Annotated in this window: 104 protein-coding genes and 2 riboswitches (2 of these 106 cut by a window edge); of the genes, 67 read left to right on the top strand and 37 right to left on the bottom strand. The window is 49.9% G+C overall.

Features of this window, described 5'->3' with window-relative positions; genetic code table 11:
• Together ACEN86_RS02200 and ACEN86_RS02205 are read left to right on the top strand one after the other, a co-directional pair.
• On the top strand, positions 1-2,863 hold the 3' portion of the coding sequence (locus ACEN86_RS02200) for an S-layer homology domain-containing protein (RefSeq protein WP_495632751.1). Its footprint begins 521 nt before the window's first position; the window shows 2,863 of its 3,384 coding nt (coding positions 522-3,384); the start codon falls outside the window, past its left edge; its stop codon occupies positions 2,861-2,863.
• A 386-nt stretch (positions 2,864-3,249) separates the two neighbouring features.
• Positions 3,250-3,349: riboswitch (purine riboswitch) on the top strand.
• Positions 3,350-3,479: 130 nt separating this feature from the next.
• Complete coding sequence (locus ACEN86_RS02205) at positions 3,480-4,919, top strand: NAD(P)/FAD-dependent oxidoreductase (protein ID WP_495632752.1); 1,440 nt, start codon at positions 3,480-3,482, stop codon at positions 4,917-4,919.
• Between the two features lie 94 nt (positions 4,920-5,013).
• Here ACEN86_RS02205 and ACEN86_RS02210 read toward each other — a convergent pair whose 3' ends face one another.
• Together ACEN86_RS02210 and ACEN86_RS02215 are read right to left on the bottom strand one after the other, a co-directional pair.
• The gene (locus tag ACEN86_RS02210) at positions 5,014-5,550 is read right to left on the bottom strand and encodes a DUF4269 domain-containing protein (RefSeq protein WP_495634191.1); all 537 of its coding nucleotides are present in this window, start codon (positions 5,548-5,550) and stop codon (positions 5,014-5,016) included.
• Between the two features lie 185 nt (positions 5,551-5,735).
• A complete protein-coding gene (locus ACEN86_RS02215; protein ID WP_495632753.1) occupies positions 5,736-6,023 on the bottom strand; it encodes a hypothetical protein in 288 nt (95 codons plus the stop codon).
• A 99-nt stretch (positions 6,024-6,122) separates the two neighbouring features.
• Here ACEN86_RS02215 and ACEN86_RS02220 point away from each other — a divergent pair, with 99 nt between their 5' ends.
• The 12 genes from ACEN86_RS02220 to ACEN86_RS02275 all read left to right on the top strand — a co-directional run bounded on the left by ACEN86_RS02220 (position 6,123) and on the right by ACEN86_RS02275 (position 26,534).
• Positions 6,123-9,143: an OmpL47-type beta-barrel domain-containing protein gene (locus tag ACEN86_RS02220; RefSeq protein ID WP_495632754.1), complete on the top strand. Its 3,021-nt coding sequence runs from the start codon at positions 6,123-6,125 to the stop codon at positions 9,141-9,143.
• An 853-nt stretch (positions 9,144-9,996) separates the two neighbouring features.
• The gene (locus tag ACEN86_RS02225; RefSeq protein WP_495632755.1) at positions 9,997-10,227 is read left to right on the top strand and encodes a plantaricin C family lantibiotic; all 231 of its coding nucleotides are present in this window, start codon (positions 9,997-9,999) and stop codon (positions 10,225-10,227) included.
• Between the two features lie 101 nt (positions 10,228-10,328).
• Positions 10,329-13,448, top strand: a complete 3,120-nt coding sequence (locus ACEN86_RS02230; RefSeq protein WP_495632756.1) for a type 2 lanthipeptide synthetase LanM family protein — start codon at positions 10,329-10,331, stop codon at positions 13,446-13,448.
• A gap of 63 nt (positions 13,449-13,511) precedes the next feature.
• The gene (locus ACEN86_RS02235) at positions 13,512-13,694 is read left to right on the top strand and encodes a class II lanthipeptide, LchA2/BrtA2 family (protein ID WP_495632757.1); all 183 of its coding nucleotides are present in this window, start codon (positions 13,512-13,514) and stop codon (positions 13,692-13,694) included.
• 90 nt (positions 13,695-13,784) lie between these two features.
• Positions 13,785-16,703, top strand: a complete 2,919-nt coding sequence (locus ACEN86_RS02240) for a type 2 lanthipeptide synthetase LanM family protein (RefSeq protein ID WP_495632758.1) — start codon at positions 13,785-13,787, stop codon at positions 16,701-16,703.
• A 33-nt stretch (positions 16,704-16,736) separates the two neighbouring features.
• Positions 16,737-18,905: a peptidase domain-containing ABC transporter gene (locus tag ACEN86_RS02245; RefSeq protein WP_495632759.1), complete on the top strand. Its 2,169-nt coding sequence runs from the start codon at positions 16,737-16,739 to the stop codon at positions 18,903-18,905.
• A gap of 51 nt (positions 18,906-18,956) precedes the next feature.
• A complete protein-coding gene (locus ACEN86_RS02250; protein ID WP_495632760.1) occupies positions 18,957-19,103 on the top strand; it encodes a glycine zipper domain-containing protein in 147 nt (48 codons plus the stop codon).
• 36 nt (positions 19,104-19,139) lie between these two features.
• Positions 19,140-20,051 carry an ATP-binding cassette domain-containing protein gene (locus ACEN86_RS02255; RefSeq protein ID WP_495632761.1) on the top strand — a complete coding sequence of 304 codons (912 nt, stop codon included), beginning with the start codon at positions 19,140-19,142 and terminating at the stop codon, positions 20,049-20,051.
• Positions 20,052-20,055: 4 nt separating this feature from the next.
• On the top strand, positions 20,056-20,790 hold the full coding sequence (locus ACEN86_RS02260; RefSeq protein WP_495632762.1) for an ABC transporter permease: 735 nt from the start codon (positions 20,056-20,058) through the stop codon (positions 20,788-20,790).
• A 249-nt stretch (positions 20,791-21,039) separates the two neighbouring features.
• On the top strand, positions 21,040-22,068 hold the full coding sequence (locus ACEN86_RS02265) for a LacI family DNA-binding transcriptional regulator (protein ID WP_495632763.1): 1,029 nt from the start codon (positions 21,040-21,042) through the stop codon (positions 22,066-22,068).
• 225 nt (positions 22,069-22,293) lie between these two features.
• Positions 22,294-24,849, top strand: a complete 2,556-nt coding sequence (locus tag ACEN86_RS02270) for a beta-mannosidase (protein WP_495632764.1) — start codon at positions 22,294-22,296, stop codon at positions 24,847-24,849.
• 293 nt (positions 24,850-25,142) lie between these two features.
• Positions 25,143-26,534: an L-cystine transporter gene (locus ACEN86_RS02275; protein WP_495632765.1), complete on the top strand. Its 1,392-nt coding sequence runs from the start codon at positions 25,143-25,145 to the stop codon at positions 26,532-26,534.
• 162 nt (positions 26,535-26,696) lie between these two features.
• Here the strand turns inward: ACEN86_RS02275 and ACEN86_RS02280 are convergent, their stop codons facing one another.
• The 3 genes from ACEN86_RS02280 to ACEN86_RS02290 form a co-directional block, all read right to left on the bottom strand.
• Complete coding sequence (locus tag ACEN86_RS02280) at positions 26,697-27,845, bottom strand: winged helix DNA-binding domain-containing protein (RefSeq protein ID WP_495632766.1); 1,149 nt, start codon at positions 27,843-27,845, stop codon at positions 26,697-26,699.
• A gap of 239 nt (positions 27,846-28,084) precedes the next feature.
• The gene (locus ACEN86_RS02285; RefSeq protein WP_495632767.1) at positions 28,085-28,963 is read right to left on the bottom strand and encodes a pentapeptide repeat-containing protein; all 879 of its coding nucleotides are present in this window, start codon (positions 28,961-28,963) and stop codon (positions 28,085-28,087) included.
• Between the two features lie 184 nt (positions 28,964-29,147).
• On the bottom strand, positions 29,148-29,510 hold the full coding sequence (locus tag ACEN86_RS02290; protein WP_495632768.1) for a hypothetical protein: 363 nt from the start codon (positions 29,508-29,510) through the stop codon (positions 29,148-29,150).
• Between the two features lie 101 nt (positions 29,511-29,611).
• On the opposite strand from ACEN86_RS02290, the gene ACEN86_RS02295 reads away from it, so the two are divergent.
• Positions 29,612-30,184, top strand: a complete 573-nt coding sequence (locus ACEN86_RS02295; protein WP_495632769.1) for a GNAT family N-acetyltransferase — start codon at positions 29,612-29,614, stop codon at positions 30,182-30,184.
• Positions 30,185-30,189: 5 nt separating this feature from the next.
• Here the strand turns inward: ACEN86_RS02295 and ACEN86_RS02300 are convergent, their stop codons facing one another.
• Complete coding sequence (locus tag ACEN86_RS02300) at positions 30,190-30,960, bottom strand: alpha/beta fold hydrolase (protein ID WP_495632770.1); 771 nt, start codon at positions 30,958-30,960, stop codon at positions 30,190-30,192.
• A 15-nt stretch (positions 30,961-30,975) separates the two neighbouring features.
• Positions 30,976-32,010, bottom strand: coding sequence for a M23 family metallopeptidase (locus ACEN86_RS02305; RefSeq protein WP_495632771.1), 1,035 nt, complete (start codon positions 32,008-32,010; stop codon positions 30,976-30,978).
• Between the two features lie 194 nt (positions 32,011-32,204).
• Here ACEN86_RS02305 and ACEN86_RS02310 point away from each other — a divergent pair, with 194 nt between their 5' ends.
• Both ACEN86_RS02310 and ACEN86_RS02315 read left to right on the top strand, forming a co-directional pair.
• Positions 32,205-32,918, top strand: coding sequence for a response regulator transcription factor (locus ACEN86_RS02310; RefSeq protein ID WP_495632772.1), 714 nt, complete (start codon positions 32,205-32,207; stop codon positions 32,916-32,918).
• Positions 32,919-32,921: 3 nt separating this feature from the next.
• Positions 32,922-34,670, top strand: coding sequence for a sensor histidine kinase (locus ACEN86_RS02315; protein WP_495632773.1), 1,749 nt, complete (start codon positions 32,922-32,924; stop codon positions 34,668-34,670).
• Between the two features lie 52 nt (positions 34,671-34,722).
• On the opposite strand, the gene ACEN86_RS02320 is transcribed toward ACEN86_RS02315, so the two are convergent.
• Positions 34,723-35,814, bottom strand: coding sequence for a GGDEF domain-containing protein (locus tag ACEN86_RS02320; RefSeq protein ID WP_495632774.1), 1,092 nt, complete (start codon positions 35,812-35,814; stop codon positions 34,723-34,725).
• 191 nt (positions 35,815-36,005) lie between these two features.
• On the opposite strand from ACEN86_RS02320, the gene ACEN86_RS02325 reads away from it, so the two are divergent.
• The gene (locus ACEN86_RS02325) at positions 36,006-36,302 is read left to right on the top strand and encodes a DUF5316 family protein (RefSeq protein WP_495632775.1); all 297 of its coding nucleotides are present in this window, start codon (positions 36,006-36,008) and stop codon (positions 36,300-36,302) included.
• Between the two features lie 26 nt (positions 36,303-36,328).
• Here ACEN86_RS02325 and ACEN86_RS02330 read toward each other — a convergent pair whose 3' ends face one another.
• The 5 genes from ACEN86_RS02330 to ACEN86_RS02350 all read right to left on the bottom strand — a co-directional run bounded on the left by ACEN86_RS02330 (position 36,329) and on the right by ACEN86_RS02350 (position 38,692).
• The gene (locus ACEN86_RS02330) at positions 36,329-36,727 is read right to left on the bottom strand and encodes a YvaD family protein (RefSeq protein WP_495632776.1); all 399 of its coding nucleotides are present in this window, start codon (positions 36,725-36,727) and stop codon (positions 36,329-36,331) included.
• Positions 36,728-36,760: 33 nt separating this feature from the next.
• Entirely contained in the window at positions 36,761-37,117 is a 357-nt protein-coding gene (locus ACEN86_RS02335; protein ID WP_495634192.1) for a DMT family transporter, read from the bottom strand.
• A 16-nt stretch (positions 37,118-37,133) separates the two neighbouring features.
• Positions 37,134-37,697 (bottom strand): TetR/AcrR family transcriptional regulator, encoded by a 564-nt coding sequence (locus ACEN86_RS02340; protein WP_495632777.1) that lies wholly within the window; start codon positions 37,695-37,697, stop codon positions 37,134-37,136.
• Between the two features lie 186 nt (positions 37,698-37,883).
• Positions 37,884-38,222, bottom strand: a complete 339-nt coding sequence (locus ACEN86_RS02345) for a VOC family protein (protein WP_495632778.1) — start codon at positions 38,220-38,222, stop codon at positions 37,884-37,886.
• Positions 38,223-38,266: 44 nt separating this feature from the next.
• Positions 38,267-38,692 carry an SRPBCC family protein gene (locus ACEN86_RS02350; protein ID WP_495632779.1) on the bottom strand — a complete coding sequence of 142 codons (426 nt, stop codon included), beginning with the start codon at positions 38,690-38,692 and terminating at the stop codon, positions 38,267-38,269.
• A 134-nt stretch (positions 38,693-38,826) separates the two neighbouring features.
• Between ACEN86_RS02350 and ACEN86_RS02355 the strand changes: the two genes are divergently transcribed.
• Together ACEN86_RS02355 and ACEN86_RS02360 are read left to right on the top strand one after the other, a co-directional pair.
• Positions 38,827-39,225 (top strand): RDD family protein, encoded by a 399-nt coding sequence (locus ACEN86_RS02355; protein ID WP_495632780.1) that lies wholly within the window; start codon positions 38,827-38,829, stop codon positions 39,223-39,225.
• Positions 39,226-39,249: 24 nt separating this feature from the next.
• Positions 39,250-40,224 carry a copper amine oxidase N-terminal domain-containing protein gene (locus ACEN86_RS02360; protein ID WP_495632781.1) on the top strand — a complete coding sequence of 325 codons (975 nt, stop codon included), beginning with the start codon at positions 39,250-39,252 and terminating at the stop codon, positions 40,222-40,224.
• A gap of 332 nt (positions 40,225-40,556) precedes the next feature.
• On the opposite strand, the gene ACEN86_RS02365 is transcribed toward ACEN86_RS02360, so the two are convergent.
• The 5 genes from ACEN86_RS02365 to ACEN86_RS02385 all read right to left on the bottom strand — a co-directional run bounded on the left by ACEN86_RS02365 (position 40,557) and on the right by ACEN86_RS02385 (position 46,513).
• A complete protein-coding gene (locus ACEN86_RS02365; protein ID WP_495634193.1) occupies positions 40,557-41,750 on the bottom strand; it encodes a low temperature requirement protein A in 1,194 nt (397 codons plus the stop codon).
• Between the two features lie 92 nt (positions 41,751-41,842).
• A complete protein-coding gene (locus ACEN86_RS02370; RefSeq protein WP_495632782.1) occupies positions 41,843-42,040 on the bottom strand; it encodes a hypothetical protein in 198 nt (65 codons plus the stop codon).
• Between the two features lie 289 nt (positions 42,041-42,329).
• Positions 42,330-44,648: a glycoside hydrolase family 65 protein gene (locus tag ACEN86_RS02375; protein WP_495632783.1), complete on the bottom strand. Its 2,319-nt coding sequence runs from the start codon at positions 44,646-44,648 to the stop codon at positions 42,330-42,332.
• Between the two features lie 87 nt (positions 44,649-44,735).
• The gene (gene pgmB / locus ACEN86_RS02380; protein WP_495632784.1) at positions 44,736-45,386 is read right to left on the bottom strand and encodes a beta-phosphoglucomutase; all 651 of its coding nucleotides are present in this window, start codon (positions 45,384-45,386) and stop codon (positions 44,736-44,738) included.
• Between the two features lie 92 nt (positions 45,387-45,478).
• A complete protein-coding gene (locus tag ACEN86_RS02385; RefSeq protein WP_495632785.1) occupies positions 45,479-46,513 on the bottom strand; it encodes a LacI family DNA-binding transcriptional regulator in 1,035 nt (344 codons plus the stop codon).
• Between the two features lie 314 nt (positions 46,514-46,827).
• On the opposite strand from ACEN86_RS02385, the gene pulA reads away from it, so the two are divergent.
• On the top strand, positions 46,828-49,479 hold the full coding sequence (pulA, locus tag ACEN86_RS02390) for a type I pullulanase (RefSeq protein ID WP_495634194.1): 2,652 nt from the start codon (positions 46,828-46,830) through the stop codon (positions 49,477-49,479).
• Positions 49,480-49,639: 160 nt separating this feature from the next.
• On the opposite strand, the gene ACEN86_RS02395 is transcribed toward pulA, so the two are convergent.
• Positions 49,640-50,284, bottom strand: a complete 645-nt coding sequence (locus ACEN86_RS02395; protein ID WP_495632786.1) for a DL-endopeptidase inhibitor IseA family protein — start codon at positions 50,282-50,284, stop codon at positions 49,640-49,642.
• A 195-nt stretch (positions 50,285-50,479) separates the two neighbouring features.
• Positions 50,480-52,222 (bottom strand): alpha-glycosidase, encoded by a 1,743-nt coding sequence (locus tag ACEN86_RS02400; protein ID WP_495632787.1) that lies wholly within the window; start codon positions 52,220-52,222, stop codon positions 50,480-50,482.
• A gap of 633 nt (positions 52,223-52,855) precedes the next feature.
• Between ACEN86_RS02400 and ACEN86_RS02405 the strand changes: the two genes are divergently transcribed.
• The 7 genes from ACEN86_RS02405 to ACEN86_RS02435 all read left to right on the top strand — a co-directional run bounded on the left by ACEN86_RS02405 (position 52,856) and on the right by ACEN86_RS02435 (position 61,955).
• The gene (locus ACEN86_RS02405; protein ID WP_495632788.1) at positions 52,856-54,160 is read left to right on the top strand and encodes a sugar ABC transporter substrate-binding protein; all 1,305 of its coding nucleotides are present in this window, start codon (positions 52,856-52,858) and stop codon (positions 54,158-54,160) included.
• Between the two features lie 94 nt (positions 54,161-54,254).
• Positions 54,255-55,583 (top strand): carbohydrate ABC transporter permease, encoded by a 1,329-nt coding sequence (locus ACEN86_RS02410; protein ID WP_495632789.1) that lies wholly within the window; start codon positions 54,255-54,257, stop codon positions 55,581-55,583.
• Positions 55,580-56,425: a sugar ABC transporter permease gene (locus ACEN86_RS02415; protein ID WP_495632790.1), complete on the top strand. Its 846-nt coding sequence runs from the start codon at positions 55,580-55,582 to the stop codon at positions 56,423-56,425. The genes ACEN86_RS02410 and ACEN86_RS02415 overlap by 4 nt, the downstream gene beginning before the upstream one ends.
• 156 nt (positions 56,426-56,581) lie before the next feature.
• Positions 56,582-58,633: a methyl-accepting chemotaxis protein gene (locus tag ACEN86_RS02420; protein ID WP_495632791.1), complete on the top strand. Its 2,052-nt coding sequence runs from the start codon at positions 56,582-56,584 to the stop codon at positions 58,631-58,633.
• 338 nt (positions 58,634-58,971) lie between these two features.
• Complete coding sequence (locus ACEN86_RS02425) at positions 58,972-59,514, top strand: type IV pilus modification PilV family protein (protein WP_495632792.1); 543 nt, start codon at positions 58,972-58,974, stop codon at positions 59,512-59,514.
• Positions 59,498-60,175, top strand: coding sequence for a prepilin-type N-terminal cleavage/methylation domain-containing protein (locus ACEN86_RS02430; protein WP_495632793.1), 678 nt, complete (start codon positions 59,498-59,500; stop codon positions 60,173-60,175). The genes ACEN86_RS02425 and ACEN86_RS02430 overlap by 17 nt, the downstream gene beginning before the upstream one ends.
• A 10-nt stretch (positions 60,176-60,185) precedes the next feature.
• Positions 60,186-61,955 carry a hypothetical protein gene (locus ACEN86_RS02435; protein ID WP_495632794.1) on the top strand — a complete coding sequence of 590 codons (1,770 nt, stop codon included), beginning with the start codon at positions 60,186-60,188 and terminating at the stop codon, positions 61,953-61,955.
• Between the two features lie 189 nt (positions 61,956-62,144).
• Here ACEN86_RS02435 and ACEN86_RS02440 read toward each other — a convergent pair whose 3' ends face one another.
• Positions 62,145-65,738 carry a DUF5057 domain-containing protein gene (locus ACEN86_RS02440; protein WP_495632795.1) on the bottom strand — a complete coding sequence of 1,198 codons (3,594 nt, stop codon included), beginning with the start codon at positions 65,736-65,738 and terminating at the stop codon, positions 62,145-62,147.
• Between the two features lie 326 nt (positions 65,739-66,064).
• Between ACEN86_RS02440 and ACEN86_RS02445 the strand changes: the two genes are divergently transcribed.
• From ACEN86_RS02445 to ACEN86_RS02485, 9 genes are all read left to right on the top strand, one after another.
• The gene (locus ACEN86_RS02445) at positions 66,065-67,729 is read left to right on the top strand and encodes a GspE/PulE family protein (protein WP_495632796.1); all 1,665 of its coding nucleotides are present in this window, start codon (positions 66,065-66,067) and stop codon (positions 67,727-67,729) included.
• Between the two features lie 14 nt (positions 67,730-67,743).
• Positions 67,744-68,787, top strand: coding sequence for a type IV pilus twitching motility protein PilT (locus ACEN86_RS02450; protein WP_495632797.1), 1,044 nt, complete (start codon positions 67,744-67,746; stop codon positions 68,785-68,787).
• Positions 68,787-69,995: a type II secretion system F family protein gene (locus ACEN86_RS02455; RefSeq protein WP_495632798.1), complete on the top strand. Its 1,209-nt coding sequence runs from the start codon at positions 68,787-68,789 to the stop codon at positions 69,993-69,995. Before ACEN86_RS02450 ends, ACEN86_RS02455 begins: the two co-directional genes overlap by 1 nt.
• A gap of 178 nt (positions 69,996-70,173) precedes the next feature.
• A complete protein-coding gene (locus tag ACEN86_RS02460; protein WP_495632799.1) occupies positions 70,174-70,665 on the top strand; it encodes a prepilin-type N-terminal cleavage/methylation domain-containing protein in 492 nt (163 codons plus the stop codon).
• A gap of 108 nt (positions 70,666-70,773) precedes the next feature.
• Positions 70,774-71,532 carry a prepilin peptidase gene (locus ACEN86_RS02465; RefSeq protein ID WP_495632800.1) on the top strand — a complete coding sequence of 253 codons (759 nt, stop codon included), beginning with the start codon at positions 70,774-70,776 and terminating at the stop codon, positions 71,530-71,532.
• Positions 71,533-71,549: 17 nt separating this feature from the next.
• Positions 71,550-73,115, top strand: coding sequence for a pilus assembly protein PilM (gene pilM / locus ACEN86_RS02470; protein WP_495632801.1), 1,566 nt, complete (start codon positions 71,550-71,552; stop codon positions 73,113-73,115).
• Positions 73,116-73,697, top strand: a complete 582-nt coding sequence (locus ACEN86_RS02475; RefSeq protein WP_495632802.1) for a hypothetical protein — start codon at positions 73,116-73,118, stop codon at positions 73,695-73,697.
• Between the two features lie 71 nt (positions 73,698-73,768).
• Positions 73,769-74,203, top strand: a complete 435-nt coding sequence (locus tag ACEN86_RS02480; protein WP_495632803.1) for an NfeD family protein — start codon at positions 73,769-73,771, stop codon at positions 74,201-74,203.
• A complete protein-coding gene (locus ACEN86_RS02485) occupies positions 74,203-75,138 on the top strand; it encodes an SPFH domain-containing protein (protein ID WP_127199080.1) in 936 nt (311 codons plus the stop codon). Before ACEN86_RS02480 ends, ACEN86_RS02485 begins: the two co-directional genes overlap by 1 nt.
• Before the next feature lie 99 nt (positions 75,139-75,237).
• Here ACEN86_RS02485 and ACEN86_RS02490 read toward each other — a convergent pair whose 3' ends face one another.
• Both ACEN86_RS02490 and ACEN86_RS02495 read right to left on the bottom strand, forming a co-directional pair.
• Complete coding sequence (locus ACEN86_RS02490) at positions 75,238-75,939, bottom strand: PspA/IM30 family protein (protein ID WP_495632804.1); 702 nt, start codon at positions 75,937-75,939, stop codon at positions 75,238-75,240.
• Positions 75,940-75,964: 25 nt separating this feature from the next.
• Positions 75,965-76,192 (bottom strand): PspC domain-containing protein, encoded by a 228-nt coding sequence (locus ACEN86_RS02495; protein ID WP_495632805.1) that lies wholly within the window; start codon positions 76,190-76,192, stop codon positions 75,965-75,967.
• A gap of 297 nt (positions 76,193-76,489) precedes the next feature.
• On the opposite strand from ACEN86_RS02495, the gene ACEN86_RS02500 reads away from it, so the two are divergent.
• Positions 76,490-77,038: a flavodoxin family protein gene (locus ACEN86_RS02500; protein WP_495632806.1), complete on the top strand. Its 549-nt coding sequence runs from the start codon at positions 76,490-76,492 to the stop codon at positions 77,036-77,038.
• 190 nt (positions 77,039-77,228) lie between these two features.
• Here ACEN86_RS02500 and ACEN86_RS02505 read toward each other — a convergent pair whose 3' ends face one another.
• Together ACEN86_RS02505 and ACEN86_RS02510 are read right to left on the bottom strand one after the other, a co-directional pair.
• Positions 77,229-78,011: a YcnI family copper-binding membrane protein gene (locus ACEN86_RS02505; protein WP_495632807.1), complete on the bottom strand. Its 783-nt coding sequence runs from the start codon at positions 78,009-78,011 to the stop codon at positions 77,229-77,231.
• Positions 78,012-78,052: 41 nt separating this feature from the next.
• Positions 78,053-79,723, bottom strand: coding sequence for a copper resistance protein CopC (locus tag ACEN86_RS02510; protein ID WP_495632808.1), 1,671 nt, complete (start codon positions 79,721-79,723; stop codon positions 78,053-78,055).
• 309 nt (positions 79,724-80,032) lie between these two features.
• On the opposite strand from ACEN86_RS02510, the gene ACEN86_RS02515 reads away from it, so the two are divergent.
• From ACEN86_RS02515 to ACEN86_RS02540, 6 genes are all read left to right on the top strand, one after another.
• A complete protein-coding gene (locus ACEN86_RS02515) occupies positions 80,033-80,371 on the top strand; it encodes a metal-sensitive transcriptional regulator (protein WP_495632809.1) in 339 nt (112 codons plus the stop codon).
• A 21-nt stretch (positions 80,372-80,392) separates the two neighbouring features.
• The gene (locus ACEN86_RS02520; protein WP_495634195.1) at positions 80,393-80,593 is read left to right on the top strand and encodes a copper ion binding protein; all 201 of its coding nucleotides are present in this window, start codon (positions 80,393-80,395) and stop codon (positions 80,591-80,593) included.
• A gap of 463 nt (positions 80,594-81,056) precedes the next feature.
• On the top strand, positions 81,057-81,614 hold the full coding sequence (locus ACEN86_RS02525) for a CcdC protein domain-containing protein (RefSeq protein WP_495632810.1): 558 nt from the start codon (positions 81,057-81,059) through the stop codon (positions 81,612-81,614).
• 41 nt (positions 81,615-81,655) lie between these two features.
• On the top strand, positions 81,656-82,135 hold the full coding sequence (locus ACEN86_RS02530) for a hypothetical protein (RefSeq protein WP_495632811.1): 480 nt from the start codon (positions 81,656-81,658) through the stop codon (positions 82,133-82,135).
• 63 nt (positions 82,136-82,198) lie between these two features.
• Complete coding sequence (locus ACEN86_RS02535; RefSeq protein WP_495632812.1) at positions 82,199-82,792, top strand: TetR/AcrR family transcriptional regulator; 594 nt, start codon at positions 82,199-82,201, stop codon at positions 82,790-82,792.
• Positions 82,793-82,869: 77 nt separating this feature from the next.
• The gene (locus ACEN86_RS02540; protein WP_495632813.1) at positions 82,870-83,499 is read left to right on the top strand and encodes a VC0807 family protein; all 630 of its coding nucleotides are present in this window, start codon (positions 82,870-82,872) and stop codon (positions 83,497-83,499) included.
• A 250-nt stretch (positions 83,500-83,749) separates the two neighbouring features.
• Here ACEN86_RS02540 and ACEN86_RS02545 read toward each other — a convergent pair whose 3' ends face one another.
• Together ACEN86_RS02545 and ACEN86_RS02550 are read right to left on the bottom strand one after the other, a co-directional pair.
• Entirely contained in the window at positions 83,750-85,138 is a 1,389-nt protein-coding gene (locus tag ACEN86_RS02545) for an outer membrane protein assembly factor BamB family protein (RefSeq protein WP_495634196.1), read from the bottom strand.
• 413 nt (positions 85,139-85,551) lie between these two features.
• Positions 85,552-86,931, bottom strand: coding sequence for a hypothetical protein (locus ACEN86_RS02550; RefSeq protein ID WP_495634197.1), 1,380 nt, complete (start codon positions 86,929-86,931; stop codon positions 85,552-85,554).
• Positions 86,932-87,381: 450 nt separating this feature from the next.
• On the opposite strand from ACEN86_RS02550, the gene ACEN86_RS02555 reads away from it, so the two are divergent.
• From ACEN86_RS02555 to ACEN86_RS02580, 6 genes are all read left to right on the top strand, one after another.
• Positions 87,382-87,999, top strand: coding sequence for a LysE/ArgO family amino acid transporter (locus ACEN86_RS02555; protein ID WP_495632814.1), 618 nt, complete (start codon positions 87,382-87,384; stop codon positions 87,997-87,999).
• A gap of 285 nt (positions 88,000-88,284) precedes the next feature.
• Positions 88,285-89,454, top strand: coding sequence for a YhgE/Pip domain-containing protein (locus ACEN86_RS02560; RefSeq protein WP_495632815.1), 1,170 nt, complete (start codon positions 88,285-88,287; stop codon positions 89,452-89,454).
• Positions 89,455-89,597: 143 nt separating this feature from the next.
• The gene (locus ACEN86_RS02565; protein WP_495632816.1) at positions 89,598-90,191 is read left to right on the top strand and encodes a TetR family transcriptional regulator; all 594 of its coding nucleotides are present in this window, start codon (positions 89,598-89,600) and stop codon (positions 90,189-90,191) included.
• Positions 90,188-90,931: an oxygen-insensitive NADPH nitroreductase gene (gene nfsA, locus ACEN86_RS02570; RefSeq protein ID WP_495632817.1), complete on the top strand. Its 744-nt coding sequence runs from the start codon at positions 90,188-90,190 to the stop codon at positions 90,929-90,931. The genes ACEN86_RS02565 and nfsA overlap by 4 nt, the downstream gene beginning before the upstream one ends.
• A 215-nt stretch (positions 90,932-91,146) precedes the next feature.
• On the top strand, positions 91,147-91,707 hold the full coding sequence (locus ACEN86_RS02575) for a DUF2062 domain-containing protein (protein ID WP_495632818.1): 561 nt from the start codon (positions 91,147-91,149) through the stop codon (positions 91,705-91,707).
• A 127-nt stretch (positions 91,708-91,834) separates the two neighbouring features.
• The gene (locus ACEN86_RS02580) at positions 91,835-92,587 is read left to right on the top strand and encodes an AAA family ATPase (protein WP_495632819.1); all 753 of its coding nucleotides are present in this window, start codon (positions 91,835-91,837) and stop codon (positions 92,585-92,587) included.
• Positions 92,588-92,599: 12 nt separating this feature from the next.
• Here ACEN86_RS02580 and ACEN86_RS02585 read toward each other — a convergent pair whose 3' ends face one another.
• The 6 genes from ACEN86_RS02585 to ACEN86_RS02610 form a co-directional block, all read right to left on the bottom strand.
• The gene (locus ACEN86_RS02585; RefSeq protein WP_495632820.1) at positions 92,600-93,031 is read right to left on the bottom strand and encodes an ASCH domain-containing protein; all 432 of its coding nucleotides are present in this window, start codon (positions 93,029-93,031) and stop codon (positions 92,600-92,602) included.
• Positions 93,032-93,237: 206 nt separating this feature from the next.
• The gene (locus tag ACEN86_RS02590) at positions 93,238-94,026 is read right to left on the bottom strand and encodes a TatD family hydrolase (RefSeq protein WP_495632821.1); all 789 of its coding nucleotides are present in this window, start codon (positions 94,024-94,026) and stop codon (positions 93,238-93,240) included.
• Positions 94,020-94,853, bottom strand: a complete 834-nt coding sequence (locus tag ACEN86_RS02595; RefSeq protein ID WP_495632822.1) for an ABC transporter ATP-binding protein — start codon at positions 94,851-94,853, stop codon at positions 94,020-94,022. Before ACEN86_RS02595 ends, ACEN86_RS02590 begins: the two co-directional genes overlap by 7 nt.
• Before the next feature lie 12 nt (positions 94,854-94,865).
• Complete coding sequence (locus ACEN86_RS02600; protein WP_495632823.1) at positions 94,866-95,630, bottom strand: ABC transporter permease; 765 nt, start codon at positions 95,628-95,630, stop codon at positions 94,866-94,868.
• The gene (locus ACEN86_RS02605) at positions 95,627-95,920 is read right to left on the bottom strand and encodes a thiamine-binding protein (protein WP_127199056.1); all 294 of its coding nucleotides are present in this window, start codon (positions 95,918-95,920) and stop codon (positions 95,627-95,629) included. The genes ACEN86_RS02600 and ACEN86_RS02605 overlap by 4 nt, the downstream gene beginning before the upstream one ends.
• A 66-nt stretch (positions 95,921-95,986) precedes the next feature.
• Complete coding sequence (locus ACEN86_RS02610) at positions 95,987-97,030, bottom strand: ABC transporter substrate-binding protein (protein ID WP_495632824.1); 1,044 nt, start codon at positions 97,028-97,030, stop codon at positions 95,987-95,989.
• A gap of 136 nt (positions 97,031-97,166) precedes the next feature.
• Positions 97,167-97,277: riboswitch (TPP riboswitch) on the bottom strand.
• Positions 97,278-97,409: 132 nt separating this feature from the next.
• Between ACEN86_RS02610 and ACEN86_RS02615 the strand changes: the two genes are divergently transcribed.
• The 4 genes from ACEN86_RS02615 (at position 97,410) to ACEN86_RS02630 (ending at position 99,779) form a co-directional block, all read left to right on the top strand.
• Complete coding sequence (locus ACEN86_RS02615) at positions 97,410-97,826, top strand: pyridoxamine 5'-phosphate oxidase family protein (protein WP_495632825.1); 417 nt, start codon at positions 97,410-97,412, stop codon at positions 97,824-97,826.
• A 143-nt stretch (positions 97,827-97,969) separates the two neighbouring features.
• Positions 97,970-99,025, top strand: coding sequence for an EAL domain-containing protein (locus ACEN86_RS02620; RefSeq protein ID WP_495632826.1), 1,056 nt, complete (start codon positions 97,970-97,972; stop codon positions 99,023-99,025).
• A 234-nt stretch (positions 99,026-99,259) separates the two neighbouring features.
• The gene (locus ACEN86_RS02625) at positions 99,260-99,460 is read left to right on the top strand and encodes a cold-shock protein (protein WP_009223993.1); all 201 of its coding nucleotides are present in this window, start codon (positions 99,260-99,262) and stop codon (positions 99,458-99,460) included.
• A gap of 85 nt (positions 99,461-99,545) precedes the next feature.
• Positions 99,546-99,779, top strand: a complete 234-nt coding sequence (locus tag ACEN86_RS02630; protein WP_127199052.1) for a cold-shock protein — start codon at positions 99,546-99,548, stop codon at positions 99,777-99,779.
• Between the two features lie 120 nt (positions 99,780-99,899).
• On the opposite strand, the gene ACEN86_RS02635 is transcribed toward ACEN86_RS02630, so the two are convergent.
• Both ACEN86_RS02635 and ACEN86_RS02640 read right to left on the bottom strand, forming a co-directional pair.
• Positions 99,900-100,286, bottom strand: a complete 387-nt coding sequence (locus ACEN86_RS02635; protein WP_495632827.1) for a VOC family protein — start codon at positions 100,284-100,286, stop codon at positions 99,900-99,902.
• Positions 100,287-100,431: 145 nt separating this feature from the next.
• Entirely contained in the window at positions 100,432-100,923 is a 492-nt protein-coding gene (locus tag ACEN86_RS02640; protein WP_495632828.1) for a CcdC family protein, read from the bottom strand.
• Positions 100,924-101,114: 191 nt separating this feature from the next.
• Here ACEN86_RS02640 and ACEN86_RS02645 point away from each other — a divergent pair, with 191 nt between their 5' ends.
• The 5 genes from ACEN86_RS02645 to ACEN86_RS02665 all read left to right on the top strand — a co-directional run bounded on the left by ACEN86_RS02645 (position 101,115) and on the right by ACEN86_RS02665 (position 105,867).
• Positions 101,115-102,188: a lactonase family protein gene (locus tag ACEN86_RS02645; protein WP_495632829.1), complete on the top strand. Its 1,074-nt coding sequence runs from the start codon at positions 101,115-101,117 to the stop codon at positions 102,186-102,188.
• Between the two features lie 569 nt (positions 102,189-102,757).
• Entirely contained in the window at positions 102,758-103,780 is a 1,023-nt protein-coding gene (locus ACEN86_RS02650) for a sulfate ABC transporter substrate-binding protein (protein ID WP_495632830.1), read from the top strand.
• 33 nt (positions 103,781-103,813) lie between these two features.
• On the top strand, positions 103,814-104,644 hold the full coding sequence (gene cysT / locus ACEN86_RS02655; RefSeq protein WP_495632831.1) for a sulfate ABC transporter permease subunit CysT: 831 nt from the start codon (positions 103,814-103,816) through the stop codon (positions 104,642-104,644).
• Between the two features lie 27 nt (positions 104,645-104,671).
• Positions 104,672-105,532: a sulfate ABC transporter permease subunit CysW gene (gene cysW / locus ACEN86_RS02660; protein ID WP_495632832.1), complete on the top strand. Its 861-nt coding sequence runs from the start codon at positions 104,672-104,674 to the stop codon at positions 105,530-105,532.
• Positions 105,533-105,636: 104 nt separating this feature from the next.
• Entirely contained in the window at positions 105,637-105,867 is a 231-nt protein-coding gene (locus ACEN86_RS02665) for a YezD family protein (RefSeq protein ID WP_495632833.1), read from the top strand.
• 131 nt (positions 105,868-105,998) lie between these two features.
• Here the strand turns inward: ACEN86_RS02665 and ACEN86_RS02670 are convergent, their stop codons facing one another.
• Positions 105,999-106,946 (bottom strand): hypothetical protein, encoded by a 948-nt coding sequence (locus ACEN86_RS02670; RefSeq protein WP_495632834.1) that lies wholly within the window; start codon positions 106,944-106,946, stop codon positions 105,999-106,001.
• Positions 106,947-107,139: 193 nt separating this feature from the next.
• Here ACEN86_RS02670 and ACEN86_RS02675 point away from each other — a divergent pair, with 193 nt between their 5' ends.
• From ACEN86_RS02675 to ACEN86_RS02700, 6 genes are all read left to right on the top strand, one after another.
• Positions 107,140-107,871: a DUF421 domain-containing protein gene (locus ACEN86_RS02675; RefSeq protein WP_495632835.1), complete on the top strand. Its 732-nt coding sequence runs from the start codon at positions 107,140-107,142 to the stop codon at positions 107,869-107,871.
• A gap of 19 nt (positions 107,872-107,890) precedes the next feature.
• Positions 107,891-108,724: a sulfite exporter TauE/SafE family protein gene (locus ACEN86_RS02680; protein ID WP_495632836.1), complete on the top strand. Its 834-nt coding sequence runs from the start codon at positions 107,891-107,893 to the stop codon at positions 108,722-108,724.
• A gap of 1 nt (position 108,725) precedes the next feature.
• Complete coding sequence (locus tag ACEN86_RS02685) at positions 108,726-109,112, top strand: DUF1634 domain-containing protein (protein ID WP_495632837.1); 387 nt, start codon at positions 108,726-108,728, stop codon at positions 109,110-109,112.
• A gap of 183 nt (positions 109,113-109,295) precedes the next feature.
• Positions 109,296-109,934, top strand: a complete 639-nt coding sequence (locus tag ACEN86_RS02690; protein WP_495632838.1) for an NAD(P)-dependent oxidoreductase — start codon at positions 109,296-109,298, stop codon at positions 109,932-109,934.
• Between the two features lie 361 nt (positions 109,935-110,295).
• Positions 110,296-111,159, top strand: a complete 864-nt coding sequence (locus tag ACEN86_RS02695) for an AraC family transcriptional regulator (RefSeq protein ID WP_495634198.1) — start codon at positions 110,296-110,298, stop codon at positions 111,157-111,159.
• Positions 111,160-111,321: 162 nt separating this feature from the next.
• Positions 111,322-112,959 carry an NAD(P)H-hydrate dehydratase gene (locus tag ACEN86_RS02700; RefSeq protein ID WP_495632839.1) on the top strand — a complete coding sequence of 546 codons (1,638 nt, stop codon included), beginning with the start codon at positions 111,322-111,324 and terminating at the stop codon, positions 112,957-112,959.
• A gap of 327 nt (positions 112,960-113,286) precedes the next feature.
• Here ACEN86_RS02700 and ACEN86_RS02705 read toward each other — a convergent pair whose 3' ends face one another.
• Positions 113,287-114,186 carry an SDR family oxidoreductase gene (locus tag ACEN86_RS02705; RefSeq protein ID WP_495634199.1) on the bottom strand — a complete coding sequence of 300 codons (900 nt, stop codon included), beginning with the start codon at positions 114,184-114,186 and terminating at the stop codon, positions 113,287-113,289.
• 213 nt (positions 114,187-114,399) lie between these two features.
• Between ACEN86_RS02705 and ssuE the strand changes: the two genes are divergently transcribed.
• Complete coding sequence (gene ssuE, locus ACEN86_RS02710; RefSeq protein ID WP_495632840.1) at positions 114,400-114,966, top strand: NADPH-dependent FMN reductase; 567 nt, start codon at positions 114,400-114,402, stop codon at positions 114,964-114,966.
• A 311-nt stretch (positions 114,967-115,277) separates the two neighbouring features.
• Positions 115,278-115,343, top strand: partial view of a P-loop nucleotide/nucleoside kinase family protein gene (locus ACEN86_RS02715; RefSeq protein WP_495632841.1) — the beginning only. Its footprint extends 537 nt past the window's final position; only the first 66 of its 603 coding nucleotides appear in the window; the start codon lies at positions 115,278-115,280; its stop codon lies beyond the right edge, outside the window.

Consider the following 115,343-nt stretch of genomic DNA (forward strand, 5'->3'; position numbering starts at 1 on the left):
TCTGACGGGAGATGTCACCTGGACGAGCAGCAACCCTGAAGCTGTAACCATTTCAAATGGAAAGGCCGAGGTTGCTGTCGGCGCTGCTGTGGGAACTGTAACAATTACCGGTGTCTATCAAGGGGTCAGCGCGACAGCTGCTCTGGAGATCGTGGATACCCTCCCTGTTCCGAAGGTGAAATCAACAGCCAATCTCACCGATTTGAATGACCGGCTGATGATAGGTGAGCCTACTCCTGAGATCACAGGTGAAGTAGAGGCCGAGGATATTACGAACGTGGCCGGAAAGGGAAATAACGTTGCAGCCCAATTGGGTTACCGTTATGAGACCGATCCGGATTATACGTGGGTTAACGCAGTGTATAAAGACGATGTAGGTAACAGCGACCGGTTTGGAGCCCAATTTACGCCGGATCGTGCCGGCAAGTGGTATTATGCTATGCGCTTCTCCCTCGACAACGGAGTAACGTGGGATCAGAAGATCCTTGGCTATAAGGTGAACAAGTTCTATGATGAGCAGACCATTCTGAAGCCGTTCGATGTGCTGCTGACCTGGACGGGGGATGCGAAGACTACGCAGACGATCACCTGGAAAACCGGGTCCGATGTTACCCGGAACTATGTCCAGTATGCCGAGAAATCAAGCGTGGAGTCTTTTCCTGGAGTAAATACATCGGTAGAGGGTCAAGCCAAACTCTACAAAACGACGTACGTCAGCGCTAATGTCAACGTTTTTACCGCGACACTGACCGGCTTGAAGCCGGGTACGGCATACGTCTACCGGGTCGGAGACGGGACGAATTGGAGCGACACTGCTACCTTTACAACCGAGGCTGCCGCCGCTGCACCGTTCAAGTTCCTGATCTTTGGCGATAGCCAGAGCGGACGTCAGGAAGAGACGGATTACCGGAACTGGGGAGAGACGGTGAACACCGCTTATCAAGCCAACCCCGGAGTCAAGTTCATGGTCAATAACGGCGACGTAGTGGAAAAAGGAAGCTATGAGCACTGGCACAAGTGGTTTGAAGGTTCGGAAGGGGTGGTGGAGAACATCCCTGAGATGCCTGTCACCGGGAACCATGAGTATTATTCAACCTACGGGGTGAATGAGCAGGCCGAAAATTTCAAGATGCAGTTCAATCTCCCGCAGAACGGCCCTGATCGCCTGAAAGGCTTGGTCTACTCCTATGACTATGGCGACGTGCATTTCACCGTGCTGAATTCGCAGAATACGGAAGCTAACACCGATCAGAGTGTGAAGATGGGCGACATTCTTGCGGAGCAGGCGGCCTGGCTGGACAACGATCTGAAGAGCACGAACAAGAAGTGGAAAATCGTGTTCTATCACAAAGCCTCCTATTACAGCCGAAGCAGCCGCGATGTCGATGCCGAGGTAGTGAAAAAGGCTTTCCAGCCGATCATCGACAAATATCATGTGGATCTGGTATTTGGCGGCCATGACCATACGATTACTCGAAGTTACCCGATTAACAATAATAATTTTGTCGATAACACGAGCAAGGGGACTGTCTACTATATCACCGGCCGGTCGGGCAATAAGAATTATAATGATCCGTTCAAGCAGGTATGGGATGCTTATTACAAGAACGATACGGATGATACCAACTATTTGTTGGTGAGCGTGGACGGAGAGAACTTAACGGTAAAAGCAACGGAGAAGAATGGCAATGTGCTCGACTCCTACACCCTCAATAAAACGACCGGAACTCCAAGCCCGGATCTGCCTAAGATTCCGATCGAGAAGGCAGAGAACTTGTCTGCACTGACCAAACAACTGAGTGCAGGTACTAAAACGGACGACATCACGGCAGAAGTCAGTTCACAGAATGTGACGAATTATGTGGGACGCGGTGTGAATATCCAAGCGCAGCTTGGATACAAGCTCAGTGAAGATGCTCAGTATACTTGGGTGAATGCGGATTATGCCCAGGATGCAGGCAAGAATGACGTTTACCGTGCTAATTTCGTTCCGAATAAAGCCGGGAACTGGGATTATGTGATGAGATTCTCGGGAGATGGCGGGCAGACCTGGACATCTACGGATGCCAAAACTGTCAAGGCCGTCGCCAACAATTCCGGAGGCAGCCCAGGTACGGGAGGCGGTGGTCAGCCAACACCGGCGACACCATCAACGCCAGCAACTCCTACAACTCCGGCAGCACCAACTGGGCCGGATGCCAAGCCAGAGCCTGGCAAGGTTAATCCTTTCCAAAGCAAGGTGATTAACGAGGAGAAGGTAATCCAGTCCGTCAAAGACTCCATTGCCGCCGCGAAGGATACGGGCACCGCGTTCGGTGACATTGCGCAGCATTGGGGCCGTAACGACATTATTCTGGCTGTGAAGCTGCGTATCATTAATGGCTACGAGAATGGCACGTTCCGTCCTGACGCTCCAGTTACCAGAGCCGAGTTTGCAGCTATGGTCTGCCGCGCTTTCGGACTGGATGCGGTTCAAGGATCTGCATCATTCCGGGATACGGCAGAAATGTGGGCTTCAGGTTACATTGGAACGCTGGCTTCGAAGGGTGTTATTAACGGTTACACAGATTCCACCTTTAGGCCAAATGCGGAAATTTCCCGCGCAGAGATGGTTACGATCCTGGGGCGTATTCTTGATCTAGGTCAGCTTGCGACCGGAAATAAGGCTTCTCTCACGGATGTAGGCAGCGATTACTGGGCCAAGAATGCGATTGAGGAAGCCTACAAGGCCCAGCTGATTCAAGGGGTAACAGATACCCTATTCAAGCCGGACAACCGGGCTACACGTGCGGAAGCGATCACGGTTCTTCTGCGGGCATTGAAGAGCGACAGCACCATTAAGCAGCTTATTGAACAGCAGTAGGTTCTGAAGAGATCACCAGGTACAAGCTGCTAAGAGTCATCCTGCGATTCATCCACAAAACCCTCATTTCGATGACCTGTTAAGGTGTTGGAATGAGGGTTTTCTTTGTGTTTTCTTTTGGGATTTCTATTGCGATTTCTATCGAAAGTTCTATCGAAAGTTCTATCGAAAGTTCTATCGAAAGTTCTATCGAAACTTCTATCGAAACTTCCATCGGATTATACCTCGAAGCGAACCTATTGTTCGCCTTTATACGGTTTAGGAGCTATGCATACCCTTTCGGTAGGGTGAATACCATCAAAATACGAACATTATTATTTGTTCCTGTTGACACATTCGTGTTAGTTCGTTTATGATGCTTAATGTCATCTGACTTTGGTGGCACTTACAACTTCAAATTGACCATTCGTATATCCTCAATAATATGGGTTGAGGGTTTCTACAAGGGACCATAAATTCCTGGCTACGAATAGGGTGCCGCTGCATACCTATTCAGATGTATGGAGTGAACGGCAGAGCATGATGCTCGTGAGTTCATGACATACAGCCAGGAATTTTTTTGCGTTCGTGCTTATCAAGAGACTCTTACACTAAACCGTATACTTCAGGAGGAACCATGAGTAAATATGATGTAATCGTCGTAGGTGCCGGTCCGGCAGGGATTTTTGCATGTTATGAGCTGAGCCTTAAGGCTCCCCACTGGAAGGTGCTGCTGGTCGACAAGGGCCATGATATCTATAAGCGCCGCTGTCCGATTCTTGAGGAGAAGATCAAGCTGTGTCCGCCGGCTGCGGGGAAGAAGGAATTCGCGGGCTGTCTGCCTGCTTGCTCTATCACTGCAGGCTTCGGGGGAGCTGGCGCATACAGTGACGGCAAGTTCAACATTACGACCGAATTTGGCGGATGGATGACCGATTATATTGCTCCCTCCAAAGTACTTGAATTGATCCAATATGTAGACAGCATTAATCTGGGACACGGAGCTACGACGAACGTGACCGATCCGCTGACGGATGCAATCCGGGGAATTGAGCAGCGCGGTTATGCCGCCGGGCTCAAGCTGCTGCGGGCACAGGTTCGGCATTTGGGTACGGAGCAGAATTTGGAGATTCTGAAGTCGATTTATGAGTATTTGAGAACCCGAATTGATATGTCATTCAAGACGGAAGTAGAAGACATTATAACGACCAAGAATGAAGCAGGCGAGCTGCGCATCGGCGGAATTACCCTTCGGGGCGGCGAGACTCACGAAGCGGATCTGGTTATGATTGCTCCGGGCCGGGATGGATCGGCCTGGCTCACCGAGATTTTGAAGAAGCGCCGTCTCAAGATGTACAACAATCAGGTCGATGTCGGGGTTCGTGTTGAGACTTCCGACGTAGTCATGAGAGAGATTAACGAACACCTGTATGAAGGCAAATTCATCTATAATACCTCGGTGGGAACCCGGGTGCGGACTTTCTGCAGCAATCCATCCGGTCACGTGGTAGTCGAGAACCACAGCGGTGTCATGGCCGCCAATGGTCATTCCTATAAGGACCCTGCGCTGGGTTCAACCAATACCAACTTTGCCCTGCTCGTATCGCACAAGTTCACCGAGCCATTCGACAAGCCCAATGAATATGCACGAGAAATCTGCCAGCGCGCGAATGACTTGTCGAACGGAGGCGTCATTGTACAGAAGTACGGTGACATTATTCGCGGACGCCGTTCAACCCAGAGTCGAATATCGGAAGGCTTCCTGGAGCCGACCCTGAAGGAGGCGGTGCCGGGCGATCTCGGCCTTGTGCTTCCCTACAATACAATGAAGAGTCTGATTGAAATGATCGAAGCGCTGGAAAAGGTAACTCCGGGTATCGCATCGGAACACACGCTGTTCTACGGCGTGGAAGCCAAGTTCTACTCCGCCCGTCCGAAGCTGGACGCTGCGCTGGAGACTGAGATCCAAGGCCTGTACTGCGGCGGAGACGGCGCGGGGATTACCCGCGGACTGGCCCAGGCTGGAGCCGCAGGGGTGTGGATTGCAAGAGGCATGATGGAGAAGACCGGAATATAGAATACAGCCAAGTTGCTTATACAATGGGAGAGAGCGCTGCCTTACAGCTGCATCATGCAGCGGGGCGGTGCTCTTTTCTAGTGGATTTAAGCAATTAGCTCTCAATTATTCCTAAAATAATTCCGAGAATAAGTAGTTCGTCGTAAGGGTCACCGACTAATTTAAACACATTGGCAAAGGCAGGCTCTGTTTTTAGTCCTCTTTCCTTGAGGCGTATAATCTCCTGTCTTATATGAGGGTTATTTACCAGTAAGTGATGTTCAACAATCATATGCCGATAGGCGTTTTGTTTTTCAACTGCTATAGGCTGGGCGAACAATTCAAAGTCGAAACCTCCGAAGTGAAAATTTGATATTACTGTCGGTATGTTCTTCACAGTTACTTGTGATATTACAAATTTATCGAGGTTCCCATATCGTAACTTTACTTCATCCATATATATTCCAAAGTCATGAACCTCCATGATGATATCCAAGTCAGAACCTTGGATATTAATGGAGATTGGTATGGTTCCGCATAAGACAGGGTGATATTCGGCAAATTCTTTGAGTATGTTCAGTTCATTAATTACATGATAGGAACGACGCTGTATTTCACACCCGAATTCCAAATATGATATGGTCTTAAAAATAATGCTCCCCCCAATAAACGTCTGCTTAATTCAGAACACGAAAATGGTAGAAGAGGTGACTAACATTTTATTTTTTAGTTTAACATAGCCTCAGCTTAATCACTTGGGTAACTGTAATTGGATCCTCGGGACGTAGATTCCTAAGGCTGCACCCAACTCTATCCAATCAACAGAAAAAGGAACCTTCACCACCCATGTAACGTGAACATGGTAGATAGCTGCTTGATTTTCTTCGGTTCTTCCGCTTTCTCGCGGGTATCTATATGAAAAAGCACCGTTTCCGATGCGCCTAATTCCTTGGAAATAGAGCTGTACATATCTCCAAGCTCTTCCGGATACTCCGTAGCTTCGGTAAGGATGCCGATCCGTCCATTCTTTTCCCGGGAAATATCGACAAACTTCCTGAGGATCTTCCGCTCAATCTCTTTATCTTCATTCCCCCAGGTTATTTTCAAATGAACCAATTCTGTCATTTCATGTCTACTTTACAAAGATAGCCCTTTCACCATCCAGTTATCTATTACAATAGAGTAGATTCATATTTTCCATATCAAGGGAGGAATTATTAACGTATGAGCAAGACATGGAGACAGAAGCTGCTGGGAATGATCTTGGCCGGTACACTTGCTTTTGGCGGCTTGACTGGTCTGCTTCCACAGACCGTAAGTGCAGAGCAGAACGCGGACAGCGGCATTCCGCAAGTTCAGCAGACGGGGCTGGATCAGCAGGCAGGAGAGGCGGGATTGGCGCAGCAGGCCTTGGCATCCTCCGCTGCACTCCCGAATGGGCAGGGCAAGAAAGTGCTGTTCGATAACGCACACGGCCAGACGGCCGGGGCAGCGGATTGGGTCATTGATGGGGCATTCTCGGATTTCGCGAATGGACTGAGGAATGACGGCTTCACTGTAGACTCGCTGGAACGGCAGATTCCTTATACCTTCGGAGAACAGGCAGTGACCTATGATAAATTGCAGAACTATGATGTCTTCGTAATTGGGGAAGCGAATATTCCTTATAAAAAATCAGAGCAGGACGCCCTGATCCAGTTCGTGAAGAATGGCGGGGGAATCTTCTTCATCGCCGATCATTATAATGCGGACCGGAACAAGAACCGCTGGGATTCCTCCGAGGTGTTCAACGGCTACCGCCGCGGAGCTTGGGATAATCCCGCGAAAGGCATGAACGCTGAAGAAGCAGCTTCGCCTGCGATGCAGGGGCTTACAAGCTCCGACTGGCTGGCTGATAACTTCGGTCTCCGCTTCCGCTACAATGCGCTGGGCGACGTGAATGCCAGTGATGTTGTGAGTCCGGAGCAGTCGTTCGGAATCACTGCCGGGGTCAGCAGTGTCGCCGTGCACGCGGGCTCTACGCTTGCCATTCTTGATCCGCTCAAGGCCAAGGGCCTTGTCTACGTGCCAACTGGCGTGCCCGCTTGGGGAAATGCGGTGGACAGCGGCGTATATAACGGGGGCGGACGTGCTGAGGGTCCTTTTGCGGCCATCTCGAAGCTTGAACTTGGCAAGGCTGCATTCATCGGGGACTCTTCACCGGTAGAGGATGCAACGCCGAAATATCTTCGCGAAGAGAACGGGAAATCCAAGACAACCTATGATGGGTTCAAAGAAGTGAATGACGCGGCTTTCCTCGTTCAGACCGTGGAATGGCTGGCGAACAAGGAAAGTTACACCCGCCTGAGCGAGGTGCCGGGGCTTACGCTCGATTCACCGACAGCCTTGCTGCCATCCGAGCAGCCGGCAAGCTCGGTAGAACCGCAGGCCGAACCGTGGGCGGCTCCGGAAGCCGGCTACAAGTGGTATGATCCGGCAACCTTCAAGCCGGGCTCGTATGGATCAAGCAAGCTTCCCGATGCCAAGCCGGTCTACGGATTCGTCAAGCAGCAGCAGCTGCCAAGTGAGCAGGAATTCCAGATTCGTCTTACTGCAGATGGCTTGACTCCGGGACAGACCCTGTCCGATCTGAAGGTGGGGATCTATCTTGCCGGAGGTACACAGATTGCCAGATTTAAGAATACGGATGGAACCTGGTCAGATTATGGATACAGCCCGGCGTTCAGCATGACAGCGAATGCGGCTGGACACACATCAACGGATTTAACTGTGCAGCTGAAGCCAGGATCTTCAGGTCCAGCCAGCCTTAGACTTAAGCAGGGCAGCAGCAATATCATTACAGAGAGTGTAACGATTGCGAATGTTCCTGCTGAGCCGCTTCCTGCGGATGGACCGGCCGTGCCGGCGGTATCGCCGATTGCGTCGGCGCGGCAGACAGCTGACGGCACAGCGGTTACCGTTCAGGGCACCATTACGACAGAGCCTGGCCTATTTGGCGGCCAAGGGTTCTACCTTCAGGACAGCAGCGGCGGTATTTACGTATTCCAAAGTGCAGCCGGTTATCATGCCGGGGATCAGATCGTCATCAGCGCGTCCAAGACGACGTATAATGGCGAGATTGAGCTGGAGAGTCCGGTGAAGGTCGAGAAGAAGGGGACTGCCGAGCTGCCTCAGCCTCTTGTACAGTCAACCTTGACGGACAGCAGTCAAGGACAGCGGGTGACTCTTCAGAATGTGACTATCCAAAATTATAAGACAGCCGCCCCAGCCGGCTCATTCGAGTTCGATGCCGTTCCAGCTTCCGGTGAAGCGGCCGCTACGCACGTGCGGGTAGATGGCAGAACAGGGGTGGATGCAGCCGCATTTCAGCAGCATTATCCAGCGGGAACAACTGTGAATATCACAGGCATTTCTTCTATATTCAAAGGTACTTATCAGCTGAAGGCGATCTCCGAAGCTGATATTCAGCTGTCTGACACGGCTGCACCTGTGACTCAGGTTGCGGTGGACGGCAAGGCTGGTGAAGGCGAGTACAATGCCAAGGATGTGACGCTGGCTTTCTCGGCGACCGATGAAGGAACGGGAGTCGCACGCAGCGAATACCGCGTGAACGATGGCGATTGGATTGCCGCTTCCGCTCCCGTAACTCTACCCGGAGAAGGTAGATTTGTAGTGGAATACCGCTCTGTGGACAAGGCGGGGAATGTTGAGGCGTCCAAGACGATTGTGATTCGTATCGACAAGCAGGGACCGGTCATTACCCTCCCGGCAGGAGCCCAGTTCAATCAGACTGATGCAGCCCTTCCGGCGGTAAAGGTAGAAGACACAGGCAGTGGTGTGCAAAATACGGTGTATACCCTGGATGGAAGAGCGATTACAAGTCTTGGTGCGGTTGCACCGTGGACTTTGAGCCTTGGCAAGCATACGCTGAAGGTGACTGCAACCGATGCAGCAGGGAACAGCACTTCGGCTTTGTTTAACCTTGAAGAGACAATCGACATCGAGCATTTGGATGAGCTGGTGAGTCTGGGTGAAGCCAAGCAGTGGATAACGAAGCCAGCTGAAGTCAAGAAGCTTCAGAACACGGTTACAGCCATTCAGACGGCCAAAAGCAAGAAGGAGCAGCTTGTTCGGCTCGCGGCATTCGGTACCCAGGTGGCTGCTCAGACAGGCAAGTCCATTAAGGTTCCTTACTCGGCCATGATTCTCGCCGATCTGATCTATATTGGGAAGAAGGCTGTATAGTTACCGATCATTCCACGAAGACTTTGCCCGAAGTAAGTGCTATAGAGCGTAGAGAGAGCTTCATCTCCCTAAAACTAAGCAAGGCGGCAGGTAAGGGGATTCCCCTGGCCTGCCGCCTTTGCTAGTTCATCCTGCAGCCTTTGCTAGTTCATCCTGCAGCCTTTGCTAGTTCATCCTGCAGCCTTTGCTAGTTCATCCTGCAGCCTTTGCTAGTTCATCCTACAGCCTTTGCTAGATTAGCCTCCAGCCATAAGTTCATCCTGCAGCTGCTAGTTTAGTCTACCGCTTTGCAGGTACGGCTAACTCTTTCGTTGGCCTGGTCCGCTTTAGCTGAGCGGCCCCGGGAGAAGCTAGTAGAACGGAACTATGAGATTAGTGCTATCCTCAAATGCCGCAAACCATCGCATATTGTCATTTATTGTTATTGGATTTCAGATAGTCCTGGCCAGCTGCTGAAAGTCACTTCACTTCTTGAGGTGACAGGTTTTTCCTGTGCAAAATGCAGAATTCGCTCCAGATATGGGCCGAGCACGGCTTAGGAGGCTGTTAATTTACTAAGCAAGCAAAATGGGTGTTTCTGGTACTTACGGACCAAAAATTACCATATTTAGCAAGCGAGCAAATGTTTACGGTCGAATTACGGACATCCCGCGCGGGGCGCGGATGTGTCTATCTTCATGTGAATAGATCATTTAGGACATAAGCTGCAAGATAGGGTTCCCAAAATTGGTATTTAAGTGGAAATCGGGACAATGTAAGCATTTACATAGATTTCTTCTATAAGCTAGTATGGCCTTAGGATACGAATTAGAAAAATTTGTATCCAAAAAAATAATGAAAGCAGGGATTATTTATGAAAATGGCCATGCTTAAAAACCCGGTTCTGAGAAACAAAGTTGGGTATGAAGGCGAGAATCCTTCAGGTAACGTTATGGAAGAAATCAAGGATCATGATGTTGTCGGTGCGATCAGCTGGGGAACAGTTCTGACTTCCTTGGCTTGTCTGGGCGCTAGCTATGCACTGGGTGACAAAGGACAAGTATGTACAGCTACAGTTGAGTGCATCAACAACTGCCGGAAATAATCATTAATCTTACTTACGTATAAGTCGTTGGCATAGGGCAGTGGACTGCTGAACTGCCTTATGCCAATGGCACAATATAGGGGTACAAGGGAGGCGTTCGCATGGAACTCGCAGCTGAATCGGTACAAATTACCGGCAAGGATATTGTGGATTATTGGCTTCACCTATTTCCCGAAATTGAGAATGAAGATAGCTTGAAAGATTTAATACATACGATTCAGGCACTCTCTCTGGAAGGCCTGATTGAACGAAGCCTGGACAGAATGTACCAGTCAGAGATCACCGATGAGCTGGAGAACGCTGAGCTTGCTCGTCTGATAAACCTGGAACTTAGCCCCTATTTGAGCGAACATGCAGCTGAATTTGAACGTTACGTCCCTTTTGCCCACTTTGTACTTCCGGTTGTGAATGCGGGTCTGGATTCTTTCATAGCTGAGCTAAGCCAGATGGAAGGGACCCAGGATCAGGATTCCTTCATAGGGAATACCGTGAAGCACATTCTGGACCATCTGTTCGAACTGTCGTACAGGGTGATTGTCCTTGAAGTGAACGCCGCTCGCATGAATGGGGCGCTGAAGGGCGGGACTTCACATGAGCGTCTGTCCTATTTCTCGGAGCAGCTGTTAACGAACAAGGAATATCTCTTAAGTCTGTATAAGGAATATCCGGCACTAATTGAGCTTTTAAATCTAGCCAAAGATAACTATTACCATTTCACATTAGAAATTATACGGAATACAGCGAAGCATATGCCTCAGCTTGCGCACAAGCTGAACCATGGGGAGCCGCTGGGAAGCCTGACCAAGATGGAGATCGGAGCCGGTGACGGCCATAAGGGCGGTAAGGCTGTATCGATTCTGGAATTCTCGTGCGGCCGCAAGCTGGTATACAAGCCGCGGAGCCTGGAGCTTGAACGCGGGTTCAACGAGCTGCTGGATTGGCTGAACGAACAGGAAATCCATCAGGTGCTGGATTTCCGGACCAGCCAGGTCTATACCGTGGACGATTATGGATGGATGGAATTCATCGAGAATGAAGAGTGCGAAGACCCGCTTGCTCTGGAGAGATTCTATAATAGATCCGGGCAAATCCTGTGTCTGCTGTACGTTCTGAACTCTGTGGACTTCCATTTCGAGAATCTGATTGCTTCCGGAGAGTATCCGATGCTGATCGATATGGAATCGATCTTCCATGCGGTGGTCAAGGGTGACAAGAAGGAAGTGAACAGCGGGTACATCAAGGCCAGGGAAGTCATTAATGCTTCCGTAAATATGATCAGCCTGCTGCCGACCCAGCTCAGCAAGCGCAGCGGTGCGGATGAAGTCAGCTTTGACCTGGGCGGACTTAGTGTGAAAGAAGAGCAGACCATACCGATTAAGTCTTTGTTCATTGACGGGATTGAGACGGATTCAGTCAAGGTGCTGCGCAAGGACAGCGTAATTACGCCGAAATCGAACAATCCTGTGTTCGAGGGACAGATCGTAAGTTCCGAGGATTATGTCCCGCATTTGAAATACGGCTTCGAACAGCTCTACCGGTGGGTGATGAGCCACCAGTCTCTGGTCTCCGGCAGAATCGAGACGATCTTCTCCTCCATGCGAAGCCGCTTGATCGTGAAGGCAACCGCTTCTTATGGTCAGCTGCTGAAGATTGCGTCACATCCGGACTTCATGCGAAGCCGGGATGACCGGAAGATGATTCTGCACCGGGTAGCCATTAAGGCTCCTGAGGTACAGCGGTGGATTGTTCAGTCGGAGTATGAGGACTTGTATCAGAATGACATTCCCTATTTCACGGTATGGATTGGCGATACCAAGATTATCAATTCCCGGAACGAGGAATGCCGTGATCTGCTGGAGACCAGCTCCATGAACGCGGTTCAGAAGAAGCTCGCCGGGCTCTCTGAAGACGATCTGAACAGACAGCTGGAATTTATCGAGATGTCTTACTTCAATAAACGCACGGATGAAGCAGATCTGACCGGTGTCCAGCTCGGAATACAGGTGAACAAGCTCACCCCGGAGAGGTGGCTGAAGACCGCGGAAGAGATCGGGGAGCACATTCTGATGAACAGCCTCAGCGGGATCAACGATGCCGGGAACCGGGACAAGTTCTGGATCAGCACGAGCCTGCAGGGATTTGAGGAGAATATCTGGAAGCCTGATGTGCTGGGCTTTGATATGTATAACGGCAATGCAGGGATTGCCCTGTTCCTGGGTTACCTCGGGAAGATTACCGGCCGGGAGGATTTCAAGGAAGCCTCCTTCCAGGCTATGGAGATGCCGCGCAGTATTATGCAGAACCTGGAGAAGGACCAGCCTTATTCCATGGGTGCATTCACCGGGCTGCCCGGTATTATGTATACCCTGCATAAGCTTGCCGAGCTGTACAAGGATGATGAGAGTATTGATTTCATCAATGCGCATATGGATACTCTTCTCGCTATGCTCGCTACAGACGAGATTCACGATGTGATTGGGGGCGCAGCAGGAGCACTGGCAATCGCGCTGTCCCTCTCGGAATCTTCGAATACCAGGCTTCGGGAATCCTCCCTGCGGCTGGCCAATGCAAGCTATGAACAGCTCATGAAGTCCTGCAAGGAAGAGGCGGGCATGATCTACTGGCCGTCAGTCGGAGATAAATCTTACTCGGGATTCTCCCATGGCAGTGCCGGAATTATCGCTTATATGCATAAGCTCTACACTCGTACGGGTAACCAGGATATCCTGTCCAATATAAGCAAGGCTCTCAGATTTGAACGCAATCTCTACTCTGCCAAAGACCATAACTGGTTCGTCTCGGACCGGCGGGACAAGGTAAGCAACGGCTGGTGTCACGGGGCTCCCGGGATGCTGCTCAGCAAGCTGATGCTGAAGGAGCAGGGATATGCAGATGCGCTTCTGGAACTGGAGCTGGATACGGCGATCCGGACTACGGGGCAGCATGGAATCGGCAATAATCCAACTTATTGCCACGGGGATCTTGGCAATCTGGCTGTTCTCCGCTATGCCGCTCAGTCTAGAGGTGATACCCGGCTGATGGACCAGGCGGTCAGCGCTTACCAGTATCTTTTTGACGAGGTGCTGTCCAGGGAGTGGAACCAGAAGAACATGAAGAGTGGATGGTCCCTCAGCCTGATGATCGGCATTACCGGATTTGGCTACTCGATGCTGAAGAATTATGCACCTGACGAGGTTCCCGAGTTTCTCTGGCTTCAGTAATGGATGATATATCGGCGGTTCATGCCGCCTTTATATAAATTAAAAGAACTGAGAGGAGAATGAATGATGAAAGCAGAACTGAATCAAATTTCCGGTATGATCGAGGAGAACGAGCTTGAACTGTTGGCAGGTAATGAGGATGTAAAAGGTGGCTGGACGCCAGTGGCTACCGTCATTATCTCGGTTATTGGTATTACCCTGAATGCAACTCCTTGCCCTACATCAGCTTGCACTAAATCTTGTTAATTCCGTAAACATACATTAGGCAGGGGATGCATGCTTCCCCTGCCTAATACCCTATTCAAGTACCTATCCATTACCCTGAGGAGGATCTGTATGTCTATTGAGATGAAGGACAATGAGTGGATTAGAGAGATGAGGGACTTCGAAGATCTTGAATATTATCTTTCAGATCAGAATAAGGACAGACATGCCTTCCATTTATTTTTTGCCAGATTTCTAGATGGCTTCAGAATGGAGCTTGAGCACCTGCTGGCCAGCTTCGAGCAGGAGAGCCAGCTGAAGGTACATAAGGAGCAGATCGTTGCCGATATTACGGAAGCCTTGCTGAATGAGCTGTCTTCCTTCAGTATTCGGACTCTAATCTATGAGATTAATGAGAAGCGGATTCTCGGACTCCTGCAGGGGCAGACGCCCGAAGAGCGGTACACCTATTATAATGATCAGTTCAAGAAGAGAGAGCCTTTCTATGAACTGCTGAACAAATATCCGGTCCTGTATACCCTGATGCAGCACATGATCCAGGCCAGACTTGGATTAATTGGAGAAGCACTCGAGCATTTATCCCGCGATGCCGCGCAGATTGCCAGCGAATTCGGTCAGTCTTTTGGCGAAATAACCCAGATCCGGGTTACCTCTGGCGACACGCACAACAATGGAAAAAAAGTCCTCGGAATCACCACAGATACCGGGAAATTTATATATAAACCGCACAGTCTCTCTACGGACAGCCTGTATAATCACCTGGTTGATTTCATGAATCAGCAGGGAACCTTGAAGATGAGGATCGAATACGTCCCAAGTATCGATAAAGTGGACTACGGCTGGCAGAACTATGTGGAGCCGAAGACATGCACCCGTGAAGAGGAAGTCCGCAGCTATTATTACCGGTTAGGGGCCAATCTGTCCCTGCTTCATATGATCGGAGCGACGGATATTCACTTCGAGAATCTGATTAGTGCGGGAGAGCATCCGTATATTATCGATCTGGAGACTCTGGTCGAGAACAAGACGATGGAGATGGAGCGCAGCGGAGGGCTGGTTGAAGAGTTCAACCGCAGCATTAATGATTCCGTGCTGGGCACGGCGGTGCTGCCGCTGAATTTCAAGAACAGCATCTTCGACTTCGATATGAGCGCCATGTCCAATTTCGAGGAACAGAAATCTGATTTCTGGAAAATGTTCGTCGTACTAAATAACTATACCGATGAAATCAAGCTCGAACGCATGCCCGGCAGCATTGGGAAAGCTTCCAACTTTGTCATTCTAAATGGCGAGAAGATCGAGCCGTATCTATATATTGAGGACCTGCTCGAAGGCTTCGAACAGGGCTACCGCCTGATCTGTGAACATAAGCAGCAGTTCATGGAGACGCTGTCCAGCTACTGCGCGAGCCATGAGGTTGTTGTCAGACAAGTGCTGAAGCCAACCAGCATTTATGCCAAATTTCTGGAAGCGGCCACGCATCCGAATTATCTGAAGTCACCGGCCGACCGGCTGACACTGCTGTCCAAGCTCAAGACGAAGAAGGATCTGGCGAATGGCAAGATTATGGCCCAAAGGGATTTTGAGATCGCGGCTCTGTTCCAGTGTGATATTCCGTACTTCACCACCACGATGAATTCCACGGATATTACCTGCAACAACAATGGGGTCATCCCGGAGTACTTCCAGTTAACGCTGATGGATATCATCCTGAAGCGGATAAGCCGTATTACGCTGGAAGAGCTGGAGCACCAGCTGTATCTGATCCGGATGTCCATCTCGACCTCGGTGAACAATAACTGGCTTAAGGAAGCGGGTGGAAGCTTTCCGAGGCTGAACGAACAGATTCCTTATTTCAAGAGCAGCCTGGATTATGTCGGCGGCGCGCGTGAGATCGGGGATTTCATGGACAAGACAGCCGTCTGGAATGAGGAGCACACAGCCTGTACGTGGCTTGCGCAGCTTATTGATGGGGAACGGCTGAAGCTCGGGGCGATGAATTATATGCTCTATGAGGGCGGCGGCGCCATTCTATTCTTGTATATGCTTGCAAAAGAGACTGGTGAGGACAAGTATTACCGTCTGGCCGAAGCGGGACTCAGAGGAATTGAGGAGCAGATGAGCGGGATGGAGATGAAGCCGGCGCTGTCTTCTTTTAATGGAGTAGGGTCCCTGATCTATATCTATTACACCCTGTACAAGATGCACGGGGACACCTCCGCATATGCCAAATATGAGAGCTGTCTCGGTCAGCTCATCGATGCTGAAGCAGAAGGAGATCATGAGATTGACTACGTGTCAGGGATCGCAGGGCTGATCACGCTGCTGCTGAATATTTATGAAGCGGAACAGGACCCAAGGCTCCTCGAAGTCAGCGATAAACTGGGGGAATACCTATATAGCCGGATTAGCGGCATGAAGGAGACGGTCCTTACCGGCATGTCACACGGCTCTTCGGGCATGGCCCTCGCGATGGTGAAGCTCGGAACTCACTTGAAGGAAGACCGCTATACCTCCCTGGCTCGTAATCTGCTGGAACAAGAGAATGAACACTACAGCAGTGACAGGATGAATTGGCTTGATCTGAGAGACGGGGAGCAGCAGGCCGATCCGGTGTATTGGTGTCATGGGGCACCCGGCATAACGCTTAGCAGAACCCAGCTCCTTCCTTACAGCAAGGAATTGAATTCGTTCCCGCTGGAATCGGATATCCACAGGGGAGTTGGCAAGCTGCTGCAGGATGGATTCTCAGCGAAGCTGGATCACAGTCTGTGCCACGGCGTATTCGGCAACATCGATATCCTGCTTACGGCGGGGAGCGCAGTGGGCGAGCAAATGTGGCTGGACCAGGCACATGCCGAGGCGCGGCAGGCCCTTCAGCGAATCCGGGATACCCGGGTGGTCTGCGGGTTGAATAATGCTTTTGACCTGATGTCCTTCATGGTGGGATTAACCGGCATCGGATACGCTCTCCTGCGATTGAACAATTCCGATCTTCCTTCTGTGCTAGCTATGGAGATCTATCACTAACTCTCTACCAGACCGGTAAGAAAGGAAGATACTATGCGAATCGCTAGGAGAAGGCATGTCCCTTATATCAGTCAGATGGTTCAAACCGAGTGCGGCCTCTGCTGCTGCGCGATGATCCTCAGATATTACAAGAGTAATGAAAGTCTGCTGGACTTAAGAGAATTCATCGAGGTCGGCCGTGACGGGTTGTCCATGAAGCAGCTGCAGAGCCTGCTCGTGGAGCGCGGCTTCGATTCCAAGATGTACCGGGCAAGTGTCGAGCAGCTGAAGAAATTTAAGATGCCGGTGATCGTGCACTGGAATAACGAGCATTTTCTCATTGTCGAGAAATTCACCAGCTCAGGCGTCCTGATTGTCGATCCTGCGACCGGCAGCCGGAAAATCACCGAAGCGGAGTTCGCGGAGAAATTCAGCCATTATGTGCTGACCGCGATTCCAACCGAGCAGTATACGCCGCGCAAGAAGACGAGAAGAAGCCCGTGGTTCCACGTGATGAAGATGATTTGGGAGAAAAAACGGCTGATGTTCCTCGCCCTGATCGTCTCGGTCATCAGTTATCTCATTATGCTGCAGATTCCGAATCTGGTGGAGTCGATTATCGACCAAGGGGCCAAATCGACGGACGTGGGATGGCTGAATAAGTATTTGCTCGGCATTGCTGCGATTACACTGCTGTATCTGTTCGTCCTGCTGGCCAGGGGACTGAGCTATATCGTCCTGAACGTAGCTGTAAGCCGGGAGCTGGTCTCGAAGACGTTCCTGCATCTGCTTAAGCTGCCTTTCAAATTCTTCGACGTCCGGACATCAGGGGACCTGATCTATAGGCTGGGCAGTATTAACGGGCTCAGGGAACTCCTGACCACCCAGCTGATCGGCGGGTTCGTTGACCTCGGAGCCATGGCCTTCATTCTGTATTATATGCTCAGCAAGTCGGTGATGCTGACCCTGACCGCGATTGGCATCTGCGCGCTGAACGTGCTGTTCATGGCACTCACGAGGAAGTCCATTGCCGATTCCATCAACAATGAAATTGTAATGCAGACGAAGTCCCAGTCCATTCAGGTGGAATCGCTGTTCTCCATCTCCTCGATCAAGATGTCGGGTATGGAGGATCAGGTCTATCAGAACTGGGATGGCAGCTTCGAGCAAGTGCTGGATAAGTACAAGAAGAGATCGGTAATTCAGAATATCTATAACTCAGTCAACGGCACGTTCCAGACCATCGGCCCGATTATCATTCTTATTATGGGGATGTACCTGACCTTTAGCAGGCAGCTGACGATTGGAGAAGTGATTGCTTTTCAGGCCTTGTCCGTGACCTTTTTTGGCCTAAGCACCTCCCTCTTCGGGGTATATACGCAGTATTTGCTCGCTACGACATACCTGGATCGGGCTCACGATATTTGGGAACAGGCACCGGAAGTAACTCCCGAGAATCCGATCCCGCACGATTTGAAAGGACAAGTTGAGCTTAAGAATGTCAGCTTCTCCTATACGGCTCATTCCGATAAAGTGCTGATGGACATCAATCTGCGCATTGAAGCTGGTCAGAAAGTCGCGATTGTGGGCTCTTCCGGTTCAGGCAAAAGCACCCTGGGGAAAGTATTGGTAGGACTCTATTCACCGACAAGCGGTGAGGTTTTCTATGATGACATCCCCATGAAATCGCTGGATCGCAAGGAGCTGTGCAGGCAGATGGGGATTGTTCCCCAGGATATTACGTTATTCAACAAAACGATCTATGAGAACATTGTCATGAACAAGCCGGTTGAGCTTGAAGAGGTTATGGAAGCGGCCAAGATTGCCCAGATTCACGATGAAATTATGGCGATGCCGATGGGCTACAGAACCGTGATCTCGGAAATGGGGATGAACCTGTCGGGTGGACAGCGGCAAAGAGTCGCCCTGGCGAAAGCTCTGCTTAACCAGCCCAAGCTGATCATTCTTGACGAAGCGACAAGCTCCCTGGATGTAATCAACGAATCCCGCATTTCATATTATCTTAAATCGGCGGGCTGTACACGAATTGTCATCGCCCACCGTCTTTCGACGATTAAGGATTCGGATGTCATCATAGTAATGAAGCATGGCGAGATTGTCGAGCAGGGAACTCATGACGAGCTGATTGAACTTGGAAAAGTCTATAGTGAGCTGTACAGCGCTCAGGTAGGTACGGAGGATCAAGCCTTAATGCTAACTTAGATGGGGTGAGCCCAATTTAGGCTCATTCCATACAGAACTGGAGGAATTATAATGAGAACCAAAAAAGGCATCTATATGGCGGTATGTGTTGCGCTTGGACTTGTGGCCGGACTGATGATGAATCACCTGCTGTGGGGTCTGCTGGCCGGACTTGTGATCGGGGTGATTCTTGAATTCGGAACCAACAATAAAGCTTGAGTGTCATATCGAAGCTGAATGGAGGTGTAATGACGAATGCCCGAGTATATTTTGAGAACCCGGCAGCTCTGCAAATCCTACAAACAAGACAAGGTTCTGGATAACGTCAATATGGGTATCCGAAAAGGAGATATATATGGTCTCATTGGGATGAATGGGGCAGGCAAAACGACCTTAATCCGCATTCTTGCCGGCCTCACCCCCAGCTCGGGGGGATCGATTGAGCTGTTCGGCAGGACAGAGGAGAGCCAAATTGAGCAGCTCCGGAGCAAGGTGGGCTGGCTGATTGAGACGCCTGCGCTGTACCTGAATCATACCGCCTACGAGAACTTGGAAATGGAGAGAATCCATAAAGGGATTGAGGATACACAGGCCATTGAGAAGGTGCTTCGAATTGTCGGGCTGGAGGGCGCTGGAGACAAGAAGACCGCGAATTTCTCTCTCGGAATGAAGCAGCGTCTTGGCATTGCCATGGCTCTGCTTGGAGACCCTGAACTACTGGTGCTGGATGAGCCTATTAACGGACTTGATCCGGTGGGTATTGTCGATATGAGAGAACTCCTGCTGAAGCTCAATCAGGAGTACGGAATCACGATTCTGATCTCCAGCCATATCCTGACAGAGCTGGCCCAGATCGCAACCTGTTATGGCATCATCAATCATCATACCTTGGGTCAGGAGATCTCGGCCGATGAGCTAAGTGAGAGAAGCAAGCCGTACATTTCCATTAAGTCGAAGCCTGTGGAGAATACGATTCGGGTTCTAACCTCCAAGCTGAACACCGATCGGTTCGAGGTAGTGGGGAATACAGTCAGGTTATACGATTACTATACGGAATCCGGCAGAGTAGCCTCGCTTCTTCACGAGAATGGAGTTGCCGTCGAGGAGATCTCCTGTAAAGGACAAGACCTGGAGCACTATTATATGACGCTGCTCGAAAGGAACTAGCGCAATGGGAAACCTAATTAAAGCTGAATTATATAAGCTGAAGTCTTCCAAAGTAGTGTATATTGTGGCCGGCCTGCTAATCCTGCTGTCCCTGTTCATTTCCTATTGGTTCAGAACCTATTCCGGTCAGCGGATCATGCTGCTGGTATTTGAAATCCAGCTGATGTTCCCGTTAATTATCGTGATTGGCCTGCTCGGAGCCAGCTTTATCTCGAATGAATACAAGTCGGGCGGCTTCAAAAAGTATATCTATTTCGGCCATAACCGCCGCCGGATTCTGTTCTCCAAGAGCCTAGTGTTCACGGTAATGATCTCGCTCCTAAGCTTAATCATGCCAATTGTGACGACTCTCATTAACTCGGGTATGAATGGGTTCGGAGAGAGTGACGGAGTGAATCCGGGGGCGCTGGTCTTTAGAGCCTTTGCCCTGAGCCTGCTTGTGTATGTGGGGATTGCCTCAGCGGCCTTCTTCATCTCTATGCTGTTCAAGAACAGCCTGGCTACCCTGGGCATCTTCTTCGGATTGTACAACCTGTACGTTATTCTTCAGGCCTTGGCCATGAATAATGAGACGTTCCGGTTCATTTACCAGAAGACGATTCTGGGACAGATTGCGGTTGCCTCCGCACCACAGATTACAGCACCGCAAATTTGGCAGCTGATTATTGTAGCCTTGGTGACGATAGGAATATTCATGTTTTTAAGTGTGTTTTCGTTCCGGCGAATGGAGATTAAGTAGAGCTAAATAGGCTTAGAAAGGTAATGCCAAGCAGGCAGCCTGGGTTGAATCCAGGGTGCCTGCTTTTGATTTTTAAAGGGGAAGAAGCCATCTGAATTCAGAATAACATAACAAAATGATAAATTTTTGTCGAATTGTTATCTTAAAGCATCCATTTTGTTAGTTTTTCGGTTGCTATAGGGGACTTAATTTGTAATAATATGAAAAGGAATTTCGATGTGACGTGATAATACGAGAATAGGTGATTGGATGAAAGGCAACAAAGTTACTGTTCAAGAGATTGCAGACTTTGTAGGGGTATCCAAATTCGCCGTCTCCCGCGCGCTTGCCGGGAAGTCGGGAGTCAGTGATAAGACAAGAGAGAAGATCTTGAAGGCAGCCGGCGAACTGGGGTATTTCAAGCATGAATCCAAGCGGATTGGGCCGGAGCCACCTGCAATAAAGGAAGAGCATCAATGGAAGGGGAACATTGTCGTTCTGTTCCCGAATATCCGATTCCAGAACCGGGATTCCCTGTACTGGGGGCCAATCTTCGATGGCGTCTCAGCGCGGCTGAATGAGAAGGGAATCGATATTATTACGCTGACTGAGCCTTCGACCGAGGATATCTTCTCGCTGATCAATCCGGATGCGGTAAGTGGAATTATTACAGTCGGTACGGTATCCTCGTCTATTCTGGCCGAGATCGACCGCCTGAGCATTCCGGTGGTTATGATTGACCATATGGACCCTGTTCTGAAATGCGATACGGTCTTCATGGATAATCAGATGTCTATCAACGAGATGATGAATTTTCTTCTGGATCGGGGATACAAGAGCTTTCAGTTCGTGGGAAATCCCGGCTACGCGCCGAGCTTTCGGGAGCGATGGACTGCTTACCGGGCATTCCTGGAGGAGAAGGGGATTGAGGGGAATCAGGCGCCGGGCTTGATATCTCCCGCAAGAGAGGATATTGCGAGGACGATTACGGAGATGAATCCGCGGGAGCTTCCTGAGGTGTTCCTGTGCGCGAATGACAAAATGGCCTCCTTTGCAATCGAGGCACTGACAGCCAAAGGGATTCAAGTTCCGGGGCGCTGTGTAGTAACCGGCTTTGACAATCTCAATGTGGAGCTTCCTCTGCTGGCAACGGCTGAGGTGAACAAGGAGCGGCTGGGGGTTCGCGCCGTTGATCAGATTCTGTGGCGAATTGAGAACCCGGACTTTGCTTATGAACGTAAAATGGTCTCGACGGATATGATTATCCGTGAAGAGAACGGAACGAAGCCTTCAAATTAACCTCAATTACCCGGATAGCGGGTATTTAAAAGACGAAGACAGCACATCCTGCAGAGGAAGGCTGTCTTTTTTTGTGCCCAGCTCAATTTGTTATTCTAATTACCTAACAAATAAATAACAAAATATCAAATCATGCAAACTTGTTATTGAAATATCCCCTAACAGATGATACATTTGTTATGAAATAGATCAATGTTATCCCAAACGACGGGGAGGACCTAAGTAATGATAGAGCAGCAACTTAACCATTGGACATTTAAAGCCTGTGACGAGCAGCAGTGGCTTTCTGCCGTAGTGCCCGGCTGTGTGCATACAGATTTATTGCGTAACGGATTGATTCCAGATCCTTTCTATGGAACGAATGAACATGATCTGCAGTGGATCGACAAGAAGGACTGGGAGTACCGGTCAGAATTCGAGGTTGGACCCGAGCTGCAGCAGCTTTCCCGGATCGATCTGGTATTTGAAGGTCTTGATACTTACGCGGATGTCTATCTGAACGAGCAGCCTATTCTGGCGGCGGATAATATGTTCCGGATCTGGAAGATCGATGTTAAGGATCAGCTGAAGCCAGGCATCAATACGCTTCGGATTCGTTTTCGTTCTCCGATTCAGGAGGATCTTCCAAAGCTTGAGAAGCTTGGTTATGCTCTGCCGGCTACGAATGACCAGTCTGAGCTTGGCGGACTTGAGAACAAGCGAGTCAGTATTTTTGCACGAAAGGCTCCTTATCATTATGGCTGGGACTGGGGCCCACGCTTTGTGACCAGTGGAATCTGGCGCGAGGCTCGGCTCGAAGGATGGGCACAGCTTCAGATTACGGACCTTTATATTCGTCAGGACGAAGTTACTGCCAATGCGGCTAAGCTGACGGCTGTGGCTGAAGTGAACGCCGAGGCAAATTGGGCCGGAACGCTTCGCGTTACAGCTGGCGGTGAGCAGTGGGAACAGCCGGTGCAGGTGACAGCCGGGCAGTCTGCGGTGTCCATGGAAATCGAGATTGCGAATCCCGACCTGTGGTGGTGCCAAGGCCTGGGCGAAGCGAATCTGTACACTTTCCAGGCGGAGCTGCTGTTCGAAGAAGAGTCGCTTGCGAAGCGAACTGTACGGACGGGGCTGAGAGACCTGAAGCTCGTGCGTGAGAAGGATGAGGCGGGTGTGTCTTTCCTTTTCCAGCTGAATGGGGTACCGCTCTATGCCAAGGGTGCGAATCACATTCCGAACGACAGCTTTACGACAGAGGTTACCCGCGAGCGTTATCTGCATGAAATTGTAACTGCCGTAGAATCGAATATGAATATGCTTCGTGTATGGGGCGGCGGGATCTATGAAGAGGATGTCTTCTATGAACTGTGCGATGAGCATGGCCTATTGGTATGGCAGGACTTCATGTTCGCCTGCAGTATGTACCCCGGGGATGAAGCCTTCTTGAACAGCGTGCGTGCAGAGGCTGAAGACAATGTGAAGCGGCTTCGCAATCACCCCTCCATTGCCCTATGGTGCGGGAATAATGAGATTGACTCGGCATGGGCGCATTATGTTGAGGATGCAGGCTGGGGCTGGAAGAAAGACTACAGTCACGAAATTCGGGAGAAGCTGTGGGCCGACTATGAAGCTATCTTCCACAAGCTGCTGCCTGATGTCGTATCCGAGCTGTCCCCAGGCATCACGTACTGGCCGTCTTCCCCGCTTCGTAATCTGACCGGAGATCAGGATCAGCATGCATACAAGACTACGGGGGATGGAGACATTCACTATTGGGGAGTATGGCACTCGGTAGAGCCATTTGAGAACTATAACAAGAACGTCGGGCGCTTCATGAGCGAATATGGATTCCAATCATTCCCTGAGCTGAAGTCGGTTCTCGAATATGCACCGGAAGAAGCACTGGAGCTGGAGTCGGAGATTATGCTGGCCCACCAGAAGAACGGACGCGGGAATCAGCTGATCAAGGAATATATGGATATGTACCTGCCACAGCCGAAGGATTTCAAGTCGTTCCTTTACATGAGTCAGGTTCTGCAGGCTGAGGCGATTACCATGGCGATTGAAGCGCACCGCCGCAGCAAGCCTTACTGCATGGGTACGCTGTACTGGCAGATGAATGACTGCTGGCCGGTGGCCTCATGGGCGGGGATGGATTACCAAGGACGCTGGAAGGCGCTGCAGTATGCGGTGAAAAGAAGCTTTGCTCCCGTTATCCTGACTGTCCAATCCACTGAGGATACCGTCAAGTTCCACGCCGTTTCGGATCTGGGAACAGCGATTCAGGCCGATCTTATCATTGAGCTCCGCACAAGCTCCGGTGAACTGGCAGCCGAGAAGTTCCTTCAGGTGTCCCTGGCTGCGGGTGAATCTGCTGAACTTGCCAGCTTCTCTACAGCTGAGCTGCTTGGTGACCGTGATCCGCTTGGTGTCATCCTCACGGCCTCTTTGAAGCAGGGTGAAGAAGTCATTGCGGCAAGAGAGCATTATTTAGCGCCAGAGAAGGAGCTGAAGCTGGTTAAGCCTCACATCAAGGTGACTCAGGCCCAAAGTCAGAACGGTATTACGGTCTACACGCTGGAGACGGATACCTTGGCCAGACAGGTCTGGCTGTCCACATTCGAAGAGGGAATCTTCTCGGACAACTTCTTCGACCTGATTCCAGGTCAGCCAAGAACCGTCGAGTTCAAGCTCCGGTCAGGAGAGGGCTCGTTCGTACCGGCTGCGGCTGCTGCCTTGGAAGTACGGTCCATGGCGGATTTTGTAGGCGCTGAATCACTCGTGCAGCTGGCATAGCGAACATAGTTGAGCTTATCTGCAACTCATTCCCCGGGCACTCCGGGGGGTGAGTTTTTATTTTGGCCGATCTAGTTGTCGGATCTGAGCCCTTGAAACAAGAGCGATTTATGGTGTATGATTTCATTTCTCATGCATATACATAAAAACATACTTAAATTAAACCTATGAATTTAGTCGGCATTATGTTACAATAATCGAGCACATTCATCTTTCTGGTGCTGTACGGATTCTTTCTGTACCAGAGAAGGGTAATCTTTCATACTTAGTGCGATTAGAGGGGGAAATGGATTATGACTACATTTTGGGTAATACTCAACGTGGTGGTTATGCTGGTTCTTGTAGGCTTCTTGCTATGGCTGCAGAAGAAGCATGTGTCTTTTACCAAGCGTGTATTTGCCGGACTCGGCCTGGGAATCGTGTTCGGAGTTATTTTGCAGCTCGTATCGAAGCCGGATTCGGACGTGGTTGCTAAGTCAACAGATTGGTTCAACCTGATTGGTTACGGTTATGTGGGACTTCTCCAGATGATTGTCGTACCGCTGATCATGGTGTCGATTATTTCGGCTATTATGAACTTGAAAGGTAAGCAGAACCTGGGCAAAATCAGTGCCTCGATCATTGCTGTACTGCTGATTACTACAGCGATTGCGGCATCGGTGAGTATTGTAACCAGCCTTAGCTTCAATCTCAAGGCTATTGAGATTCAAAGCGGGGATAAGGAGCAGCAGCAGGGCGCGAAGCTCGAGGAGCGTCTGGGTGATGTGAAAGATCAGACCATCCCGCAGCAAATTCTTGAATTTATTCCTACCAATCCTTTCGCGGATATGACCGGAGCCCGCCGTTCTTCTACGCTGGCTGTCGTTATTTTCTCCGCATTTATCGGGATCGCTGTATTGGGTCTGGATAAGAAGAAGCCGGAACAGGCCGATACCTTCCGCAAAATGGTGGATGCCGTGTACGCGGTAGTGATGCGTATCGTCACACTGGTGCTCAGGCTGACCCCTTACGGGATTCTCGCCTTGATGGCCAAGACGATTGCTACGACGAATGCGGATTCGATTGTGAAGCTGATCAAATTTGTCGGTGCTTCCTATGTGGCATTGATCGTCATGTTCATCATCCACTTGATTCTGCTGGCATTGTTCGGCTACAATCCGGCCAAATATATACGTAAAGTGCTGCCAACGCTCGTGTTCGCGTTCACTTCACGTTCAAGCGCGGCGACTATTCCGCTGAATGTGGAGACACAGACGAAGAAGCTTGGCGTTCCAACAGGTATCGCCAACCTGGCAGCGACCTTTGGCGCGACGATTGGCCAGAACGGCTGCGCAGGGATCTATCCTGCGATGCTAGCTGTTATGATCGCGCCGACCGTCGGAATAGATCCACTCAGCTGGGATTTCATCCTGACTCTGATTCTTGTAGTAACCATCAGTTCATTCGGTGTGGCCGGGGTCGGCGGCGGAGCTACCTTCGCTTCCCTGATCGTGCTCTCCACCATGAACTTGCCGGTTGCGCTGGCGGGTCTGCTGATCTCGGTTGAGCCGTTGATCGATATGGGCCGTACCGCCCTGAACGTCAACGATTCGATTACGGCGGGTGTGATTACGGGTACGATCCTTGGTGAGAATGACAAAGAAGTATTCAACAAGGATGTCGACCTTGACGTGGCTACGGCTTAAGCTGAACTTGAACTAAGCTGAGCTAGCTCGTGTTGGAATATGGCCAAAATAAAATCCCGGACTGCCGAGGCGGTCCGGGGTTTTTATTGTATATGCAGGCAGCGCTGTTGTAACTCCTCCTCCTCTCCAGTTCGGATGTACCTGAGGGGATTAAGAACCTGATCAAGATATGGACTCAAACTGGATGGCATGAGATTTGGCATGAGATGCGGCAAAGTGAAGTAAGCGTGTCCCTTCTTCAGTCAACGAATCCTTCTCCTGATCTGTTAACGGCTTGAGGGGCTCTATCCGAAGACAGGCATGTCCTTTTTCCAGCTTGATATTCCATAGTCCGCAGACAAATCCATCCAGAAGAACTGTGGATCTGACCAAGCCGTTCTTGGTACATACCTGGGTCTGAATACTGTTGTCCATGATCCGGGAACGATCATTGTAGGATAACAGCATATTGTCGAATTCACCTAGAAACCTCGGTGGGACAGAAATATTGGAATCTGGTCTGGGCGCATCTGGCAGATCGAACAGCTCCGTTCCATTCTCACTCCGAAATGTAGTAAGCTGCGGCCGGAGCGACTCTACCACTTCAATTAGCCGAGTAAGCCCGGACCAGACTTGAATATCTTTAACCGAAGCCGGGCCGAAGGCAGCGAGATAACGAAGGACCATCTGATCGGCGGACGAAGTGCTGGATAGCGGCTGGCCAAGCCACCTCTCGGCAGAGGTATGCACAGCCTGCCCGCTCTTTCCCCACAGCCCCCTGGGCGGAAGCTGGACAAGCGGAACCGAATTTCGGATGGCAGCCGCAAGGGCAGAGGGGTCATGGCCTGGGTAGAAGCTTTGCAGGCTCTGTCCAAGCTGCTGAGACGTTAATGGAGTCTCATCCACAAGGCTCCTTCCTCTATGGATCAGCTCGCCAAAGTCCAAGCCGGCAAGAGCTCTGCCAAAGGCACCCTGCAGGCTGCGATCCAGAACGGATTGCAGTATAGGCCGGAAGGACAGCCCGTCTCTGGCGGATACCAGGTGAATGGTGGAGCGCATTAAGGCCATGCGCACTGCCCTTTTTTCCTGAAGAAGGAGAGATAATTCTTCTGGATCAAATCCCTCAAGCCGCGCCCATAGGGCGTAGTAGGGGGCACTGGGAGACTGGGCCTGCAGCCCTGCCAGCCGTTCTAAGGCATCCAGTGGAGGCAGCTCTATACGGCGAATAAGCATTTGTCTTGCCAGCAGAGCTCGGTTCAAGGCACGAGAGCTAAGGACGGAAGCTGCCTTTTGGCCGGTAATGTCCGGCGGAGTTGTATGATCAGAACTCATTTCCAGTACCTCCTTGAAGATTTATCTGAATTGGCGGAAGTATGCCTGAATATCGTCTGCTGCCATATCCGGGGTAGTGATTGCAGAACTATGGCTACCGCGTTCGTATTCTGACCCGTGCACGGTCTGGGTTGATCACAGAAACCGCAGAATTACTCCGCAATCCAACTTATACTTCTCATAATAATCGCATAACCCTGACAACATTATGTCAGGGTTATGCGGCAATGAATAATTTATCAGTTGGAACTAAGCCAGTGTGCCGGAGGAACGAGTGAGGAAGGCAGCTTGGTAGCTGCATCACCTTTGGCTGCGTTCACCTGGGCCTGAGTGAGGAAGAGGCTTCCGGTCAGGTTAGCTCCCCTGAGATCGGTGTCTCTCAGATCCGCCCCGATCAGATCCGCTCCTCTTAGGTCGGCTCCCCTGAGGTCGGCGGCGATTAGGTAAGCTCCCCGCAGGTTCGCTCCGGTCAGATCGGCTCCCTTAAGCTTGGCCGCGATCAGGTCGGCGCCCCGGCCAAAGCTCTTCTTCTTACGGCCTTGGAAATTCTTATACCTGCGTTGGGCATCTTCCCGTACCAGCTCACTTGTTCGAAGCAGCAGCACATTGATCTTGGCCCGGAGTGCTGCCACGTCCAGCTGTACAAGAGATTCCGGGGGAAGCTGGGTTAAATGTCCGGTCTCGGTGAGAGCGGATTGGAGATCTCGGTGGATTTCACGGGCCGGCTCCAGGCTTAATGATTCATTCAGATACCAGAGCAGCTCATGAAGCTGCCACATGACGGGGAAGACCTCGTACATTTGCTTGGCAGACTCCGGGTGTGTGCGCCAGTCACGTCCCTCATAGGTAACCTGTGATACCTGTTGTCCCGCACCGAAGCAGTCATACACCGTACAGCCCCTAAAGCCTGACGGTCTGAGCTTATCATGAATACCGCACCGGAAATCCTGCCGCAGATGCTGACAGGGCTGCCCGGCATCCTTGTCCATCGCAAAGTCTACAGACGCCGCGAATGGAAGCGCAGCGCAGCAAAGGCCGAAGCAGTTCTCGCAGTCTGCTTGCAAGCCGCCTAGATTGGGTGAGGAATCTGAATTAGAATGGTTATCTCTATCTAACATTAGGTATTTAATCTCCTTTGGAAATTCGTCGTGATCTAACCTTTGAATATACTAATTTTAAGGTAAGATTTGGGAAGATCATAGAGTAAGTTTGAATATAAATGTAATATACATACGGTGGAATGCTCATTATTATTAGGATATGTACGCCCTTATATAAGGGCGATTCTCTTAGCTTGCAGCATTAAAAAATGCGGAATTTTCCTGGTAGACGTCCGGTGCGCCGAATTAGTCTGATTTCTTCTATCGTTAACCGGGTGCTTGACATGATAATGGAATTAACCTCAAAGCCTACTGCTCTCTCTAAATCAGCAATATTTCTGCTTACCCGAATGACCCGAAATCTGCCTCTGAAATTATTACGTGAGAATAAGACCAGGGTAGCGCCTCGGCCATTGGAGCGAAATCTTAAACTTTCCGGTTCGTCAAAGATTCTCTCAATATTACGAATAGCAATGTTACCTCTAAAAACGATTCTTCTTCCGCGGAAATTTTCTTCACTAAATAGGGCTAACCTGGGCAGCACTCGTTGAATTGTTGTACCCATAAATACACCTCCTTTCATTTTGAAGCTTCTACAATATATGCTAGAAATGAAAGGAAGCTTGGGTGTTGTGGATTCTATTATAAAATTAGGAGGATGATCAGATGGGCAATCCTATATTAATTTCTTTTCCGGAAGAGTTCGAGACCGAACGCATGATTATACGTGCTCCCCGGTTTGGGGAGGGAGCTTTAATCAATGAGGCCATTCACGAGAGTGTAAATGAGCTGAGGCCGTGGCTGCCTTTCGCCAGGAATCTTCCTGCTCCCGAGGAGTCTGAGGTATATGTACGCAGGGCGAGGCTTAATTTTCTGGAACGGACTGATTTGGTTCTTCATCTGTTTGATAAGCATACGAAGCAGTTTATTGGAAGCAGCGGACTTCATCAATTCGATTGGGAGATTCGCAAATTTGAGATTGGTTATTGGCTCAGAACCTCGCGTACTGGGCAGGGTCTGGCGCTGGAAGCCGTACAGGGTATAGCGGAATTCGCGATAAACCGCCTAGAGGCGAGCCGGCTGGAGATCAGATGCAGCCCCCGCAATCAGGCGAGCCGCCGGGTGGCCGAGCGGGCGGGCTTCACACAAGAAGGTATCCTGCGAAATGCCGACCTGGATGAATCTGGAGCGCCTGCGGATATCATGATTTGGGCCAAGGCCAAAGGATATGAGTACTAAGCTATCTACTTGGATTTCGAAGAGTTCCTAGCAGCATGGATACACTCCAAGATCGTCTTTTTGACAAGCTCGGGCTCCGAGAACTGGGGGAAATGTCCGCTGTTAGCAGCGATAATGTGCTGTCCTTGCGGGCTTAAGCTTACCAGATCCAGCTGGTTTTTTTGGCGGATTGCAAAGGCACTCTCCGGCATCATCGGCGGCTTCTTCCCTCCGGAGACTACGAACAATGGAACCTCGGGAAAAGAACCCGCCTCCGCGATCTGCCGCGCGGTCTCCTCCACATAATTCACCTCATTCCACTTTCGGTGAGCCGAGAGGGAGTCGAAAATTCCGAGCAGCTTATTCAGGCCTTTAATGAATGGGCTCTGGGTCTGGTTAATGGCCAAATCCAGCTCGTGGCTGGAATCGAGCAGCACAACCCCGGCCATGTCCTCCGGATGCTGCCGGGCGAACAGATTGGCATACAGTCCCCCCAGGGAATGTCCTACCAGAATGTAGGGAGGTTGCACCCCAATCTCTTGGAGCAGCTGTCTGAGTGAAGTGACGATGGTCTGCCCGTCCTGGGGAGCAGACGGCTTGTCGCTGCCGCCGACCCCGAACCGGTTATAGGCCACTACGCGGGTCTGACCCGCAAGGTCATGATAGACTTTCATCCAGCCTTCGATAGGTCCGCTTCCTCCATTAATGAGAATGACCGCGGGTGCCCCTTCGCCAGAGAGGGCATATTCCAGGGTCCCGTGGGAAGTGTGGATCTTGTTTTTGGATATGGATTTCATTAGTACACCTCATCATCATGATTTAGGTTCGTTCCCCTCTGCCATGTCGCCGCGAATCGGCTTTCTGCCATCCTTGAAGGAGATCGGTATCGTGGTCATAACGTTATTTATTTGTGTCGCTACTTGAAAATGAATATGCGGCTCCGAAGAATTTCCCGAGTTGCCGCATTGGCCGAGAATTTGACCGGCAACTACCGTATCGCCTTTCTTCACACGAATCGAGCCCTTCTTGAAATGAGCCATGGTGCTGTACTCCCCATTGTTATGCCGAAGGGTCACCACATTGCCTGCTGGCTGATCTTCATTCATGGTCCCTACCGGTTCATTATCCGGGATGCCATCCACAGCCTCAACAACAACCCCGCCGGACGGAGCCGGAACAGGCTGACCGAAGGCGAAATAGCTCTGGTTAAGCTTCGGGTCACCCTCGTAGGAGAAGCCATTCTTTATTTTCAAGAAGTCATAAGCATAGCGGACCTGTTCATACTCGTAGTGATAGTTGAGAAACCGATTATTCCCTCCCCAGAATACCAGCCATTCGCCCTGAAAGGGGTAACTGAATTTCGTCTTGGAATAGGCATGATCGGTCGCGGGATACGAGGGGTGATCCAGAATCTCAATCCCGGCTATTGAGCCTTTATCATCAATAGCTGCCGTCAGGCCCTTGCTGCCCTGGGGCTCGTTCCAGACGAGAGATTCGTAGCCATTTAGCCGCAAGCTCGATAACAGCTTGAAAGAGGGAATACCCCGGGTGAAAGTCTGGCCCATGGAACGGAAATCCTTGAGCGTAACGACGGATTTTAAGGAGTCGCTGAACTGGGCGTATAGACGCTCGTATTCCCCGGCAAGCAATTGATCCGCAATTTCTTTTCCGCCGATTCTCTCCGTACTGTTCTTACCTGTCTCATTGTGCTGGTTCACCGTCTGTGCCTCCTTATCTCCTACGGTCACTGTACTGCAGCCTCCCAGAGCTAGAATAGCGGTTAACAGAGGAGCAGCAAGGAGTCTTGGGTATAATACGAGCCTCTTTGCCTTATCGTTCCTAATCATATTGATCCTCCTCGGGTACTAGGATGGGCTAAGTATAGCGCACCAGATTTACATCAGATGGAACGGGACATAAATTGTTCCTTAACGAATGTCCTGAATAGGCTCGATAATTAAGGTTCCGTTAAGATTCCCGTGACCAGGAAGTAAGCGGGTCGTGATACAATGGAGGCATCTATGGGATAGGGTGATGAAGAATGAATGATGCCAAGATTTTGATCGTGGACGATGAGCGGTCCATTGCGGAAATGATGGCCACCGTGCTTCGCAAGGAAGGCTTCTCCTATATCGATCTCGTATTTGATGGAGAAGCCGCGCTCGCCGCCTGCGATCAGCAGCGGTATGAGATGATCCTGCTTGATGTCATGATGCCGGGCCTGAGCGGGCTTGAAATCTGCCCCTTTATTCGCCGGACAACGGATGCGCCCATCTTGTTCCTGACGGCCAGAACCTCCGATTTCGATAAATTATCCGGGTTCGCCGTAGGCGGAGACGATTACATAACCAAGCCTTTCAACCCGCTGGAAGTCGTGGCCCGAATCCGGGCACAGCTGCGGAGGTACTTACAGGCGAAGCCGCAGATGAGTTCACCGCCCAGCATTCATGATTTTGGCCGTTTTCAGGTAGATGAATCGGAAGGCACGCTAACGGTGGAGGGACAAATCTCACCATGTCCTGCCCTGGTATTCCAGCTCTTAGTGTTTCTTTGCAAGAATCCCAATCGGCTATTCAGCAAAAGCGAGCTGTACCGGCGCGTATGGGGAGAGGATATGTATAATGATGACAACACCGTTGTAGTCCATATTCACCGCATTCGCGAAAGGATTGAGAGAGATCCGTCAAGGCCTGAATACCTGGTGAATATCAGGGGTATGGGATATAAGCTGATTCTGCCAAAAGGAGCCACTTAGCACATGATCCGCAGACAATTGACCATTCGGTTCGCTGTCCAGCTTGCTGTAGCTGGCTCCCTGCTGGTAATACTGGCAATCCTCATCGTAATCTGGATGTTAGCCCGGTTCAGAGACATTGAATTCAACCGGAACTTCGCGCCCCTGGGGATATCGAAGTTGATTGAGGATTCGAGGATCGATTCGAAGGGGCTCATTGCGGATCCCGTTCTATTGCAGAGGCTGCGTGAAGATGGGGGATGGCTGCAGAGTCTGGATGCCAAGGGAAATGTGATACAGTCCTTTAATGCTCCTGACGATCTGCCTGCCCGCTATGTTCCCGGTCAGCTGATAGACTACTGGATCGGGGGCGAACCGTATCCTTATAAGCTGGGATTATGGATTCAAGAAAAAGAAGGACATCAGTACACCTTGCTGTACGGCGCAAGGTCGCCCACAGAAGATCTGCTTGTGCGTCTTATCGATGATGGAGAACTGAATCATCATAAGCTGACCTTCTCCCCAAATACCCTCTCTCTGCTAGCCAAGAGACAGGCCTCAGTTCAAGTGCTGAACCGCGAAGGTGAGCAGATAGCGGCCTGGAATAAAAGTTCGGACTCCCCGGAATCATACACCTTGCAGGAACTGGCTGTGAGATCAACCAATCAAGCCATGTACGGTACGGTCATGGATTCACGCTATGATGAGAGGACGGGCCTTACCTGGGTGATCCAGTACCCGGTGGAGAACGCAGAACAAGGGGCCTTCCCGGTGCTGAATATTCAACCGGAAGTGCAGGTGATGATCATCGGGATTGCCGCATTTCTATGTTCTTCTCTGCTTGTCTTCTTCTTTCTGTCCGCATGGTATGCAAGGCGGTTCGGAACACCGATTCTTCATATTCTCGGATCGATCGAGAGATTGGGGGGCGGTGATTATACGGACTCTGCTCCAATGAGAGAGAGTGGAGGCGGGAGGAGAGGTAAGCGGCTCCGGTCCAGCGGCTATCGGATTTTTGGTGAAGTGATCGAATCCATCGGTAATCTCACATCAGCACTACGGACCGGCCAGGATGCAGCCGAGCAGACGCAGCTGCACAGGGAAGAGTGGATCGCAGGGGTTACCCACGATCTGAAGACGCCGCTGGCCTCTGTTCAGGGCTATGCTCATATGCTGGCCGCCGAGAAGTACAGGTGGTCTGAGGAAGAAATGCGCCAATTTGCAGCCATAATTCTGGAGAAGACGAATTACATGGACAAGCTGATCAACGACCTCGGGCTCACCTATCGGCTTAGAAATGGAGATATTCCCGTTGTGTTCGAGCAGCAGGATATTGGGGCTCTGTTAATGGACTCCGTCTCCCGAGCAGCCGAGCATCCGGCTTATGACCACAGCCGGGTTCGCTGCACCGTACCTGCTGATCCGATTGTCATGGACATACACCCGCCGTGGTTAGAGCGTATTATCGAGAATATCGTAGCGAACTCGCTTAATCATAATCCTCCAGGTACAACCGTACACATTGAGCTCACGGGAAGCCAGCGAGAGGGAGTTCGCATGGATATTACGGACAACGGACAGGGCATGGACCCGCAGACCGTAGGGCGTTTGTTCGAGCGTTACTACCGGGGAGTGAGTACGGATAGTGAGACAGAAGGCAGCGGCCTCGGTATGGCGGTGACGAAGGAACTGGTTCAAGCTATGGGAGGGCGGATTGAGGTCCGTTCGACACCGGGACAAGGTACGGTGGTAAGTCTGATCTGGGATAGGTGAATTCCCTGCATTCATAACAGAAAGCGGCCAACCTAAGGTTGACCGCTTTTATTTAGGTATGAGAACCTGCTACAACTGTGCGGTTCTTTCCAGACTTCTTCGCTTCGTACAGGGCCATGTCCGCCTGGTGAAAGAACTCCTCCTTGGTCATCCCCGGCATGAGCTGCTGAACTCCAATACTAATCGTGACAGATAATCCGTTCATCGTGTCAAAATGCTTCTGTGAAATAGCCAAGCGAATGACTTCCAGCTGCTCTACGAACTGGGCTGTGTTCTTCTCGACACTCAGAATAGCAAATTCCTCGCCTCCGTATCTTGAGGCAAAATCATTCTGGTCCAGAAATTCATTCAATTGTGTGGCCACATAGCTAATGACAGAGTCACCTACGGCGTGGCCGAAGGTATCATTCACCTTCTTGAAATTATCGATATCCAGTATGGCGAGATGAACATGCAGCGAATAAGCCTCCGACACGCCCATAACATTAACCAGATGCTCGTGAAAAGAACGGTGGTTATATAGACCCGTCGCCGAGTCAACCCGGTTCAGTCTTTCCATAAGGGTATTTCGGGTCTGCAGGTCCTGCTTCTCCTGGGTTACCTTCACCAGCTCTTGAGTCAGAGCGAAAGCATGCTTCCGAAGGCTGTTAATAATTAAGGCTGTGGCCGTGAACATCGAGAACAGCATAATGAGTTCTGACTGGTCCAGCGAATACCTGATGGTTGTGGAGAACGTGTAGATCAGAATAACCGTAAGGATAGCCTGAATCAGCGCGAATATAATTAGACGCTTGCTGTAGAAATACAGCGAGAGAAGAATCGGAATAATAAGAATATAGAATACAATAGGCAGTTCATATAGTGAAATAATAATGATGCTAATGAACAGATTCACCCCGGCAATAAGCAAGTATTCAATCCAGCGGGTTACTCTGCGGAAGACAACCCCCATAATCAGATTCAGGGTCGTCATTTCAAGGACTGGAATACAGGTTGCTTGCAAGAAGAAGTCGAGATGATCGTGAATCGTGAATAATAGCTCCAGTAGAGTCCCGGCAGTGTAAATGCCAATAATCAGCCAGCAGCTTCGGAGAATATCCTTGTATAAATTTTTTACATTCAAATGGAGATCATTCAAATTCATCTCATCAGCCTGCTTTCGGGTGGTTCTTCCGTGGAAGTTCTAGGTGATTATTCTAACTAACTTATCGTAAGGCTGCTCTATTAAGAGTTTATCATACTATTAGAGCGCATACACTTAGCAAACTAAGATAACAGAAGGAGAATTTAATGCTATAATATACCAAAAAATGGCTTGAATGAGAGGGGAATAGAATGAGACGTGAGTGGTATGGCTTAGCAGGAGGGATAACGGTGGCGGTGATCCTCGGAATTATATCCTGGGTCAAGGGAAACGAAGCATTCTTCCTACAGACTGCGGGATGGGCAGGCTCGGCTGCCCTGATCATTGGGGCTTTCATCTCGGGGAATTTCTTGACGGGGGAGAGAGTAAGACAGCATCAGGCTCATGAATCCAGACAGGACCGGAAGAACAGAAGAACCGCTGCAGGTATTCTGTTCTTATTTAGCTTGCCCCTTCTTGCAGCCGATGTCGTTGTGGCGTTGTGGTAATCATGGACCTTTCACGGTACCACTTGTTATGCTCTGAGCGGTTCGGGTTGGGGGAGACAAGCTTTGATGAAGAACAGCGGATAGATCATGAGGTACAAGTTGAATAACCACCAGGTTATATCAAAATCGTTACTGAACAGCCAGAAAGCAATAGCCTGTAGACCCGAGCAAAAAGTTAACACGAGAGAGATCAATGCAGCGCTTCTCCAGGCGGCACGCTGTGTGCGATACAGATATAAGCTGAACAGGCCTGTTGCAGAAATCAGGATATCCAGCGGCAGGAAAGACCAGTTCCAGGCCATAATCATAGGGTTATGGTAGTCTTTGAAGGCCCATTCGGTTGGAATAACCTGCAGGAAAGTCACGATCCAATAGATAATGAAACCAATATCCGTAATTAGAAAAAATGGCTTTAGTAGTCGCATGAATTGTCCTCCATGAAATTTGACCAAGGATACCTAGTTATTTGACTGCTTCAGTGAGGGCTCGTGATGAGGGTGTTCGGCCGTCAGGTTCAAGGTAATCACGCCGATGAGTATGAGGATAATGGAAATGGCCTTAGGCAGATTGATATTCTCGGCAAAGCACAGGAAGCCGATCAGCGTAATCATTACAATTCCCATGCCCGACCATATTGCATAAGCCACCGACACCTGAATTGTTTTTAGAGTCAGTGTTAGAAAAACAAGGCTGCAGATATAGCATATAACAATCAGCAGGCTGGGCTGCCACTTGGTGAAGCCAGCGGACAGCTTCATGCTGATCGTCCCGGCCACCTCAAATAGAATGGCCAGCAGCAGGTAGATCCAGTGCAAGTACATACAATCACCTTCAGTCAGGATTTGGTACTGCTATACCTTCCAGGAGAATATTTACAACCGATTCAAGAATTTCCCCCATGGTCAACAGATTCTTTAGAGGAGAAGATGCATCATAAATTTGGTTAATGGCTCCCAAGTATAACTCGGTGAATAAGAGGGGATGGATGTTCTTGATGATCCCTTTCTCGGTGCCTCGGGACAGCAATTCCTGAACAACACCCCATTCATCCTTAAGGAAAGTATCCAGTTTAGTCCATGTCTTGAAATGATACTGCTTCAGCTCCACCAGCCTGTGTGAGTCCATGATGGCAAATTCCTCAGGCACACAGATCAGGATATGTCTGATTTTTTGGACTTCGTTAAGCTCAGGATCTTCAGCAATCAGCCGTTCCTTGGCCTTGATCTTGTCAATCAGCCGGTTAATGACCTCCTCGACAATGTCGTCTTTGGAAGAGAAGTTGTCATATATCGTTCGTTTACTGATGGACAGCTGCTTGGTCAGATCACTAATCGTAAAGTTAAAGCCTTTCTTCTGAATTAACGAGATGGTCTCATCTACAATTCTGTCTTTCAATGGCCGTCCTCCTCTGGTACCGGGGATAACATATTGGTACCATTAGTATTGTATAGTGAATTCCACAAAAAGTAAATTATTCTATGAATCTGTCCTTTTCGGCACAAAAAACCCCTCCATATGGAAGGGCGCAATTCGTTCTTATCTGATTCGTCTTGTCTAAATGAACTTAAATCTGACTATTTATTAATGCTGAACCTCGACCGTAAATCCGCCAGGTGCTTGCACATAGAACGTCCAGGCGTGAGATCGCTGCGGAGGGTTCACATCAAACCCATCATTTCTCAATCGCTCGTTGATCTCGTTCACCCGCTCCTCGCTTTCTTGAATGAAGCCGATGTGGAAGGTACCTGGATATTCGACCTGTGCACCCTTCATCAAGGTAAGCACCAAGCCTCCATCGTCAAATAGTACAGCGAATCCATTGCCGCGTGTGCTTCCGATTTGCAACCCGAAATATTTCACCAAGAAATCCATAGCCGCTTTAACGTCACTGACAGTTAGATTGAGATGGTTTAATCTCATATACACTTCCCCATATTAATTATTTTTGCGGAACCGGACATCTTTCAGTGACTCTCGCTATACTTTTTGAAATTATCAAGAATCGCCTGCCAGCCTGCCTGCTGCATTTCGACGGGATTGGTGGCTTCGGCCTCAAAAGCTTCAATCACCTTGGTGTCGTCTCCTTCACCAATAAAAGTAATCGTAACCTTTCTCCCATCTCCAATGGTATAAGCAATAAATTCATTAATTCGTACTTCATCATAAACCCCGCTAAAATCAAAACCAAAACTGCCATCCTTAGCTTCCATTCTTGTAAGAAAGGCTCCGCCAACTCTTAGATCATTCTCGGCTTTCGGCACATGCCATTCATCGGAAGCGTTACTCCACTTAGTAATATGCTGCGGCTCGGTCCAATACTCCCATACCTTTTCAATTGGCGAATGAACTTTGGTCTCGACAGTGATGATGGATTTGTTAATGGATTCCATAATAATTACCACCTCAACATATTAGATTATAATCCTGGGTAATTATACCATCCTGAGAACGTATAATACTAAATATATTTATTAACCTTTATATTCCATAAATGTTATAATTATAGTGAGGAGCGTGGTAGTAAATGAATGAACCGGCTGGTTTCTGGATTCGACTCGGCGCCACTTTACTTGATGGACTGATCATCGGCTTACCGCTCAACATCATCACGCTGCTGATCACCGGTAAATGGGACACTAACTATGTCATAGATACATTGATATTTCTGTACAATTTTCTAACCCCGATATTTTGGAACGGTTATACGATCGGCAAAAAGATATGCGGTATCCGTATCGTAAGGTTCGATAATGGTGATCGACCAGGTTTGGTGACGATGCTGCTACGCAATGTGGTGGCTGGCCTGGTGTATGCCGGCACGTTCGGCATTGCCGTTATTGTCAGTGCGACTATGGTCGGGGCCCGGGAGGATAAACGGTCGCTTCACGATTTTATTGCCGACACAGAAGTGATACGGGATTAAACAAATGTAGTTTTTTAGGGAAGGATGAGCTTTGTGAAAAAGCTGCTATGCGCATTTGTCATCTTAGGCGTCGTATCTTTCAACTATTCTGCGTCTGCTGCCAAAGATATAGGCATCACAGTGAAGGACAAACCGCTGAAATCGGATAGTCATCCTATTCTAGTGCAAGGGAGGGTAATGGTCCCGCTTCGGGCTGTCTCTGAATCGCTGGGGGCTTCAGTATCATGGAATCCACATAATCACACGGCAACCGTTAGCAAGTGGTCGGAGACCCTATCCTTGACGGTAGGCAAGAAGACAGCCTGGATTGAGGAGGGCGTGAATGTGGCCTACACCATTCCCTTAGATGTTCCAGTCTACACGGTTAATAATCGAGTCTATGTCCCTTTGCGGTTCGTATCAGAGCAGTATGGCTACAGGGTATCTTGGAGTGATAACACCGTCTCCATTCAATCGCCGCTGACGCCAAGCGGGCGAGCCGAGCTCTATAAGGGCGATCTATCAACGAGCAGATCTATTGCAATGGATACAGCATATAGCGGAGCTCATTACGAGCATCGGCCTTTAACAACCTCGCATTATCACGAGGATTACAGCACTACTTTCCTATTTCCCGAGGGGGAGGCCCTGCGCTTCTTCATGGTCGATGGCGGCGAAACGATAACCTTGTTTGAATATAAAGATGACTTTCTCGTAGCGACCTGGCAGGCTCATGTTCAGAAGATTGGTCAGGATCCGGTGCAGCAGCTTTTAGAGGACAAGCTTAAGGACCGGACAGGACCGACACCAACAATTAAGAAGCCTTTTCTGTATTACAGCTACTGGTATTATGGAGATGCTTCCTATGAGGAATACGGCCGTTTTAATATTGATGGAGAATATACCCAAACTGGCTACGAAAGGAAATTCGGCGGAAGCGTGACAGATTCTACTGGAACGTTCTCGTTAATACTTCCTGATGAGAAACGGAAGGAAGTTATTGAAATACCGAAGGATTAACGATAGGAGTTGTAGAAGATGAAGCTCCATGAAACAGAAGAGCAGCCCATGCACAATGATGTAGCAGTCTTTAACCGAGAACCTATGGCGAACCTCCAGTACATTGAAGGCGGTGGCCCGCCGAAGAGAGTGAATTTAAAAGAAATGCCGAAGTGGGTCCGGTATTTCGGATACTTCTTCGGCTGTATAGTCCCCGTGTTATTAATAGGCTTAATTATACTCAGTTTTTTTCGCTAGAGAGAGCGGATAGTATGAGCATTGATACAAATACTCTTGTGATCCAGTTAATCTCAATTGTATGATTATTGCAATTATTTTCTTGTTGCAGAAATTCATGAGAGTAAAGTAGAGCCGTTAGAATTCGCGTCACGCTGAATTCTCTTACCAAGCCGCCTCATAGCTATCAAGGTATGGGCGATGAAGAAGAGCGTCAGAGCGATGTACACCGTCAAGATAGAGGGAAGCAGCAGCAGAATAATCCCGCATAGGACTAGAGCAGCCAGATTATAGCCAAGCCGGCTAAAGATCTGTAAGCTCTTTTTGTGTTGGAGAGGGCTAAAGATAACGGTCATAGACAGGATGTACATGGCGAGTCCCGATAGGGCAAGCCAGGCAAAGGGACCGAGGGCCAGCTCATGGCTCATCGCATACCGGATTACATTAGAGATAATCCCCAGTGACATGAAGGTGAATAAGTGCCCGTAGATTACCCTATGACCAGCTCCATCACCGGTCTGTTCCACTTGTTCCGAAGACTCGAAGTAATGCCACCAGATGGACACGGTAATGATGAACCCTAGCAGAAGCTCGAATCCCGACTGCAGTGTAATGGGATGATGCCGGATTGTATCCACAATGACAAGGATGGTTTCGCCCAGTAAAATAATAGTGGCGAGGCCGTAACGCTCCACCAGGTGATGATGATGAACCGGCATTTGCCGAAGGATGTGCCGACCGGCCAGGGGAAAGACGATCTCAAGGAATATGCCAAGATACAGGACATAGAATTTCATAAGCCCTGGGAACAGAACTGAGCTAAAGCTGATAAGCGTTCCAGTAAGAAAGCTTAAGGCTAAATAACGGGCAACCCTGCGCTTGGCAGCATCATTTCTTATCCAGGTCCGCACATACATGAAGACGGTGGACATACGAATGCCAACGTAACCCAGCATGAACAAGAGGTAATGGGACTCAAAGTCGATATTGATGCCTGCGGCCATGATGATGACGAACAGCATCTGGATGAAGTACACTACCCGCTGAGCGAGGTTATCTTGACCCAATCGATTCACATACAAAGTAAAGCCCGTCCAGGCCCACCACAAGGGGATGAAGATGAGGGGATACTTCATGATTGCCTCCCCTGAAATGTGACCGCCATGAGACTCGGCGAGCACATGGGCGGTGATAGAAACCGCGACGACATAGATCAGATCATAAAAAAGCTCCAGCCAGGTTACCTTCTTCGGATTAATAAGCTTCAGCCTCCTATCCTGCTTTCTTCTTTTTTCCAGTATACAACAGATGCCTTAGGCTGGGCTCTTAGTTATTGATCCTGTATGCCAAGAAGACCACGGGCCGCTGCACGGCTCGTGGTCTTCAGTATAGGCTTCGGTAGTCAAGAGAAGTTGATGAGTCTCATCACATGAACAATGTCTTCAAAGGGGATGGTTATGGCTCCTCTTTCATCGAAAATCCTGACACGATTCTCCTGCTGGGACATCTGTGGCAGTCCAATCAGAATTCGTCCATCCTGGATTTTGACACTCACCATTTGTTGCTTCTCTGCAGCCAATTGCAAATCATCGGCGAACATGAATTTCCCTCCAGTCTAATTCTTCTCTATGTATGTAAAATAGGTATACCGTTTATTTCGGCTGTTTCTTCCAGAAATTTCATAGTTAGAAAGCCCCAGCTCTCTAACGTGCTAGCCTTGAACGACGAAGAAGCGCCCGGGGAGCCAATTGGCCCCCGGGCGCTTCAATACTATCCACAACATTGTGCATGGGTAGACATGCTATTTGGTTTAAAGGCTCCGCTGAGAAAGCGGAGAGGACGGTAACGATTCTGAAGAAACGAAGCGTTCGCCACCCTTTCTTTACTAATTAAGCATTCACTACTGCGTTCTCAACTTGGATCATACCAAGCGGGCTAACGGTGTAGTCACGATCGAAGATACGAATCGCTGCAGGCGTCTCAGTCTCGTTGGATACCGTGATATCCTTGTCAGACACGCTGACTTTCAGACGGGATCCGCGGAACATCACTTTGAACGAGAAGGATTTCCAGTGACCTGGGATGAACGGTTTCAATACAAGCTCATCATTCTCTACACGAAGGCCGCCGAAGCCGTGAACGACAGACATCCAGGTTCCCGCCATACTTGTAGTGTGGCAGCCGTCTTCGGTGTCATTGTTGTAGTTATCGAGATCCAGTCTTGCTGTACGCAGGTACATTTCGTAAGCCTTCTCCTGGTATCCAAGCTCGCAAGCAAGAATGGAGTGCAGGCACGGAGACAGGGAGGACTCATGAACGGTCAACGGCTCGTAGAAGTCGAAGTTCCGTTTCTTGGTCTCCAGGTCATATTTGTGGCTCAGGAAGTACAGACCTTGAATGACGTCACCTTGCTTGATGAAGCAGGAGCGAAGGATACGGTCCCAAGACCAGTTCTGGTTGATCGGCAGGTTCTCTGGCTTCAGGTCTTTAACTTGGATAATCTCTTTGTCCAAGAAGCCGTCTTGCTGCAGGAAGATTCCAAGCTCTTCGTCCGCAGGGTAGTACATTTTAGCGATAATATCTTTCCATTTATCCGTCTCTTCCGGTTGAAGCTTCAGAGTCTCAACCAGCTCGTTGTAACGGGATGGCTCGTTCGCTTTCAGGTAATCCAGAACCTCCAGCGTATATTCCATCGTCCATGCAGCGATACGGTTCGTATACCAGTTGTTGTTCACGTTGTTCTCATATTCGTTCGGTCCGGTTACGCCGAGCATCACGTATTGGTCTTTGCGTGGTGCATAGTTCACGCGCTGTTCCCAGAAACGGGAGATTTCAGCCAGAACCTCAAGGCCGTACTGACCGAGATACGATTTATCACCTGTATAATTAACGTAGTTATAGATCGCATAAGCAATCGCGCCGTTACGGTGGATCTCTTCAAAAGTGATCTCCCACTCGTTGTGACACTCTTCACCGTTCATAGTTACCATTGGATAGAGGGCGCCTTTGGTGAAGCCGAGCTTGCGGGCATTCTCCTTAGCCTTCTCCAGGTGCTTATAACGATAGATAAGCAGGTTACGTGCGATAGAAGAATCTGCTGTGCTCAGGTAGAACGGTACGCAGTAAGCTTCGGTATCCCAGTAAGTGCTGCCGCCGTATTTCTCGCCGGTGAAGCCCTTCGGTCCGATGTTAAGGCGATCGTCTTCGCCGCTGTAAGTCTGATTCAATTGGAAAATGTTAAAGCGGATCGCCTGCTGTGCAGACACATCACCCTCGATGATAATGTCACTTTCTTTCCATTTGTCAGCCCAGCCTGCAACCTGCTCGGACAGGAGTACGTCAAATCCAGCGGTTCTTGCTTCCTCAAGCAATTTGGAACCGACTTCAACCAATTGACCCAGGCCGTGGTTACGGGAGGTCACATTAGCCACATATTTATAGACAACGATTTCTTCATTCTGTTCAGCTTGAATGGTAACATCATTGCCGACGTATTTTTCTTTCTCCACTGTGGAAGGGGTCAGGTCAAGCTTCTCCCCATTCTTGAATACATCGTAAGTCATAACGGAAGTCACGTGGAAATCCAGCTTCTTCGTCTTAAGCGTCAGATTGGCGGAACCGGCAGACACTTCCTTGCTTACTTCATTCCAGAATTTCTCTTCATAGTTGGAGTCCTTGTTCTTCACATCGCCGTCCAGGTAGACAGTGAGGCGAATAGGAGCCGAGAAGTTCAGAGGAGTAACCGCATAACGGATCGCACCGATCTCATGACGGGCAATGCTCACGAAGCGGGTGGATTCGATCTTGATCTGCTTGCCATCTTCCATTTCGGCCACAGCACTGCGGATCAGAACGCCTTCCTTCATGTTGAGCTCGCGGCGGAACTCAGTTACCTTGCATTTTGCGAGGTCGAGAACCGTACCTCCCACATACACATCAATCCCGATCCAGTTCGTGGAGTTCAGGACCTTAGCAAAATACTCCGGATATCCGTTCTTCCACCAGCCTACACGGGTTTTGTCTGGATAGTACACGCCAGCCATGTAGCTGCCTTGAAGAGATGGACCGCTGTACTGCTCTTCAAAGTTGGCACGCTGCCCCATAAATCCGTTCCCGATGCTGAAAATACTTTCTGAAATTTCATGATTGATAGGATCGAAGCTTTCCTCGATAATAGACCATTCGTCAACCTTCAAATACTGTTTCACTTATACCGGCTCCTTTACAAGATACTAGTAGTTTTAATTAGTCTTCTCAGCTCTCTAGGAAATCACTCTGCACAGGCAGGGAGGCTGTTACAGCTCAGCCAACCGGCTTACAGACATTTGCTGAAGTGAAGGAACAACCAGGTTCGCACGGCTGAGGGTATCAGGGCTTCCGATACCTACACTGCGCATTCCTGCACGCACCGCGGCTTCAATACCTGCTTCCGCATCTTCGAACACGACACAGTTCTCGGTCGGAACTCCAACCTCCTTGGCTCCCAGTACGAATACTTCCGGATCCGGCTTGGCAGCAGCTGTCTTGGTACCATCAATGATAGCATCGAAGTAAGGGGTCAGGCCCGTATTATTCAGAATAAGCATGGCGTTCTTACTGGCTGAGCCGAGAGCTACCTTCAGACCATTGCTGCGGCATTCTTTCAGGAACTCAAGCGCTCCGGGAAGAATCTCGGTTTCGTCCATGCTTGTAATGGATTCCACATACCAGTTGTTCTTGCGTTCCGCAAGCTCCTGCTTGGCCGCATCGTCCAGCTGGATTCCGCCAATTTCAAGCAGAATCTCAAGTGAAGCTGTCCGGGATACGCCTTTAAGACGCTCATTGTCTTGTTCCGTAAATACAAACCCAAGCTCTTCAGCTAGACGTTTCCAAGCCAGGTAGTGATACTTAGCAGTGTCGACTAGGACACCATCGAGGTCGAATAAACAAGCTTGAATAGATGCCATTAATGATTCCTCCTCTAAATAGCGCAAACGTTTGTACAAAGTGTTAAAAATAAATGAAGCATTTCAGCTTCAGTTATTTGTGTCCCGTTAGGTCACCTTTTCGGTAGTGACAGCATAGAAGATTCCCGTATCATCAAGCGATGCGGAATAATCTGACGAGTCTGATAAGTTATATCTTCACCGTTCTGGATGTTCTGAATCAGCATTTGGGATGCGGTGTAGCCCAGATGGTAGATGCCAATGTCAATACTACTGATTGGCGGTGTAGACAGCTCTGATAACGTAATGTTGTTAAAGCTGACCAGGCAAATATCATCAGGAACTTTGAAATTAAGCTCGTGCAGACCTCGCAGAACTCCGAATGACACCATATCATCGACAACGACAAGAGCGGTCGGGCGGTTCGGAAGGCTCATAATGAAGGACATCGCACGGTAGCCGCTGTCCTGCAAAAATTCTCCTTCGACAATCCACTCGGGACGCATCTCGAAACCCGCGTCGATCAGTGCATTCTGATAACCCCTCATCCGGTCTTGAGAGACCGTCAAATTCGGCGGACCGCTTACGAATCCGATACGTTCGTGGCCCATAGAGATCAGATGCTTCGTTGCATCATAAGCGGCCTGAACATTGTCCGTATCCACAGACAAGGCATCGGGATGGTCATTGCTTCTGCCCACGATTACAAACGGATAATTGTTCGCATGCAGAAATTCAATCACCGGATCGTCGTTACGGGAATATAGAAGAATGGCACCATCTACACGGCGGCCTTTCAAGAGCCGGGCTACAGCCTCGACTTCTTCCTTCTCATTCGCGCCTGAACTGATTAGCACATCATATCCGGAACGGTTAGCTTGAGTGACAATACCGCGAATCAGCTCCATAAAGAACAGGTTGGAGAACAGCTCCTCTGCCGGCTTCGGCAGAATGATGCAGATGCTTTCGGTTGTCTTCGATACCAGGCTCTTGGCCATGATGTTCGGGTGATAACCGAGCTGCTCCATAATCTCCTTCACTTTATTGGAGGTTTGAGTACTGATTCGGGGGTGATTGGATAATACCCGGGACACGGTGGAGGGTGAAACTCCGGCCTTCTTGGCAACATCCTTAATGGTTACAGCCATTGGCAACCTCCTTCGTGGAACCGTTTGCTTTTACATTGTAATCTTAATCGAAAGAAATTGTAAAGTAAATAGAGCGCTGTTTCAGCATGAATTTTTAGGCTGCATGCAAGTGTAGAAGAGAACCAAGTGAGATCATGACTCATACACTGTAGGAGCCGCAGATTTCACGTCTGGTATGAGGCGTGCATCCATTAGGGAGCACGTACATTTCTTCCGGCGAGCATACCCCTACATCCCGCACACTCTTTTTTTCGGAAAGCGTATTCAGCAAGCCCCTCGCGGAACTGACAGGATGTGATTGCAACGTGGAATGGATGAGTGCAGAACAGCCGGGCACTGGGAAGATATATAGGTATAACATTCATTATTTCCGTTATGGCCAGCAGCTTGAGGGCTGGAACTTGTGGATATGGTATGACCATCAGGAAGGGCGCAGCTATTCTTTTTCTATGGTGGATGGGGAAGGCTTTGCAGTGGCATCCATTGAACTCCCCGTACCCCGAATCGAGATCATTACGAGATGGAGCTTGAACAGTAACGAATGGGCGGATCAGGAGGCAGTCAGGCGAGTGGTGATACCAGAAGGCGGTCAAGAGGCAAGTGTCTGGATCGTTCAAGATGACAGGCAGGTATATTATGACCCTACTCAAGCCGATGTATCGCCTAAATTCCGTTCAGCCCTTGCAGATGCCGCCGACACGATAATCGCTGTAACAAGCGAATATATTACGGATGAAGATATGAAGACGATTGTATTAACGGATCAGGCAACGCTGGAGGATATTCCTGTGTCCGCCATAAGGACAGGGGACTGTACGCTCACGATTCGGATTATGAATCCTAGGTATTTGGATGTAACGAGGGCCTATTTGCTTAAAAGCAGTCATTTCTCGGCGGCGAAGGTCACGATGCGTCATATTCTGGATCAGCCTGAATTCTATTATGAGGGCCGGGATCTCGGCGCTGCTTATACACCCTGCGAGAGTGTGTTCAAGCTTTGGGCGCCTACGGCTGCCAAGGTAAGTCTTTTATTATATGAAGATGCCGGGACTTATAATACCGATGGACTAGTCACTGAGCATAGTGACATACGGAATATTGTGCCCATGAGGCGGGTCTCTTGCGGGGTATGGTCTGCGGCAGTTAGAGGGGATTTGGCCGGTCAATGTTATATGTACAAGGTGGAGTTTGCTGACGGAGCCTCGCATATTGCAGTCGACCCTTACTCAAAAGCCGTAACGGCTAACGGGCAGAGATCCGTCGTCATGAATCTGGCTGCATCGAACCCGGACAGATGGCTGACCAGAGAGAAGACCCTACTCAAGCAGCCCACGGATGCGGTGATCTATGAGCTGCATGTACGTGATTTTTCCGTGGATGAAAGCGCAGGTCTGATGCATAAGGGAAAGTTCAAGGCTTTTACCGAGTTAGGCGCCACCACATCAGATGGGCTTAAGAGCGGGATCGGGCATCTGAAGGAACTGGGAATTACCCACGTGCAACTGCTTCCCTGCAGCGATTATGCAACTGTGAACGAGCTGTCTGCCGGGGCTGGGGAAGGCGGGAGTTCAGAGTACAACTGGGGCTATGATCCGCAGAACTACAATGTTCCGGAAGGGTCCTACTCATTGAACCCGTGTGATCCGGCGAGTCGGGTCCGCGAGTTCAAGGAACTGATCCAGGCGCTGCATGATCAAGGGATAAGCGTTGTTCTCGATGTGGTGTACAACCATACGTATTCTACGGACGACGGGCCTTTTGACAAAATTGTGCCGGGTTACTATTACCGGACAACCGACACCGGGAGATATACCAATGCAACGGGGGTCGGCAACGAGCTCGCTTCGGAGCGCCCCATGGTACGCAAGTACATTCTGGATTCAGTCCGGTACTGGGCGGAGGAATTTCAGTTGGATGGCTTTCGCTTTGATCTGATGGGTCTGATCGATATCGACACGATGGCCGAGGTGACCCGGATGCTGCATGAGATTAATCCAGAGATTCTAATCTACGGAGAACCTTGGGATATGGGGGGAACAACCCTGCCGCAGGAGAAGAAGACTTTGAAAGGCAGCCAGCGGCACAGGGGATTTGGCGTATTTAACGATAACTTCCGCATCGCAATCAAAGGGGACAGTGATGGAGGGCACCGGGGATTCGCTACGGGCGAACCAGGAATAGAGGGAGATATTGCCGCCGGGGTAAAAGGATCCATCGATACATTCACCCATTCACCCGCGGAATCCATTAACTATGTAACGGCCCATGATAACTATATTCTCTGGGATAAAGTAATCGCAGCGAGGGGAATCTTGCGCGAAATGGGCATGCTTGAGATGCAGGACGGCACACTTCGCAGCGGCGGTTCCATTGAAGATGCCGTGAACCAGGCAGAGCCTTATAAGGGAGTAGGAGAGGGAGCGGATGTCATGCTTGATGAGTCAGTACGGCGGACGCTGCTGGCTAACGCGATTGTCTTGACCTCGCAGGGAATTCCGATGCTTCATGCTGGGGATGAGATGCTCAGAACCAAATTCGGGGATCATAACAGCTACAAGAGCCCGGATGTGATTAATAAGATACGCTGGAGGAACAAGCAAAAATTCCGTTATGTATTTGACTACTATAAGGGACTGATCCGTCTGCGAAAAGATCACCCCGCCTTCCGAATGAGCACCCGGGAGGCCGTGAACGAGCATTTGCAGATATGGCGTGCGGAAGGGAACGTGGTTTCTTTTCAGATCGCGAACCACGCCTGCGGGGATACCTGGAATTGTATTGTTGTGATCTACAACGCAAATAGCGAGGCCTGTGAGGTTAGTCTGCCTCCGAACCATGGGCGTTGGCACGTAGTCGTTAACGACACCGCCGCCGGGACGGCTGTTCTTGAGGAAGTGGATGGGAGAGAGGGGAGAATCCGGGTTCCGGGGATATCCGTTATGGTGATGTATGATCAGGAGAATTGAACCGCCTGGATACGTGCATAAAGCGAAAGCCCTGCTCATGAATCAGAAGATTCAGGGCAGGGCTTTACGGCTTGCTTGGTACATACGGCATAATGGCTGGATTAACTAACTATTTCAAGCTTGTCCCATGATCGGATACAATTCGGCTGTGATGCAGCACTTAGAAGATCAACTGAGGTGCCGTATCTACTCTCCAGTAATCGCCGACCTTCTCGAACTTCACCATGATGTACTTGGAGCTTTCCTTAATCTCTTTGGGAAAAGGAACATTGATCTTATAGACCCGCTTGGTCGGGGTCATGCTGATCATCTTGGCCGTAGCTCTATCAAATTCTAGCAGGTTACCGGAATCGGCATTCAGCTGCGCCAGACGTCCCTCGTGAACGATGATGAATTTTTTGATGAAAAATTCACTGGCCTGCTTGGTATAGCTCTTCATCAGGTACTTCAGCAGCTCGTCCTTCGTATCGATATCCGCGGATAAGTAGCGGTATTCCTTACCATTCTCGGTGAAAGTCTCTATCTCACCACCTGTTCCTGTCCCGCCGCCAAGCGCGTAGAAATATCTTTTCTCTGCATCAACAAGTAGCGGAATAGCCGTCTCGTGGTTCAAGCTCTTGATCAGGGCAGGGTCCGTCACTTTCTGAGCCGGAGCTGTTTTCTTGTCCGCTTTCTTGGCTGGAGCAGATTGAGTCTTTGCAGTTGACTGCGCTCCGTTAGCAGCAGGTGCAGCCACGGCCATGCCTGCTGAGGTTAAGCCAATAGCGAGTGAAAGTATGCCTGCAGTAATTTGTTTAGATTTCATGTTGATCGCCTCCACCTAGTTAAACGCGCCCGACCTGGTAAAAGTTTCATATTCTGCGGCATAGGGCAAATGGGGGCGGAGTTAAATAGAAAGAAGCACCCAAGATGCACAACCCCCCCCCCATGGCGTGTTTCAGCATCCATCCCCGCCTGTGCTGCCAAACAAAAAAAGCCGCCTTTCGGCGGCCTTTTCATATTACTTCGCGGATAGAATGGCGAATCCGTAAGCCGGAAGCCGCACGGACAGCTTGCCGCGCTCGGCGTTCCATTCTTTGCCGGTGAATTCATCTGTCCATGAATTGTCGTAGACATCCACTTCAATTGACTGAATCGTACTGTCATTGTTCAGCATGACAATTACGGTCTCGTCACCGAGGCGGCGTTCATAAGCCAGCTTCGTCTCCCCTTTACCCGCAGAGAGGAACTTGATCGTGCCTGTACGCAGGGCCGAGTGGTCCTTTCTGATTTGAATCAGGCGCTGATAAAAAGCGAATAACTCGCGGTCCTGCTGCTCCGGCTCCCAGACCATACATTTACGGCAGTCCGGATCAGGTCCGCCATCCATGCCGATCTCATCCCCGTAATAGATACATGGAGTTCCCATGTAAGTGAATAGGGAGACAGCAGCCAATTTCAGCTTGTCTTTGCTCCCGTCGCAGAGAGTCAAGAGACGCACGGTATCATGGCTGTCAATCAGGTTGAAGGCAACCTCGCTCGCCTGCTGAGGATATCTCGACAGCTGAACGGCAATGGCGCTGGCGAAGCCGCCGGCATCGAGGGTTCCACTTACAATGAAATCAGTGACTGCGAAGGTAAATGGATAGTTCATTACAGCATCGAATTGATCGCCTTGCAGCCAAGGTGAAGATTCATGCCAGATTTCACCCAGGATATAAGCATCCGGGTTCACATTCTTCACCACTTTGCGGAACTCGCGCCAGAAGCCCTGATCCACCTCATTGGCTACATCCAGGCGCCAGCCGTCAATACCCACCTCTTTGATCCAGTACTCAGCAACTTTAAGCAGGTACTCTTTAACCTCGGGATGTCCGGTATTCAGCTTCGGCATATGCGCTTCAAATGAAAAGGCGTCATAGGAAGGAATATCATCCTTCACTTCCAGCGGGAAGCTGTTCACATGGAACCAGTCCTTGTACTTGGACGCTTCGCCTTTCTCCTTCACGTCAAGGAATGGAGCGAATGTACCACCTGAGTGGTTGAATACGGCGTCAAGCAGGATGCGGATGCCGCGGTCATGACACAGCTTAACCAGCTTCTTCAGTGTTTCGGCATCACCGAACTGAGGATCGATTCGCAAGTAATCTTCTGTGTCATATTTGTGGTTCGTTGTAGCTGCGAACAGTGGAGTGAAGTATATAGCGTTGATTCCCAGCTCACTCAAATGGTCCAAATGGTCGATAACCCCTTGAAGGTCTCCCCCGAAGAAGTTATCCCGCTCAGGCTTTCCTCCCCATGGGAGTGTTCCTTCGGGATCATTGCTCGGGTCTCCGTTGGCAAAACGTTCAGGGAAGATCTGATAGAACACCGCATCCTTCACCCAGGCAGGCGGAGTATACACATCAACCGGATTTATGTAAGGAATCTCGAACAGCCGGTCCGGGTTGGCCGGCATATTCGGGGTGAATTCGTACTCGGTCATCCAGAGCTTCTCGCTGCCTTTTTGCAACAGGAACCCGTATTTCAATCGGCGGTAGGGAGGCTTGACACTGCATTCCCAGTAATCAAACATCTCATCTGAGGCCATGACACGCATAGGTACAAGCTCTCTTGTACGATCCCATGCATACTTATCACCCGCCCACGCATACACATGCGAGAGGTCTCCCTTCTTGGTCCGAATTCGCAAGTGAATCGTTTCCTTGTCGTAAGCGTAAGCCCAGTTCAGCTTTGGTCTATGATAGACAGCTTCGAGTAACATTCTGATTCCCCCTTAGATTTGATCAAGATGTGCAAAAAAGGCACACCCTGTCTCTATAAAATCGAGCGAGGTTGTACCTTGTAGGTAACATTGCCTTTTTGTTGGGAAAGAAGATGACATATCCCGGTTGAAGAGGGATAATTCTTTCTTTGCTCAGGATTATAGCATGTCCATATATTGTTAAACAATAGGATTTATCAAGAACCAGTCCAACCTTTGCATCCTAAACCGGGTTGAAAGCGGTGGTAATTCCATAAAAAAGGGGCGGAGATATGGAATGTGACAATTTTGGGTCTGAAAGCTTGATATGAAGCATATTTTTATGATCCAAATGGTGGGGTTATTAATAGGATGAATGTACCAAAAACAAAAGAAATATTGCGATATAGGGAGATAATCAAAGGATTAGTCACCTAATAGGCTGAAATCGAGTGTATTTGGGCAATGCAAACGTTTTTGCAATGACTGTGGAGTGATGTATGATGATTTCAGGAATTAAGCGCTTCCAATCCGAGAGCTTGCTAAAATCAGATAGAAATACAGGCGAAAAAAGTAGCTTGCTTCAAGTTTTGCGGAAACGTTTGCGCTGACCATTTCCTGTAAACTGTTCGCTAAAAATGGGAGGGTTATTTTATGAAAATCAAGAAATTAGCGGTTATGCTTGCAGCGTTATCGATGGCTGTATCCATCACGGCTTGCGGGCCTCAAAAGGCTTCCGAGCAGGTACAGACAACAACTGACTCAGGCACTGCAAAAACTACAGAGACAACTACCGCTACTCCAGAGGTGAAACCTGAAGACGGCGCCAAGCTTGTCATTTGGGAAAGTAAGGATGAAAGATCATTTACGGATGAAATTGCAAAGCAATTTACAGCTAAATACAATGTCCCAGTTAAAGTTGAAGAAGTAGCTCCAACCGACCAAGTAACCAAATTGACTCAAGACGGTCCTTCCGGTCTGGCAGCTGACGTAGTCATCTTCCCTCACGATAACCTGGGTAGAGCAGCAAGCGCCAACCTGGTTCTCCCGAACGACCTGTTTGCAGAAGAGACAACTAAGAACAACACAGAAAGCTCGATTAAAGGTGTTACTTATAACGACGTTCTCTACGGATACCCTAGAGCGGCTGAGACTTATGCACTCTACTACAATAAATCCCTTGTGAAGGATGCTCCAAAAACTTTCGATGATGTTCTAGCTTTCGGTAAAACGTTTACTGACAAAGCGAAGAAGAAATACGGAATTATGTGGGAGACAGGTAACATGTACTTCAACTATCCGTTCATCGCAACTACTGGCGGATACATCTTCGGTAAAGACGGTACTGACAAAGACGACATTGGTATCAACAGCCCAGGTGCGATTGAAGGCCTGAAAGTATACCAAAGCCTGAAAGAAATTCTCCCAGTGAAGAGCGGCGACATTACGCCGGATATCAAACGCAGCTTGTTTGGCTCTGGTGACGTAGCTATGGACATTAACGGTCCTTGGGAACTTGCTGGATACAAAACAGCACTTGGCGATAAATTGGGCGTAACTCCAATCCCTAGCATTGGCGGCAAACCAGCGGTTTCCTTCGCCGGAATCAAAGCTTGGTACGTAAATGCTTACACGAAATATCCGAACGCAGCTAAATTGTTCGCTGAGTTTGCTTCTTCCAAAGATGCACAGCTTCTTCTGAACGAAAAAGTAGGTTCTATCCCAACTAACAATGAAGCTCTTGAGTCCGACCAAATCAAGAACGATCCATTCATTTCCGCTTTCGCAGAACAAACTAAGAGCTCCCAGCCTATGCCTTCCATCCCTGAGATGGGTAACGTATGGAGCCCGGTTAACGCCGCTCTTCCTGAGATTTGGGACAACGGTAAAGATCCTAAAGCTACCTTGGACAAAGCAGCACAACAAATCAAAGATTTGAACAACGGCGCTAAGAAATAATTAGGATTGTGAATTGGGGATAGATGCAGTATGAGGCCCGCCGCATAAGCGGCGGGTCATTCCCCGATCGCCGGGAGAGGAGAAGAGAAGGCACATGGATCGTCACCGTACAAGAGCCACGATACTGTCGATACTTAGCTTGGGACTAGGACAAATATATAACCGCCAATATATTAAAGGCGCCATCTTCTTGCTTGTTGAGGTTTTGGGAATTGCTTATTTCATTAACTATTTGAGTTTTGCTTTCTGGGGAATTACCACATTAGGGGATACACCTACTGGATTCGTGAAATTTAAGTCTGCTTCTGGCATTATGGTCTCCAAGCTCGTGCAGGGTGACCACTCGATTATCATCATGATTCAAAGCTTAATTACTTTACTGTTCCTTGTTCTTTTCATTATGGCTTATATTATGAACATTAAGGATGCCAACCGTATTGGCAGCCTGAGAGACTCTGGACATAAACCGAACAATTTCAAACAATCGGTTCGATATATTCTGGATTACAAATTCGCGCAGGTATTTCTGGTGCTGCCAGCTATGGGTATTCTGTTCTTCACGATCATGCCGATTATCTTCATGATCATGCTGGCATTTACCAACTACTCCGCACCAGACCATATTCCGCCAGCCAAGCTTGTTAACTGGGTTGGATTTGAAACGTTTACCAATCTGGTCTCTTTGGGTACCTGGAGCCATACCTTCTATGGGGTACTTACCTGGACCATTATCTGGGCTATCCTATCCACAGTGACAACGTATTTCGGCGGTATGCTGGTAGCATTACTGGTTAGCCAACAAGGAATCAGATTCAAAGGGATGTGGAGAACGCTCCTCATCATTCCTTACGCGATTCCACAGCTGATCTCTCTGCTTGTGATGAAGAACTTGTTCAACGGCCAATTCGGCCCGATCAACCAATATTTTGGTTACTTCGGACTTGGCGGTCTGCCTTGGCTGACCGATCCATTCTGGGCGAAAGTCACGGTTATCGTAGTTAATATGTGGGTAGGGATTCCAGTATCCATGCTGCTCATTATGGGTGTGCTTACTACAATTCCTAAGGATATGTATGAAGCGGCTGAAGTGGATGGGGCGACAGGCTTCCAGAAGTTCAAGATCGTTACGCTGCCGATGATTCTCTTCACTACAGCGCCAACCCTGATTACCCAGTTCGCTGGCAATATCAATAACTTTAATGCGATCTACCTTCTGACTGCAGGTAATCCGGTGAACGGAGACTACCAATACGCAGGTTCAACCGACTTGCTCGTAACCTGGCTGTATAAGCTCACCCTGGATCAGAACAAGAACAACATGGCCTCTGCGGTCGGCATTATTATATTCGTGATTGTTGCCTCCTTCTCGATTTATAACTACCGCCGGACGAGATCGTTCAAAGAGGAGGATATGATCCAATGATCGGACGTAAACTTGCTAACAGGCTGCGCTTGATCGTCAGCTACATCGTACTGGTAATCCTGGCTGTGTGTGCGCTATACCCGGCTTTATGGGTGGTGCTGGCTTCTTTTAGACCAGGTAAATCTCTATACAGTAAAACGCTTATTCCCGAAAGCTTTACCTTGGATCATTATAAGGAATTATTCACATCTCATACCTTCATGTTCACGCATTGGTATATGAATACGCTCAAGATTGCATTCTTCTCCATGATCTTTGGTGTACTTCTGACCTTGTTAACAAGCTATGCCGTATCCCGGTTCCGCTTCCGCGTACGGAAGACAGCCTTGTCTACGATTCTAGTGCTGGGGATGTTCCCTGGATTCATGAGTATGATTGCGATCTTCCTGCTGCTCAAAGAGCTTAACCTTCTGGATACACATATCGCTTTGATTATCGTGTATGCCTGCGGAGCTCCGCTCGGCGGAACTTTGATTGCCAAAGGCTTCTTCGATACGATACCAAGATCGCTGGATGAAGCGGCCCGCATTGACGGTGCCAGCAACTTTACAATCTTCCGCCAGATTATTCTTCCGCTGTCACGTCCGATGCTGACGTACATGGCTCTGACTCAATTTGTTGGACCATGGGTGGACTTTATCTTCGCCCGTCTGATTCTGCGGACCAAGGACAATTGGACCCTGGCAGTCGGACTCTGGGATATCGTAAATACGAGTCAAAATAGTAACTTTACGCTGTTCGCTGCAGCTTCAGTATTCATTGCTATTCCGATTATCATCTTGTTCATCTTCCTGCAGCGCCTGCTTGTAGACGGATTAACGTCCGGAGCAAGTAAAGGATAATCAACGCCGGACAGTTCAAGCGTCCGGTGTAGTAGGAAGTATCACAATTGAAGAAGCACAGTCTGCAACGAGACTGTGCTTTTTCTGTAACTATTACTTACCAATTATTTCTAATTTATATCGTTCATAGAGAATATTCGCTAGGGTGGGATTATTTTGAAATTAGGATTAAAAATAGGTTGGCAGTCGGTAGGCACTAAGCTTTTTCTCATCGTGTTCATTGCCATTGTCGTGTTGTCGGCTGGACTGGGTCTGGTCTCTTATCAGGTGTCTAAGGGAATTATTCAAGAGCAGGTGTCCTCGGCGTCATCCGAGGCCATTAAGCAGGCAGCCGATAAGCTGGATTTCCTCTTCAGTCAATATGAGGCGGCGTCGCGTCAGCTCGCCGTAGATCCGATTCTTAGAGCGGACCTGGTAACGGTTAATCTACCAGAGCTCGGTATTGTAGAGAAAACACAGGCGGAGGATCGGATCAAGCGAAGATTGGACGCTTTCACAGGCTCTGACGATCGGCTGAACAGTGTGAAGCTGATTTCGAGCGCAAAGGGCAGTACGTCTTCTTTTCAATCTGGGATAGCCGGCGTTAGAACCGATGAGGCGATTGAAGCCAGAATGAAGCAGATCAGGGAAGCCGATGGAGAGCCGGTATGGATTCCTACCCTAAACAAAGGATTTTTTGGAGCTACAAGTGTTCCGGAGTTCACCATGGGCAGACTGCTCAAGAATATGCAGCATCCGGAAGCTGAATATATCCTGTTGATCGAGATTAAGGAATCCTCGCTGGGCACGATACTGTCCAACCTGAAGATCGGGAATTCCGGTGAAGTGAGACTGGTCACTGCGAACAGCCAGATTGTGCACGCGAAGGACAGCAAGCTGCTGGAGAAGGAGTCTTTTGTCAAGGTAAGTCCGGCTCAGCTCAAAGGGAAGGACCGGTCATTCACGACCAATAATGAGCAGAACGTTGAGAATCTCGTCGTATTCCAGCCGCTTGCGACATCAGGATGGACACTTATGGGTTACGCTCCAACCAGCGACTTCCTAAGTGCAGCTGACCGTCTGCTGACGATTACCTTCATCGTTATTGTCGTGGCGATTATCATCGCCCTGTTCATTGGTTATTATATGATCCGGATGGTGGGGAAGCCGCTCAGTAAATTGTCCAAACTTATGGAAGAAGGAGAGAACGGGAACCTTCAAGTACGCGCCAAATTCAAGAGCAATGATGAAATTGGCCGTGTAGGACAAGCCTTTAACCGCATGATGACCCGCATTTCAGATTTGGTTGAACAGACGAATGCGACTGCCCTTAAGGTGCTGGACACAGCAGAGGCGCTGGCCTCGGCTTCGAAGAGCACCTCCCAGGCGGCCGGAGAAATTGCTGCAGCGACCCAGGAAATTGCTCAAGGCGCCTCAAGTCTTGCCGTTGAGGCCGACAGGGAGAGCCAAATTGCTGAAGATATCGGAACCAAGATGGACAAGGTAAATGTGGCCAATGCCTCGATGGGCGAGTCGGCAGACCGGGCTATCGCGGTAAGTGTTCAGGGAACGGAATATATGAAGGAGCTGGTTGACAAGACGGGGGCTGCTTCCGAAATGACAGATCTGATCCAGGAGAATTCGGCCAAGCTGACGAAAAGCACTGCCTCTATCCAGAGTATTCTGGCTCCAATGATCGAAATGACCAAACAGACGAACATTCTGTCGCTGAATGCATCTATTGAAGCAGCTAGAGCAGGTGCAGCTGGCCGTGGGTTCAGCATCATCGCAGATGAGATCCGCAGTCTTGCTCAGCAGTCAAATGAATCCATTCAGTCTGTATCGAATATTACTGAGCAGATTCAGCAGGATATCGAGAATACAGTTCATGTGCTGAACCAAGTCTCCCCGCTGTTTGATGAACAGCTGGAATCGGTACGCGAAGCCTCATCCTTCTTCACCAGCGTCCGGAAGGAGATGGAGCAGTTCTATAAGCATATTGAGAATTCCTCGGAATCTGTCAAGGAACTGAGTGAATCCCAGTATATTCTGGGTGACTCCATATCGAGTGTCAGTGCCGTGGTAGAACAGACCAGTGCCTCCACGCAGCAGGTAGCCTCCATGTCATCGGAACAGTTCAAGGTCAGCGAGCAGCTGGTTGCGCTCTCTGTGCAGCTGGAGCGCCTGGCAGAGGATCTGAAGAAATCTCTGACAGGGTTTAATACCTGAGCAGGTATCTCTGTGTAAGAGGTAAGGGGCTGCATGGCAGGCTCGGCTAAATGAGTTAGAAATGAATTGACCCGATACACGGTCCGTCTTTGTATCCGGAGATCAACCGTACCGGTTAGCGTTAAACCGGAATTCGAATTGGTCTAAGCCGGGAACCGACACGTCCGAGTGAACATCTGACCGGTCTCTCTAAGGAGAGGCCGGTTTTTGTTATGTTTTGCACCAATTCACGTGGTCTGGGGATTGCTGCCGGGGATTGCGATGATATAATGAAAATATGAGATATTCTAGGTATTTTTTAGTAGGTTATAGGTCTTTAGAAGAAGGTGGGGTTCGTGGTGAAGCAGCTGGGGAGTAGGGATCAGGGATTTTCACTAATTGAAGTGCTGGCTGCCATTACGATTCTATCGATTGTTGCGTTGGTGCTGTCTTCTTATTTCACGAACTCGCTCTCTTATTCCAAAAAAAATCAGAACAAAACGATCATGGTCAATCTGGCACGCAACGCCCTTTTCTATATGGAGAAGCAAAGCTTCAGCGTGCTGTCAGGATATTTTAAAGATAACGGTACCTTGGAGTGTGAGAAGACACCGGGGGAGCCGGTTCAGGATTGCAGCGGACCAGTTGGTCTGTTAGGTAAGGATGAGGAAGTTGTAAGAGGGGTGCTGACCCCTGCGGTGAACGGAATTCAGTATGCCGTGTCGATTCAGTATCAGAAGGATTTGCATGAGGACATGAGGCATTCCGCAGATGAGACTAAGAAGGATTCGGCCAAGTATTTGCTGCCTGTCAAGGTAACGGTGCGCGGCCCGGGTGACAGTGGAAGCAGAGCGAACGAGACAGTCGTGGAGGGCTATATAACAGATGAGACCATTCGTTAAGCATCTGAAAAAGGATGAGGGAGTTACTTTAATAGAACTCATTGCTGCATTGTCGCTCCTGGCCGTTGTGCTGGGTATGATCTATTCGGTTGCTGTCTTCGGATTCAAGAGCTATCACAAAATCAGTGTGGAGAACTCCATGCGCGATGAAGCGGATATTCTGATGTCCTCTATCATTACGAAGTTATATACCTTCGCCCCTGATCGTGTAATCAGAGATGGAGCAGATGGAACGGGCATCATCCTCCAGAAGGATGTTGTTGACTCTGATGGCAGCAGCAAAGTGAAGGAACAGAAGATCACAATCGAGAATAATGCGCTGTATATTAGAGATCTGACTGAAGCTGAGAGTACGGTATCTACGGCAGCAGCAGGGACTCTGGTGACGGAGGGAACTGGCGGCGGATTAAATGAAATGTCCGGAGTGTCCAGAGGTACAAGTGACCCGGCGGGCGAGATTGCTATTCAGTCCAGCGTACTGGTGGATCAGGCGGGAACCACATCTGCAGACAGGAAGAATTCAATGATTACTTTGGATGACAATACCTGCCGGCCGAATCTCCCCTGCGAGAGCGGCCTGATTAATATTAAGCTTGTTCTTGCCCAGGATTACGGTGGTCAGACCTATAAGCTCGCACTTGAGAGTAAATTCGGATTCTAGGAGGCAAGAGATGAAGCGGGTGCAGGAAGAGCGCGGTTCCGCGCTGGTTATGGTTCTATTCATTGTGCTGGTGCTCACGATTCTCGGTATGGGCGTGCTAAGCGCCACCCTTGGCGGCGCCCGGAGGACCGAGACTCGGGAAAGTGATGTGCAAAGTCTGCATTTGGCCCAGAAATCCATTGATGAAGCTGTGGCTGCCATTACTACCGGATTGGAGCAGTACAACGACATCCGCCCTGAGGATCTTGTGAGTACGATTCAGGCGGTACTTAGCAAGATCAACCCGGAGGATAAGCAGGTAAGCACGGGGCTGAATGATGATGGGGTTGCCAAGGCAAACGCCAGGATTTTGAATATTGAATATTTGGGCAGATCAGGTCCTTCTAATACCAACTATAAGCTGTTGATCACGGTACAAGCTGAGGTTAACGGCGTTATGCGTAAGCTGAAGCAGGAGGTGACGATCGACACGTATCCTGATTTCCTGAAGTATGCCATGGGATCGGAAAGTAATGTAATCTTTAATGGGGCTCCCTATATAAGAGGCAATATCTATGCAGGGGACAAGCTGATGCTCAGTAATGTGGCGGAGTATGTTTTTAAGAACAAAGAAGGTCATCAGCCCACAACCGGCTACTCCGTGATCGATCCTTTGAACGGGAAGAACAGCGAGATTACGGTCCAATCCTTGAACTCGCTGGAGTACCGAAGCGGCGGGCAGGAGGTCCCTTATCAAACCCTTGATGTTAATAAAGCCGGGCTGGTCGGACAGGTGCTTGGTGTGAACGTACGGCCCCAGGATATCAAGATCAAGGACCATAAGAAGTTCGTTCAGATTAATGTGAATGAGTCGATCGTAGATAAGGTCGTTGAAGCAATAAAGGGGATAGGCAATACGGATGAACTAACCCGTCAAGATATCCGCGATCATTTACCGAATCTTGTCAGCCATCTGATCAGCCAGTATCCGGCTCGCTTTGAAGTGATGGAGAGACCGGTGGATGGGATTGAACCGAACTACCCTTCAGATTCGGCGGATTCTGCGAAGATGGACGACTATCAGAATGCCTTGAAAAGCTATGAGGCACAGCATGATCTATACGTTCAAACTTTAGATGACCACAAGAGTAAGATGAGCAGCATGGCCGGATCGGCTATTTTCAAAGGGGGCCTTACGATTGACGGCAACCTGTACAGCACGCTCACCTATAAGCCGGAAGAGAAGGACGCGGGCAGGTGGTTCATTGTGGACGGGGATCTAACCATAGACAACTCCGGGAGAGCGGAGGCCATGAATATCCGGGGGAATATCATTGTCACGGGTAATGTGATCATCAGCGGGAAGGTCAACATGGATGCGACCATGTTCGTAATGGGGCAGACGAAGGTGCAGGATGCAGCTATAAGCGGATTAGCCGGAAAAGAACTGGTACTGATCTCGAGAGGCCAGATTCTGGTAACGAGATTTGATTCCTTCCAGAATGCGGCTCCTCAGACGCTGGATGCCTTCTTTTACACAGATTCAACAGCAGATCTCTACGGTGTGGGCTCTGCCTTCTGGCTCAATGGCGGCTTCTTCGCCAAAGGCGACCTTACTGTTAACGCCGTGGTAGGCTCGGCGGTTGATCAGAATGACCATATTGAGTTCGATGAGCAGGGGGCCGGTGAATTGAAGCGGTTCAATGTAACTTATAATCCGAAGGTATTTGAGGATCAGAAATTAAGCCTGCCGCGGGTCCAGAGGGTCAATATCCGGCTCGGAGAGCTGACGCTGCAATAGCTGCTGCTGTGACCTCTGGTCTACTCGGAGAAATGAACATCGAACGCGGAGACGTAAATATCCCACATCAAAAATGATCATCAACGAAAGGAAAGAACCTCCAGCCCCTTCTTCATCAAGGGTTTGGAGGTTCTTTGCATTTGGAATTCAATTTATTACTTAGTGTGCAGGACAAGGGGTTATGGACCGTTAATAACGATCCCCCGTGCTCACTTTAACCACTTCTATCTCAATGAAGGCATATACACTTGGATCAGCGCTATATGAGACTCTTACCTTAGTTGTACCCGCTCTAAGGGCTTCAATGGAGCCCCCGCCCGGTCCGCTGTTAGGATCAAGAGTGCGTACGATAGCTGAATTATCACTGCTCCAGATCAGGGAGGACTTGATCTCATCCGTTAGATCTTGGGGGAACAAATCATTCATAAGGTTATATTTGTTCTTCTCATACAGTTGAAGCTTTGGCGGTAAAGCGAGCGACTGGAGACCTTTAATGGTAATCTCCTTGACCGCAGACTTGCCTCCGGCAGATACAGTAACCGTGACGGTTCCCGGCTTTAGACCCTTCAGGGATGCCATCTGGGTATCTGCTCCGCTTAGACTGGCTAGCGTCCCGCCGCTGCTGCCCGTGATCGCCCAATAATAGACCAGCTTGTCCTGGTCATCTGCATCGAGCGGGTTAAGGATCGCCTTCAGGTCGATGCTTCTGCCAATGTCCACCTGATCAGAGCCTTCAATCAGGAGGCCTTGAAGCGGATTAACTACGGTAACCTGGTATTCCTTCGTGTATGTGCGGATCACATGCGTGCTTTCATTTTCCGTGGTGGCTGTGACCACTATAGTCACAGTTCCAGATTTAGAGCCTTTTACCTGCACATGGTAGAGATCCTCGGTGCTAGTCGTCACCGTGATATAATCCTTCCCATTATCTTTAGGAACCCAGGTGATTGAGTTGACCTTCTGATTCACCAGTGGCAGGGAGGCGGTCAGCGTGATCTGTTCATCTTTGTTCACCGTGTTAGGTCCGCTGATGATCAGGTCTGGTTGAATCACCGTGACTTTGGCCGTGCCCTTAACCCCGCTGCCGTCTGTCGCTTTGACTGTAATCCAGGCTTCGCCGACACTGTTCGCACTGACAATTCCGGTTACAGGGTCGACGGATACAACTCCCGGCTTGTCAGATACCCAGTCAAAATTCTTGTTCGTAGCATCTTCCGGTTCATACTTGGCAATGAGCGGGAGGGTGTCTCCCACAATCAGGGTGGTATCCTGCAGCGATAGCTTCGTCAGCCAGGTGACTGCCTCAAAAACGTAGCTTTGGAATGGAATCGTGGTTAGCTGCTTAGCCCCGATATCCTGGAAGGTGAGCGACGAATTTGTTAAAGAGTACACACCGTTCTTAGTTGGAACCACGGTAATGTCGAACGTTACCGGGTCTGCGATATATTTCGTCTTGTCACTTGAGAGCCTGTAGGTTACAGGGTTCAGAGCTCCCGCCAAGGTATATCCGCCTTCTAATGTACCTGTCTGTGTAATCGTTCCGACAGTGGTGCTCATCGCAATATTTGAGATCTGTAGATTGGGCGGCAGAACCTCGTTGAACCGAATGTTGCTGATTTGAATCGTATTCTTCTCTGCATAGTAAGGAATTGGCTTAGGTGTGACCGTGTAATGCAGGGTAACTGGTTCATTCTTCTGCACCTTGCCATTCACTACATTGCTGGAGATTGTACGATCTGTCTGAAGATTCGCGGTGATCTTCTGAATCGTCACCGGAACGGATTGCTTAACTATGGCGCCCTGCTTGTCACGGGCTGTAATCTCGACAGACATAGCTCCTCCCTCCGGAAGGGGATTATCAAAGGTCATGTTAATGACTTTGCCAGTAGGGATGGTCTGCTCGGGCATCATCACTTTCTCGGTTCCATCCGGCAGCTTGAACGTGAAGCCGGTCGTAATGTTGCGGTCCTTCAGATCCCAGTCGTTGACAGCATAGCTGACCACGATATTTTGATAAGAAGGAATGATAGAACTTGCTGCCGGAGAATATACGGTGATGAGCGGCGCATGATTCGAGCCGATAAAAGCACGGTACATGGTGTTCACGAACAGTTTCTGTTCCCAGTCCGGAAATTTGGTATTTGTATGTCCTGTTCCCGAGTAAGTTACATTCCCTTTGGAGTACGTGTAGTAATGATTCCAGCTGTCCTGTTCATCCCTTGTGCCCCCCGCGATGTTATACCAAGGCACAACCGACTCATCTTCCAGATTTAGAGTGAAATACTGGTTATGGGTTGTGTTGACAAGGGGTGTGCTTGCTCCAGGCTTGCTTAAATAAAATGGATATTGGGTGAGTAGTCCGTCATTTACAATACTTGTCGTAGTCGAGGTTCTAGGTGCACCCAGCCCCAAATTCGTCTTGGGATTAATTTGGCCGGTATCGGCTTGGAAATAATCTCTCCAATTCTTCCAGTTAAGGTTGCCTGTATTCGGATCCTCAAAGATCGTATCGTGTGTGAACATCACAGCTTGTCCGGTAGAGATGAACTTCTTAACCGCTGCTGCTGCACTAGAGTTAATAGCTGCATAACGGTTATATTCATCCCTAAAGCCAAAGATAAGCATGTCATAATTGCCGTTCAGTGCCAGATAACCGCTGCTGTTAAAGTCGTCAATCCTCATCGTCTTGATCTGAATATCATAACTGCCCTTGTTGTAGCTGAAATTCTTATTGTTCAAATAATCCTGATTCATATTAGTTGTAGTCAACAAGCTGCTATTCGCATTATCGGTAGGCAAAACCTGAAGCACCCGGACAACAGTCTTCTCATCTTGATACTGAATCGTCCCTGTTTCATAACTTTTCAGTTTAGTGGCCTGGTCAACCAGCTCAAGCCTCCAATAGAGAAGGCCGGAGTATGCCTTGGGCAGATCGTATGTGATTTGGCCTGAAGAAGAGGTGACAGGTACAGACGCCACCAGCTGGTTCTCGTCCATTTTCAGAACGCTGTCTACACCCATATATAAGTTCGCATTGATAATGCGATTCCTGAAGTCAGTGATATTGTTAGCATTGAAGGTGAAGGTCAGTTTATCTCCGGTAGTGAAAACTTTGTTCTGATCGGCGCTGTAATCTACGGGACGAGAGCTCACCTTAATCTGCGGCCGCTGTTTAAGCATAGTGGAGTAAGGTGCCTTGTTAAGCAAAGAGGATAATGAACCAGCTCCCGTATTGGAGGTCACATCCGTCGTATTTACAAAGATTACGTTGCTCTTGGCGCCCGCTGAAGTGCTGTACGGCGCGAAAGTCTTATATAGATTTCCCTGCGGACTTTGTTTGAGGACATCATTATTCACAATAACCAGAAGGCCCTTGTCAATGTATTTCTGTATAATTGCATTGGCTTTAAGCTGGGTGATGTCGTTCATCTTACTCGTTGTATTATGGGCATCCGCCTGACCAGAGTTTAGTGCGGTAAATGTCTGCACCCCTTCTGTACTGTACGTCCCCGATCCAATATAGATTGCATCGTATTTGCCATCGAGCTCATCCCTAAGTGCAACAAATTTCTTCATCCGAATCGTATCGACATTTTTGATGGTTAAATCCATACCGGAAAGGCTTTTTACTGTATTGGATAGTTCTGAAGCCTCTGTATTATCCCGGACTTCCAGAATTCTGAGCGGGTAGGGTGCAGGGTTATCAGCACTTACTTTTACAATCACCAAAGTCAGAAATATTCCAAAAATCAAAAACAGTGCTAAAGACCTACTTCTCCTCATGAGCCGATCACTCCTAATGTTTCTGCTAGAAAATAATATTTTTCCCGATATTACTGTAAAAATATTGTAAACCTACTAGGCATATGTTATATATTTCTTTAGGATAATGTACCATAGCAGGACAATTTTTAATAGGGAAAATTGACCTTTGTTGGGACTTATTTAGTACGGAAAGTCCCTTCTGTTTCCAGTTGGTGTGATTGAGACTATTTTCTTATTTTTAGCTTTGAAATATAATGGAATTTTTGCTCTGAACTTGTCGAATCGGTCGGAACTCAGTCTTAAGACAGAAGTGTGAAAGAATACATCCTTGGAGTTGAATGGGCATGGCCATGGTGAAGAAGAGATTGGGAGATTTGCTGGTAGAGCATGGAGTCATCTCTGAAGAGCAGCTTCAGGAGGCTCTGAAGGAGCAGCGTAAGACGAAGCGCCGTCTGGGTGATTTGTTAATCTCTCAGGGCTATATTACAGAACAGCAATTAATAGAGGTGCTGGAATTCCAGCTGGGCATTCCTCACGTGAATCTATTTAAATATCAGATTGATCCGGCCTTGACGCAGATCATTCCGGAGAGTATGGCCAAGCGTTATCAAGTGCTCCCTTTTATGAAGGAAGGCGGCAAGCTGATGGTGGCCATGGCGGATCCGCTGGATTATTTCGCCATTGAAGATCTGCGAATGACTACGGGATTTCGGATTGAACCGGCCATATCGACGCGGGATGAGCTGCAGCGGGCTATAGCGCGGCATTATGGCCTGCGCGACTCTATGAGTCAGATGATGGGTGAACTTCCTAGCCAGGAAGAGATTGAGGAGACCGAGATTACGGATGAGAGCTCGCCGATTGTTCGTCTGGTGAATCAGATGATCCAGCAGGCAGTCCATTTGAAAGCATCGGATATCCATGTGGATCCAGGGGAGAACAACCTCGCGATTCGCTACCGGATTGATGGTCTCTTAAGAACCGAGCGGGTGATTCCGAAGCAGATGCAGGGGTTCATTACTGCCAGGCTTAAGATTATGGCCAAGCTCAACATTGCGGAGCGTCGTCTCCCGCAAGATGGGCGCATGAAGCTGCAATTCGATCTCAAGATGGTCGATATCCGGGTGTCCTCGCTCCCTACCATTCATGGGGAGAAGATCGTTCTGCGTCTGCTGGACCTGAGTACCGGGGTGAAGTCGATAGATCACCTGGGCTTTAGCAGCCGGGATATGGAAGTTTTCAAGGATATGATTGAGAAGCCCTACGGGATTCTGCTAATTACAGGTCCGACGGGGAGTGGTAAGACAACCACCTTATATTCAGCACTGAATCACTTGAATGAGGAGAGCTCCAATATTATTACCGTTGAAGATCCGGTGGAATACCAGCTTGAAGGGATCAATCAGGTGCATGTCAATCCCGCGATTGGACTGACTTTTGCAGCAGGGCTGCGCTCCATTCTGCGTCAGGACCCGAACATTGTCATGGTCGGGGAGATCCGCGATAACGAGACGGCAGAGATTGCGATTCGGGCTTCCTTGACAGGTCATCTTGTGCTCTCCACCATCCATACAAATGATGCGATCAGCACGCTTACACGGCTGCGGGATATGGATATTGAACCTTATCTTATCGCATCTTCGCTGATCGGGGTTGTGGCGCAGCGCCTAGTTCGCCGAATCTGCCCGGAGTGCAGAACATCCTATACTCCTACTGAACAGGAGGCGATCCTGCTGCACAATCACGGCAGGGAAGCGCAGACGCTGTACCGGGGCAAGGGCTGCGGGAACTGCAACCAGACCGGTTACCGGGGCAGGCTGGCCATCCACGAGGTGCTGGTCATTAATGACCGGATGCGTCAAATGATTACAAGCTCATTGTCCGTGGAGGAGCTTCGTCAGGCTGCGCGCGAGCAGGGCATGGTCCAACTGATGGATGACGGCTTTGATAAAGTGCTGCAGGGTATGACCACTATACAGGAGGTTCTGCGCGAGACCGTTGCGCATTAAGGGAGGAATAGAGGATGACTCAACAGATAGATGAACTGCTAAGACAAGCGAACGATGCTGGCGCCTCTGACCTCCATATTTCCGTTGGTTCTCCTCCGGTGATGCGGGTAGACGGAACCCTGACTTTCCTTGGCGAGAAGCGGGTAACCCCCGGTGATGCCGAAAAGATGGCTAATGAGCTGCTCGGCGCGGAGCTTGCGGAGAGATTCCGGGAAGCCGGCGAAATAGATTTCGCCTACGCTATTGAAGACGTGGGAAGATACCGAATAAATATATATAGACAGCGTGGTGAGATCAGCATCGCAGCCAGACTTATTCCGGGAACAATACCGACCCTTGAGCAGCTGCAGCTTCCTTCGATCATCACTACACTAGCGAACAAGCCCCAGGGATTGATTCTCGTAACCGGACCAACGGGTAGCGGGAAGTCTTCAACCCTGGCCGCTATGATTGGCTATATTAATCGGACGCAGAAGAAGCATATTGTAACTTTGGAAGACCCGGTGGAGTATCTGCACACCCACGGAACTTCCCTGATTCATCAGCGAGAGGTTGGGAGTGACACCGCAAGCTTTGCGAATGGGCTGAGGGCTGCTCTACGTCAGGACCCGGACGTAATTCTTGTCGGCGAAATGCGGGATCTGGAGACCATCTCTGCGGCACTAACCGCAGCGGAGACCGGTCACCTGGTTCTGGCTACGCTGCATACGACCGATGCTCCCCAGACGATTGACCGGATCATTGATGCCTTCCCGGGGCCGCAGCAGGCACAGGTTCGCACGCAGTTGGCTTCCGTGCTGATCTCCGTCATTTCACAGCGCCTAATTCCTAGGGCTGGTAAGGCAGGCGGAAGACAATGCGCCACAGAGATTCTGGTGAATACACCGGCCGTGGCGAACTTGATTCGTACCGAGAAGAGCCACCAGATCAAGAGCCTGATGCAGACCGGGCGCCAGCAGGGTATGCATACGCTGGATATGTCAATTCGTGAACAGCTGCAGCAGGGGCTTGTGGATCCAGCGGCAGCCAAAGCTTATCTTACGGAGGCGATGAGCTGATGCCGCAGTTTGAATACCAGATTAAGACGGCCAGCGGGAAGCAGCTGAAGGGCAAGCTCTCCGCCGTGGACAAGTCCACCGCAATGGAGGAGCTACGCAAGCGCGGAGTGACGGTGTTCTCGCTGAAAGAACAGACCAACACTATATTATCCAAGGATATCTATATTGGTAATCCCGTTAAGAACGTTCAATTTATTATTTACTGCCGGCAGTTCGCCACCTTGATCCGTGCCGGAGTCACGATTGTGGATGCCACGGTAATCCTGTCCGAGCAGACGGACAGCAAGGCACTGCGTAAGGCGCTGCAGGAGATTCATGCCAGTCTGCTTCGCGGAGTTCCATACTCCCAAGCCGTTCAGGATCACAAGAAAATCTTCCCTCCCATGTTCGTCAGCATGATTCGCGCCGGGGAGGAGTCGGGGAATTTGGAGGGCACGCTTGAGCGGCTGGCCCAATTCTTCGAGAAGCAGTACAAGACCAAGGAGAAAGTGAAATCCGCCTTAATGTATCCCATTACAGTGGGCGTGCTTGCGATATCGGCGGTAGTATACCTGCTGTGGGCGATCGTACCGCAGTTCGTGCAGATGTTCGCTTCCATGAATGCAGAGCTTCCGGCCGTAACGAAGATCGTACTGGCGCTAAGCAGCAGTATTCAGCATCAGTGGTATTTCTGGTTCGCGGCTATCCTTATTCTTATTGTGGGATTTCAGGTATATAAAAAGACAGAACAGGGTGCTTATTGGATCGACTATGCCAAACTTAAAGTTCCTGTATTCGGCAAGCTGATTCAGAAAAGCGCCATCGCCCAGTTCACCCGCACGTTCTCATCTCTGTATGCCAGTTCTGTGCCTGTGCTTCAGGCCCTGGCGATCGTGGAAGACGTCGCCGGGAACAAAGTTATAGCGGGATTCATTCATAGCGCAGGAGATTCACTGCGCCAAGGTAACCCGCTTAGTGAACCTCTTAAGAAAGCGTGGGTATTTCCCCCGCTGGTCACTCAGATGATTGCGATCGGGGAAGAGACAGGGGCGCTGGATCATATGCTTGAGAAGGTCGCTGATTTTTACGAGATGGATGTAGAGAATACAGTAGACCGGCTGAAGTCGCTGATCGAGCCTTTGCTTATTGTCTTCCTGGCCGCAGTCGTAGGTACCATTGTGGCTGCGATCATGCTGCCGATGTTCAGTATCTATAGTCAGATGGGGTAGGAAAGATTCAAGTTAAGAGATTAAGAGATTAAGAGATTAAGAGAACTTGAAAGGTGGTGCCGCTGATCGGATAGTTCACTTCTTCAGCATCTTAAGATACGCATCATTGGTTGTGATTACTGGTCGGTTAAGTCAGGTAGGTTAGATAACTCATATAAGAATATTAGGAGGAATTAAGATGTTAGCACAAGCAATGAATAGAAGATTGAAGCGACTGGGTAAAGAGGAGAAAGGGTTCACGCTGATCGAGCTCTTGGCGGTTATCGTTATTTTGGGGATTATTGCTATAATCGCTATTCCTCTTATTAGTAATATTATTAATAATGCTAGAACAGATTCAGATGTAGCTACAGCTAGACAGGTGTATGATGCAGCTAGACTTTATATTATCAACGAGAAGAATGGTGATTTTAAAAGTAAGGCGGTTACTATTGTATCTTCTACTGCAGGCGATGATACTCTCCAAGGTAAAGGTTACCTTGAAAAAGGAATTGTTCTTCCAAGCAGCAAGAACCCTATCACTGGAGGTACAGTGACCTTTGATGCAAATGGTCAATTAGCAGCGACCGCTGGAGTAACTATTATTACAACTGCTCCTTCTGGCGGAACAAATGATTCCAAGTCATATACTGCTGATGAAGTTTTAAAAGCTAAAGATAAAAACAGATAATAGCTTCACTAGTTAATATACTATTCATAAATGTACATGTATGAGCTCCCAGGAACCGGCCAAGCCCCGGTTCCTGTTTCAAATTCACAATAGAAAGTAGACCAGGCCTTGATATCTATCCTAATCGCCATTTACGTCACTCTGCTGGGCTTGATACTCGGTTCCTTTTATAACGTTGTCGCCCTTCGTGTACCTGCCGGTGAATCGATCATTCACCCGCCATCACGCTGTTCCTGCTGTGGAACAAGGCTCCGCGCGAGGGATCTTATCCCGGTACTCAGCTTCCTCTTCTCAGGTGGCAGGTGCCGATACTGCTCAGCCAAGCTGTCCGTGATCTATCCGCTGGGCGAGGCCGCGACAGGGTTGCTCTTCCTGTGGGTCTACCTCAGGACAGGCCTCACGGGAGAATCCCTGGTTGGACTGACCCTCGTTAGTCTAGGCGTGATTGTTACAACAGCGGACCTGAAATATATGCGAATCCCGAACAAAGTCCTTCTTTTCTTCGCTCCAATACTTATAATCTTACGGCTGGTCTATCACGATCATTCGCTATGGAATTATATGCTTGGGGCCCTTGCGGGCGGCGGGATCATTCTGCTGATTATTCTCATTTCCGGCGGCGGGATGGGCATGGGGGACGCAAAGCTGCTGGCTTTGTGCGGCCTTGCGGTCGGTCTCTCGGGTACGCTCATTGCCTTGTTCATTGCCTGTGTGCTTGGGACAGTGGTCGGCGGAGTCCTGATGCTTACCGGGAAGATTGCTCGCAGACAGCCCATCCCATTCGGGCCTTGGCTGATTATAGGTATACTGGTCGCTTACGGATATAGTTCACAGATTATTAGCGGGTATCTCTCGCTCATCGGTTAGGAGGTTCGATTACACATATGCTTATACGGGGTTCCAACAAATGGATCGGTCTTACGATTGAGCAGAACGGGGTCCGCTACATCAAGCTGAAGAAGAACAAATCCTGGGAAATGGAGACCAGAAGCTTTCTTCCTCTGCAGCCGGGGATGATTATTGAGAACGAAATCGCCGACAAGGAGAATTTCCGCGAATTGCTTCAGAACTGGGTACGAGACAAAGGACTCAAGGGCAGCGAGGTCTCGCTGTCCATACCGCCCTCCCAAATTATTATCCGCCGCATGACGATTCCAAGTACAAATGCCAAGCAGGTGGAGCAGCTGGTGAAGCTTGAAGTAGAGACCGCTCTCCATCTTCCTTTTGAGAATCCGGTCTATGATTATCTTCCTGTAGGCAAAGACGAGGAAAATACGCATCTTCTGGTATATGCGGCTCCAAGGGGACTGGTCGAGGATTATGTCGAGCTGCTCTCCGATGCCGGCATAAAGGTCAGCGCGGTGGAGACCTCCGCGACGGCCCTTGCGCGGGCAATCGGAGTTGGCCGCAATGAGACTTTTACCAATACCATGCTCATTCATCAGGATGGGTCGCATCTGGATATTTATATGTTCCACGCTGGACAGCCGATCTTTATGCGATCTATTAATTTGGATGACATACAGCTTAACCGGTCGGGGGGTTACTCTGGAGACAGCTTGGCCGCTCGTTCACAGGGCCCTGAGGACATTCATCAGTCCTTGATCAGTGCCGAACAAATGCTGGAGATCACAGCCGAAATTTCCCGTATGCTGAACTTTTATCAATACAGCCTTCATGACGGGGAGACCCGGATTACAGAGATTATTATTACAGGTTCCCAAGCTGGCCAGCAGCAGATGCGGGAGGAGCTTCAGCTAACTATCGCGGACATGAGTATTAAGACGGTGAACTTCGACCGTCTGACGAGCGAGGCCCCAGCAGATCCTGAACTTAATGCCTACCGGATTGCAATAGGAGCTGCGATCAGAAGGACCGAGTCCGGAGCCCTGGATCTGCTCCCTAGAGAAGACCGGGAGGCGCAGCTGTATCCTGTATTAATGGCCTCCATGCTTGTCCTATGGATCTTCGGTGCCATTGCGGTAGGAATTCTCTACGTTGCCAACCACGACCAAGTAAATGAGCAGGCGGCCCGGATTGAGGAACTGAACGGTAATAAAACTCTTCTCATGGCCGAACTTGCCAAGCTGAATACCAATGGACATCGGGCGGACCCCAAACTCGTGATTAACACGATTCTGAAATCCCGTATGGACGCCGTGGCTGTGCTGGATCAGCTTAACAAGCCTATGCCTAAGGGCGGGGCTATCGTGAGTATAGGGTACACGCAGAATACGGAGATTACCATGACGGTTGATTTCGTGAAAATGGATGATGCTTCGGTATATCTGAACCAGCTGAGAAAGCTGCCTTTTGCCGTAAGTATGGAGATTCAGAAGCTGTCCGAGGACACGGCGGAGACAGGAAGCCTTCCGATCCGCGTCTATGCGGCAGTCTATAAGATCCGGATGACGAATGAGAAGACTACACAGGAAGGCGGGACAGAGTAGATGATGGAAATGATTCAGAAGCATCGTAACCTTCTGCTGCCTGCCGCAGTCCTGTTATTCCTGTTATTATTCGCCTTCTACATGCTGGCTGTAAGGCCGGCGGCCAATGAAGCCTCCTCACAGCAGGAGGAGATCACCACACTGGAGCAGGAGAACAGCCTGATGCAGAAGAAAGTGAGTGAATTGAAGGGAAGCGGCGAGAATACTCCGGAGATGGAAAAGATTCGCGAGTACCTTCCTGCCAGCGAGAATACGGAGCAGCTTATCTTGGATTTCACCCAGTTGAATCAGAAGGCCTCCGTCCTCTTGCGGGATGTTCAGTTCACCCTGCCGGAGTCGAATCTGATCCGGACAACGCTGAGCAAGGACAAATCGCCATTCCCAACGGTTAGGGAAGTGAAGATGAACGCTACACTTGAGGGGAATTACACCCAAATTAAGACCTGGATGTCTGAGCTACAGAAGCTGAAACGCCTGATTGCCATAGATTCGTTTAATTTTCAGAAGCCTTATGAGACTCAGGCTCCGGGAAGCATCATTAAAGCCACTGTCTCTTTCACGGCTTATTATGATCCTTCGTAGATAACCTGAATACCTTTGGCCAGTTGGACCGTATATATAGTTATATCGCGGAAAGGTGGTGCATCTGCCGGATGCATACATGGGTGTTTTGGCTGATTACAGCCGGCATTCTGCTTGTCTTTGAAATGATGACGTTGACGTTTTATCTCCTGTGGCTCAGTATAGGAGCAGGAGCGGCGGCACTGGTGGCTTTGATGGCACCGGTCAACATTTTGATGCAGGTGGTAGTCGGCTGCGTAGTCGCACTTATATTGACCTTATTTACCAAACCGCTGGTCAGAAGATTTCGCGCATCCAGAGGGTTCCAAGACATCGGTACCGAGCTTGTCGGTAAACAGGGGATTGTGGTCGAGCCGATCGACAAAACGAAGTACGGAATCGTGAAGATCGGTGGAGACACGTGGACCGCGGTGTCCGATCAGTTCATTGACGTTAATGAACGGGTCATCGTCGTGAAGCGGGGCAATGCCATTTTAGAGGTAGAACGATGGGAGGGTACACATTAATGACTTGGGCTGTAATTGGTATTATTCTGGTTGTCGTCGTTATATTCATTGCTTTAACTGTCAAAATCGTACCGCAGCAGCGGGTAGGTGTCGTTGAGCGCCTGGGGAGATTTCACCGTCTGCTGACGCCGGGGCTGAACATTCTGATCCCGGTGATTGATCAGGTTCGTATTTATCATGATCTGCGGATCCAGCAAGCGAACGTACCGCCGCAGACTGTGATCACCAAGGATAACGTGCAGGTTCAGATCGACACGATTATCTTCTATCAGGTGGTAGGACCGGAAGAGGCAACCTACGGAATTTCGGATTATGTATACGGGGTTCGTAACATTTCCACAGCTACGATGCGCCAGATTATCGGTAAGCTGGAACTGGACGAAACCTTGTCAGGACGGGAGAAGATTTCTACGGAAATCCGTCTCGCGCTTGATGAGGCTACTGAAAAATGGGGCGTTCGCATTGAGCGGGTAGAGGTCATTGATATCAAGCCTCCACTCGATATTCAGGAAGCGATGGACAAACAAATGAAGGCTGAGCGCAGCAAGCGGGCTATCGTGCTTGAAGCGGAAGCGGCCAAGCAGGACATGATCCTCCGCGCTGAAGGGGATAAGCAGAGTAAGATACTTAAGGCCGAAGGGGATAAGGAAGCTCGTATCCGCGAAGCGGAAGGTCTTGGGCAAGCTCAGGAGCTGGAAGCGCTGGGTCAGGCGAAGGCGATTCAAGCCGTTGCTGAAGCCGAGAAGAACCGGATTGAGCTGTTGCGTAATGCAGACTTGAACGAGAGCGTACTTGCATACTACTCCTTTGAAGCTCTTAAAGAAGTAGCCAAAGGCCCTGCTAACAAAGTATTCCTGCCAACCTCCACGGTTGATGCGCTTGGCAGTATTGGTGCAATCGGCGAGGTGTTCAAAGCAGGCAAGAGCGATAAATAACATAGCATAAGTAATTAGAAGGCCCGGAGCGGATGCTCCGGGCCTTCGTGTGTTGCTTAGAACTTTTACATCATAAGAAGTTCTAACTCTACGCCACGCTTACTCGTTAGCTTCTTTACTCGATGACTCGCCGGCTCTTTTGCTTTGCAGACGCTGGAGTTCTTCTTCAACCGCCGCAGAGTAGGCTGATTTCACTTCCGTGTGCGGTGCACTGGCGGCAGGGGCAGCATACGTATGACCCGCGGCATCGAGATTGGCTTCCCACTGCATGATCTTCTCTTCCATACGCTCAAAGCCGCGGGCAGCTGAACCGCTCTCCATGCCGTAGCTGAAGCTTGGACGGATGCTCTGGGATCTTTCCTCCGCCTTCTGGGCGCGAGCCGTAAGCTCAGTACGTTTCTCTTTGAGGCGCTCATATTCTTCCTTGGCATTTTCAATCTGGAATTCAAGCTCCTGAATACGTACGCCAGCTTCCTGAAGCTGGGCAGCATGCTTCTCAGCCTGCTCTGCGAACTGCAGCTTGGCAGTCAGAGCCTCTCTTGCAGCAGCTTCATTCCCTCCAGCAAGAGCCTGGGATGCAGTCTGTTCGGCCTGTTCCGCAGAACGGAGAGCCTCTTCCTTCCGCCAAGCGAGAACCTTTAAAGCGCCTTGCTGTTCTGTTAATTTGCGTTCAGCCATCCGGATGTCCTCTTCGAGATTACGAAGGTACTGGTTCATGAGCAGAACCGGATTCTCCAATTTATTTAGGGCCTCGTGTGCTACAGCTTTAGTCATATTGGCAAGTCTTTCAAAGATACTCATGTTCATCTCTCCCTATAATTTTATTTTAGTAAGTGTGGTGGTGATAAGAGTCATGGAAGCCAAAGCCGCCGGGCTCTTTCGGAACAAGAAGGCTGGCAATGACATAGATCGGAACGAAAGTACCGAAGCTGCAGAGCGCTCCGACTACAGTGACTAGACGGATAATCGTGGGATCCACACCAAAGTACTGGGCAATACCTCCACAAAGTCCGGTGATTTTGCGATCGTGTCTGGATCTGTACAATTTATTCATTATTAATAATCTCCCTTCGAGTTCTGAATTCGTAGTCGTTAGTTCGTGTGTCGTACGTTGCACCGTTACTGTAACTTATGTCTATATCTTACCTTGCGGGGGATTTATGCAAAACGGCCCTCAGACGGTTCTTGATCTGGACTTAGGTCGGGGAAAGAGTTCATCACAAAGGCTAGGAGTCCGGCATATGTATAAGTTTAGCGGAGTACAGAGGCAGAATGTTATTGTGCTGAAGTGCATAACATCGTAGTATGTTTTCTAAGGAAGTATTTAACATTTTGTGGAAGGGGACTCGCAATGAGTATTGCAGTATTGCTCGGAAGTACGCGTTCCGGTGGAAATACAGAGCAGCTGGTGGATCAGATGCTTGAAGGGATCAGCCACAGCAAATTTGCGCTGCATGAGAAGAAGATCCAGACCATAATCGATCAGCGCCATGTTCCTGAGGGCTTCCAGCCCGTAGAGGACGAGTATGATGAACTGATCCAGCGTGTGCTGGAGCATGATATTTTGATTTTTGCTACTCCGGTATATTGGTATGGCGTATCAAGTCCCCTCAAGACGTTCATTGACCGATGGTCCCAGAGCCTGAGAAGCACAGATTACAACTTCAAGGAGCTTATCTCGCAAAAGAAAGCCTACATCGTCGCCGTTGGCGGGGACGATCCACACATCAAGGCGCTGCCGCTGATTCAGCAGCTGAAGCTCACCTTCGACTTCGTCCAGCTGCCGCTTGCGGGCTATCTCATCGGCAAAGGCAGCAAGCCGGGCGATATTCTAGCCGATTCCCGCGCTCTGCTCAACGCGAAGTGGCTGAATGAACAGCTTAAAGAACAACAGGCCTAACTTTGGACCCTTTAGCGGTCAGGTCAATGTGAATTCCTTCATAAGATGGCTATGGATCTGCTCCATCAACTAAATAAAGGGACCCTGTCTGTTGTCCCTCAAATCATACGACAAAGAGGTTATCCCAAGGCTTAGCTTGCCAGGGATAACCTCTTTGTCATGAATGGGGTCGAACAACAGCTTCAATAGATTAACGCTTGATTCTCCCTACGAACAGGATGGAGATCCATAGTGCAGCCAGCGAGGCGATCAGCGCCGCAGCAGACAGCACAATGGAGACGGTCTGCAAGGCGGAGCCATCGTTGTTCGTCTGCGCGGTTGAACCCGCGGCCGGGGCTGCCGTGTCTGTGCTTGCATCAGGCGCTGTTTCTGTACTCCCCGCTGGCGCCGCAGTGTCGGTGCCAGCTGCCGCATTTCCCGTGGTGCCACTGGCGTGATCACTGGAAGCCTCGGCAGCATGATCATCGTGGCCGCTATCCGAAGTCTCAGCAGCCCCGCCGGATGCGCTGATCGTGGTCACGGAGTGGGGGGAATCTCCGCCATCCCCGGTCCATTCCACAATACTGCCATCCTTGTAATACTGAAAAGCATCCCAAGCGATAGAGGTGTCCTTATTCGGGTTCTTCGCTACAAAGTTGAACTGCTGGAACTGGCCGGGCTCAATGCCACCCTCTGCATCAGCGGCCCAGGTAACGGTTGTCACTCTACCGGCGTTATCTTTGGCCGTCTCTACCTTCCAGCCCGGTACAGGCTGGTAGTTCTTGAAGTCCACACCTGCCGGGATTTTGAGGGCAACCTTGACTGTAGATATGTCCTTCTCTACAGGGATCTTGATCGTATAGGTCTCGTAGGCGCTAGGCTTCGAGGCAGAGGGCTTGACGGATACATGCGCACTGGCCAGGCCTGCGAACAGTAGTGTACCGGCAATGACTGCCGGGAATACAGCGGTTAATTTGGAGAAGACTTGTCTCATTTCGGTTTGATCTCCTTTTTGTGAAGATATTCATCCATTATTTATTTGGGGTTACCCACCGTGAAATCAACGATTCCATCCAGCGAATCCAGCGACTTCAGAAGGACGTGATATTTGATCTCCCAGCGGCCTGCCATCGTAATCAGATCTTCCTTGGTTACGGGGGATGTGTTCCCAGGCATGTTAATCTCCAGGGTTCCCATCGCCATTTCACGGGAGGTCAGCTTCAGGGAAGTCTGCTCAATCGCCGTGACCGGCTTGCCCTCCGGGTCCTTGACCGAGACCTTGAACTCGTTCTTGCCCATGAGATTGGGCGAGATATCTATCATGACGGTGTAGCCGCTCCGGGTCGTATCCTCAAGATGAGCGGGACCAGGATTGGATAGAGCCGTAGGCAGATTAGATAGAATTGCTGCCAGTACGAGTACAACAATACCTACAGAGAACTCGATCCATACCGCCGGACCCAGTTCCCGGCTCTGCCGTCTTCCCCGAAGGAAGCCGGTAAGTGCCAAGACGAGCATGATGACGAACAGGGCGATTTTGGCAAGCAGCACCTGACCGTAGATGGAAGTGAACAGGGAACCCAGCGTTGGAGTGAAGATTTTGATACCATAGAGCCCGCTTCCGAGCAAAAGAAGCACACAGATTGTTCCGGTCAGCGAGAACCGCTGAATCGTCGCCCAGTAGAGCTGCTTGCGTTCTGCGGGATCCGTCTTTCCACGGCTGTAAGCCGGAAGCAGGAACGCAAGAGCAAGCAGGCTGCCCAGCCACAAGGACGCGGCGGTCAGATGCACGAAGTCATTGCCGATGGCGAGGCCTTCGATCTCCGCCGTGGCGGCATGTCCCATAAAGGCCTTGGCGGCAAACATGGCAAGAATTGTGCCGACGGCGAACCCTGCGAAGATAGGCTTATCGCCTTGACTCCATCTAGGAATGAGAGCATAGGTCAGACCTGCCAGAATGAGCAGCAGCAGCACCTGGGTCCACCATATGGAGCCGAATGTAGAATATCTCAGCGTTTCACCGAGTACATTTTTGCCCCATGCTTCACTCCAGGTGACTCCGGCATCAAGCCGGGCATGCAGCGGAAGACTTAACACAACACCCACCGCGGTTAGCACGAAGGAAATGATCAGGATCCACTGGCTGCGGCCAAGCTTATAGGAAGCCCTCCGCTCTGCTTTGGGGAGCAGGAACAAGTGGAAGAACAGGGTCCCGAGATACAGGGACAGACCTGTATACTGCAGCCAGCGGATCAGCGTGGCGTCCCAATCGGGAAGCATCTTACCGGAAGTAGTCGTGACTGAAGCTGCTGCCGATTCACCGCTGCCGACGATGAACGGAATGACACCATTGATCGCATGTCCATCGGCCGACACCACACGCCAGCTAACCGTGTAGATGCCGTCGGGCAGATTTTTTTGCAGACTTGCAGTCAGCTTCGCCGGATTCTTCTCATCAATATGGGAATCGTCCAGATCGACACGTGCTCCCGCGGTATTCGTCACGGACAGAGCGTGAAATACCTTTTCAATGGGTTCGTTGAACACCATCGTGATCTGCTCCGGAGACTTATCCACTGCCTCATTCGCTGCTGGAATTGATTTCACGATATAGGCATGGGCCGAGGCGAATCCCGGACACAGGAGGAGGAATGTACACAGGATCAGGATCCCGCTCATCCATTTATAACTGGTTTTGATCTTCAAGCATTTCACCTTCTCTAGTAAGTTCAATATGATTCTATCTTAGTATGGCCAAATGGACATGACTACAACGGGCTATATACCAGGAGCGTTTCATGCAGGTTTATGTCCAATTAGTGAAAAAAGTCACTGTGATAAGCCCAATTATAAGTATACCCGTTTCAACCATCGCTGATTTTGAAATATGGTCTTCAAATGTTACTATTTATGAACAATAAGGGTGAAAGAAATGTATGGAGAAGAAATGCTTGAATACCCCCAAGGGGTATATTATAATAAGTTTATTATTAAGTAGTAAGGGGGCGGGGGAGAATGTCGGAAGAGAATCAAGTGCAGACCGAGAATACGGAATGCTGTACTACAGGGGATCATACCCGTCAAAGCCACCATTCGGAGAAAACGAAGAGTAATCTAATCACCCGCTTGAATCGTGTCGAAGGACAGATTCGTGGAGTGAAGGGCATGATTGAGAAGGATACGTATTGTGATGATGTGCTCAATCAGATAGCTGCCATTCAGTCGGCACTCAACAGCGTCGGCAAGCTTCTGCTGGAAGGACATATGAAGAGCTGTGTCATTGAACGCATCCAGGCTGGAGAGATGGAAGTCATGGATGAGCTGCTGGTCACTGTAAATAAATTAATGAAGTAATTACCAGGGAGGCTGATCATGATGACAGAAGTAACATTGAACGTGCAGGGCATGTCCTGCCAGCACTGTGTTAAGGCCGTGGAAGGTGCTTTGAGTGAAGCTGGAGCAGCTGGCAAGGTGGATCTTGCGTCTGGCACTGTTGCGGTTAAATATGATGAGAGCAAAGTAACGGTAGAAGCATTGAAGGAAGCGATTGAGGAGCAAGGTTACGACGTCGTCTAATGGGAAAAGGGTACTGACGTACCGCCAGACTGATCCAGTCTGAAGAAACAGGAGGGAGCCCGCAGCAGGGGCTCTTTTTTTTGCTGCTGAAATAAAAATAAAAATATTTAACAACCCGCTTGACAAACCGACGGTCGGTATAATAAACTAAACTCATAAACCAACCGATGGTCTGCTGGGCATAGCGATTAGGCTGAACTTAACTGCTGATTGAACTTAGTAGTCTGACTGAACTCAACAGCTGACTGAACTTAACAGCCTGGCTGAATATAGCAACCTGGCTGAACATAACATTCTGACTAAACATAACAGTCTGACTGAACGCAACAGCTTGACTAAATCCTGACGAACCTTGGTACGATCAAGCTAGTCTAAGCGGCATCAAAAGCTCATTTACAAACCGTCAGTCGGTATAATGTTAGATCTACACATCAGAACAAATTATAAAAGGAGAATGATAACGATGACACAACAGCAATGGGATTTAATTGGTTACGGAGTCTGGGCCTTAATTATCTGGATGACCTTGAAGCAGTTCCGGCAGACAAGAAGGCCGGTACAGGGCAGAGGACTCAAGCTGCTGCTGGGAGACTGGCTCCTGTTCGCACCGCTTCCATGGATCATCTACCGCATGGTCGAGCGCGGAACCTGGGAGCAGCTAGCATGGACACTAGGACTGGGCATACTGCTTTCGCTGCCTTATATCCTGACAACAAGGTTCCAAGCCGCGGCTGATGGCACGATCAAATTCAAGCCGAATGCAGCGTTCTACATTTTCTTGTTCGGATTCCCTTACCTTCGTTATACAATCCGTGACCGGATTTTTCATAGCCACCCGATCCTGAGTGCGCAGCACCGTCCGGATATCGAATTGATGCTTGCCGAGTATATTGCCGTGCTGGTGATATTGACCTTTCTATGGCGGTTATTCATGTTTATCAGCTATAGAAGAACGCTTCGAGAATCGGCAGCCATGGGGAAGACCCAGACAGATAAGTCTGTTGCAACAGCTTCGCTTTAAACAAACCGACGGTTGGTATATAATAAGGAGGATATAAACCTATGAACTACATTTGGATTGTGCTTTTAGCCGTGATCGTTATTGCAAAAAGACAGCTTACTCCCCGTCCCATTTCCGCAGGGCTTGTAACTTTCCCGCTCCTGCTGGTCTGCTATGGGGGATATATGGTCACCCGGCTGTCACTGGGTGGGGGTGAAATAGCATCCCTTCTTCTCAGTCTCGCTATGGGCGCAGCCGTAGGGCTGTATGAAGGAAGATTCATCCGGGTGTTCGAACAGGACGGCGTATATATGAGGCAGGGCTCCTTGGTGACCTTGGGCATCTGGCTGATGTCCATTCCTGTACGGTACATTGTTACATTCGGCTTCACCCAGATGCTTCATATTCATGTTCAGCTTATAGGCTCTAATGCTTACATTCCTTTCTTGTTCTCGCTCGCAGGCATTTTGCTTGGCAGAGCGGTCTATCTAATCGTAAAATATCCGGGCGAATTTCAGAGAACGGCTGCTGCCAATCGTTAATGACAACGGGTGGATATAGCAGCTCTTACAATCTGACCGCCTCCAAACCAAGGAGAGATTTCCATGAATGAATCAGCAGCGCACAACGCAAGTTTTCAGCTTATCCTTACATCTTCTGAAGAATTGATCCGGGAGAAGGGCTGCCGCAAGACAACGCTTCAGGACATTATTGAGCGCACGGGTCTTTCCAAGGGAGCCATCTACCACTATGTATCGGGCAAGGATGAACTGTTCGGGCTTATTTTGAAATCCAAGATTGAATCCATGAACTTTCAGTTCGAGGAGGCGGTCTCCGCAGCAACGGAACGGGATGCCAAGGCCCCGATCATGGCCATTACCTCAGGGATGATGAGGACCATGGATAAAGATAATGTTACCAATAAGATTTTTACCTATTTGCTGAGTCTGGCCGATAACCCTAAGGTGGCCGCCATTCTGCGGGATGTGTATCAATATACGCATACGACAGCGGAACGCTGGATCCTTACTGGTCAGCAGGCCGGAGCCATCCCGTCAGAGATTGATGCTGCCAAGATGGCGGGGATGTTCATGATTTTCACCTACGGACTAAGGGTTCAGAATGTAGTCGCAGGCGAAGGGGTGCTGAGACTGGATGCCCAAGATGTATTTGCTCTTCTTTTCAAATCTCTGCAATAAGACAGTAGGCGAGCAGAGGATACAGACGGTATAATGACAGGAGAAAGATTTCTAATGAATCGGGTGAATCTATATCCATGAAATCGGCTCTGCCCTGGCGTGCATGGCTCCCGCAGATTATTCTTACTGTGCTGCTGAATGCACTGCTTCCCTGGCTCGTCTATCTTCTGCTGATCCGCCATTTCTCAAGCTTTACGGCCTTGTCAGCGGCGGCCTTTCTTCCCTTGATCGAGAATATCGTCTATCTCATGCGTTACCGGCGGCTCGATACGTTCGGCTCGCTCATGGTGGGTTCCTTTGTACTTGCTGCGCTGCTGGCATTCATGGGCGGCGATGAACGGGTGCTCCTGGTTCGAGGCTCCATTGTAACGGGAGCGGTGGGAGCGGCCTTCCTGCTGTCACTCTTACTGAACAGACCTTTGATCTACGGTCTGGCTAAGAGGTTCGTAGCTCCCCAGACCGCTGCGAGATTTGAGGAGGGCTGGCACAAGCCCCAGGTTCGCAGGGTATTCCGGATTATGACGGCCGTATGGGGCGCTGCACTGCTGCTTGAAGCGGCTGTACGGACCTTTTTGGTATACACGCTGCCTGTAGCCGTGTTCCTCGGTGTGTCCAATCTCGTGTTCTATGGATTTATTGGTGCGGCGGCTTTATGGACCTGGGTGTACAGGAAACGAAGCGCCACTGCAATGAACCCTCCTCTGTAAGAGAAGCTGGCTTGTACAGTGCTGAGGGGTACGTCCTGATAGAGAGGCTGTATTGGAATTTTAATTCTGATTGTCTTATGGGAGACAAGAACTTAATTATGCGATGACTCCTGCATGTGCCGTTATGGTCGAAGGCGGGGAGGATATGGAATTATCTTAGAAAATAATAGGGGCCTTGATGCTGAATTCGCCCTGTGTCAGGATACTCCTGACACAGGGCGAACTTCATAGCAAGGTCCCTTGGGTTAATTTAATAAACGTTCACGAGTGCAGAGACGGTCTTATCTCCGTATTTGGCCGTAATGACTGCCGTTCCCCGGCTGATCGCGGTAATATTGCCTTGTGCGTCAATGGTTAGAACATCGGGACGGCTTGAGCTGTAGGTAGCGCTGGAACTTACATTGACAGCTTGTCCATTCTGGTCATACCAGGTTACGACCGTGTCAAAAGTGTCTCCCAAGCTGATACTGTACTCCTCGGAGTCAAATTTGAGGCTGGATACTGGATCTCCTGGATTGTCTGATCCGCCTGAACTAGCAGCGGCCAGCTTTACCAGCTTGTTGCCCGCCACCGCGTAGATATCCTGACTACCGATTTGGATGGATTTAGCAACTTTTTTACCCAGGTCCTTCGACCAGAGCAGCTTGCCAGAGGCATCGATTTGGAAGAGACCGCGAGCAGCCGCGAGCAGATAACCGTCTTCATTCTCAGTAACTTGGTTAACTTTACCGATGTCATATGGAAGTCTCCACTGCTTATTTCCTGCTTTGTCCAATTTAAGGATCTCAATCTGTGTAGCACCATAATAATTAGGGGGAGAGATAACCAGATAACCGTCATTCACAGCCTTGACATCTCCGGTTAATTGAAGCGGTTTACTCCACAGCAGTTCTCCTGATTGACTTAGCTTCCAAAGTTTGACCGCACCTTCAATATTCCCGGACACAATGATATCGCCTTCTGGAGTTACATCTGCATTAGTTGCCGCAAAATCACCTGCAAATCCGCTATCTTCACTAGACTTGTTCGTCCATTCGATTTGACCTGAAGAAGCGTTCATTCTACCAACTTGGGAAGGTATAAAGTGTACTTGGCCTGCATAGCTTAGTGTAGTAGCAAATACAAGACTTCCATCAGCATCTTCAACTACAGAGCTCAAACCTTTGTAGCTGCCCATGCTAAAATTTTTAGCCCATAATACTTCCCCGTTCCTATCTGCTTTGGCTAAGAATACCTGATTATATCTATAGAAAAAACTTTGATATTCACCATAGATCAGGTAACCGCCGTCTTTCGTAGGGGTGACATCGGAGATAATCACTGGTTTGTCCCCTATAGGATTATCCAATGTAATATTGCGGCTCCATGTCAAGTTACCCTGGTCGTCCCAACGGGATAGAAAGGCTTGATAACCCTGATCCGCGTAGCCGGAGCGAACCCCGTTTAACCCGCCGATGGACAATTGATGGTTGGATGACTCTAAAATGCCGGTCAGTTGAATTTGCTCATCCCCAGCCTCTTTCTGCCACACAATCTCAGGACTGGAACTATCCGCTGACACTTGCCCAGGCAGCGAGCTGATTCCCATCATGAGCCCCATAAAGCCATACAATAACCCTTTTCTTATCCTCGTTCTCATGTTCACCTTCACTATAATCCTCCTTTTAATAAAAAGAATAGATAACGGATAATATGCCATTCTAATAAACTTCCATAAATGTAATATTAATCCTATTAGAACCGATAGTTAGAAATTGGTAAATCCCTCATTTGTCATATTTCAGAAGCTTTGTACTACTCCTATATGAGTACTACAAAGTAAGAAGAGGCGGGTTATTGTACTCATGAGCGAAGGAAGGAGGGGATGATAGAACATGCGTAGATCCTTAAAGCTGTTAAGCATTTGCTAACGAATGTAGTGCTTAGGGTGCGATGAAAAGAAAAGAACCTTCCCCCACAAGTAGAGTGGTTGAAAAGGTTCTATTGGGTATGACAATTTGCATTGCCGTTAGTTAGTTCGCTTCTACGTCCTGCAAGGTCCCTTGGTTTAATTTAATATACGTTCACGAGTGCAGAAACGGTCTGATTCCCGTACTTGGCCGTAATAACAGCCGTTCCTCGGCTGATCGCAGTAATATTGCCTTGTGCGTCAATGGTTAGAACATCGGGACGGCTTGAGCTGTAGGTAGCGCTGGAACTTACATTGACAGCTTGTCCATTCTGGTCATACCAGGTTACGACCGTGTCAAAAGTGTCTCCCAAGCTGATACTGTACTCCTCGGAGTCAAATTTGAGGCTGGATGCCGGATTTCCCGGATTGTCTGATCCGCCCGAGTTAGCAGCGGCCAGCTTCATCAGCTTACTGCCCGTCACTGCGTAGATGTCCTTATCGCCAATTTGGATGGCTTCTGCAACTTTACCTAGGTCCTTAGACCAGAGCAGCTTGCCGGAGGAATCGATTTGGAAGAGGCCGCGATCAGCTGCCAGCAGATAACCGTCTTTATCCTCACTGACTTGGTTAACTTCACCGAAGTCGTATGAATTTTTCCACAGCTTATTCCCTGTTTTGTCCAATTTAAGGATTTGAATTTGTGTAGAACCCCTATCAGGGGTTGAAGTAACCAGATAACCGTCATTCACAGCCTTGACATGTCCCGGCAATTGAAGTGTCTTAATCCACAGCGTTTCTCCCGATGGACTCAGCTTCCAAAGTTTGACCGCACCTTCAATATTGGCGGATACAATGACATCGCCTTCTGGAGTTACATCTGCATTAGTTACATCGAGAAAACCTGAATATCCACTATCTTCACTGGACTTGGTCCATTCGGTTTGACCTGAAGCGTTAATTTTACCAACCCTGGAAGGGATCGGAACGTTGATTCCGCCTGACGAGAGGGTGTACACGATACTTCCGTCATCACTTTCAACTGCAGAAGTCACCTCTAAATAATTTCCACCGCTTACTGTTTTCGCCCATAACACTTTCCCGTTCTGATCTACTTTGGTTATGAATGCCGGATAATATTTAGGGAGCATATCAACATATAATCCACTGAGCACGTAACCACCGTCTTTCGTAGGGGAGACATGGGAGACAACGACTGGTTGGGGATTCTCATCCAGATCTGCTTGATTCTCCAACGTAATATTTTGGCTCCATGCTGTGTTACCCTGGTCATCCCAACGGGAAAGGTAGCCTTTCACCGGACTCCTCCAGCCGTCGTAAATCCCGTTCAACCCGCCGATGGACAATTGATGGTTGGATGACTGTAAAATGCCGGTCAGCTGGATTTGCTCATCCCCAGCCTCTTTCTGCCACACAATCTCAGGACTGGCGCTATCTGCCGATGCCTGCCCAGGCAGAGAGCTGATTCCCATCATTACTCCCATAAAGCCATATAATAACCCTTTTCTTACCCTAGTTTTCATGTTCACCTTCACTATAATCCTCCTTTTAGTAAAAAGAATAGATAAATGATAATATGCTATTTTACCAAAATTCCATAAATGCCATATTAATCCTATTAAAACAGATGGAAGAAAACTGGTAAATCCCACGATTGTCATATTTTCAGAATCTTTCTAGTACTCCTTTTTGAGTACTACAAAGTAAATAGAGGCGGGTATTGTATTCATGAGTGAGGAAGAAGGGAAGGAATACATGCCTGGATCTTTAATGATATTAAGTAGTTAATAATGAATGTAATGGTAAAGTTGCGAAGAAAAAAACCTTCTCCCCACAAGTAGAGTGTTTGAGAAGGTTCTATTGGATATAATCTGGTTGGTCTGTTAATCATCCAAATAGCTGGAGCCAAATTGACTGTGAAGAAGGTACACTAATATAGTTGATTAGAGAAGAATGGATTTGGAGGACTAACTATGTTAGAAGCCGTATTACACGGATTTGTATTGGCTCTGGGGCTTATTTTGCCGCTGGGGGTACAGAATGTATTTGTATTTAATCAGGGCGCCAGCGCATCCAGGTGGACCGGAGCACTTCCGGTGGTGGTAGCTGCTTCCTTGTGTGATTCGCTGCTCATTCTGCTCGCGGTGTATGGGGTATCTCTGCTCCTACTTACGATGACTTGGCTGAAAATGATCTTGTTCGCTGCCGGAGTCCTGTTCCTGCTCTATATGGGCTGGTCCATCTGGACCAGCGCTCCGAAGCCGGCATCGTCAGATGGCGTGAAGCTGCCTGCCCGCAAGCAGATTCTGTTCGCCATCTCCGTGTCCCTGCTGAATCCTCATGCCATTATGGATACCGTGGGCGTGATCGGAACGAGTGCTTTACGCTATGAAGGAAATGCCAAATGGGCTTTTACCGTGGCAACCATGGTCGTGTCCTGGCTATGGTTCGCGTCACTGGCCACAGCTGGAAGATGGGTGGGCAGCCTGGACCGGGCAGGAGGAATTCTTAATCTGATTAATAAAATTTCGGCGATCGTCATTTGGATCGTGGCGATTTATATGGCGGTTCAGTTGATCGTCTCAAGCTAGATAAGTTGAGCTTAAGAATGACTTCTAGACAATAATCATCCAAGAAGTCTGAGAGCAACAGCGATCGTAAGAACATTTCATACGGCTGACTAGCTGTATATCCATAGTTATCGCACTTAACTCTACAAGGAGTACAGGCAAACCTGTACTCCTTCTTTGTGACCCTTCTCACACTTTTTTTCGTTTATGGATTGACATGAGAATCGGAGCACAGTATATTTTAAACAAACGTTTTAAATGATTGTTTAAAACAGAGAGAATAGATAAAGAGGAGAGATAAGACGCATGCTGAATACTTTTAAAGGATTGATCAGGAAGCCGCAGACCATTGTGGGTGTGGTCATGGCGCTCGCGTTCCAGGTTATCTTCTGTCTGGTCTGGATGAGCGGATACAATGGGGTGAATGACCGTGTGAAGGAGTTCAAGATCGCGGTGGTGAATGAGGATGGGCAGTTTGGCGAGGCTCTGGGTAAGCAGCTTGCTGGGAAGCTTCCTTTCCAGGTTGTAATGATGAAGGCTGCTGATGCAAGTGAAGGTCTGAACAACCGGGAGGTTCAGATGATCGTCACGGTGCCGCAGCAGTTCAGCGAGAACCTTAAGAACCCTGGGAAGCAGGCAGAACTTAAATATACGATTAACGAATCTAATCCGGTTACCGTCAAGAGCGCGATGCAGAGTGCAGCGAATTCCATCACGGCTTCCGTGAATGGGAATGCAGCGGCTCAGGGAACCCAGGCTGTGCTTGAACAGCTGAAGGTGCCTGCCGAACAGGCTGGGCAGACTTCTTCCGCACTAACTGAGCGCGTAGGTTCCGAGATTACTTTCACGAACAAGATCGATGGCATGAACAATCAGATGGTACCGATGATGCTGGTGCTGGCCTCCTTCGTCGGAGCAATGATTATGGGGATGAACGTGCAGCAGGGTGCTATGATGATGAAGCCGGGCACTTCGAAATGGCAGTTGTTCGGAGCCCGCATTCTGCTGAATGTGCTGGCTGCTGTAATTGTTTCGCTGGTAGGTTCCTCCCTGGTTATGGCACTCGGCGGCCAGGCTGTCCACGGGTTCCTGAGCCTGTGGATGTTCCTTGGGTTGTTCGTCCTGACCTTTATGCTGTTCTCACAAATGTTCCTCATTCTCTTCGGGATGGCTGGCATGCTGGTCAATGTCACGATGCTGTCCCTGCAGCTTGTCAGCTCCGGTGCGATGGTGCCGCGTCAGCTGCTAAGCGATGCTTATCAAGCGATTGGTGAATTCCTGCCGGCTTCTTATGCGGTAGAAGGTCTGATGAATCTTCAGTTCGGCGGGCCTGCAATCGGACCGGAAGTGGCGGCTCTTCTGCTGATCAGCCTCATCAGCGTTGGAGCCAGCCTGGTAAGGGTGGCCTTGAGAAGGGAGCCGGGATCAGAGAAGAATACGGAGCTGTCCACGGAACCGGTAGCTAATGCCGTGTAAGCTTACGTTGATATGATAGGATTCATGCCTGCTATCCGGGACTCAGCCTGCCGGATGCAGGCTTTTTCAATCTTGGCCAGCCTTGCGTATGCGGTTTCAAAGTCGCATAATGGGACTAGAATTATTAGAGAGGATCTAAGGCAATGAATCATAACGATTGCGACATCAAGAGACGTATCCTGTTATCCGCCAGGAAGCTTTTTGCCAAACAGGGGTATGAGGGAACTAGTGTACGGCAGATCTGTGAGGATGCAGGGGCCAATGTGGCGCTTATTTCCTATCATTTTGGGGGAAAAGAAAAAGTGTTCACCGCTTTGTTCGAGAAATTTTTCCCTGGAAAGTTAATGAGCGGTTACAGCGAGCAGCTGAGTGAACCGCTTTCGGGGCTTCGCCTGCTCATCTCGGAGATTATCCATTTCACCTTTCAGGATAGAGAGCTCAGCGGTATCGTTCAGCAGGAAGTGATGATGGATTCTCCCCGCAGGGATATTGTGATGGAATTCTTGTATCCCGTATGGAGCAAGGTAAGAGAGCTGCTGCTCAAGGGAAAAGAAGAGGGCGTGTTCGAGTTCGACTCCCTTAGCAATACACTGCTTATGGTGATAGGTGCAGCTCTTGCCCACAAACGGGTATATAACTTTGAACGTTTAATTGCCGAAGAAGAGATGAACCCGGAGCAGATTCCGGAACAGACGGTAAAATTTATTTTGCGAGGATTAGGAGTGAAAGACGCATGAACGACACCATTTCACTGCTCCACAAGCATCGGTCGATCCGGAAATTCAAGGATAAGCCGCTGGATAAGAGCCTGGTGGAGCAGATCATCAGCGCAGGTCAGGCGGCCTCAAGCTCCAGCAATGTGCAGGCCTTCAGCGTGGTAGCCATAACGGATACGGAGCGAAAAGGAATCCTGTCCGAGCTTGCAGGGAATCAGGCCTATATTCGGGAATGCCCTGTTTTTCTGGTATGGTGTGCAGACCTGCACCGCTTGAAATCAGCGGCAGAGAGACACCGTCCGGATCAGGAATCCTATGAGGATGTGACCGAGAACTTCATTATCGCGACGGTGGATACCGCACTGGCTGCCCAGAATGCCGCTGTGGCTGCGGAGTCGCTGGGCCTTGGAATAGTATACATCGGCGGAATCCGCAACCGGATTGCCGAAGTAGCCGAGCTGCTGCAGCTGCCGGACCTGGTCTATCCCGTATTCGGCATGTGTCTCGGATATCCAGACCAGGAGCCGGGTCTTCGTCCGCGATTACCGGTATCGGCTGTCCTGCACTGGGACGAATATGATATAGACAAGACGGAAGAACAAGTAGAGCTCTACGACAAGACGATGTCAGAGTATCTGCGTGAACGTACTGGCGGGCAGAAGGCCACGCCTTGGTCGGAGCTGATGGCCGAGAAGCTGACTCAGCCTTCACGTCTGCATATGCGGGAATTCCTGCGCAGCCGCGGATTTGAACTGAAGTAAGTGCTTGAATGTATAGGTGAATCAGGTTGTAGGCTTTGCATCAGCATCGGCCTGCAGTCGGGTTCACCTATTGCTGTTGACTCTGAAATGGACAGGATTAGCGGTGCCGCCATGATCCATACCTGCCCCAACATACGCTTATATGGTTCGCAGGAGCATATATGTTATAATGAAATGGAATCTCATATATGGATATGGATAATAAGGAGTCTGTTATGAATAAGAAAAATTCAAACAAAAAGCAATTTTTCAATAAAATATACCGGGCCTTCAAGCTGAACTTTCTCAAGCTGCTGCGTACCCCTGGTGGAGTGAAGAAGGTATCTCTGGGCTTCTCAATCGGCTTCGCGCTTGAGATGATTGTCATTTCATCGGCGTGTCTGGTCTACCTGATCTTCTATCCGGTCGTCAAGCTGTCAGGCGGCTCTGTGCCAGCGGCCATTATCGGGAATGTCATAGGCAAGCTGACGTTCCTTCCGATTCTGCTGATGCCTTTTGCAAGAAAGCTCGGTTCCTGGATCTATCCGCTGCACGGAAGTCGGCATAAGGGGATGATCCATGAAGCCTCCCTTATGGATATCTTCAAAGGTGATTTCACGGCCATCCGGGATGTCCTTCACGGCGGGCTGCATATTCTGATCGGAATGAGCATCTTCGGTGCCGTGCTGGGAGTTATCTCTTATTATGTCATTCAGTTTTTGTATAACAAAACAGCCAAGCGCCGGCTTGAGAAACGGCGAAGCCGAATTCTCGTCTATGAACAATTAGGATCGTGAGCGAATAGCTCCGGTCCTTTTTTGTGTGCTCGGATTTTAACTGCTTCTCCTGTCTGGGATATAATGTAAGACGAGAGTTGGACAGTATATAACTATTTATTTGTAAATAGAATGGAGGAGCAGCCGGATGAGCATTTATGAGGCGGATGCGTACGTGAGGAGCATTGAGCTGGACAGGAGCCGGATCCCTTCCTACCAGCAGTATCCTTACAATCTGGGGGTCGTCCGGAGTTTGAATAGTCTAAAGCTTCACCCCAAGGTTACGTATATCGTAGGAGAGAACGGGATGGGCAAGTCTACTTTGATGGAAGCCGTCGCCGTGGCCTGGGGATTCAATCCCGAAGGAGGCACGAAGAACTTCAACTTCTCGACACAGGACACGCACTCTCCGCTGCATGAGCATATTCGGTTGGTTCGCGGGAGGAACAGGCCTCGGGACGGGTTCTTTTTTCGGGCGGAAAGCTATTATAATCTGGCGACGAATATAGATGTGCTGGACAGGGAGGATGGCGGTCCATCTTTATTAAACTCCTACGGTGGAAAGTCACTGCATGAGCAGTCGCATGGCGAGTCTTTTTTTGCCGCCTTCATCCACCGATTCGGAGGGCGGGGGCTGTACATACTGGACGAGCCGGAGGCCGCGCTGTCCCCGCTTCGCCAGATGGCCATGCTGTCACGGATTCATGAGCTGGTTCAGCGAAATTCCCAGTTCATCATCTCCACGCATTCCCCTATTCTTATGGCATATCCTGATTCGATTATGTATAATCTGACGGCTGAGGGGATGGAAGTCACCACACTGGAAGAGACGGATCATTACATCATTATGAAGGAATTCCTTACCCATAAGGATAAAATGCTTCGTGAGCTGTTCGATTAATGAAGAGCAGACTCAGCTGAGAATGGGGTGCTCCCAAAGTCCAAGCTGTCCTTTTGCTGGAATGAACTTAGGGAGCAGGGTCATGTCCTCAACTTCCCAAGCGAAATGATCCACCCTGTAATCACCGAAAAGGTAGTCATTACCTGTAACCTCTTGACCCTCCTCCAATACTGCGGATTCCCCGCTATTCTCGGTAACCCGGCAACAATTCACAAGACGGCAAGTTGCCAGAATTACGCCAGTTGGCAGCTTCGTCTCGGTATATCCATGGTTGGCAAGGACTGAGAATACAGGTTCGTCATGGCAAGCTGCCTTATCCGTTCTTAAGCTGGCGTGAATAGCGAGCGGTCCGCGGTAATGTGTTCTCCACGATCTTGTCTCATATTTGATTTCCCCGAGAACAAAGAGACTTGCCCAGGGCTGAATCATCGACAGTACCTTCAAGAAATGATCCCCCCTCATTTTAGTTTTTTGTTTAGATTACCCTATAGTTAGTGAAGTACACCGTCGTCTATTAAGAAATTGATCGCACAAAATAATAACAGAATTAATCATTAATGGTATAAGTAAGAAAAAGCCCTCGATTAGAGGGCTTGTGTCGCATAAGCATGGAAGACAAAGGACAAAGGCATAGCAGCTAATGTTCACATTTAATAGTAAAACCGCTTCGTATTCGCATATAGCATAACCTCAGCCTGCTGAGGCGTAATTCCATGAATCGCCCCGTAAGCGGCAATAACCTCTCTTACCATACTAGGGTGGGTCATTTGCCCCGCGAATGGTCCCTCGAAAGGCCACGGTCCATCCGTCTCGGCCATAACCAGATGCTTCGGATAGCGCTGTGCCAGCTCTATAATCTCCGGCTCATACAGCAGATCCGGGGTGAACGAAATATAGTAGCCCTGGCTTGCCATGCGCTTGATTGTGTGCGGCGATCCTTTGAACCAGTGGAAGTGCGCCCGGGTAATCCGGTGCTTCTCCAGCAGGTCGCAGACGATATCCGCATCTTCATAGACGGCGTGCAGGACGACAGGCTTATCCAGCCTGGCAGCCAGGGCGAGAAGCTTGTCCAGCAGATGGATATAAGGAGCTGTATCCATAGTCTCGCCGCGTTCCTCCGCCTCAAGGCGGGAGTAGTAAGGGAGACCAATCTCGCCTACAGCTACCATCTGCTCGGCATGCTGCTCCATCCAATGCAGCAGCTCATCCACCTCACTTTCAGGCGGTATCTCCTGTTCCGGATGAAACCCGTAAGCAGGCCGAACCATGCCTGGGTATTGCAGCGACAGCTCCTGATTCCTGAGAGAGGACTCCAGGTTCATCGATACGGCAATCAATGCATGTACACCGCTGGCTCCAAGCTCGCTCAGCAGCTTCGTGCGGTCGTGCTCATCATAGGAATCAAGATGAATGTGAGCATCGATGATCGGGTTCAGCATGACGATCGTCTCCCTTCAAGCATCTTCTGTTGTTCCTCACGCATGTACTGGGTAAGCTCTCGCTTCAGGGCGAGGAAGGCAGAGTGCTCTACGATCTCCTCCCGGCGCGGGCGAGGGAAGGGAACCTGAATCTTGTGCAGCACCGTGGCCGGGCGGCTGGAGAACAGATATACGGTATCCGACAACAGCAGGGCTTCCTCAATATTGTGCGTAATGAACAGCACGGAGCGTTTATTCTCTTCCCACATATTCAAAAGCCAGTGCTGCATGTCGCTGCGAGTCAGGGCATCGAGTGCACTGAAGGGTTCATCCAGGCACATCACCTCCTGCCTGCTCAGCAGGCCGCGGAGGAACGAAGCCCGCTGCTGCATGCCTCCGGACAGCTTGTGCGGGTAGGCGGTCTCAAATCCGCCAAGTCCAGCCCGAAGAAGCCACTCCTTGGCCTCAGCCCGGGCCTCCTTAACCGGAACGCCGGCTACCTCCATCCCCAGAATGACATTATCCTCGATTGTCCGCCAAGGGAATAGAGCCGGCTGCTGGGGAACATAGCTGATATGCCCCTTCTGACCGGTGATATCCCGGCCCTGAAGCAGAATCTGCCCTTGATCGGGTTCGGTCAGACCGCCGATAAGGTGGAACAAGGTACTCTTGCCGCTGCCGGAAGGCCCGACGATAGAGACGAACTCACCAGGAGTTACGGATAGAGAAATGTCATTCAGAACGGGCAAGTCCCGCCGCTTGTTGTCCCGGAAGCTTTTGCTGACCCCGCGAACCTCGAGTGCAGGAGCCTGAAGCGATGCTTCGGGTATAGCTGATGTCTTGTCCATAATTTCCCCTCCTTAATGATTCTCCTGATCAGGCTTGTATCGGATTAACCACTTCTCCAGCAGCACAACAAGTGTGAACAGGAGCAGACTGAGGACAACGATAATCATAATGGCGACAAAAATCCGGTCTGTCCGAAATGAAGACTTCTGCATCATCATGTACTGACCGATGCCTGTCCCGCTTCCCATCCATTCCGCGATAATGGCCCCCATGACACTATAGGTCGAAGCAATCTTCACGCCAGAGACGATGGAAGGAAGCGCAAAGGGCAGCTCCAGTTTTCTAAAAATTTGGCCTTTACTCGCTCCAATCATCCGCATGTAGTTCAGCATGACATGGTCGGTCCGGGATAGTCCGTCAAGCGTGGCAACGGCCACCGGGAAGAAGCAGACCAGAGTGATTAGAATCAGCTTCGGCATTAGACCAAAGCCGAACCAGACGATGAGTAGAGGAGCCAGTGCGATTGTAGGAATATTCTGACTCAGAATGATCAAGGGATATATTGCTGATTTCAATATAGGAATGAAATGAAGTGTGGTGGCAATGAAAAGTCCTACGGCCAGGCCAATGACAAGTCCGAGCAGGGTGAGTTGAAGGGTAGAGAGGGTCTTCTCCCACAGATTAACCGGATCTGCGGCCGCTTCTCTGCCGATATCGGAAGGGCTCGGAAGTATCCATTTATCAATGCCATAGACCGATGCAGAAATCTGCCAGACGAGAATAAACAAGATGACCGCCACAAGGGGCGGCCATACCATGTTGAACCAGGATCTCATGGACGGTACTTCTCCGTCAGCTTATCCATACTTGCACCTTCCGGTGTGTACAGGATCTTGATCTGCGAAATAATGCTGGGACTTCCGAATTCAATTACCGCTTCATTCATCTTCTTCACAATGTCCAGGAGCTCGCTGAGCTCACCCTCCATCGTAGTCTCAAGCGCGTTCACCTGATGCTTCACGCCGGAAGCTTGAATAACCTCAATGGCCCGGTCGACATAAGGAATTACGTCTTCGCCGCCCGGGGTCCGCGGGATAATTTGTATACTGAGCAGGGTATTTGCCATAGATATTCTCCTTCCTATATAACAAGATAGGCACAGGCCTAAAAGATCCGTCCTACCTTGGGCAGCTTACTTGGCTTCAGGCAGGTAATCGTTCGTGAATGCCTTCTTCACATCCAGCGGCTTATCCAGCAGCTTCCGTTCATACATCCAATCGGAGTAATTCTTCCATACGGACTCTTTCTGTTCTCCCCAGCGGGCTGCATCGTCCTTATACCGCGGGCTCAGCCACTTCTGACTGGCTACGACGAGCTTCGCGTCCAGATCGGGTGCAGCTTTGAGCAGAATCTTGGCCGCCTCCTCCGGGTGATCAATCGCATACTCGTAACCTTTGGAGGTGGCGCTCATGAAGGCTTTGACCATTTCCGGATCGCTGGAGATAACCTTCTCACTCGAAGCAATGACAGGGGTGTAATAATCGAGCTTATCGGAGTAGTCTTTGACATAGAGCATATCGAGCGGCTCTCCGCGAAGCTCGGCCTCAATTCCGGTCCATCCATAGTAGATCCAGGCAAAGTCAATATCCCGCTTCACAGCTGTGAAATAATCGGCTTCTCCGATATTGATATTGGTTACCTTGGAGACATCGGCGCCCTGAAGCTCCATGATCGACTTCATGACAGCTTCTTCGACCGGAGAGCCCCAGCCGCCGTATTTCTTGCCTTCAAAATCTTTGGGAGACTTGATCTTGCGATCAACTGGAGCGGCAAAGCCTGAGGTATTATGCTGAATAACAGCCGCAAGGGATACCAGCGGAACGTTCTGGGTGCGGCCTTGGGTAATGCTCTCCTGGTAGCTGATGCCGAACTGGGCAGCTCCGGAGGCAATCATCGTATCGGCAGATCCGCTGCCGGGCTGAATAATATCCACATTGAGTCCGGCATCTTTATAATATCCAAGCTCTTTGGCTGCGTAGAGGCCCGTATGATTCGTGTTCGGAGTCCAGTCGAGCACGACCTTGATATCCTTGAGTTCCTTCTTCTCTGTAGCTGGTGTTGTCTTGTTGCCGGCCGCGGTGCTTCCGCTGTCCGCGGGCTTGGAAGTTCCACAGCCTGCAGCTGTAAGCAGGATCACACACATCAGCAGAAGCAGGCTCCACGTTCTCTTTTTCATTGATTAATGCCCCTTTTCCCTAAAAATTTAATTGTACCCTTGTTCCTGACCGTTCTACCGAAGGATCCTTAAGAGGTGTAATGCAAAGAAAAAGGCGTCCTGGACAGGACGCCTTCGTGCGCATGAAAGATTGGAATTACCAAACATTTCTCGTTCCTACGCTGGCATTATCCAGATCAGGTATACGGGTTAGCATCTTTGGGATGCACTCTCAGCCGGCCGAATTCCAGCTCCCCGGGTCTTTGAAGTTATTACTAGAAGTATTATAGTCCCACCCTATGGGCTTGTCCAGTAAAGGAGAGGATGCACGGTTCATCCTGCCTGTCTATGGGTACACTAACGGTGAGCGCCATTTTGAAATAGGAAGGGAGCAATTGACATGGATCGTCAGCAATTGGAATCGCAAATTGAACAAGCCTTGAAGGCAAATAAGTTTGGTTCCTTCGGAACTGTCGAGAACGGCGGACCGAAGGTGCGTTACATGGCCATTTACCACGAGGGACTGACTATATACCTGGCTACCGACCGCAAGACTCATAAGGTAGAAGAACTTCAAAACAACCCTAAGGCTGCGCTTCTGCTAGGATTTGAGCAGGGAGGCACAGGGGAGATCGTTGAAATTGAAGGTGAAGCGACCGTCAGCAGTGAAGACGGGCTGAAAGCCAAAGTCTGGAGAGATGATTTCAAGCAGTATCTGGACGGGCCGGATGATCCTGACTATGTCGTGATCAAGCTGACCCCTTCAAGAATTGAGTTCGTACCGAAAGGTGCAGAACGTCAGGTGTGGACGGCCTAACAACTCATATGGTATTTACTTAGCCCGGGACTAATGGTTCCGGGTTTTCTGCGTAACGCGCGGTGAAAATTCTATTTATTGCAGCCTGGACATGTTATAATGAAATCGACATATTTCGGCAAAATTTGCCAAGGAGGGCACTTATGAACTGCAGCAGCTGCGGAGTACAACGTCCCATTGAAGACAAAGGAGTCATTTCTCTTCGCCCTATTACCCCTGAATACATTTCTCTGCTGACACGTGAAGGGTTCAAGGTCGTCTGTGACAACAATATATGCTCAGTTCTATACCACTCCCGGGCGGAAATTCTCAAGTTAATTCAGTGTATACGCATGGCCGGTGTGACCGATGCAGAAGATATATATATGAGTATTGAAGGAGAGGCGATCCTGCCAGATCGACCGGTATGGGTACCGCTTTCTCAGATGGAATCGAGATTCCATCATCACGGGATTGTTGAGATTATTGTTGGAGAACGATTCACCAGCTATATGCAGCCTATTGTAAGCACCAGCACCCGGGAAGAAGTAGTGGGCTTCGAATTTCTGATGCGCCCTTCTTCTGCCGAGTATCCTTTTAATCCTTTTGAATTGTTTGAAATTGCCCGCGAGACGGGGCTTCATTCCTTCCTTGACCGGGCAGCGCGCATCTCGGCCATTGAGATTAGTGCTCTTCACCTTCCGAGAGGCTTTAAACGGTTTATTAACTTTCTTCCCTCTTCCATTTATAATCCGCAATACTGTCTGACTCATACATTTGAGGCTATTGAGCGTCATTCGCTGGATCCCAAAGATTTCGTGTTCGAAGTGGTGGAGACGGAGCAGATTCATAATATGGCTAACCTTCTGGATATCTTCGAAGAGTATCGCAAGAACGGAATCTCGGTGGCGCTTGATGATGTGGGGGCGGGTTATTCCACACTTGCAGAAATGTCCCGGCTAAGACCCGATTATGTGAAGATCGACCGGAGCCTGGTGGATGGAAGCAGCCGCGACAAACGCAAGCAGCAGGAAATTATGAACATCATTGAACGTGCGAAGGACTTTGGCGGCAAGGTGCTGGCCGAGGGAATTGAAGATCGTGAAGACTTTGAATTCTGCCGCGCCCATGGAGCGGCCTACGCCCAGGGTTATCTATTCGGCAAGCCGATGCCGGAGCCTCCGCAGGGCCTGACTCAGGCCTTTGTCCCATCATTATAAATAGGCATCCCCAGTGGATGCCTTGTTTTTTCCATCTCTTCCAAGGGATGTCGGTTCGGATTTGCTTTTTGCTGGAAACGGGGTTATAATTAAATCAATTGACTCCTGGAGCGATATTCTCATATTGAAAAGAGTGTCACTTACACAAGCTGGAACTTTTTTCAATGTGTGAATTTTTTTTTACGGAAAAAAGGAGCATATTAATTTTTTTTACTTTTAGGGAGGCTACCCCAAATGGAAACAGGAACAGTTAAATGGTTTAACGCTGAGAAAGGATTTGGCTTCATCGAAGTTGAAGGCGGCAACGATGTATTCGTGCATTTCAGCGCAATCACTGGCGAAGGCTTCAAGACGCTTGACGAAGGACAGCGCGTACAATTCAACGTTGTTCAAGGCAACCGCGGACCGCAAGCTGAAAACGTTGTAAAACTGTAACGCAAACCATACTGCCCTTAACGTGTGCGTTAGGGGCAGTTTTTTCTTTTTTTCTTTTAGAGGTTGGAACAGAAGGAGGATAATCATGAATTATCGAAAAAAAACGTTAGAAGAAATTCCTGAGGAGATCACACCGATTTGGTCCTGCACCAATGACAGTTGTAACGGATGGATGAGGGATAATTTTGCGTTTGACTACACTCCTGCTTGCCCTCTATGTTCTTCTGAGATGGAGAAGAGTTCAAAGATGCTTCCCTTGCTCGTTAACAACAACGCCGATATGAAGTCCCTTAAGAAGGGCGTTCAAATCGATCAGTAAGCCTGATATCAATTAAGGGGCCGTCCCATAAGACGGCCCCTTTTATTTAGGAATTCGATCTGTGCCAGGGTAGGCTAAGGGAACGAACGTTGCGCCCTTACACCTGGCAAGTTCTCTTGCCTAGCGCTGAAACAGCTCGATCCATTCTTTCTCGGGGCCATAGATGAAGAAGTACCGGCATCCGTTAGGCAGGGTAGTAATCTCCGAATCAATAAATTGAACGTGCTCGAAGGATTGGATACGCCGAAATTCCTCTTCAATATCCGGAACGGTAATGGCAAAGTGATGCACGGTTGCTTCAGAAGGCAGCTTATCGCTATAGCCTTGAATCAGCTCAATCTCCGTTTCGTCGCTGCCCCCGAATCCCAGGAAAGCCAGCTTAAAGATTCCGTTGGAATGAAGCAGGGTTCCCTTTAGCTCAAGTCCAAGCACCTCGGTATAGAATCGAATGGATGCCTCGATATCCCGAACGACTACCCCGACATGATCAACCTTTCGCTGCGCCATATGTATCCGTCTCCTTTTTGATCATAAATTTATAACGATTATGCAAGTGTAAGACCCACTTGTCAAGTCGGATTAATGTAATGATTGAAGCGGATGAAACAGGATAAGAAAAAGGCTACCCATTATGGATAGCCTCGTGTCTTCATTATTGTACGGGAGTATGTGTCTTGAGAATAGTCTGGTAATGCTTCCACATGAATAACCGCCAGCGGAGAATCATACCGTAAGCCAGCAGGAAGAACAGGGCACCCGTCTGCGGCACGGAGACATATTGCTCGATGAATTCATGAAGCAGCATCCGAACGGCGAGCAGTCCAAGCAGGACAACAATGAAGCTTCGGGAGCGCTGTGCGAATACCTGGCCATCCATAACTTCGAACTTGGTACTACGGATTAGCGGGTAAGAGAATAACAGCCAGCCCACGGCAAAAGCAGCAATTCCCCATAGCCACGGAATGCGGACGGCAGGCACGATGAACATGAAGAATCCGGTCGTCATCCCCACCGGGGGCATGATAATCTTCTTCACCGTTACCGGTCTTTTGCTGGCTTTGAGCCGGATAAATATAGTTAGCAGGGCCATAATCAATGTTCCCGCTGTGGCGGCGATTTGTAGATACGTAGGACTGAGCTGCATAAATTCAGGCCCCTTTCAAAAGTGAACAATTCTGTTCCTCATTATATCACAATTGAGCGATAGGAATGAATAAAAGAACGGTCGGCCCTGGAAGAGGCTATGGTTCTTCATATATTGTCATGAAAGAGGGATTATACTACTCTATTCGGGTATATATATATAGGAATATACAAGAAGGAGACCTGAGGCAAATGACGAACAATAGCCAGGAGAATACGATTTTGTTATATGTGGGCAGTTATGCTTCGGCTGACGAGGGTGGGATTCACCTAGCGGCTCTAGATAAGGAGACCGGAGAGCTTCGATTAATACACAGCAAGTCCGGTATCCAGAATCCCTCTTTTGTCATTGTGAATGGAGATGGAACCCGGCTGTATTCCGTTGCTGAATTGGAGGACGGCCAAGTTGCCGCTTATGAAATTAATCAGGAAGACGGAAGCCTTCAGGAGCTGAACCGGGAGTCTACAGGAGGATTTGCGCCTTGCTACATATCTTATACTCCGGGACCGGAAGGCCAGTTATTTGCCGTGAATTATATGAGTGCAGAGGTAAGCAGCTATAATCTGGATGAGAACGGGGCAATTGAGAAGCTTGCCTCGCGGGTCAAGCATGTGGGCAAGGGACAGCGTGAAGACCGGCAGGAAGCCGCCCATGCGCACTCTATTGTGCTGGATCGTGATGGGAAGTTCGCGTACGTGTCAGATTTGGGAATGGATCAGATCGTCATCTACCGTGTAGAGGATGGCAAGCTTGTCACGCACAGAGAGATCAAGCTGCCGCCAGGCTCAGGGCCAAGACACTTCAAAATCCACCCTTCGGGACAATGGGCATACGGAATTAATGAGCTTAACAACACGGTGACTGCATATTCTATAGATGAACCCCGTGGAGATTTGGGTATTCTCCAGCATATATCTACGATTCCGGAAGACTTCACAGCAGAGACAACCAGTGCGGAATTGGCCATTTCCCCATGCGGACGCTTTCTGTACGGCTCGAACCGAGGGCATGACAGCATTGTACGCTACCGGATCGACCAGGAGAGCGGAAAGTTATCCGATCCTCAGTGGGTATCCAGCGGGGGTAAAGGGCCGCGTCATTTCTTGATTACACCCGGCGGGTATCTGCTGGCCGCCCATCAATACAGTGATAACCTGGTCAGCTTCCGCATTGATTCCGAGACAGGTATTCCAGAAAAGACTGGGCATGAGCTTCACCTTAGCAAGCCGGTCTGCATTGCGCTGGCCAAGCCTTCCCAGAGCTGAAGAAAGTCCTATAGTCAAGGCATGAGCTGTCTGATCTTCGCTTGGCGGTTCGTGTCAGTGTAGAGTTTGAAATCGCTAAGCGCTTCGTGGTAGTGAAAATCCACCTTTAATTGAAGCGTTCATGATAGTGGAAGAGCCGGAACTCCGCTCAGCGGGCTGTTACCCGAGTGCTTCACTTAGCAGCTCCTGCCGGTTTGACGGGCTCAGTTGCATCTATAAATTCGCATGTTAAAAACCACAACAGGGCTTCTCCTGCTGTGGTTTTTTGCTGTGTCTGTAGGCCTTTAAATATTTTAGCGGACTGACGGAAAAAAGGTTTGACAATATACGCCGCATACAATTAAAATAACAAACATAACTTACTAAACAGGTAGGATTAATTTTAAATTTAGATTAAGATATTTAATGACGGAGGAACGCTCTAAAGGCCTTGGCAGGCACGAGCAGCCGCTCGGTTTGACCGGAAGCACAGGGCGTTTCTTTGTCGTTCTCGTCATTACATAGTCTCTTGAAGCAGCAATAAGTCGTCATGATTAGAAGAAATAGAGAACAACCGGGGGAGTGAGGAAATGAAGGGAGCATTGAAGCGTCTGCTTGTTGCAAGTCTGGTAATCGCCATCTGTCTGGTGGCTTCAGGCTGTGGATCGGCTAAAGAGGATGGGATTGTAATGCTGAATGTATCCTATGACCCGACACGTGAGTTATATGAGCAGTATAATAAAGTGTTCTCCGCTTATTGGGAAAAGGAGAAAGGCCAGAAAGTTACGATCAGACAATCGCATGGCGGTTCGGGTAAGCAGGGCCGGTCCGTGATTGATGGCTTGAAGGCTGACGTCGTGACCCTGGCACTCGGTTATGATATTGACAATATTCAGAAGAAGGGCCTCATCAAGAAGGGCTGGCAGAACAAGCTGCCGGGGAATAGCTCCCCGTATACTTCAACCATTGTATTCCTGGTCCGCAAGGGGAACCCCAAAGGCATTCAGGATTGGGACGACCTGATCAAAGGGGATGTAAAGGTAATTACACCGAACCCGCAGACCTCTGGCGGTGCCCGCTGGAACTATCTCGCTGCCTGGGGTTACGCGCTGCATCACAACCAGAATGATCCGAATAAGGCCAAGGAATTTGTGAAGCAGCTGTATCAGCATGTGCCTATTCTTGACACAGGTTCAAGGGGGGCAACGACCACCTTCGCCGAACGTGAGATCGGGGATGTTCTGATTTCGTGGGAGAATGAAGCCATGCTGGCAGTAAAAGAGATCGGACCGGATAAGTTCGATATCGTCTATCCTTCCGAAAGTATTCTGGCAGAGCCGCCGGTAGCCGTGGTGGACAAGAATGTGGATAAGAAGGGAACACGAGAAGTGGCTGAGGCCTACCTGAAGTATTTGTATTCTGAAGAAGGCCAGGAAATCGCCGCCAAGAACTTCTTCCGTCCAACTCTGGAGAGTGTGAAGGAGAAGTACAAGAATACTTTTAAAGACATCAAGCTGTTCTCTATCGATGAATTTGGCGGATGGGCGAAGGCACAGTCCGAGCATTTCGGTGACGGCGGGGTCTTTGACCAGATTTATACACCTAGTAACTAATACCGACCGTATAGCGGAGGGGATGAATCATTCATGAAGACGATTGCTTCCAAGCGCGGGGTGCTTCCCGGCTTTGGGCTTACCATGGGCTACAGTGTGTTGTATTTAAGCCTGGTGGTCCTGATTCCACTGTCAGCCCTGCTGCTGAACTCTACAGGCTTGACCTGGGCCAAGTTCTGGGATGTGGCTACCGATGCCAGAGTGTTAGCTTCGTTCAAGATTAGCTTTCTCACCGCGGCGGCGGCAGGACTAATCGATGCGGTGCTCGGCCTGCTGCTTGCCTGGGTTTTGGTCAGATATGATTTTCCGGGTAAAAGTATATTTGATGCTATGATCGATCTTCCTTTTGCACTCCCGACAGCTGTGGCCGGGGTATCCCTGACCGCGATCTACTCGGATAAAGGATGGATCGGCTCCTTACTCAAGCCGCTTGGCATTGAAGTGGCCTATACGCCCATCGGAATTACGCTGGCTCTGATGTTCATTGGGATTCCCTTTGTCGTGAGAACGGTACAGCCCGTACTTCAAGAGTTGGAGACAGACGTGGAGGAAGCGGCAGCTACTCTCGGATCGGGACGAATTCGCACCTTCTTCAGGGTTATAATGCCGCAGCTCTATCCGGCCCTGCTGACCGGCTTCGCCCTGGCTTTCTCGCGGGGAATCGGGGAATACGGCTCGGTGGTCTTCATCTCGGGGAATATGCCGATGAAGACGGAGATTGCACCGCTGCTCATTATGTCTAAGCTGGAGAAGTTTGATTATCCGGGAGCGATCTCGGTTGCACTGCTGCTGCTGATCATTTCATTCCTCTTGATGCTTCTTATCAATACCCTGCAGCACAGGCTGCGCAAAACAGCCCGTTAAGATCAATACAAGAAGGAGGGTTCAAATATGGCTGGTTCCGTTCCGATTGCTCCCAAGAGCACGCTTAATCGAAAAAGCAGCACAGTAAAGCAGACAGGCTGGGTCAAATGGACGCTGGTCAGCATTGCCGCACTGGTGCTCTTATGGCTGATTGTGCTCCCGCTTATCGTAGTGCTTACCGAAGCGCTGAAGCAGGGCTGGGACGTATATATAGCAGCAATTGTAGACCCCGACGCGCTCTCCGCACTTCGCCTTACCCTGCTGGTTGCCGTCATTACAGTTCCCTTGAATACGATCTTCGGGGTGGCCGCAGCCTGGGCGATTACCAAGTTTCGGTTCCGGGGGAAGCAGCTGCTGATCACCCTGATCGATCTTCCGTTCTCCGTATCACCGGTGATTGGCGGTCTGATCTATGTGCTCGTATACGGACAGCGCGGCTGGTTCGGTGCATGGCTCGGCGACCATAACATGGATGTTATCTTTGCGCTTCCGGGAATCGTGCTGGCTACTTTGTTCATTACCTTTCCCTTTGTTGCCCGCGAACTGATCCCTCTTATGGAGGATCAGGGACAGCAGGAGGAAGAAGCCGCGCTTACGCTTGGAGCCAGGGGATGGACGATCTTCTGGAAGATTACTCTGCCTAACATCAAGTGGGGGCTGCTCTATGGGATTATTCTCTGTAATGCCCGGGCCATGGGCGAGTTCGGCGCCGTATCGGTAGTGTCGGGACATATTCGGGGAGAGACGAACACGCTGCCTTTGCATATCGAAATTTTGTACAACGAATACCAGTTCTCGGCTTCCTTTGCTGTATCTTCTCTGCTGCTTGTGCTGGCATTGATCACGCTGGTGTTAAAAGCCTGGTTCACACGCAAAAATGCACATTGACGGTGATTTCCATCCTATGGTAACATTAATCACAGTTAATCAATCGGAATTGAATGATTAGTGATGTGAAGTGAGAATCCATTGGGAAGAAGGAGGCGCGGACGATGGCTAAACCTTTAATAGTCGACGAAGAGTGGCTGAACCGGATTGCCGGATTATTAAGCGACATGGAGTTTGGTTCTCTGAATATTGTGGTTCATGAGGGACAGATTGTACAGGTGGAACGCACAGAACGCAAGCGTTATGAGTCAGGTGCCTCCCGAGGAGCCAAGGCGTCAGGCTCCAAGCATTCACACAGAGCTGTGCGAGAGTCTAGTTCCGGCAGATCCGTGTAGACGTTATATGAGCTTCGTGCTTACCCAGTCAAATCGAAAATAGATATACCAAAGCCCCGTATTCCAGCCTTGGACTTTAAGCCAAGGCACCGGAATACGGGGCTTTATGCGTGAAAAGGCAAGCTCTTCGCTTAATTTTTGTTCGCTGTAGTCATGTCGTCCTGACTTAAGACTCCGTTCACGACAGTATTCTCGTTCTCTGCGTTCTCCGTAGGCACGCTCGGAAGCTGCGCCTGTACGTCTGTGTCATCATAGTGACCTGCGAACGGCCGGGCCTTCCGGGGCTTCGTGCCGGTCAGGCTGAAGCCCAGTACGAACAGCATGAGCTGAACGGCAAGCACGTACAGCGAGGTCTCGAGCCCTGCGAGATGAATCAGCGCCAGCAGGGCGATGAAGATGGAGAGCAGGCGCAGCAGGACGGTGCTGCTCCCCGGGCGGCGGCTGGCCAGCAGCACCGGGTAGAGCAGCAGCAGCGAGAGCAGGATGGAGGCGAAGCGCGCCCATATGGCCGCGCGGGTCCAAGCGGCATCGCTGCTCCCGGCAGCGGGTGCGGCTCCGAGAGCCTGCAGCAGCCAGGCGGTCAGCAGGACCGCAGCGACCGCGAAAGCGAACGGCAGCATGGCTCGAAGCTGAAGCCACAGCGAGAGGCCCCAGCCGGGCTGCTCGGCATTAGCGAGCAGCCTGGCCCGCTCTTCCATGAGCCGGACAGCCTCGCGGTCCAGGGCTCTGTGCAGCAGCGGCAGACGGGCCTCGTCCCCGTCTGCCAGATAGGCGCCGATCTGGCCCTGCAGATCGGCGGTGAGGTAAGGCGCGGCTTTGCACGCCTGCAGCCGGTCCATGAGCAGCGCCGGCGTATCGGCGTTCGCGCCGCGCTGCTCTACTGCACGCTGCAGCGGTCCGGCAGCCGCGGCGTACAGCTCAAGGCTGAGGCGGAGCCGCTCCAGCCGGGCCTGCTCCACCCGCCAAGAGCTGCTGCGCGCCGCGGTATAGAGAGCTATGAAGGTAAGGGCGGTCACGGCGGCCGCATAAGGCCCCGCGGGCTGCTGGGTTAGCCATGACCAGACTTGCGTAAGAGACACCGGGATATCACTCCTTCGATCCATATGTAGAAGTTTGTCTTCTGGTCCATGTCTTTTTCCCTTCCTCCACTATTGCACAGGAGCGGGATATAATACAAGCGATCCTTTGGTCCCCAGTGGGTATATATATAGCAAGTACTGGATGGGATGAATACCCTGCCTTTATAAATCGGTTATAATGGAGGTTGAAGTTGTGGAGCTAGAGCAAATAACATTTAAGCTTTTGATTGGCTTTATTGGCCTATGGACGATGACGCGGCTGCTGGGCAAAAAGGAAATATCCCAGCTGACTCCGTTCGATTTCGTCTCATCCCTTATGCTGAGTGAGCTTGTGGGGAATACCGTCTATCAGGAGGACGTGAAGTTCTCCCAGCTGCTGTATGCTCTGCTGCTCTGGACGGTTCTGTCCTTCGTCCTGGAGAAGGTTACCCAGTATTTCAAGCGGACCCGAGGGTTCCTGGACGGCAAAGCTTCCATTCTGATTCGGCATGGGGAAGTGGATCTCAAGGAGCTCCGCAAGAACAGCTTGGACTTTGATCAGCTGCGGATGCTGCTGCGCCAGCATGATGTATTCTTCATGCGGGAAGTAGCCTATGCTATTTTTGAAGCAAACGGAACTCTGAGTATTATGAAGAAGTCCGAATACGAGCAGGTAACCCGTGAGGATCTGAACCTGCCCAAGCAGGAGGCTGACTTCTCTTATAGTCTCGTTGAGGACGGCAAGCCGGATTATGAGAGTCTGAAGCTGCTGGACAAGGACGAATCCTGGCTTAGGAGCGAGCTTCACAAATGCGGATATGAAAGCTTAAGCGATGTGGCCTATGCGGAATGGACCCCGGAAGAGGGAATATATGTGCTGGAGCACCGTAAGAAGCCTTTCAAGCAGCCGAGAGAGGTCGATAAAGCCTTCAAAGAAACATTATAACTACAAAGGAGCGGCAGACTTGACGAGTACAGTCATTGAAATCTTTTTTATCGCTATACTGGCAGGTGTGGTCGGTGCTGTCCTTGGACTTGGGGGCGGGATTGTCGTCACGCCTGCCTTAACTCTCCTGTTCGGGGTGGATATCCATCATGCGATTGGAGCCAGTATCATCTCGGTAATCGCGACCTCGAGCGGTTCGGCGGTCGCCTATATCAGGGACCGGATTACGAACCTTCGGGTGGGCATGTTTCTGGAGATTGCCACGACCGTTGGCGCCATAACGGGGGCCTTCCTTGGAGCCGTGATTGCTCCTCAATTTCTATATGTTATCTTTGCCGTCCTTCTTCTATATTCGGCTTATGCCATGATTAAGAAGGGCAAACAGGAGATTCCCACGGGTGTGCCTCTGCATCCTGTGGCTGAGAAGCTTCGACTTCAGGGAGAGTATTACGATAAGGCTATTGGGCAGACGGTGGCTTATAACGTAGACAAGGTCCCTCAAGGATTCAGCGTCATGTACGGAGCCGGTGTGATCTCGGGGCTGCTGGGAATTGGAAGCGGAAGCTTTAAAGTTATGGCGATGGACGTATTCATGAAGATGCCTCTAAAGGTGTCGACAGCGACCAGCAACTTCATGATGGGGGTCACCGCGGCGGCCAGCGCCGGAATCTATCTTCTGCGGGGGGACATTAATCCTGTCATCTCTGCTCCGGTAGCGCTCGGGGTTCTCATTGGAGCCACGGTGGGGTCACGATTGATGCAGCGGATGAAGAGCAAGACGATCCGCAAGCTGTTTATTCCGGTCATGATCTACGTTGCCGGTCAAATGCTGTACCAGGGATGGAGGGGTTAACATGGCGAATCAGATACAATCCAGCGGGGATGCGCCCAGCCGGATTGCTGATGTGGAGCTGGCCATCAGCAGGATGCTGCGGATCGGTGTAATCGCGGCAGCCGCTGTTATTATTATCGGATTGGTGCAGTTCCTGGTCACAGGCGTCAGCGGGTATCCGGACGGAACCTATCCGCTGGGCTTCGGGGCCATCTGGGAAGGTCTTCTGGCCATGAAGTCGGTGGCCGTCATCGAGACCGGACTGCTGATTCTAATTTTGACGCCAGTCCTCCGGGTATTCGTCTCGTTGTTCGTGTTCTGGCAGGAGAAGGACTACCGGTTCGTGGCCATAACGGCTGCGGTGTTTATAATCCTGATTATCAGCTTTTTGCTGGGTAAGGCAGGCTGATTTAGCGAGCGGATATCGGAGGCAGAGTTGAAGGGCATTTTCATGAACTTCAAGGGTTCCTAAGCTATAAAATATGCCCAGATGCGTTTTGGATTTACTAGTTGGGATAATTATATTAGAAGGATGCTTGAATGAGGGAGCCCATCCATTCATTTGTTAAATAGAGAAGGAGCGATACATATTATGAAAATTGCACTGTTTGGAGCTACGGGTACGATCGGCAAAAGCATACTGGAAGAAGCGCTGCGCAGAGGCCATGAGGTGACTGCTGTGCTAAGAGACGTGTCCAAGCTGGAAGGCTTGGAACAGCATGAGAAGCTCCAGGTGAAGACGGGAGATATTCTTATGCCGGATTCCGTGGCTGAGGCAGCCACGGGTAAGGATGTGGTGATCAGCGCCTTCGGCCCTAAATTTGGCCAGGAGGATGAACTGTCCGAAGCTGCCCGTACACTCGTGGAAGGCGTGAAGCGCGGCGGAGCAGGACGGCTGATCATCGTGGGCGGAGCCGGCAGTCTTGAAGTGGCTCCCGGCGTAGCGCTTATGGATACACCAGCCTTTCCGGAGGAGTGGCGCCCACTGGCCCGGGCTCATGCGGAAGCTTATGAGATCTTCCGGGCTTCAGATATCGACTGGACCTATCTCAGTCCGGCAGCCGTCATTGAACCCGGCGAACGCACGGGGAACTTCCGGATCGGAACCAATCAGCTGGTGACCGACGAGCTGGATAACAGCCGGATTTCAGTAGAAGATTACGCGGTGGCTTTGCTTGATGAGGTGGACGAGGGACATTTTGTAAAAGCAAGATTCACCGTCGCCTATTAACATAGTGAAGTTCTTATAGGCAGCCAGATGTATGATTCATATGGCGGAGTCAGAACCGGAGAGTAGTAGCGAAGCTGGACCTTCGCTCTTATGGCGAGCCGGCAGCATGGCAGTGCCTATTCAGCAACAGCAAAGAGCAGGGGGCTTTGGCTCCCTGCTCTTTGCTGTGTAATCTTTGCTGTGGTCTCAATCCCGTCGGCAGTCTTGCCTTTGTCTTGTTATACTTGAATTTAGAGCTTTGGAGGACGAGTCGGGAATCAAAGTATACGCTGTTCTCCTGCCCTTGCAGATTTGGGCAAGAAATGCACGGAAGGCATCTTTCTAATCTGCTAGATTGATGTAGGAAGGGTTGATTATGATGATGGATTGGGTTCAGAGAATGAATGGGGCGATCAATTACGTTGAGGACCATCTGATGGAGAAGATCGATTATACGGAAGTCGCCAGACTCGCCTGCTGCTCGGCGTATCACTTTCAGCGGATGTTCTCCTTCATCACGGGTGTTACGCTAGCGGAGTACATTCGGCGCCGAAGACTGACTTTGGCTGCTTTTGATCTGCAGCATAGCGGGATTAAGGTTATTGAACTGGCGCTAAAATATGCATACGACTCTCCAGAGGCTTTTACACGGGCATTTAGCAACCTTCACGGCGTTACCCCGTCGGCTGCGCGTCATACAGGAACCTCGCTCAAGGCCTATCCGAAAATGACCTTTCACATGTCAATTAAAGGGGATGCGGAGATGAATTACCGGATTGAGGAGATGGGTCCGTTCCGAATCGTAGGAATATCAGAGCGTGTACGTACGGAGGATGCGTTCCGTGAAATTCCGCGCATTTGGGCTGAAGCCGGAGATCGAGGAGTCTTTGAGAAGCTTTGGAAGGTCCGACTGGGTAACCACCAAATGGGGGGAATACTGGGAGTCTGTGCGAACGGGGAATTTGGGGAGAATGAGGAGTTCGACTACTTACTATCCATAAGGTCGGATCAAGAGCCGCCGGAGGGAATGAGCTCATTGGATTACCCGGCAAGCACATGGGCCGTGTTCGATGCACCCGGCGGTCCGGAGGGGATTCAGGAAATATGGAAACGTCTCTATACGGAGTGGGTTCCGTCTTCCCTTTATGATCTGGCTTACCTGCCGGCGGTCGAGAATTATCTGCCTCCAGAGGAGGGCAGGAATGAATTGTGGGTGCCCGTGGTTAAGCGTGGACAGGCCCATTAGGCCTGTGGGCCAGCAGATTTGTCTAGTTCACTCTATAAATAAATACTAATATTCAAGTAATCAGGAAGCTTTTTAGGCCAGTTGGGTAATAGGGGATAGAGCAGTAGGGATAGAATAAGGGATAAGTACGTAGATCAGATCTAACAAGGGAGGCGTGCGGAAATGCGGCTTGTGGGTGCCGGGCAGATGAGGGAGCTGGATCATCAGACGATACAGGAAATCGGAATTCCGGCGGCGGTCTTAATGGAAAGTGCAGGGCGTGCTGTTGCGGAGGAAGTGGTGAGGTATTGTGTGCTTCGCTCGGAACAGCAGCTGCCGAAAGAGCCGGAGGGTCTTATAGAAGAGGTCCTCCTCGGAATGGGAGGCATGGGCTCCCGGAGGAGCCCGGCAGACATTAGGCACATACTCCAGCATGAGCACTGGCTGGTTCTAATCGGCAAAGGCAGCAATGGCGGAGACGGCCTGGCTGCCGCCCGACATTTGATTAACGCGGGGATGTCGGTCACCCTCCTCTATGTTACAGATCCCGGACAGATGACAGGGGAAGCGGCTGCACAGGTCCAGGCGGCTCGTACGTTGAAGATTCCGTCAAGAGTGTTCGGGGAGCAGCCGTTGGAGTTTGCCGGGTATACGGCCATCCTTGACGCACTGCTCGGAACAGGGACGTCTGGTGCCCCGCGGGGAAGCTATGCGGCACTTATCGAGCAGGTGAACGGGAGCGGGCTGTCGATTATCTCGGCCGATCTCCCAAGCGGAGTAAATGCCGACACCGGCGAGGTTTATGAGCCGTGTATCCAGGCCCGGATTACCGTATGTCTGGCCTTCTTAAAGGCCGGACTTACCCAGTATCCGGGGGCAGGGGCAGCAGGCGATGTCGTGGTGAGGGACATCGGCATCCCTGCAAGCCTGGCCGAGACGGGTAAGCCAGGCAGCTTCCTGCTCACGGAAGAAGTTCTGATCCGTGAGCTTGGGGTTCAGCCTTCGCGCCGCCGTGATCCGGACGGCCACAAAGGCACCTATGGGCACGTGCTGCTGGCCGCAGGCAGCGCGGGTATGAGCGGCGCGGGGCTGCTTGCCTCCAAGGCCGCGCTGCGGTCCGGATGCGGGTTAGCCACCTGGGCGCTGCCCGCCGATCTGGCTCCGCACGTGCTTGGTGCGGTGCCGGAGCTGATGCTCGCGCCGGTAGGTGACGGCGCGAGCGAGGGGTGGAGCGAAGCCGCAGCGGGCGAAGTGCTGCGGCTGCTGGAGACGCGCAGCGTGCTCGCGGCCGGGCCGGGGCTTGGCCGCTTTGCGGGCGAGGGCGCCTTCTTGCGCGCCCTCTGGGAAGGCGCCCGGTGTCCGCTTGTGCTGGACGCCGATGCGCTGAATATACTCGCTGCGGCGGGCGGCCCCGCAGCATGGAAGCGCCGGGATGCGTCGGTGGTACTGACGCCGCATCCCGGCGAGATGGCGCGCCTTGCGGGCGTCTCTACGGCCGAGGTCCAGCGGGACCGAATCGGCCTCGCCCGCAGGTTCGCCCTTGAGCACAGAGTGACGCTCGTGCTCAAGGGCGCGCGCACCGTCATCGCGGCAGAGGATGGCCGCGTCTTCGTGAACACCACAGGCACCCCGGCCATGGCCACCGGGGGTGCCGGAGATGTGCTGACCGGCATCATCGCCGGTCTGCTGGCTCAGGGCCTTACCGCCGTGCAGGCCGCGGCGTTCGGCGTATATGTGCACGGCCTCGCCGGCGAGCGGGCGGCGGCTGCGCGACATAATCCGGCATCTCTCATCGCCGGAGATATTATAGAGCATTTATAATCTGCATCCCGAAGCTGCTGCGAGAATAACCTATCCGTAACCGGATAGGTTATTCATGTGAGTTGCATAGACTCTAGAGGGAAGATCACTTTTTGAGCGCAATTGTTCCACGAGCAACAATTAATTAACATCATTAACTAATAGGGAGGATATGTTTCTGCTTCTTCTGTCTAGACAAGTTGGGGCTACAATTTCCCATAGGCAAGAGAGCGAAGCATTGCCTTATGGCTAGATGCCCGCCTTAAAATATTATTAAGGAACCCGAGTGCAGCAGCATCTTATGATCACTTCACATGGCTGGTTAATAATTATTTTCTAGGTCCCGAATCAGCTGGTCACCATACCTCCGCCATTCACATGAATCGTCTCACCCGTCACATAGGAGGAGTCTCCGCTGGCAAGGTATACATAGGCGGGAGCAAGCTCATAGGGCTGACCAGCCCGATTCATCGGCGTGTCGGTACCGAAGGTGCTCACTTCCTCGGCGGAGAAGCTGGAAGGAATGAGCGGGGTCCAGATTGGGCCTGGAGCCACCGCGTTGACCCGGATTCCCTGATCCACCAGTGACAGTGCGAGGGATCGTGTGAAGGACACAATCGCTCCTTTGGTTGAGGAATAATCGATCAGCTTCTTGTTACCCTGGTAAGCGGTAATCGAAGCCGTGTTGATGATATTCGAGCCTCTGCGAAGGTAGGGAAGAGCCGCCTGCACCAGAAAAAAGAAAGGGAAGATGTTGGTCTGGAACGTGTGATAGAGCTGTTGCTCTGTAATATCGGCAATACTGTTCTGAGGGTACTGCACAGCATGGTTATTCACCAGAACGTCCAGCTGGCCAAAATGCAAAATAGTCCCGTCAATGACCGAGGAACAGTTCTCCTTGAACCTAAGATCAGTCTCTAGAAGAAGACATCGCCTTCCGAGCTGCTCGATCCGGTTCTTGGTTTCGATGGCATCTGATGTTTCATTCAGATAGGCAATAACGATATCGGCGCCTTCCTTGGCAAAAGCATAAGCCACCGCGCGCCCGATGCCGCTGTCACCGCCGGTAATTACAGCGACCTTGTCCTTCAGCTTGCCTCTTCCGCAGTATTCCGGGTTCTCGGATATGGGCCTTGGGTTCATCAAGCTTTCAATTCCGGGCTGTTTGGGCTGATGCTGGGGAGGGAAGGATAGCTTCTGGTCTATGCAGACAGTCTTTTTTCCGTAAGAAGGATATACAGGGTTCATCATATAGATAGTCTCCTCTACTGATCTTTGTTTCCTTGCTCATCCATATGCGTTCGCCCAGAGGTTGGTTCCTTGGAAATGAAAAAGGCAAGAGGTAGAATGAGATGAGAGGTCTAAATATATTGACAATCTATTCGTGAATTGATAGCATCTGTATAAAGATAAGTGAACCTATCGGAATTATTTTAATTAGATAAGGAAGGTGCATTCACCATGGCAAAAATAACGATTATCAACGGCAATCCCTCTTTGACGTCCCGTCTATCCGCCATTATCGGGCTGACCGAGGAGCTTCTGAGAAAGGAGAATGTAGAAGTACATCACGTCAATGTGGCTGAGCTGCCTCCAGAGGATCTGATCCACACGAAGTTCGAGAGTGAAGCGATCGTGAAAGCCAATGCGCTTGTGGCGCAGGCCGATGCCGTGATTGTAGCAAGTCCGGTCTACAAAGCTTCTTATACGGGAGTGCTCAAGACTTTCCTTGATCTCATTCCCCAGAAGGGACTTGCCGGGAAAATCATCCTTCCGCTGTTCATCGGCGGCAGTCTTGCTCACCTTCTGTCGATTGATTATTCCTTGAAGCCTGTATTGGCATCGCTCGGCGCACGTCATATTCTAGGCGGCGTCTACACCGTGGATACCCAGGTGGCCCGGACCGAAGCCGGCGGCTTCGAAATTGCGGAAGAGCTGCGTACCCGTCTGGAGGAGAATGTGGCTGAGCTTGTTAAGGAGACGAACCTGCGTCTGCAATATACTGAGCCTCCGAAGGGCCTGGCTTGACCGCTCTAATCCCGTTTTGAGATCAGATCAGGGCATCCTCTTGTAAAATCTAATGAATACCCATGTTAGGTGCCTGATCTTTCTTGGTGGGTGCCAGATCAAAGACATAAGTTCTGCCTTCGCGGAAGGCTCGGGGCTTATGTCTTTATTTAGTTTAGGGACGAAGCTGGACAGTGATAAGAGGAGTCACCGCACCCATAGAGGTTACCCCTGATAATGCCCCCATACGTATGATGAGCCCCTGTCTGGCACTCGCTTGCTTTGATGTGTTAAAATGTACAAATGAACATATCAGAACTGGAGGCTTTACAATGCAAAAACTGGTATTCTTTGTAGGCGTAGCGGGAACAGGCAAAACCACGGTGGCCCGCAAGCTG

Source organism: Paenibacillus sp. Paensp111, from assembly GCF_059492195.1.

What these genes read in the sequence shown, in the direction of transcription:
- ACEN86_RS02620 (WP_495632826.1), top strand. Translation starts at nt 97,970, where the DNA reads ATGAACTGCAGCAGCTGCGGAGTACAACGTCCCATTGAAGACAAAGGA.
- ACEN86_RS02600 (WP_495632823.1), bottom strand. Translation starts at nt 95,630, where the DNA reads ATGAGATCCTGGTTCAACATGGTATGGCCGCCCCTTGTGGCGGTCATC.
- ACEN86_RS02460 (WP_495632799.1), top strand. Translation starts at nt 70,174, where the DNA reads ATGTTAGCACAAGCAATGAATAGAAGATTGAAGCGACTGGGTAAAGAG.
- ACEN86_RS02265 (WP_495632763.1), top strand. Translation starts at nt 21,040, where the DNA reads ATGAAAGGCAACAAAGTTACTGTTCAAGAGATTGCAGACTTTGTAGGG.
- ACEN86_RS02520 (WP_495634195.1), top strand. Translation starts at nt 80,393, where the DNA reads ATGACAGAAGTAACATTGAACGTGCAGGGCATGTCCTGCCAGCACTGT.
- ACEN86_RS02545 (WP_495634196.1), bottom strand. Translation starts at nt 85,138, where the DNA reads ATGAGAACGAGGATAAGAAAAGGGTTATTGTATGGCTTTATGGGGCTC.
- ACEN86_RS02370 (WP_495632782.1), bottom strand. Translation starts at nt 42,040, where the DNA reads ATGTTCGCCGATGATTTGCAATTGGCTGCAGAGAAGCAACAAATGGTG.
- ssuE (WP_495632840.1), top strand. Translation starts at nt 114,400, where the DNA reads ATGGCAAAAATAACGATTATCAACGGCAATCCCTCTTTGACGTCCCGT.
- ACEN86_RS02485 (WP_127199080.1), top strand. Translation starts at nt 74,203, where the DNA reads ATGACTTGGGCTGTAATTGGTATTATTCTGGTTGTCGTCGTTATATTC.
- ACEN86_RS02410 (WP_495632789.1), top strand. Translation starts at nt 54,255, where the DNA reads ATGGATCGTCACCGTACAAGAGCCACGATACTGTCGATACTTAGCTTG.
- ACEN86_RS02580 (WP_495632819.1), top strand. Translation starts at nt 91,835, where the DNA reads ATGAGCATTTATGAGGCGGATGCGTACGTGAGGAGCATTGAGCTGGAC.
- ACEN86_RS02455 (WP_495632798.1), top strand. Translation starts at nt 68,787, where the DNA reads ATGCCGCAGTTTGAATACCAGATTAAGACGGCCAGCGGGAAGCAGCTG.
- ACEN86_RS02250 (WP_495632760.1), top strand. Translation starts at nt 18,957, where the DNA reads ATGAGAACCAAAAAAGGCATCTATATGGCGGTATGTGTTGCGCTTGGA.
- ACEN86_RS02640 (WP_495632828.1), bottom strand. Translation starts at nt 100,923, where the DNA reads ATGCAGCTCAGTCCTACGTATCTACAAATCGCCGCCACAGCGGGAACA.
- ACEN86_RS02310 (WP_495632772.1), top strand. Translation starts at nt 32,205, where the DNA reads ATGAATGATGCCAAGATTTTGATCGTGGACGATGAGCGGTCCATTGCG.
- ACEN86_RS02605 (WP_127199056.1), bottom strand. Translation starts at nt 95,920, where the DNA reads ATGGCAAATACCCTGCTCAGTATACAAATTATCCCGCGGACCCCGGGC.
- ACEN86_RS02290 (WP_495632768.1), bottom strand. Translation starts at nt 29,510, where the DNA reads ATGGGTACAACAATTCAACGAGTGCTGCCCAGGTTAGCCCTATTTAGT.
- ACEN86_RS02440 (WP_495632795.1), bottom strand. Translation starts at nt 65,738, where the DNA reads ATGAGGAGAAGTAGGTCTTTAGCACTGTTTTTGATTTTTGGAATATTT.
- ACEN86_RS02285 (WP_495632767.1), bottom strand. Translation starts at nt 28,963, where the DNA reads ATGTTAGATAGAGATAACCATTCTAATTCAGATTCCTCACCCAATCTA.
- nfsA (WP_495632817.1), top strand. Translation starts at nt 90,188, where the DNA reads ATGAACGACACCATTTCACTGCTCCACAAGCATCGGTCGATCCGGAAA.
- ACEN86_RS02450 (WP_495632797.1), top strand. Translation starts at nt 67,744, where the DNA reads ATGACTCAACAGATAGATGAACTGCTAAGACAAGCGAACGATGCTGGC.
- ACEN86_RS02515 (WP_495632809.1), top strand. Translation starts at nt 80,033, where the DNA reads ATGTCGGAAGAGAATCAAGTGCAGACCGAGAATACGGAATGCTGTACT.
- ACEN86_RS02315 (WP_495632773.1), top strand. Translation starts at nt 32,922, where the DNA reads ATGATCCGCAGACAATTGACCATTCGGTTCGCTGTCCAGCTTGCTGTA.
- pulA (WP_495634194.1), top strand. Translation starts at nt 46,828, where the DNA reads ATGAGTGCAGAACAGCCGGGCACTGGGAAGATATATAGGTATAACATT.
- ACEN86_RS02665 (WP_495632833.1), top strand. Translation starts at nt 105,637, where the DNA reads ATGGCTAAACCTTTAATAGTCGACGAAGAGTGGCTGAACCGGATTGCC.
- ACEN86_RS02535 (WP_495632812.1), top strand. Translation starts at nt 82,199, where the DNA reads ATGAATGAATCAGCAGCGCACAACGCAAGTTTTCAGCTTATCCTTACA.
- ACEN86_RS02400 (WP_495632787.1), bottom strand. Translation starts at nt 52,222, where the DNA reads ATGTTACTCGAAGCTGTCTATCATAGACCAAAGCTGAACTGGGCTTAC.
- ACEN86_RS02690 (WP_495632838.1), top strand. Translation starts at nt 109,296, where the DNA reads ATGAAAATTGCACTGTTTGGAGCTACGGGTACGATCGGCAAAAGCATA.
- ACEN86_RS02645 (WP_495632829.1), top strand. Translation starts at nt 101,115, where the DNA reads ATGACGAACAATAGCCAGGAGAATACGATTTTGTTATATGTGGGCAGT.
- ACEN86_RS02330 (WP_495632776.1), bottom strand. Translation starts at nt 36,727, where the DNA reads ATGCGACTACTAAAGCCATTTTTTCTAATTACGGATATTGGTTTCATT.
- ACEN86_RS02495 (WP_495632805.1), bottom strand. Translation starts at nt 76,192, where the DNA reads ATGAATAAATTGTACAGATCCAGACACGATCGCAAAATCACCGGACTT.
- pgmB (WP_495632784.1), bottom strand. Translation starts at nt 45,386, where the DNA reads ATGGCATCTATTCAAGCTTGTTTATTCGACCTCGATGGTGTCCTAGTC.
- ACEN86_RS02355 (WP_495632780.1), top strand. Translation starts at nt 38,827, where the DNA reads ATGAATGAACCGGCTGGTTTCTGGATTCGACTCGGCGCCACTTTACTT.
- ACEN86_RS02415 (WP_495632790.1), top strand. Translation starts at nt 55,580, where the DNA reads ATGATCGGACGTAAACTTGCTAACAGGCTGCGCTTGATCGTCAGCTAC.
- ACEN86_RS02220 (WP_495632754.1), top strand. Translation starts at nt 6,123, where the DNA reads ATGAGCAAGACATGGAGACAGAAGCTGCTGGGAATGATCTTGGCCGGT.
- cysT (WP_495632831.1), top strand. Translation starts at nt 103,814, where the DNA reads ATGAAGACGATTGCTTCCAAGCGCGGGGTGCTTCCCGGCTTTGGGCTT.
- ACEN86_RS02225 (WP_495632755.1), top strand. Translation starts at nt 9,997, where the DNA reads ATGAAAATGGCCATGCTTAAAAACCCGGTTCTGAGAAACAAAGTTGGG.
- ACEN86_RS02685 (WP_495632837.1), top strand. Translation starts at nt 108,726, where the DNA reads ATGGCGAATCAGATACAATCCAGCGGGGATGCGCCCAGCCGGATTGCT.
- ACEN86_RS02235 (WP_495632757.1), top strand. Translation starts at nt 13,512, where the DNA reads ATGATGAAAGCAGAACTGAATCAAATTTCCGGTATGATCGAGGAGAAC.
- ACEN86_RS02590 (WP_495632821.1), bottom strand. Translation starts at nt 94,026, where the DNA reads ATGCTGAACCCGATCATCGATGCTCACATTCATCTTGATTCCTATGAT.
- ACEN86_RS02325 (WP_495632775.1), top strand. Translation starts at nt 36,006, where the DNA reads ATGAGACGTGAGTGGTATGGCTTAGCAGGAGGGATAACGGTGGCGGTG.
- ACEN86_RS02500 (WP_495632806.1), top strand. Translation starts at nt 76,490, where the DNA reads ATGAGTATTGCAGTATTGCTCGGAAGTACGCGTTCCGGTGGAAATACA.
- ACEN86_RS02430 (WP_495632793.1), top strand. Translation starts at nt 59,498, where the DNA reads ATGAGACCATTCGTTAAGCATCTGAAAAAGGATGAGGGAGTTACTTTA.
- ACEN86_RS02300 (WP_495632770.1), bottom strand. Translation starts at nt 30,960, where the DNA reads ATGAAATCCATATCCAAAAACAAGATCCACACTTCCCACGGGACCCTG.
- ACEN86_RS02525 (WP_495632810.1), top strand. Translation starts at nt 81,057, where the DNA reads ATGACACAACAGCAATGGGATTTAATTGGTTACGGAGTCTGGGCCTTA.
- ACEN86_RS02445 (WP_495632796.1), top strand. Translation starts at nt 66,065, where the DNA reads ATGGCCATGGTGAAGAAGAGATTGGGAGATTTGCTGGTAGAGCATGGA.
- ACEN86_RS02435 (WP_495632794.1), top strand. Translation starts at nt 60,186, where the DNA reads ATGAAGCGGGTGCAGGAAGAGCGCGGTTCCGCGCTGGTTATGGTTCTA.
- ACEN86_RS02350 (WP_495632779.1), bottom strand. Translation starts at nt 38,692, where the DNA reads ATGGAATCCATTAACAAATCCATCATCACTGTCGAGACCAAAGTTCAT.
- ACEN86_RS02215 (WP_495632753.1), bottom strand. Translation starts at nt 6,023, where the DNA reads ATGACAGAATTGGTTCATTTGAAAATAACCTGGGGGAATGAAGATAAA.
- ACEN86_RS02480 (WP_495632803.1), top strand. Translation starts at nt 73,769, where the DNA reads ATGCATACATGGGTGTTTTGGCTGATTACAGCCGGCATTCTGCTTGTC.
- ACEN86_RS02360 (WP_495632781.1), top strand. Translation starts at nt 39,250, where the DNA reads ATGAGCTTTGTGAAAAAGCTGCTATGCGCATTTGTCATCTTAGGCGTC.
- ACEN86_RS02275 (WP_495632765.1), top strand. Translation starts at nt 25,143, where the DNA reads ATGACTACATTTTGGGTAATACTCAACGTGGTGGTTATGCTGGTTCTT.
- ACEN86_RS02240 (WP_495632758.1), top strand. Translation starts at nt 13,785, where the DNA reads ATGTCTATTGAGATGAAGGACAATGAGTGGATTAGAGAGATGAGGGAC.
- ACEN86_RS02530 (WP_495632811.1), top strand. Translation starts at nt 81,656, where the DNA reads ATGAACTACATTTGGATTGTGCTTTTAGCCGTGATCGTTATTGCAAAA.
- ACEN86_RS02230 (WP_495632756.1), top strand. Translation starts at nt 10,329, where the DNA reads ATGGAACTCGCAGCTGAATCGGTACAAATTACCGGCAAGGATATTGTG.
- pilM (WP_495632801.1), top strand. Translation starts at nt 71,550, where the DNA reads ATGCTTATACGGGGTTCCAACAAATGGATCGGTCTTACGATTGAGCAG.
- ACEN86_RS02695 (WP_495634198.1), top strand. Translation starts at nt 110,296, where the DNA reads ATGGATTGGGTTCAGAGAATGAATGGGGCGATCAATTACGTTGAGGAC.
- ACEN86_RS02540 (WP_495632813.1), top strand. Translation starts at nt 82,870, where the DNA reads ATGAAATCGGCTCTGCCCTGGCGTGCATGGCTCCCGCAGATTATTCTT.
- cysW (WP_495632832.1), top strand. Translation starts at nt 104,672, where the DNA reads ATGGCTGGTTCCGTTCCGATTGCTCCCAAGAGCACGCTTAATCGAAAA.
- ACEN86_RS02700 (WP_495632839.1), top strand. Translation starts at nt 111,322, where the DNA reads ATGCGGCTTGTGGGTGCCGGGCAGATGAGGGAGCTGGATCATCAGACG.
- ACEN86_RS02575 (WP_495632818.1), top strand. Translation starts at nt 91,147, where the DNA reads ATGAATAAGAAAAATTCAAACAAAAAGCAATTTTTCAATAAAATATAC.
- ACEN86_RS02550 (WP_495634197.1), bottom strand. Translation starts at nt 86,931, where the DNA reads ATGAAAACTAGGGTAAGAAAAGGGTTATTATATGGCTTTATGGGAGTA.
- ACEN86_RS02260 (WP_495632762.1), top strand. Translation starts at nt 20,056, where the DNA reads ATGGGAAACCTAATTAAAGCTGAATTATATAAGCTGAAGTCTTCCAAA.
- ACEN86_RS02635 (WP_495632827.1), bottom strand. Translation starts at nt 100,286, where the DNA reads ATGGCGCAGCGAAAGGTTGATCATGTCGGGGTAGTCGTTCGGGATATC.
- ACEN86_RS02385 (WP_495632785.1), bottom strand. Translation starts at nt 46,513, where the DNA reads ATGGCTGTAACCATTAAGGATGTTGCCAAGAAGGCCGGAGTTTCACCC.
- ACEN86_RS02320 (WP_495632774.1), bottom strand. Translation starts at nt 35,814, where the DNA reads ATGAATTTGAATGATCTCCATTTGAATGTAAAAAATTTATACAAGGAT.
- ACEN86_RS02560 (WP_495632815.1), top strand. Translation starts at nt 88,285, where the DNA reads ATGCTGAATACTTTTAAAGGATTGATCAGGAAGCCGCAGACCATTGTG.
- ACEN86_RS02595 (WP_495632822.1), bottom strand. Translation starts at nt 94,853, where the DNA reads ATGGACAAGACATCAGCTATACCCGAAGCATCGCTTCAGGCTCCTGCA.
- ACEN86_RS02255 (WP_495632761.1), top strand. Translation starts at nt 19,140, where the DNA reads ATGCCCGAGTATATTTTGAGAACCCGGCAGCTCTGCAAATCCTACAAA.
- ACEN86_RS02295 (WP_495632769.1), top strand. Translation starts at nt 29,612, where the DNA reads ATGGGCAATCCTATATTAATTTCTTTTCCGGAAGAGTTCGAGACCGAA.
- ACEN86_RS02245 (WP_495632759.1), top strand. Translation starts at nt 16,737, where the DNA reads ATGCGAATCGCTAGGAGAAGGCATGTCCCTTATATCAGTCAGATGGTT.
- ACEN86_RS02305 (WP_495632771.1), bottom strand. Translation starts at nt 32,010, where the DNA reads ATGATTAGGAACGATAAGGCAAAGAGGCTCGTATTATACCCAAGACTC.
- ACEN86_RS02555 (WP_495632814.1), top strand. Translation starts at nt 87,382, where the DNA reads ATGTTAGAAGCCGTATTACACGGATTTGTATTGGCTCTGGGGCTTATT.
- ACEN86_RS02625 (WP_009223993.1), top strand. Translation starts at nt 99,260, where the DNA reads ATGGAAACAGGAACAGTTAAATGGTTTAACGCTGAGAAAGGATTTGGC.
- ACEN86_RS02475 (WP_495632802.1), top strand. Translation starts at nt 73,116, where the DNA reads ATGATGGAAATGATTCAGAAGCATCGTAACCTTCTGCTGCCTGCCGCA.
- ACEN86_RS02565 (WP_495632816.1), top strand. Translation starts at nt 89,598, where the DNA reads ATGAATCATAACGATTGCGACATCAAGAGACGTATCCTGTTATCCGCC.
- ACEN86_RS02205 (WP_495632752.1), top strand. Translation starts at nt 3,480, where the DNA reads ATGAGTAAATATGATGTAATCGTCGTAGGTGCCGGTCCGGCAGGGATT.
- ACEN86_RS02405 (WP_495632788.1), top strand. Translation starts at nt 52,856, where the DNA reads ATGAAAATCAAGAAATTAGCGGTTATGCTTGCAGCGTTATCGATGGCT.
- ACEN86_RS02395 (WP_495632786.1), bottom strand. Translation starts at nt 50,284, where the DNA reads ATGAAATCTAAACAAATTACTGCAGGCATACTTTCACTCGCTATTGGC.
- ACEN86_RS02650 (WP_495632830.1), top strand. Translation starts at nt 102,758, where the DNA reads ATGAAGGGAGCATTGAAGCGTCTGCTTGTTGCAAGTCTGGTAATCGCC.
- ACEN86_RS02280 (WP_495632766.1), bottom strand. Translation starts at nt 27,845, where the DNA reads ATGAGTTCTGATCATACAACTCCGCCGGACATTACCGGCCAAAAGGCA.
- ACEN86_RS02610 (WP_495632824.1), bottom strand. Translation starts at nt 97,030, where the DNA reads ATGAAAAAGAGAACGTGGAGCCTGCTTCTGCTGATGTGTGTGATCCTG.
- ACEN86_RS02615 (WP_495632825.1), top strand. Translation starts at nt 97,410, where the DNA reads ATGGATCGTCAGCAATTGGAATCGCAAATTGAACAAGCCTTGAAGGCA.
- ACEN86_RS02345 (WP_495632778.1), bottom strand. Translation starts at nt 38,222, where the DNA reads ATGAGATTAAACCATCTCAATCTAACTGTCAGTGACGTTAAAGCGGCT.
- ACEN86_RS02630 (WP_127199052.1), top strand. Translation starts at nt 99,546, where the DNA reads ATGAATTATCGAAAAAAAACGTTAGAAGAAATTCCTGAGGAGATCACA.
- ACEN86_RS02270 (WP_495632764.1), top strand. Translation starts at nt 22,294, where the DNA reads ATGATAGAGCAGCAACTTAACCATTGGACATTTAAAGCCTGTGACGAG.
- ACEN86_RS02705 (WP_495634199.1), bottom strand. Translation starts at nt 114,186, where the DNA reads ATGAACCCTGTATATCCTTCTTACGGAAAAAAGACTGTCTGCATAGAC.
- ACEN86_RS02505 (WP_495632807.1), bottom strand. Translation starts at nt 78,011, where the DNA reads ATGAGACAAGTCTTCTCCAAATTAACCGCTGTATTCCCGGCAGTCATT.
- ACEN86_RS02490 (WP_495632804.1), bottom strand. Translation starts at nt 75,939, where the DNA reads ATGAGTATCTTTGAAAGACTTGCCAATATGACTAAAGCTGTAGCACAC.